The organism is Chryseobacterium sp. LAM-KRS1 (assembly GCF_013184525.1).
Classification (GTDB): Bacteria; Bacteroidota; Bacteroidia; order Flavobacteriales; family Weeksellaceae; genus Chryseobacterium; species Chryseobacterium proteolyticum.
Genome location: NZ_JAAOIZ010000003.1, coordinates 57,672 through 173,014 on the forward strand (window position 1 = coordinate 57,672; position 115,343 = coordinate 173,014).

The 115,343-nt window shown below is 35.1% G+C and carries 112 protein-coding genes and 2 pseudogenes (2 of these 114 cut by a window edge); 53 read left to right on the forward strand and 61 right to left on the reverse strand.

Annotation, left to right across the window (positions count from 1 at the left end; all coding sequences use genetic code 11):
• Nucleotides 1-967: the 3' portion of a hypothetical protein gene (locus G9C87_RS07725; protein WP_228456981.1), read on the forward strand. The gene continues 167 nt to the left of window position 1, outside the view; 967 of the gene's 1,134 nt are visible here — the last part of the coding sequence; its start codon lies off the left edge, out of view; its stop codon occupies nucleotides 965-967.
• A 74-nt stretch (nucleotides 968-1,041) separates the two neighbouring features.
• Here G9C87_RS07725 and pafA read toward each other — a convergent pair whose 3' ends face one another.
• A complete protein-coding gene (gene pafA / locus G9C87_RS07730; protein WP_172279840.1) occupies nucleotides 1,042-2,688 on the reverse strand; it encodes an alkaline phosphatase PafA in 1,647 nt (548 codons plus the stop codon).
• A 335-nt stretch (nucleotides 2,689-3,023) separates the two neighbouring features.
• Here pafA and G9C87_RS07735 point away from each other — a divergent pair, with 335 nt between their 5' ends.
• Entirely contained in the window at nucleotides 3,024-3,680 is a 657-nt protein-coding gene (locus G9C87_RS07735; protein WP_172279842.1) for a hypothetical protein, read from the forward strand.
• A 9-nt stretch (nucleotides 3,681-3,689) separates the two neighbouring features.
• Nucleotides 3,690-4,229 carry a GNAT family N-acetyltransferase gene (locus G9C87_RS07740; RefSeq protein WP_172279844.1) on the forward strand — a complete coding sequence of 180 codons (540 nt, stop codon included), beginning with the start codon at nucleotides 3,690-3,692 and terminating at the stop codon, nucleotides 4,227-4,229.
• Nucleotides 4,230-4,231: 2 nt separating this feature from the next.
• Here G9C87_RS07740 and G9C87_RS07745 read toward each other — a convergent pair whose 3' ends face one another.
• Nucleotides 4,232-4,573 carry a winged helix-turn-helix transcriptional regulator gene (locus tag G9C87_RS07745; protein WP_172279846.1) on the reverse strand — a complete coding sequence of 114 codons (342 nt, stop codon included), beginning with the start codon at nucleotides 4,571-4,573 and terminating at the stop codon, nucleotides 4,232-4,234.
• Between the two features lie 227 nt (nucleotides 4,574-4,800).
• On the opposite strand from G9C87_RS07745, the pseudogene G9C87_RS07750 reads away from it, so the two are divergent.
• From G9C87_RS07750 to G9C87_RS07770, 5 genes and pseudogenes are all read left to right on the forward strand, one after another.
• A pseudogene (locus G9C87_RS07750) lies at nucleotides 4,801-5,079 on the forward strand (DoxX family protein); the annotation flags it as partial.
• Between the two features lie 91 nt (nucleotides 5,080-5,170).
• Entirely contained in the window at nucleotides 5,171-5,755 is a 585-nt protein-coding gene (locus G9C87_RS07755; protein WP_172279848.1) for a TetR/AcrR family transcriptional regulator, read from the forward strand.
• Between the two features lie 63 nt (nucleotides 5,756-5,818).
• Nucleotides 5,819-6,556 (forward strand): SDR family oxidoreductase, encoded by a 738-nt coding sequence (locus tag G9C87_RS07760; protein WP_172279850.1) that lies wholly within the window; start codon nucleotides 5,819-5,821, stop codon nucleotides 6,554-6,556.
• Nucleotides 6,557-6,563: 7 nt separating this feature from the next.
• Complete coding sequence (locus tag G9C87_RS07765) at nucleotides 6,564-7,619, forward strand: aldo/keto reductase (RefSeq protein ID WP_172279852.1); 1,056 nt, start codon at nucleotides 6,564-6,566, stop codon at nucleotides 7,617-7,619.
• Between the two features lie 163 nt (nucleotides 7,620-7,782).
• Complete coding sequence (locus tag G9C87_RS07770) at nucleotides 7,783-8,019, forward strand: hypothetical protein (RefSeq protein ID WP_172279854.1); 237 nt, start codon at nucleotides 7,783-7,785, stop codon at nucleotides 8,017-8,019.
• 62 nt (nucleotides 8,020-8,081) lie between these two features.
• On the opposite strand, the gene G9C87_RS07775 is transcribed toward G9C87_RS07770, so the two are convergent.
• The gene (locus G9C87_RS07775; RefSeq protein WP_172279856.1) at nucleotides 8,082-9,095 is read right to left on the reverse strand and encodes a DUF2268 domain-containing putative Zn-dependent protease; all 1,014 of its coding nucleotides are present in this window, start codon (nucleotides 9,093-9,095) and stop codon (nucleotides 8,082-8,084) included.
• Between the two features lie 71 nt (nucleotides 9,096-9,166).
• Nucleotides 9,167-10,498, reverse strand: coding sequence for a DUF2268 domain-containing putative Zn-dependent protease (locus tag G9C87_RS07780; protein ID WP_172279858.1), 1,332 nt, complete (start codon nucleotides 10,496-10,498; stop codon nucleotides 9,167-9,169).
• A gap of 310 nt (nucleotides 10,499-10,808) precedes the next feature.
• On the opposite strand from G9C87_RS07780, the gene G9C87_RS07785 reads away from it, so the two are divergent.
• The 4 genes from G9C87_RS07785 (at nucleotide 10,809) to G9C87_RS07800 (ending at nucleotide 13,747) form a co-directional block, all read left to right on the forward strand.
• Nucleotides 10,809-11,357: a hypothetical protein gene (locus G9C87_RS07785; RefSeq protein WP_172279859.1), complete on the forward strand. Its 549-nt coding sequence runs from the start codon at nucleotides 10,809-10,811 to the stop codon at nucleotides 11,355-11,357.
• Nucleotides 11,358-11,476: 119 nt separating this feature from the next.
• A complete protein-coding gene (locus tag G9C87_RS07790; RefSeq protein ID WP_172279861.1) occupies nucleotides 11,477-12,385 on the forward strand; it encodes an alpha/beta fold hydrolase in 909 nt (302 codons plus the stop codon).
• A 92-nt stretch (nucleotides 12,386-12,477) separates the two neighbouring features.
• Entirely contained in the window at nucleotides 12,478-12,894 is a 417-nt protein-coding gene (locus G9C87_RS07795) for a VOC family protein (protein ID WP_172279863.1), read from the forward strand.
• 124 nt (nucleotides 12,895-13,018) lie between these two features.
• Nucleotides 13,019-13,747, forward strand: coding sequence for a hypothetical protein (locus tag G9C87_RS07800; RefSeq protein ID WP_172279864.1), 729 nt, complete (start codon nucleotides 13,019-13,021; stop codon nucleotides 13,745-13,747).
• Between the two features lie 60 nt (nucleotides 13,748-13,807).
• Here the strand turns inward: G9C87_RS07800 and G9C87_RS07805 are convergent, their stop codons facing one another.
• The 3 genes from G9C87_RS07805 to G9C87_RS07815 all read right to left on the reverse strand — a co-directional run bounded on the left by G9C87_RS07805 (nucleotide 13,808) and on the right by G9C87_RS07815 (nucleotide 17,641).
• On the reverse strand, nucleotides 13,808-14,734 hold the full coding sequence (locus tag G9C87_RS07805; protein WP_172279865.1) for a malate dehydrogenase: 927 nt from the start codon (nucleotides 14,732-14,734) through the stop codon (nucleotides 13,808-13,810).
• Nucleotides 14,735-14,873: 139 nt separating this feature from the next.
• Nucleotides 14,874-15,425 (reverse strand): biliverdin-producing heme oxygenase, encoded by a 552-nt coding sequence (locus G9C87_RS07810; protein ID WP_172279866.1) that lies wholly within the window; start codon nucleotides 15,423-15,425, stop codon nucleotides 14,874-14,876.
• 26 nt (nucleotides 15,426-15,451) lie between these two features.
• Nucleotides 15,452-17,641, reverse strand: a complete 2,190-nt coding sequence (locus G9C87_RS07815) for an ATP-binding protein (RefSeq protein ID WP_172279867.1) — start codon at nucleotides 17,639-17,641, stop codon at nucleotides 15,452-15,454.
• Nucleotides 17,642-17,977: 336 nt separating this feature from the next.
• Between G9C87_RS07815 and G9C87_RS07820 the strand changes: the two genes are divergently transcribed.
• The 6 genes from G9C87_RS07820 to G9C87_RS07845 all read left to right on the forward strand — a co-directional run bounded on the left by G9C87_RS07820 (nucleotide 17,978) and on the right by G9C87_RS07845 (nucleotide 25,032).
• Complete coding sequence (locus G9C87_RS07820) at nucleotides 17,978-19,024, forward strand: linear amide C-N hydrolase (protein ID WP_172279868.1); 1,047 nt, start codon at nucleotides 17,978-17,980, stop codon at nucleotides 19,022-19,024.
• A gap of 62 nt (nucleotides 19,025-19,086) precedes the next feature.
• Nucleotides 19,087-20,217: a porin gene (locus G9C87_RS07825; RefSeq protein WP_228456983.1), complete on the forward strand. Its 1,131-nt coding sequence runs from the start codon at nucleotides 19,087-19,089 to the stop codon at nucleotides 20,215-20,217.
• A gap of 19 nt (nucleotides 20,218-20,236) precedes the next feature.
• Nucleotides 20,237-21,667 carry an anion permease gene (locus G9C87_RS07830; RefSeq protein WP_172279870.1) on the forward strand — a complete coding sequence of 477 codons (1,431 nt, stop codon included), beginning with the start codon at nucleotides 20,237-20,239 and terminating at the stop codon, nucleotides 21,665-21,667.
• A 19-nt stretch (nucleotides 21,668-21,686) separates the two neighbouring features.
• Complete coding sequence (locus G9C87_RS07835) at nucleotides 21,687-22,343, forward strand: succinate dehydrogenase cytochrome b subunit (RefSeq protein WP_172279871.1); 657 nt, start codon at nucleotides 21,687-21,689, stop codon at nucleotides 22,341-22,343.
• Between the two features lie 11 nt (nucleotides 22,344-22,354).
• Nucleotides 22,355-24,271 (forward strand): fumarate reductase/succinate dehydrogenase flavoprotein subunit, encoded by a 1,917-nt coding sequence (locus G9C87_RS07840; protein WP_172279872.1) that lies wholly within the window; start codon nucleotides 22,355-22,357, stop codon nucleotides 24,269-24,271.
• An 11-nt stretch (nucleotides 24,272-24,282) separates the two neighbouring features.
• Nucleotides 24,283-25,032 carry a succinate dehydrogenase/fumarate reductase iron-sulfur subunit gene (locus tag G9C87_RS07845; protein WP_172279873.1) on the forward strand — a complete coding sequence of 250 codons (750 nt, stop codon included), beginning with the start codon at nucleotides 24,283-24,285 and terminating at the stop codon, nucleotides 25,030-25,032.
• Nucleotides 25,033-25,118: 86 nt separating this feature from the next.
• On the opposite strand, the gene G9C87_RS07850 is transcribed toward G9C87_RS07845, so the two are convergent.
• Nucleotides 25,119-26,132: a nucleoid-associated protein gene (locus tag G9C87_RS07850; RefSeq protein ID WP_172279874.1), complete on the reverse strand. Its 1,014-nt coding sequence runs from the start codon at nucleotides 26,130-26,132 to the stop codon at nucleotides 25,119-25,121.
• Between the two features lie 375 nt (nucleotides 26,133-26,507).
• Here G9C87_RS07850 and G9C87_RS07855 point away from each other — a divergent pair, with 375 nt between their 5' ends.
• From G9C87_RS07855 to G9C87_RS07860, 3 genes are all read left to right on the forward strand, one after another.
• Nucleotides 26,508-26,864, forward strand: a complete 357-nt coding sequence (locus G9C87_RS07855) for a hypothetical protein (protein ID WP_172279875.1) — start codon at nucleotides 26,508-26,510, stop codon at nucleotides 26,862-26,864.
• Nucleotides 26,865-27,000: 136 nt separating this feature from the next.
• Entirely contained in the window at nucleotides 27,001-27,132 is a 132-nt protein-coding gene (locus G9C87_RS20875; protein WP_262888816.1) for a hypothetical protein, read from the forward strand.
• A 53-nt stretch (nucleotides 27,133-27,185) separates the two neighbouring features.
• Nucleotides 27,186-27,584, forward strand: a complete 399-nt coding sequence (locus G9C87_RS07860; RefSeq protein ID WP_172279876.1) for a hypothetical protein — start codon at nucleotides 27,186-27,188, stop codon at nucleotides 27,582-27,584.
• A gap of 62 nt (nucleotides 27,585-27,646) precedes the next feature.
• Here G9C87_RS07860 and G9C87_RS07865 read toward each other — a convergent pair whose 3' ends face one another.
• Nucleotides 27,647-28,168, reverse strand: a complete 522-nt coding sequence (locus G9C87_RS07865) for a thioredoxin family protein (RefSeq protein WP_172279877.1) — start codon at nucleotides 28,166-28,168, stop codon at nucleotides 27,647-27,649.
• A 121-nt stretch (nucleotides 28,169-28,289) separates the two neighbouring features.
• Nucleotides 28,290-29,399: a heparan-alpha-glucosaminide N-acetyltransferase domain-containing protein gene (locus G9C87_RS07870; protein ID WP_172279878.1), complete on the reverse strand. Its 1,110-nt coding sequence runs from the start codon at nucleotides 29,397-29,399 to the stop codon at nucleotides 28,290-28,292.
• Between the two features lie 253 nt (nucleotides 29,400-29,652).
• Here G9C87_RS07870 and G9C87_RS07875 point away from each other — a divergent pair, with 253 nt between their 5' ends.
• The 3 genes from G9C87_RS07875 (at nucleotide 29,653) to G9C87_RS07885 (ending at nucleotide 31,325) form a co-directional block, all read left to right on the forward strand.
• Nucleotides 29,653-30,441, forward strand: a complete 789-nt coding sequence (locus tag G9C87_RS07875) for a helix-turn-helix domain-containing protein (RefSeq protein ID WP_172279879.1) — start codon at nucleotides 29,653-29,655, stop codon at nucleotides 30,439-30,441.
• A 91-nt stretch (nucleotides 30,442-30,532) separates the two neighbouring features.
• Nucleotides 30,533-30,952: a DoxX family membrane protein gene (locus G9C87_RS07880; RefSeq protein WP_172279880.1), complete on the forward strand. Its 420-nt coding sequence runs from the start codon at nucleotides 30,533-30,535 to the stop codon at nucleotides 30,950-30,952.
• A 19-nt stretch (nucleotides 30,953-30,971) separates the two neighbouring features.
• Nucleotides 30,972-31,325, forward strand: coding sequence for a cupin domain-containing protein (locus tag G9C87_RS07885; RefSeq protein WP_172279881.1), 354 nt, complete (start codon nucleotides 30,972-30,974; stop codon nucleotides 31,323-31,325).
• An 89-nt stretch (nucleotides 31,326-31,414) separates the two neighbouring features.
• Here G9C87_RS07885 and dnaK read toward each other — a convergent pair whose 3' ends face one another.
• Complete coding sequence (gene dnaK / locus G9C87_RS07890) at nucleotides 31,415-33,310, reverse strand: molecular chaperone DnaK (RefSeq protein ID WP_172279883.1); 1,896 nt, start codon at nucleotides 33,308-33,310, stop codon at nucleotides 31,415-31,417.
• A gap of 573 nt (nucleotides 33,311-33,883) precedes the next feature.
• Between dnaK and G9C87_RS07895 the strand changes: the two genes are divergently transcribed.
• The 6 genes from G9C87_RS07895 to G9C87_RS07920 all read left to right on the forward strand — a co-directional run bounded on the left by G9C87_RS07895 (nucleotide 33,884) and on the right by G9C87_RS07920 (nucleotide 42,685).
• Complete coding sequence (locus G9C87_RS07895) at nucleotides 33,884-35,197, forward strand: hypothetical protein (RefSeq protein WP_172279885.1); 1,314 nt, start codon at nucleotides 33,884-33,886, stop codon at nucleotides 35,195-35,197.
• 201 nt (nucleotides 35,198-35,398) lie between these two features.
• On the forward strand, nucleotides 35,399-37,471 hold the full coding sequence (ppk1, locus tag G9C87_RS07900; RefSeq protein ID WP_172279887.1) for a polyphosphate kinase 1: 2,073 nt from the start codon (nucleotides 35,399-35,401) through the stop codon (nucleotides 37,469-37,471).
• Entirely contained in the window at nucleotides 37,468-38,352 is an 885-nt protein-coding gene (locus G9C87_RS07905) for an exopolyphosphatase (RefSeq protein ID WP_172279889.1), read from the forward strand. Before ppk1 ends, G9C87_RS07905 begins: the two co-directional genes overlap by 4 nt.
• Before the next feature lie 369 nt (nucleotides 38,353-38,721).
• The gene (locus tag G9C87_RS07910; protein WP_172279891.1) at nucleotides 38,722-39,381 is read left to right on the forward strand and encodes an NAD-dependent epimerase/dehydratase family protein; all 660 of its coding nucleotides are present in this window, start codon (nucleotides 38,722-38,724) and stop codon (nucleotides 39,379-39,381) included.
• Complete coding sequence (locus G9C87_RS07915; protein WP_172279893.1) at nucleotides 39,378-39,539, forward strand: hypothetical protein; 162 nt, start codon at nucleotides 39,378-39,380, stop codon at nucleotides 39,537-39,539. The genes G9C87_RS07910 and G9C87_RS07915 overlap by 4 nt, the downstream gene beginning before the upstream one ends.
• A 104-nt stretch (nucleotides 39,540-39,643) precedes the next feature.
• The gene (locus tag G9C87_RS07920) at nucleotides 39,644-42,685 is read left to right on the forward strand and encodes a choice-of-anchor I family protein (protein WP_172279895.1); all 3,042 of its coding nucleotides are present in this window, start codon (nucleotides 39,644-39,646) and stop codon (nucleotides 42,683-42,685) included.
• Nucleotides 42,686-42,736: 51 nt separating this feature from the next.
• Here the strand turns inward: G9C87_RS07920 and G9C87_RS07925 are convergent, their stop codons facing one another.
• From G9C87_RS07925 to G9C87_RS07950, 6 genes are all read right to left on the reverse strand, one after another.
• On the reverse strand, nucleotides 42,737-43,351 hold the full coding sequence (locus G9C87_RS07925) for a response regulator transcription factor (protein WP_172279897.1): 615 nt from the start codon (nucleotides 43,349-43,351) through the stop codon (nucleotides 42,737-42,739).
• 5 nt (nucleotides 43,352-43,356) lie between these two features.
• Entirely contained in the window at nucleotides 43,357-43,599 is a 243-nt protein-coding gene (locus G9C87_RS07930; RefSeq protein ID WP_172279899.1) for a hypothetical protein, read from the reverse strand.
• A gap of 469 nt (nucleotides 43,600-44,068) precedes the next feature.
• Nucleotides 44,069-45,652 (reverse strand): flotillin family protein, encoded by a 1,584-nt coding sequence (locus G9C87_RS07935; RefSeq protein WP_172279900.1) that lies wholly within the window; start codon nucleotides 45,650-45,652, stop codon nucleotides 44,069-44,071.
• A gap of 20 nt (nucleotides 45,653-45,672) precedes the next feature.
• Complete coding sequence (locus tag G9C87_RS07940; RefSeq protein ID WP_172279903.1) at nucleotides 45,673-46,242, reverse strand: serine protease; 570 nt, start codon at nucleotides 46,240-46,242, stop codon at nucleotides 45,673-45,675.
• Between the two features lie 114 nt (nucleotides 46,243-46,356).
• Nucleotides 46,357-46,605 carry a NifU family protein gene (locus G9C87_RS07945; protein WP_172279905.1) on the reverse strand — a complete coding sequence of 83 codons (249 nt, stop codon included), beginning with the start codon at nucleotides 46,603-46,605 and terminating at the stop codon, nucleotides 46,357-46,359.
• A 45-nt stretch (nucleotides 46,606-46,650) separates the two neighbouring features.
• Entirely contained in the window at nucleotides 46,651-47,760 is a 1,110-nt protein-coding gene (locus tag G9C87_RS07950; RefSeq protein ID WP_172279907.1) for an Mrp/NBP35 family ATP-binding protein, read from the reverse strand.
• 156 nt (nucleotides 47,761-47,916) lie between these two features.
• Here G9C87_RS07950 and G9C87_RS07955 point away from each other — a divergent pair, with 156 nt between their 5' ends.
• Together G9C87_RS07955 and G9C87_RS07960 are read left to right on the forward strand one after the other, a co-directional pair.
• Nucleotides 47,917-48,378: a hypothetical protein gene (locus tag G9C87_RS07955; protein ID WP_172279909.1), complete on the forward strand. Its 462-nt coding sequence runs from the start codon at nucleotides 47,917-47,919 to the stop codon at nucleotides 48,376-48,378.
• A 67-nt stretch (nucleotides 48,379-48,445) separates the two neighbouring features.
• A complete protein-coding gene (locus G9C87_RS07960) occupies nucleotides 48,446-51,247 on the forward strand; it encodes a GH92 family glycosyl hydrolase (RefSeq protein ID WP_172279911.1) in 2,802 nt (933 codons plus the stop codon).
• 114 nt (nucleotides 51,248-51,361) lie between these two features.
• Here the strand turns inward: G9C87_RS07960 and G9C87_RS07965 are convergent, their stop codons facing one another.
• Nucleotides 51,362-52,612, reverse strand: coding sequence for a dicarboxylate/amino acid:cation symporter (locus G9C87_RS07965; RefSeq protein WP_172279913.1), 1,251 nt, complete (start codon nucleotides 52,610-52,612; stop codon nucleotides 51,362-51,364).
• 200 nt (nucleotides 52,613-52,812) lie between these two features.
• Here G9C87_RS07965 and G9C87_RS07970 point away from each other — a divergent pair, with 200 nt between their 5' ends.
• From G9C87_RS07970 to G9C87_RS07985, 4 genes are all read left to right on the forward strand, one after another.
• The gene (locus G9C87_RS07970) at nucleotides 52,813-53,295 is read left to right on the forward strand and encodes a BON domain-containing protein (protein WP_172279915.1); all 483 of its coding nucleotides are present in this window, start codon (nucleotides 52,813-52,815) and stop codon (nucleotides 53,293-53,295) included.
• A 6-nt stretch (nucleotides 53,296-53,301) separates the two neighbouring features.
• Nucleotides 53,302-53,721 (forward strand): SH3 domain-containing protein, encoded by a 420-nt coding sequence (locus tag G9C87_RS07975; protein ID WP_172279917.1) that lies wholly within the window; start codon nucleotides 53,302-53,304, stop codon nucleotides 53,719-53,721.
• 75 nt (nucleotides 53,722-53,796) lie between these two features.
• Entirely contained in the window at nucleotides 53,797-56,568 is a 2,772-nt protein-coding gene (locus G9C87_RS07980) for an outer membrane beta-barrel protein (RefSeq protein WP_172279919.1), read from the forward strand.
• Between the two features lie 125 nt (nucleotides 56,569-56,693).
• A complete protein-coding gene (locus G9C87_RS07985) occupies nucleotides 56,694-58,553 on the forward strand; it encodes a CocE/NonD family hydrolase (RefSeq protein ID WP_172279921.1) in 1,860 nt (619 codons plus the stop codon).
• A gap of 121 nt (nucleotides 58,554-58,674) precedes the next feature.
• Here G9C87_RS07985 and G9C87_RS07990 read toward each other — a convergent pair whose 3' ends face one another.
• The 4 genes from G9C87_RS07990 to speB all read right to left on the reverse strand — a co-directional run bounded on the left by G9C87_RS07990 (nucleotide 58,675) and on the right by speB (nucleotide 61,795).
• The gene (locus G9C87_RS07990; protein WP_172279923.1) at nucleotides 58,675-59,283 is read right to left on the reverse strand and encodes an alpha-ketoglutarate-dependent dioxygenase AlkB family protein; all 609 of its coding nucleotides are present in this window, start codon (nucleotides 59,281-59,283) and stop codon (nucleotides 58,675-58,677) included.
• Between the two features lie 2 nt (nucleotides 59,284-59,285).
• Entirely contained in the window at nucleotides 59,286-59,996 is a 711-nt protein-coding gene (locus G9C87_RS07995) for a class I SAM-dependent methyltransferase (protein ID WP_172279925.1), read from the reverse strand.
• An 18-nt stretch (nucleotides 59,997-60,014) separates the two neighbouring features.
• Nucleotides 60,015-60,872: a bifunctional helix-turn-helix domain-containing protein/methylated-DNA--[protein]-cysteine S-methyltransferase gene (locus G9C87_RS08000; RefSeq protein ID WP_172279927.1), complete on the reverse strand. Its 858-nt coding sequence runs from the start codon at nucleotides 60,870-60,872 to the stop codon at nucleotides 60,015-60,017.
• Nucleotides 60,873-60,940: 68 nt separating this feature from the next.
• The gene (gene speB, locus G9C87_RS08005) at nucleotides 60,941-61,795 is read right to left on the reverse strand and encodes an agmatinase (protein WP_172279929.1); all 855 of its coding nucleotides are present in this window, start codon (nucleotides 61,793-61,795) and stop codon (nucleotides 60,941-60,943) included.
• 184 nt (nucleotides 61,796-61,979) lie between these two features.
• Between speB and G9C87_RS08010 the strand changes: the two genes are divergently transcribed.
• Nucleotides 61,980-62,642, forward strand: a complete 663-nt coding sequence (locus tag G9C87_RS08010) for an HAD family hydrolase (RefSeq protein ID WP_172279931.1) — start codon at nucleotides 61,980-61,982, stop codon at nucleotides 62,640-62,642.
• 58 nt (nucleotides 62,643-62,700) lie between these two features.
• On the opposite strand, the gene G9C87_RS08015 is transcribed toward G9C87_RS08010, so the two are convergent.
• The 5 genes from G9C87_RS08015 to G9C87_RS08035 all read right to left on the reverse strand — a co-directional run bounded on the left by G9C87_RS08015 (nucleotide 62,701) and on the right by G9C87_RS08035 (nucleotide 67,104).
• Nucleotides 62,701-64,092, reverse strand: coding sequence for an arginine decarboxylase (locus tag G9C87_RS08015; RefSeq protein WP_172279933.1), 1,392 nt, complete (start codon nucleotides 64,090-64,092; stop codon nucleotides 62,701-62,703).
• 130 nt (nucleotides 64,093-64,222) lie between these two features.
• Nucleotides 64,223-65,095, reverse strand: a complete 873-nt coding sequence (locus G9C87_RS08020; RefSeq protein ID WP_172279935.1) for a tyrosine-protein phosphatase — start codon at nucleotides 65,093-65,095, stop codon at nucleotides 64,223-64,225.
• 103 nt (nucleotides 65,096-65,198) lie between these two features.
• Nucleotides 65,199-65,846 carry a thiamine diphosphokinase gene (locus G9C87_RS08025; RefSeq protein ID WP_172279937.1) on the reverse strand — a complete coding sequence of 216 codons (648 nt, stop codon included), beginning with the start codon at nucleotides 65,844-65,846 and terminating at the stop codon, nucleotides 65,199-65,201.
• Nucleotides 65,836-66,405 carry a cob(I)yrinic acid a,c-diamide adenosyltransferase gene (locus G9C87_RS08030; RefSeq protein ID WP_172279939.1) on the reverse strand — a complete coding sequence of 190 codons (570 nt, stop codon included), beginning with the start codon at nucleotides 66,403-66,405 and terminating at the stop codon, nucleotides 65,836-65,838. The genes G9C87_RS08025 and G9C87_RS08030 overlap by 11 nt, the downstream gene beginning before the upstream one ends.
• Before the next feature lie 114 nt (nucleotides 66,406-66,519).
• Nucleotides 66,520-67,104, reverse strand: a complete 585-nt coding sequence (locus G9C87_RS08035; protein ID WP_172279941.1) for a hypothetical protein — start codon at nucleotides 67,102-67,104, stop codon at nucleotides 66,520-66,522.
• A 169-nt stretch (nucleotides 67,105-67,273) separates the two neighbouring features.
• On the opposite strand from G9C87_RS08035, the gene G9C87_RS08040 reads away from it, so the two are divergent.
• Nucleotides 67,274-67,765 (forward strand): DinB family protein, encoded by a 492-nt coding sequence (locus G9C87_RS08040; protein ID WP_172279943.1) that lies wholly within the window; start codon nucleotides 67,274-67,276, stop codon nucleotides 67,763-67,765.
• A gap of 85 nt (nucleotides 67,766-67,850) precedes the next feature.
• On the opposite strand, the gene G9C87_RS08045 is transcribed toward G9C87_RS08040, so the two are convergent.
• Nucleotides 67,851-68,951 carry a linear amide C-N hydrolase gene (locus tag G9C87_RS08045; RefSeq protein ID WP_172279945.1) on the reverse strand — a complete coding sequence of 367 codons (1,101 nt, stop codon included), beginning with the start codon at nucleotides 68,949-68,951 and terminating at the stop codon, nucleotides 67,851-67,853.
• A gap of 14 nt (nucleotides 68,952-68,965) precedes the next feature.
• Nucleotides 68,966-69,919, reverse strand: a complete 954-nt coding sequence (locus G9C87_RS08050) for a helix-turn-helix transcriptional regulator (protein ID WP_172279947.1) — start codon at nucleotides 69,917-69,919, stop codon at nucleotides 68,966-68,968.
• A gap of 170 nt (nucleotides 69,920-70,089) precedes the next feature.
• Between G9C87_RS08050 and G9C87_RS08055 the strand changes: the two genes are divergently transcribed.
• On the forward strand, nucleotides 70,090-70,587 hold the full coding sequence (locus tag G9C87_RS08055) for a Crp/Fnr family transcriptional regulator (protein WP_317168552.1): 498 nt from the start codon (nucleotides 70,090-70,092) through the stop codon (nucleotides 70,585-70,587).
• A 77-nt stretch (nucleotides 70,588-70,664) separates the two neighbouring features.
• A complete protein-coding gene (locus tag G9C87_RS08060) occupies nucleotides 70,665-71,126 on the forward strand; it encodes a carboxymuconolactone decarboxylase family protein (protein ID WP_172279949.1) in 462 nt (153 codons plus the stop codon).
• A 68-nt stretch (nucleotides 71,127-71,194) separates the two neighbouring features.
• Here G9C87_RS08060 and G9C87_RS08065 read toward each other — a convergent pair whose 3' ends face one another.
• Together G9C87_RS08065 and G9C87_RS08070 are read right to left on the reverse strand one after the other, a co-directional pair.
• A complete protein-coding gene (locus G9C87_RS08065; RefSeq protein ID WP_172280993.1) occupies nucleotides 71,195-72,916 on the reverse strand; it encodes an ABC transporter ATP-binding protein in 1,722 nt (573 codons plus the stop codon).
• 180 nt (nucleotides 72,917-73,096) lie between these two features.
• Entirely contained in the window at nucleotides 73,097-74,176 is a 1,080-nt protein-coding gene (locus G9C87_RS08070; RefSeq protein WP_172279951.1) for a hypothetical protein, read from the reverse strand.
• 435 nt (nucleotides 74,177-74,611) lie between these two features.
• Here G9C87_RS08070 and G9C87_RS20775 point away from each other — a divergent pair, with 435 nt between their 5' ends.
• From G9C87_RS20775 to G9C87_RS08080, 3 genes are read left to right on the forward strand one after another with little or no spacing between them, the layout of a single operon-like run.
• Entirely contained in the window at nucleotides 74,612-74,968 is a 357-nt protein-coding gene (locus tag G9C87_RS20775; protein ID WP_317168545.1) for a globin domain-containing protein, read from the forward strand.
• Nucleotides 74,969-74,976: 8 nt separating this feature from the next.
• Nucleotides 74,977-75,681, forward strand: a complete 705-nt coding sequence (locus tag G9C87_RS20780) for a hypothetical protein (RefSeq protein ID WP_228456985.1) — start codon at nucleotides 74,977-74,979, stop codon at nucleotides 75,679-75,681.
• A gap of 6 nt (nucleotides 75,682-75,687) precedes the next feature.
• The gene (locus G9C87_RS08080; RefSeq protein ID WP_172279953.1) at nucleotides 75,688-76,128 is read left to right on the forward strand and encodes an Rrf2 family transcriptional regulator; all 441 of its coding nucleotides are present in this window, start codon (nucleotides 75,688-75,690) and stop codon (nucleotides 76,126-76,128) included.
• 339 nt (nucleotides 76,129-76,467) lie between these two features.
• Here G9C87_RS08080 and lptB read toward each other — a convergent pair.
• Nucleotides 76,468-77,193: pseudogene (gene lptB / locus G9C87_RS08085) on the reverse strand (LPS export ABC transporter ATP-binding protein); the annotation flags it as partial.
• 104 nt (nucleotides 77,194-77,297) lie between these two features.
• Here lptB and G9C87_RS08090 point away from each other — a divergent pair.
• The 3 genes from G9C87_RS08090 to G9C87_RS08100 all read left to right on the forward strand — a co-directional run bounded on the left by G9C87_RS08090 (nucleotide 77,298) and on the right by G9C87_RS08100 (nucleotide 78,613).
• Nucleotides 77,298-77,591 carry a TM2 domain-containing protein gene (locus G9C87_RS08090; protein WP_172279957.1) on the forward strand — a complete coding sequence of 98 codons (294 nt, stop codon included), beginning with the start codon at nucleotides 77,298-77,300 and terminating at the stop codon, nucleotides 77,589-77,591.
• A gap of 64 nt (nucleotides 77,592-77,655) precedes the next feature.
• On the forward strand, nucleotides 77,656-78,384 hold the full coding sequence (locus tag G9C87_RS08095; protein ID WP_172279959.1) for a hypothetical protein: 729 nt from the start codon (nucleotides 77,656-77,658) through the stop codon (nucleotides 78,382-78,384).
• Between the two features lie 46 nt (nucleotides 78,385-78,430).
• Complete coding sequence (locus tag G9C87_RS08100) at nucleotides 78,431-78,613, forward strand: bacteriocin (protein ID WP_172279961.1); 183 nt, start codon at nucleotides 78,431-78,433, stop codon at nucleotides 78,611-78,613.
• A gap of 49 nt (nucleotides 78,614-78,662) precedes the next feature.
• Here G9C87_RS08100 and hemB read toward each other — a convergent pair whose 3' ends face one another.
• Nucleotides 78,663-79,652 (reverse strand): porphobilinogen synthase, encoded by a 990-nt coding sequence (hemB, locus tag G9C87_RS08105; protein ID WP_172279963.1) that lies wholly within the window; start codon nucleotides 79,650-79,652, stop codon nucleotides 78,663-78,665.
• A gap of 120 nt (nucleotides 79,653-79,772) precedes the next feature.
• Here hemB and G9C87_RS08110 point away from each other — a divergent pair, with 120 nt between their 5' ends.
• The 3 genes from G9C87_RS08110 (at nucleotide 79,773) to G9C87_RS08120 (ending at nucleotide 82,456) form a co-directional block, all read left to right on the forward strand.
• Nucleotides 79,773-80,123 carry a T9SS type A sorting domain-containing protein gene (locus tag G9C87_RS08110; RefSeq protein WP_172279965.1) on the forward strand — a complete coding sequence of 117 codons (351 nt, stop codon included), beginning with the start codon at nucleotides 79,773-79,775 and terminating at the stop codon, nucleotides 80,121-80,123.
• Nucleotides 80,124-80,229: 106 nt separating this feature from the next.
• A complete protein-coding gene (locus G9C87_RS08115; protein WP_172279967.1) occupies nucleotides 80,230-81,141 on the forward strand; it encodes an ABC transporter ATP-binding protein in 912 nt (303 codons plus the stop codon).
• A 4-nt stretch (nucleotides 81,142-81,145) separates the two neighbouring features.
• Nucleotides 81,146-82,456, forward strand: coding sequence for an ABC transporter permease (locus tag G9C87_RS08120; RefSeq protein WP_172279969.1), 1,311 nt, complete (start codon nucleotides 81,146-81,148; stop codon nucleotides 82,454-82,456).
• 71 nt (nucleotides 82,457-82,527) lie between these two features.
• Here G9C87_RS08120 and G9C87_RS08125 read toward each other — a convergent pair whose 3' ends face one another.
• The 8 genes from G9C87_RS08125 to G9C87_RS08160 form a co-directional block, all read right to left on the reverse strand.
• The gene (locus tag G9C87_RS08125; protein WP_172279971.1) at nucleotides 82,528-83,196 is read right to left on the reverse strand and encodes a porin family protein; all 669 of its coding nucleotides are present in this window, start codon (nucleotides 83,194-83,196) and stop codon (nucleotides 82,528-82,530) included.
• Between the two features lie 18 nt (nucleotides 83,197-83,214).
• Nucleotides 83,215-84,087: a succinate--CoA ligase subunit alpha gene (sucD, locus tag G9C87_RS08130; RefSeq protein ID WP_172279973.1), complete on the reverse strand. Its 873-nt coding sequence runs from the start codon at nucleotides 84,085-84,087 to the stop codon at nucleotides 83,215-83,217.
• 91 nt (nucleotides 84,088-84,178) lie between these two features.
• Entirely contained in the window at nucleotides 84,179-85,081 is a 903-nt protein-coding gene (locus G9C87_RS08135) for an LpxD N-terminal domain-containing protein (protein WP_172279975.1), read from the reverse strand.
• A 67-nt stretch (nucleotides 85,082-85,148) separates the two neighbouring features.
• Nucleotides 85,149-85,712, reverse strand: a complete 564-nt coding sequence (gene efp / locus G9C87_RS08140; protein ID WP_172279977.1) for an elongation factor P — start codon at nucleotides 85,710-85,712, stop codon at nucleotides 85,149-85,151.
• Between the two features lie 35 nt (nucleotides 85,713-85,747).
• Nucleotides 85,748-86,536, reverse strand: coding sequence for an acyl-ACP--UDP-N-acetylglucosamine O-acyltransferase (gene lpxA / locus G9C87_RS08145; protein WP_172279979.1), 789 nt, complete (start codon nucleotides 86,534-86,536; stop codon nucleotides 85,748-85,750).
• Nucleotides 86,537-87,934, reverse strand: a complete 1,398-nt coding sequence (locus G9C87_RS08150; RefSeq protein ID WP_172279981.1) for a bifunctional UDP-3-O-[3-hydroxymyristoyl] N-acetylglucosamine deacetylase/3-hydroxyacyl-ACP dehydratase — start codon at nucleotides 87,932-87,934, stop codon at nucleotides 86,537-86,539.
• Nucleotides 87,927-88,958, reverse strand: a complete 1,032-nt coding sequence (gene lpxD / locus G9C87_RS08155) for a UDP-3-O-(3-hydroxymyristoyl)glucosamine N-acyltransferase (RefSeq protein WP_172279983.1) — start codon at nucleotides 88,956-88,958, stop codon at nucleotides 87,927-87,929. The genes G9C87_RS08150 and lpxD overlap by 8 nt, the downstream gene beginning before the upstream one ends.
• Before the next feature lie 72 nt (nucleotides 88,959-89,030).
• On the reverse strand, nucleotides 89,031-90,257 hold the full coding sequence (locus G9C87_RS08160; RefSeq protein WP_172279985.1) for an HD domain-containing protein: 1,227 nt from the start codon (nucleotides 90,255-90,257) through the stop codon (nucleotides 89,031-89,033).
• A gap of 122 nt (nucleotides 90,258-90,379) precedes the next feature.
• On the opposite strand from G9C87_RS08160, the gene G9C87_RS08165 reads away from it, so the two are divergent.
• From G9C87_RS08165 to G9C87_RS08180, 4 genes are all read left to right on the forward strand, one after another.
• Nucleotides 90,380-92,023 carry a S41 family peptidase gene (locus tag G9C87_RS08165; RefSeq protein WP_172279987.1) on the forward strand — a complete coding sequence of 548 codons (1,644 nt, stop codon included), beginning with the start codon at nucleotides 90,380-90,382 and terminating at the stop codon, nucleotides 92,021-92,023.
• 134 nt (nucleotides 92,024-92,157) lie between these two features.
• Entirely contained in the window at nucleotides 92,158-93,702 is a 1,545-nt protein-coding gene (locus G9C87_RS08170; protein ID WP_172279989.1) for a bifunctional response regulator/alkaline phosphatase family protein, read from the forward strand.
• Between the two features lie 120 nt (nucleotides 93,703-93,822).
• Nucleotides 93,823-94,203, forward strand: a complete 381-nt coding sequence (locus G9C87_RS08175; protein ID WP_172279991.1) for an MliC family protein — start codon at nucleotides 93,823-93,825, stop codon at nucleotides 94,201-94,203.
• 87 nt (nucleotides 94,204-94,290) lie between these two features.
• Entirely contained in the window at nucleotides 94,291-95,055 is a 765-nt protein-coding gene (locus G9C87_RS08180) for an exodeoxyribonuclease III (protein ID WP_172279993.1), read from the forward strand.
• A 66-nt stretch (nucleotides 95,056-95,121) separates the two neighbouring features.
• Here the strand turns inward: G9C87_RS08180 and G9C87_RS08185 are convergent, their stop codons facing one another.
• The 20 genes from G9C87_RS08185 to G9C87_RS08280 all read right to left on the reverse strand — a co-directional run.
• On the reverse strand, nucleotides 95,122-95,493 hold the full coding sequence (locus tag G9C87_RS08185) for a septal ring lytic transglycosylase RlpA family protein (protein WP_172279995.1): 372 nt from the start codon (nucleotides 95,491-95,493) through the stop codon (nucleotides 95,122-95,124).
• Between the two features lie 330 nt (nucleotides 95,494-95,823).
• Entirely contained in the window at nucleotides 95,824-96,516 is a 693-nt protein-coding gene (locus G9C87_RS08190) for a hypothetical protein (protein ID WP_172279997.1), read from the reverse strand.
• A gap of 28 nt (nucleotides 96,517-96,544) precedes the next feature.
• The gene (locus G9C87_RS08195) at nucleotides 96,545-97,228 is read right to left on the reverse strand and encodes a hypothetical protein (protein WP_172279999.1); all 684 of its coding nucleotides are present in this window, start codon (nucleotides 97,226-97,228) and stop codon (nucleotides 96,545-96,547) included.
• A gap of 410 nt (nucleotides 97,229-97,638) precedes the next feature.
• Nucleotides 97,639-98,940, reverse strand: a complete 1,302-nt coding sequence (gene rimO / locus G9C87_RS08200; RefSeq protein ID WP_172280000.1) for a 30S ribosomal protein S12 methylthiotransferase RimO — start codon at nucleotides 98,938-98,940, stop codon at nucleotides 97,639-97,641.
• Nucleotides 98,941-99,033: 93 nt separating this feature from the next.
• The gene (gene rfbC, locus G9C87_RS08205) at nucleotides 99,034-99,579 is read right to left on the reverse strand and encodes a dTDP-4-dehydrorhamnose 3,5-epimerase (protein ID WP_172280002.1); all 546 of its coding nucleotides are present in this window, start codon (nucleotides 99,577-99,579) and stop codon (nucleotides 99,034-99,036) included.
• 37 nt (nucleotides 99,580-99,616) lie between these two features.
• Nucleotides 99,617-100,741, reverse strand: coding sequence for a hypothetical protein (locus G9C87_RS08210; RefSeq protein ID WP_172280004.1), 1,125 nt, complete (start codon nucleotides 100,739-100,741; stop codon nucleotides 99,617-99,619).
• Between the two features lie 82 nt (nucleotides 100,742-100,823).
• Nucleotides 100,824-101,771: a sugar transferase gene (locus tag G9C87_RS08215; protein ID WP_172280006.1), complete on the reverse strand. Its 948-nt coding sequence runs from the start codon at nucleotides 101,769-101,771 to the stop codon at nucleotides 100,824-100,826.
• Between the two features lie 98 nt (nucleotides 101,772-101,869).
• Nucleotides 101,870-102,616, reverse strand: coding sequence for a glycosyltransferase family 2 protein (locus tag G9C87_RS08220; RefSeq protein WP_172280008.1), 747 nt, complete (start codon nucleotides 102,614-102,616; stop codon nucleotides 101,870-101,872).
• Between the two features lie 12 nt (nucleotides 102,617-102,628).
• On the reverse strand, nucleotides 102,629-103,648 hold the full coding sequence (locus G9C87_RS08225) for an NAD-dependent epimerase/dehydratase family protein (protein ID WP_172280009.1): 1,020 nt from the start codon (nucleotides 103,646-103,648) through the stop codon (nucleotides 102,629-102,631).
• Between the two features lie 276 nt (nucleotides 103,649-103,924).
• Nucleotides 103,925-104,938, reverse strand: coding sequence for a glycosyltransferase (locus G9C87_RS08230; RefSeq protein ID WP_172280010.1), 1,014 nt, complete (start codon nucleotides 104,936-104,938; stop codon nucleotides 103,925-103,927).
• Nucleotides 104,939-104,944: 6 nt separating this feature from the next.
• Nucleotides 104,945-105,808 (reverse strand): glycosyltransferase, encoded by an 864-nt coding sequence (locus tag G9C87_RS08235; RefSeq protein WP_172280011.1) that lies wholly within the window; start codon nucleotides 105,806-105,808, stop codon nucleotides 104,945-104,947.
• Between the two features lies 1 nt (nucleotide 105,809).
• Nucleotides 105,810-106,907: an EpsG family protein gene (locus G9C87_RS08240; protein ID WP_172280012.1), complete on the reverse strand. Its 1,098-nt coding sequence runs from the start codon at nucleotides 106,905-106,907 to the stop codon at nucleotides 105,810-105,812.
• Nucleotides 106,908-106,921: 14 nt separating this feature from the next.
• Entirely contained in the window at nucleotides 106,922-107,560 is a 639-nt protein-coding gene (locus G9C87_RS08245) for a CatB-related O-acetyltransferase (RefSeq protein WP_172280013.1), read from the reverse strand.
• Nucleotides 107,557-108,978: a lipopolysaccharide biosynthesis protein gene (locus G9C87_RS08250; protein ID WP_172280014.1), complete on the reverse strand. Its 1,422-nt coding sequence runs from the start codon at nucleotides 108,976-108,978 to the stop codon at nucleotides 107,557-107,559. Before G9C87_RS08250 ends, G9C87_RS08245 begins: the two co-directional genes overlap by 4 nt.
• Complete coding sequence (locus G9C87_RS08255; RefSeq protein WP_172280015.1) at nucleotides 108,975-111,326, reverse strand: GumC family protein; 2,352 nt, start codon at nucleotides 111,324-111,326, stop codon at nucleotides 108,975-108,977. The genes G9C87_RS08250 and G9C87_RS08255 overlap by 4 nt, the downstream gene beginning before the upstream one ends.
• A 195-nt stretch (nucleotides 111,327-111,521) precedes the next feature.
• Nucleotides 111,522-112,148, reverse strand: a complete 627-nt coding sequence (locus G9C87_RS08260) for a DUF3575 domain-containing protein (protein WP_172280016.1) — start codon at nucleotides 112,146-112,148, stop codon at nucleotides 111,522-111,524.
• 29 nt (nucleotides 112,149-112,177) lie between these two features.
• Nucleotides 112,178-112,762, reverse strand: coding sequence for a sugar transferase (locus G9C87_RS08265; protein WP_228456986.1), 585 nt, complete (start codon nucleotides 112,760-112,762; stop codon nucleotides 112,178-112,180).
• Between the two features lie 112 nt (nucleotides 112,763-112,874).
• Nucleotides 112,875-114,014, reverse strand: coding sequence for a DegT/DnrJ/EryC1/StrS family aminotransferase (locus tag G9C87_RS08270; protein ID WP_172280017.1), 1,140 nt, complete (start codon nucleotides 114,012-114,014; stop codon nucleotides 112,875-112,877).
• Between the two features lie 97 nt (nucleotides 114,015-114,111).
• A complete protein-coding gene (locus G9C87_RS08275; protein WP_172280018.1) occupies nucleotides 114,112-114,663 on the reverse strand; it encodes a sugar transferase in 552 nt (183 codons plus the stop codon).
• 30 nt (nucleotides 114,664-114,693) lie between these two features.
• Nucleotides 114,694-115,343, reverse strand: the 3' portion of a protein-coding gene (locus G9C87_RS08280; RefSeq protein ID WP_172280019.1) for an NAD-dependent epimerase/dehydratase family protein. It continues 253 nt past the right edge of the window; 650 of the gene's 903 nt are visible here — the last part of the coding sequence; its start codon lies off the right edge, out of view; the stop codon is at nucleotides 114,694-114,696.

The window sequence follows — 115,343 nt, forward strand, 5'->3', positions numbered from 1 at the left end:
AAAGGATATTAACAAGTCCATATCTGTTTATCTGTTATTGTCTACCGCAAATATTGCAAAAAGAAACTTTGATGAATCATTTCAATATATTCTGAAAGCAAAAGACCTGGCTCAAAAGACCAACGATCTGAAACTACAAACCAGTGTTTTGGTTTCCGTAGCTATACAATACCAGCAAATGGAACTATTCAGTAAGAGTCTGGAAACCCTTAATGAAGCTGACCGTTATTTAGAGCGTCTTCCAAAAGAATCTCCTGAAAAACTTATTGAAACAGCTAGAAGCTATGCTATCCGGGGCATGATTTATAAAAGCCAGTCCAACTCGGAAATTGCTCTGGAAAAATTCCTGATCTCTATCGGGAATTTTGAAAAAGTAAAAATGAAGAAAACCACCTTTGCCAATATGAGTGTGGTTTATTACAACATAGGTTATTGCTATCTTAATCTGAATGAACAGGAAAAAGCCAGGCAGGCATTTATCCGCTCTATACAATACGCAGAAAAACTCAATGCCAAAAGTCTCAAAGCATTTGCCCTTAAAGGCTTGGCAGAAATGTACAAGCAAAACCGGGAAAATGAAAAAGCCCTGGGACTTCTTATCCAGGCAGAAAGCCTTTCTCAAAATACAGGAGACCTCATCCTCAATGAGGGAATCTACAAAGAAATGTCAGAAAACTATCTGGCCATGGGAAAGCCTGACCTTTACCAGGTTTACAACAAAAAGTATTTTGAAATGCGATTTAAAAGGGAACAAAGTGAATTAAGCTCCATTAATCATTCCATCAATAACCACAACAGGGAAACACAGAAGAAAGCGAAAGAACTTAGAAATAAATACAACTATCTTAGTATTGGGATTATTTTATCCGGTTCAGCAATTATTGCTATTCTCATTTACTTCATCGTAAGTATTAGGAATCGAAATAATAAATACCATAAAGAAATTCAATTACTGATCAGATCATAATCTGAAAATTTCAGCATGACCAACAAAAAAGCATCCCGAAAGGAATGCTTAATAATGTATACTATGTGGTAAGTTTATTTTCCAATCACTTCCGTAATAGGATTTCCAACCGTACCACTTGGAAACTGAATTTTAAGTAAAGAAGACACTGTAGGAGCAATATCCGTCATAAAATAAGGTTTATTGCTTTCTCCGTGCTGAACTCCCCATCCCATAAATAATAACGGAATGTGAGAATCATATGAATTCCATACACTGTGCGTTGTCCCTGTTTTTGCATAAGACGGAAGCATGGAATCATGAGAGATCAGCTGAATATCTCCACTTCTCTGCCTGTTGATTCCGTTGATAATTCTCTGCTTAATCGGCTCCGGGATCGAAGATTCCTGTACTTTGGTTACAGAAACAGCATATAAAACGGTAGGATCATTTTCCAATTCTTTAACTGTAAAATTTACTACATCATCTAATTCGATCTTATTATCTTTTAATAATTTTCTATCAAAATAAATCTGATAGTTGTCTACAGCATTAATCAGTTTGTCTACTCCGAATTTCTCTTTTAATTTCTGGTTGATATCTTTCTGGCTATTTTCTCCAAAGAAACCTGTAGCTATTTTATGCTCTTGCAGGAAACCTACAGAATGTGCCCCTCCATGGTCTGCAGATAGAAAAACAGTATATTCACCCTTTCCTACCTTAGAATCAAGATAATTAAAGAATTCCGCAAGATCCTGGTCTAATCTTAAATAAACATCTTCTACCTCAATCGAGTTAGGTCCGAACTTATGTCCCGCATAATCCGTTGAAGCAAGATTGATCGCTAAGAAATCTGTAACATTATCATTTCCTAACTTCTCCCCTTCCACTGAAGCTTCAGCTAATTTCAGCGTCAAGGTATTACCAAAAGGAGTGTAGCGGATATTGTCTTTTTTATCTTTATAATCTTTTGCGAGATTACTATAAGGGAATGTTGGCGTTTTTGCACTTCCTAAAAGACCTTCCCAAGCAGAGTTATCCGGTGCACTTTCTGTATATTGATTAATAGGCAATAAAGTATTCCATCCGTTAGCAACCAGCTTTTCAGGTAAATTTTGTGAATTGAAAGATTTCACCCACTGTGGCAGATCATTCATATACCAAGTACTGGTAATAAAATTCCCTGTGGAATCATCAAACCAGAACGCTCCGTTTGGAGTATGTCCCGCCGGAAGAATGGAAGCTCTGTCTTTTAAAGATACCCCGATTACCTTTGCCTGGAAATTGGTTGCCAATTTTAGCTCATCCGTCACAGTTGTCGACCAAAGATTCTTCGGCGAGTGGCTTCCTATTTTAGTATTTGTGGTTCCAACAGGCTGTACACTTTCATCGGTAGTACAATAGACATTCTTTCCTGTCTCCTTATCGGTCCAGTCGTTTCCTGCAATTCCATGAATAGCCGGAACAGAGCCTGTATAAATACAAGTATGTCCTAGAGCTGTTATCGTGGGTACATAAGGAATATGAACATTATTTAAAGCATAACCTGTATTCAGCAATCTTTTAAAACCATCATTTCCATACTTATTGTAAAAGCGGTACAGATAATCCCAACGCATCTGATCTACAACTAAGCCTACAACTAATTTGGGTCTTTCTAATTGAGAATTTTTGTTCTTCTGAGCATCAATTGTAACTACGGACAACATGGTAAGTGCCGCAATTGAAATTTTCCTAAGCATCTGGTAAATTTTTATTGCTAGCAAATTTAAGGGTTTTGAAAGTTTTGTAGTATGAAATTTTGATTAAATTTGGATTTTATATCTTAATTAAAACTGATATACTTAATGAGTCTAAAGATATTCTCCATACCAGTCTTTTTCTATTGAACGGCTGCATATGCGATATGAAAATAAGATTTAGTATAAAAAAAGTGAAAACGGATTATTAGATTTTTTGATCCTGAGTTAAGAACAAAGTAAAAAATAAAAATTTCGGAAATGGAATTATCAAAAAATTACAATAATTTTCAAGTGCCGAAATAGATGAATATTAATCCTGACCTAATTTCACAAAAATGCATTCACAAGCAATTAATCAAGAAGAAGATAATGACCCTTCATTTGATCCTTCTCTCTGGAACTCTCATTATATCTATGGTTTTATCAATGGTAATCCAATGCAGAAAATTTCAGATAAAGAAGCAGTTTCGGAAATTATAAGAAATACCGTTGGTAATCAAGGTTTCATTGCAATAGATTCTATTTTTCACCCTTATTATCTTGTTAATCAAAATGGAGCAACGGCATGGGACCTTGCCTGGTTTTCGATTTTTCTTAAGGAAAAAAAAGTGATCACAGAAATTGCCAACAATGAAACTGCAATCGTAGTAGAATCTGATAACCTGGGATTAAAACAATTCATGGTTTGGCCAAATGATAGCCTGGATCCTAATAAATATCAACAATATCAGAAGTTCGTCCCTTTTATTTTACCTTATCTTACTTATTCAAAGAATGAAGAGACCCCTACACATTGGACAAAAATGATCGAAGCAGAGATACAGTTGCAAGGGCATGCCGAAACCTATATTGAGAATTTCAATTCAGTATTTTCACAATTTGTTTCAGGGCATATCATGACTTTGGGATTTGGTCAATTTGACAGGGAAAATCCCGATGATCTCCTTGAAAGATTTACTGATTTTTATGAAAATAATATTGCTAACCGATAGACCTTTCAAATGACAGAATTTAAGAAGTTAGAAAAACTGATATCTGACCCAACAGTCAATTGGGGACTTAATGGATATGAGACAGATACGATATTTGTTGTTTCCGCCATTGCGATGGGTAATACTTTTGAATTTTCATTAAGAGAGAAAAAACAGCATTATAAAAAAACCTGGGAAACAGGTCCTGATGAGATTAATGATCTCAATGGGGTTATAAAGCAGGGACACTCTTTCGGGGCCTTTATCGATGGTGAACTTGTAGGCTGGCTTATTGCTGAATTCCGGGAGTGGAATAATAGTTTTTATATTGAAAATATTTTAATCAGTGAAAAGTTTAGAGGACAGGATATTGGAAAACAACTGATTAAAAAGGCAAACAGAGAAGCCCGGGATTTAAATTGCAGAATCGTAGAACTGGAAACCCAAAACACCAACTACCCTGCCATAAAATTTTATCTGCGTGCAGGATTTAGTTTTACTGGGATCAATACAAAACTCTATAATGACTCTACGGAAACAGCAATATACATGAGCTTTGATGTCTTATAGCTCTACCATTCACTTAGAATTCTTGATCGGTGAGAAAGTCCCCAGAAGTGCAGCTCGTCCAAAACTTTTTCAAGGGACATGCCGTGCTCTGTAATGGAATATTCTACTTTAGGCGGAACAGTATCAAAAGCTTCCCTTTTTATCAGTTTATTTACCTCCAGAAGTTTCAACTCTTTGGACAGAATTTTATCTGTAATACCGGTTACTTCTTTAGAAAGTTCGCCAAATCTTTTGGGTTTTTCAGATAAAGAAAATAAAATTAATAATTTCCACTTTCCTTCTACTGCTTCAAGAGCATCCTTAATAGAAAGCATTGTCTTGGGGCATCCTCCTTTTGCCAGCATAACTTATTGATTTCATTATTACTTTCCGGCCGGAAAGTACTATCCAAAGGGAAAGTAACCATGGCCGCATAACAAATGTAAGTAATTTTGAATCATTAAAATCAATAGATCATTAGAAATGAAAACCTCAAAAATTTTAAACATTACAATTTGGGCTGCAAAAATCTTTTTATCCGTTTCACTACTTTGGGCAGCCTCTATGAAATTATTTCCAGCCTGCTGAAACATTAGCTCAAATGTGGCCATGGACTGAACAAAACCGTAGTTTGGTTTTGGTAACAGGAATTATTGATGCGGTGGCTGCGATCGGGATTCTTCTTCCTGATCTGATAACACTCAAATCAAGGCTTACCTTATACACAGCATATGGAATAATTATACTGATGATTTTCGCAAGTGTATTTCATATTTCACGGGGAGAAGCAGGACAAATTGGTATAAATATATTTTTTCTGCTGGTGGCTCTGTTTATTATCTGGACGAAAAAGAGATGCTCTCATTTTTAACTCAATCGACAAAATCAATTAAAGATATTACAAATTCCATTTTGTACCGAACGGTACAATTACATACCTTTGCTCTGTTAAATCATTCATCATGGCAGGAAGACCTAAAATATTCGACGAGCATCAGGCAATTGAAAAGGCCACTGAAGTTTTCAGAGCAAAGGGATACGATGCATCTTCTGCAGACGAATTGCTTAATGCGATGGGGATAGGAAAAGGAAGTTTTTATCATGCCTTTAAAGGAGGAAAACAGGAGCTTTATGTACGTTCCATTGAACAGTTTTCCGAAGGTTTTCTTAGTAGATTTGAGCAGCAGCTTTCAAATTCTGATAATGAAATTGAATTGATTAAAACATTTTTTTTACAGCTTTCCAAAAAACCTGATTGCGATAGAGAGACAGGTTGCTATCTTGGAAATGCTTTAGTACAGCTATCCGAAAAAGATATTGAAGCCAAACACATCTCAGGCGGGCTTCTGAAAAAGCTTCAGCAGACCTTTAAAAAATCGATCAAAAAAGCCCAGGACAACGGACAAATAAAAAATGCAGAAGATCCCGAAATTCTTGCGTGGCATCTCACCAATTTATGGAATGGACTTCATGTTACAAGACGTATGGAGAATTCATCTAAAACACTTCGATCAATCATTGAAATGAATTTGAAAGTGCTTGATTAAATTTTTTTGAACAATTTTGTACTAAATAGTACAATATAAAATAAATATTTTAAACCAACAGTTATGAACATTACAAACAACACCATCCTTATCACAGGAGGAGGATCAGGAATCGGCTTAGAAATCGCAAAATTGTTAAATCCGTCCAATAAAATTATTATTGTAGGTAGAAACAAAGAAAAACTTGACAATGCTGCTCAGGGATTGGAAAATGTATTCACTATTCAGGCAGACATCACTGATGAAAATGACATCAATCGTCTGATAGAAGAGATCAAAATCAATTTTGGGACATTGAACATCCTGATTAATAATGCCGGCCATGCATATGCTTATACTTTATCGGACTCTTCTGACACCTATACTAAAGCGATTGCAGAATTTACAACCAATTACTTTGCTCCTATACGACTTACTGAAAAATTACTCCCTTTACTGAAACAGCAAAACAACGCGGCAATAGTTAACGTATCCTCAATTGTTGCATTTATTCCGGGATCTCATGTGCCCACCTATTCGGATTCCAAGGCAGCTTTACATTCCTATACAAGATTATTGAGATATGAACTGGCAAAAGATACGGGCATTAAGGTTTTTGAGCTTATGCCTCCTTTGGTTGACACAGACTTCTCTGTAGAGATCGGTGGCCGTGAAAACGGCATTCCGGCATCTGTTGTTGCTGAAGATCTTGTAAAAGCCCTTGAGCAAGACACCTTTGAAGTTCGCGTCGGAAATACCGAAATGGTTTACAGCAATTTCTTTGCAGGCTCACAAGGCGCTTTCGAGGTATTCAATAAATAATCAGATAATGAAATATAAAATTTTTGGAAGTAAAACCGGACTTCGGGTTTCCGAATTAGCTTTGGGAACCGGAACATTCGGCACACGCCGTGGTTATGGTTCTTTACCTGAGGAAGCACAAAAAGTATTTGGCACTTACATTGAAGCAGGAGGAAATTTCATAGATACTGCGGATAGCTATCAATCCGGTGAATCGGAAGAACTACTTGGTACAATGATTGCGGGCAAACGTCAGAATCTGGTTTTATCTACAAAATATACCATGGGTGGAAAGGATTTACTCACTTCCGGAAACAGTCGCAAGAATCTCATTCACTCTGTAGAGGCAAGCCTCAAGCGGCTTAGAACAGATTATATTGATATTTACTGGGCACATCTTTCAGATGGGCAAACTCCCATCGAAGAAATCGTTCGCGGTTTCGATGATCTGGTGAGAGACGGAAAAATAGTATATGCAGGTTTCTCTAACTTCCCTGCATGGCGAATTGCCAATGCCTCTCTCATGGCCGATTTACGGGGATGGTCACCTATCGCAGGAATACAGATTGAATATAATTTAATTGAACGCACACCAGACCGAGATCTTCTGCCTATGGCCGAAGCATTAGGGCTTGGAGTTGCTTTCTGGTCTCCGCTTGCAGGAGGCTTGCTGACAGGAAAATACCGTCATCCCGAGTCTTTAGAAAATTCCCGTAAAAAAGAATGGAATGGTTATCTGGTAAAGGATGAAGCAGGACCTCGTGAAACGGCTATTTTAGATGCTCTTGAAAAAATTGCCTCTGAAAAAGGAGTAAAGGCTAGCCAGATTGCCCTGGCATGGCTTCGTCAAAAGCATCAATACAGCTTATTATCAACAATCACTATTTTGGGAGCCAAAAATACAAATCAGCTTAGCGATAATTTAGAATCTCTGTCTGTAACACTTGGTGATGATGAAATTCAGCTACTGAATAAAATAAGTGCCGTTAACTTGGGTTCGCCCCATGAGGTAATCGCCAACAGTCAGTCCGTATTATTTGGAACCAGCTCCGGTCATGTGATACAAAATCATCCTGTTGCATAAAGACTTTTTATTGCATCGTAAATATATTAATCATGCTGTTCCCAATTTAGGAGCAGCATTTTTTTATAAAAAAATCAGTTTTCCAACACAAATTAATAACTCACAAACAAGTGCCATAATAATTTTAGTATATTAGTAATCAATAAATTAAAATACTATTACTATGAAAAATTCAAAGAAATTATCAAGAAGAGATCTGGTATTGATCAGCGGCGGTGATACAGCTTATGCATTTTGCCTCGATGGCGTTTGTCCTCCGGCGGGTCCTGGTTATGATACTTACTGTAGTGGTGATGTATGTTATAAAACTCCCAAAACAGGTGGTGGCCCAATAGGTGGATGTCATGAACCCAAACGTTTCTGCCAGGAATGGGAAACAGGATGTGGATGCGTCTACTAATGATATGAAAAAAGAGTGGTTACCCACTCTTTTTTGTTGAAATGATTTCAATAAAAAAATGTTTACAACGTAGCTATATAATTTTCGTAGCCACTTTTGCCAAGCACCTCTTTAGGGGTCAGTTTGTATATATCCTTCCACGATTCAGGTCCATGCTTTTCTACATATTTTTCTACAATCCTGAAGCCAAGCCAGTAATTTAAAGTTTTGGGAGCTTGGGGGAAAAGCTTTTTCCGATCATTTCTTAACAATGGATTATCTCCTGAGGTATCCTCAAAATAAGGTTTTACATTGGTGAAGATTTCCTTTTCATGATTCAGATACCATGTCCAGCTTTCCTGGGACATATTTTCTACTGCATTGTGCTTCTCCATTTTCCCTTCGAAAAATACCCAGGTAAAATAACAGGCAAAACCCTCATCAATAGTCTGGCTTAATGCTGAATTTTTATCTTTATCCTTATTTCTTAACTTTTCATATACCAAATGATTGAGTTCATGAGGCAACCCTTTCTCGAGTATAAATTCAGGATCAATATTTTTATTATTGAGTTCAAGAGCAAATTGCCCGGCATTACAACCTCCAAAACCAATTCCTGTTAGTGGGCTGAAAAGTATACTAATAGTCGCTTTAGGCTGGTATGGAACTAGTCTGCCAAATTTCTTCAAATTAGTAGTCAGCACACGGTTGATATTCACCTTTAGCAATTCTTTTGTTTTATGATCAAACTCAGCTTTATGTTTGGGATAAAGTGTTTTATTCCATTCAACCATTCCTTCCGGAGTATTGTATAAAGAAGCATTTTTTTCACCAAAGATCATAGCATAGCAACTATCCCAAAGCCTTTTATGAGGATGATAAACCTTTTGAACAATCATTTTTTCATCAAAAGAATTATTGTGATGCGCCAGTATCTGATATTTGAAAAGGTTTTTAATGACAATATCGTTCACTTTAATACTGTCTGCCACTTTCTCAACATCTTTTTCGAAAGAATTCTCTGGGCTAAGCTTTTGGTTGGTAGAACAAAAATACACTGTAATAACACTGAATATCAATAATGTAGTTCTTTTCATCTCGTGGTTTTAGGTTTATCTTGGTATCTATTTTTTTCTTTAGCGCGGTAATCTTGATGCTTTTATTTCACTTATCTGAACTTTAGGTCATATTTACTCTGATCAAGAAACAGAAGTGGATTTTCCATTTCGATCATTTCTTTTAAAGCGGATTTTTTATCTGTGGCATTTTCATAATAGGCTTCGGCCAGATTATAGCCCATTCTGTAACCAAGATCTCCCGGCCGGTCCTTGCTGACAGAAGCATTAAAAAGCCATTTACTAAAATCTTTTGTGCATAACTCATTTTTGAGCTCATTCCAAAGTCTTTTCTCATTTTCTTTAGCATACATAAATGCTCTGCTTTTATAGTTCTTTTTTTCCAACAATACTTTCTCCGAAATATATGATGCCACGCCTTCTTTTATGATATGTTCCAGAAGAATGCATTCACATGCATTTTTATCAGTTTTTCTCTGTTGGGTATGGATGTATTCATGAACCGCTGTTTCTTTAATAAAATCAACCACATCCGATTCATTATTCCGGGATAAAATATCCGCTTTTAGGTTTTCATTTGTTATTTCAGATATATCACAATCCTTATTTCCAGCAAGCATTTCTACGCCTATCAATATATAATTACCCGAAATTGTTCCTCCTGTTGACATAGGGCCAATAACAAAACAGATTTTAGCAGGTTTTGCTTCCGGATACCATTTTTTGAATTCAGTGATCACTGATCCTATATTTTCCATCTGCATGGCTATCATGGTATTGTTTCTGACACTAGTATAGAATTTACTGTATTTTTTTATCCGTTCAACAAAAAACTCTGCAGAAAAGTACCTTACTTTCTCAAATTCCCTAAGCCCATCTGTTGCGCGGTCCAGATATATTTTTTGGATAACATCTATGCTATCCTGTTTACTTTTTGCCAGCTTCAACTGATCATATGCTTCCCAAAAATGCATGACATCTACAGTCATGATATCTTTAGCATTTTCTTTCTTCAGACCAAGAGCTACCTTCTCCCGGTTTTTCAATTCATTTTTGGTCAGTTTTTTTGAAGTAATTCCAATCACCCCATTTGGTTTTTTCTCTTTTTCAACAGAACGAATAACCAGCTTGTAATAATCATCTTTTTCGGGTGAAAACTCCATTTTATCATAACCATTGTTACCGTCTGCAAGATCTACAGAAGCAACTTTTTTCCCTGATGAATCCATAAGTATAACTTCAACATCTATATTATTTTGATAAACTGTAAAGAGATAAATATCTCCTTTTTTCAAATTCAAATGATAATGAGCATCAGAAGATCCATCAAATGACAGATTTGGATATGATTTCCCGAGTTCTATTTTTTGTCCGTGCGAAAATGCATATACGATGAATAAGAGAAAAAATAATTTTTGCTTCATATTGAATTAAGGTGTCTATCATAATAGACAGTTCAAAAATAAATTTTATTACAAGTGAAAGAAGTATTTACAATATTTTTTAATAATATTTTAATTATAAGTTCAGAAATATAGAATATAATTTTTCACTACTTTCAATTTTACATAAAGAAAATTCGATGCTTTTATTTTAATAAACACACCCTCTTTTTCGGCTACACAAAAGTAGATTCAGTCTTTTAGCTGAAATCTATTTATTATTCAGATTTGTTTATTTTAAGAGGGAGGTTTTATTAAATTTGCGTTCTTAAAAACTACGAGCTGATTTAAAATGAGTGTCAATAAAAATGTCTTAGAAAAAATGTCAAGCCAGGAGCTTGAAAAATATATAAAACCGGATACTAAGGTTGTGCCTCAAGCTATTCTGTATGCTTTTGATATATTGGAATCCAGAGGGAGAGAATTCAGTTCTGAAGAAATTGAACGAAAGAATTCTTTGATCACAACTGAAAAAGAAAAAGCAGAGGTCATTCCCCACTCTAACCATATGAAAGCAGCTAACTTAATTTATCTTTCAGCCGCGTTAGGTGTCGGTAATATGATTTGGACCTATGAATCTCTTAGTTCAGGTTCTGCAATATTTACAGCTGTAGTAACAATTGCAATCATTTTTGGAATTGGATATTTAGCAGGAAAAGGTACAGAATGGATAAAATATGTCCTTTTGGTTCTTTTAATTTTAGGAATTCTTGCAATCCCAATTGTAATAATGAATTTTCTAGCAGATCCTGTTCTTGGAATTATAAATGTTGCTCAAACTATCCTGCAAATATGGGCTGTTGTCTTGTTATTTAAGATACCGAAAACCGTAGAAATATAATCCTATAAGATTTGGCTGGATTATTTTAAAAATACAGAGACCTATCTTCTATCTCTTAAGATAAAAGAGGTGTAATAAATACCTGGTATAAAATGTTATATTCGTATAAAATTGAATACATGAAATTTATTTTCTTTACTCTGCTATTATTCATTAATACTATATCAGCTCAATCCAAATCTGAGGATTTTTTTCAGACAAGTGATCATGTACAGATCCATTACAAAGTTTCAGGAAAAGGAGAAGCCTGTATTTATATTCCAGGTGGTCCCGGGCAAGGATATCCTTCCTTTGAGTTAATGGGAGGGAACCATCTCGAGAAAAATCTTAAAATGGTCTACATGGATCAGAGAGGATCTGGAACATCCGGGAAGTCGGATGATTATCATTTGAATAAAATGGTACAGGATATTGAAGAATTAAGACAGCATCTAAAATTAAACAAGGTTTTCTTAATGGCTCATTCTTTTGGAGGAATTATTGCCGTAAGCTATGCTAAAAAATATCCTCAAAACGTAAAAGGCATTATTTTAGCCAATGTGACTTTACATTTCTTAAATAATGAATCTGTCAAAGAACAGATTGAATATGCCAATGAGCTTCTTCATTTGAAAAACCAAAAGATTGCAAAAGACAGTCTTTCTTCTGAACTTTCCAAATTAAGCAAGGCTTTAAGATCCAAAAGAATGGGATTCAGATTCCTTACGGATGATATTGAAACGATCAAAGAAATGGATAAGGTTGATTCATTACATCCAAGAATCATTGACTTTGGGATGGCAGTGATTACAAAGCCTAAAGAATTTCCCGAATACTATGCAGATTATGCCCCGATTACAAAAGACATCAAAGTTCCAACATTGATCATTACTGGGAAAAAGGATAAGGCTGTAGGTACAAAACACTATCAATCCTTTAAGTTCCCTGATAAAGAAATTGTTTCCATTGATGGCGGACACCTGCTGTATTATGAAAAAAATCCTGAATTCATTAAGGCCGTCTGGAATTTTGTAGGAAGGAAAAAATAATAAATCTGCAAATTGTCAATAAAAATAATTCAAACATAGCTGCTATTGGTATTGTATTAGCTGCCTTAATCATACACCATAAATATTAAGCTATGAAAGCATTAAAAAAAATTGACGAAAACACCAATGTTATTACATGGTTTGAAATTCCGGTCATCAATACGGAAAGGGCGAAAACATTTTATGAAACAATTTTAGATATTAAAATGATCACACGCTCTATTCCGGAAACTCAGGAAGAACTTACCTTCTTCCCTTATAACCCTGATGTTGTTCAGGCTACCTCGGGTAGAATTACAGGAGTTTTATCAAAATCAGAAAACAATCAGCCTTCGGACAAAGGAACATTAGTCTACATCAATGCTTATCCGGAAATCCAGGTGGTCTTGGACAAAGTAGAATCGGCTGGTGGCAGGATCGTAAGTCCGGCGATGAAAATGAATGCAGGCTATATTGCTGTAATTAGAGATACGGAAGGCAACCGAATTGGCCTTCACGCTGAAAAATAAGAGATTACCTAAAAACGCACAAATTGTGCGTTTTTTATTTCTCCCTGTCCCATAATACTCATAGCAATGTAACATTTGTTCATTTTCAGTGACTTACTGATTATAACCAACAAATAACTATACTATGAAAACAAGGTTTCTTTCCTGCACAGTTCTCATGATGATATTAGGCAATTCCCTATTTTGTGCACAAGATAAAGTTCAGACTCCTGAAAAGAATGAAGTGATCAATAACTTAATCAAAAATGAAAAAGAAGCAATGATCTGGTATGCCTTAAAGGATGGGGCTAAAATTGAAATTGCTAAGATAAACACAGAAATTACCCGTAGCAATACCACAGTGGATGTAAAAACTACCGTAAAAATGGCTGGTAAGCCAGATTGGGTTGATGAAACCATTGCAGAGCTTCCTCAATTAAAACCAATAAAACATACTTCTTTCAACACACAAAGGGACATGGCTTTACATTTTGGGAAAACAGTAACCGGATATTATACAGACAAAGCAAGCAATACCAAAACCGAAATTAACGAAAAGGGAGAGGGAGGATTTTTCGATAGTAACATCTATCCTCAGATCATCCGGTGGTTACCGCTTAAAGATCATTATAAGACTGATATTGCCATTTTTGACTACAATCCGAAATCAAGCAAGAGGTTAATGAAGGCCCATATTACAGATACACAAAAAGGGACTTTTCTCAATAAAGAGGTCTGGATGGTGAGTGTGACAGATGATATTTCTGACAATGCTGTAAAAATGACTTTTTATATTGACACAAAATCCAACCAGGTTTTGAAACAGGAAATTGATGCGGGTGGAAGAAAGATGCTGATCGAAAGAATAGATTAAAAAGACTACATAAAAAACGCGCCTTTTGGGCGCGTTTTTTATGTATAAAGTTTTACTTAATTAAAACTTCAGATCTCCGTTCACTTCTCTTACAGCTTTAGCAGCCTCAGCAAACTTCAATTGCTCTTCTACAGTAAGTGTTACGTTTACGATCTTTTCAACACCATTTTTACCGATAATAGCAGGAACACCTAAGCAGATATCAGTTTGGTTGTATTCCCCTTCAAGCATTAAAGAACAAGGGATCATTTTTTTCTGGTCACATGCAATTGCCTGAACCATTACAGAAACAGCCGCACCTGGAGCATACCAAGCTGAAGTTCCTAATAATTTAGTTAGTGTAGCTCCACCAACTTTCGTTTCTTCAATTACATATTTTTGTTGATCAGCATCAAGGAATTCAGTTACAGGAACTCCGTTTCTTGTCGCTTTGCTCAATAATGGAAGCATTCCTGTATCACTGTGAGCAGCGATTACCATTCCGTCTACATCAGAAATAGGGCTTTCCAATGCTTCAGCCAATCTGTATTTAAATCTGGCAGAATCCAATGCACCCCCCATTCCGATGATCTTATGTTTTGGAAGACCGGAAGTTTTGTGTACTAAATATGCCATTGTATCCATAGGGTTAGAAACTACAATGATGATTACATCAGGAGAATGCTTTACCAGGTTAGCAGTAACGTCTTTTACGATTCCTGCATTAATTCCGATCAATTCTTCTCTTGTCATTCCAGGTTTTCTTGGAATCCCTGAAGTGATTACTGCTACATGAGATCCTGCAGTTTTGCTGTAGTCTCCTGTTGTTCCCGTAATTTTGGTATCAAAACCGTTAAGCGACGCTGTCTGCATCAAATCCATTGCTTTACCTTCAGCAAAACCTTCTTTAATGTCTACTAAAACTACCTCTGAACAGAAGTTTTTCATAGCAATGTATTCTGCACAGCTTGCTCCTACAGCGCCTGCACCTACTACAGTTACTTTCATAATGTATACTTTTTAAAATTATTTATTTTTAGTTCAGTCTAAAAATTTGACTCCCAAATTTAACAATTCCTGAAAAATTGAGCAATCTTTCAGGAAGTTAATTATCTGCAAAGGATATATTTGGATTTCAGACCGGAAATTAATTTACGTTCAGTAAAAAAGTGTATAATTTTTTGGCTCCCGATAGTACCTCGTTGTAGTTCTCTTCAGAAACTTCAGTATCCAGAACCTCTTTAAAGTTTTTCCACATAGGTCCTGTGTTCTCCTGATAACAACCGAAGAAATTGAAAGTTACCTCATCAAAACCCTCCGTTTTAGAAAGTTGTTTCGCAATAACATTTCCTCCTAATGTAGAACCTTCAATTACATACATCATTCCTAATGCCTCATGCTCATTATTTACCTCAAGCCTCTGGGATGTCTTTTGGTTTTCCAAAGCAAGACTTTCCAGATCTTTTTCGATAAGGGGAAGTTTTACTCTCTGTTCCAATTGAAGTTTATCACCAAACTTGTCATGAAGGCTGTTGAAAATTTTATCTTCAGAATGCAAAAGCATCAGGTAATTCGTATGAATGATTTTTTTATAATCTTCTAGAGTAAAGGTCTTATTAAAAATCTTTTCAGAGTTAAAAAGTTTCTCAGCAGCATCGTGATATTCAGCTGTATTTTGTTTAAGATATTCAGATACCATAATATGGATTTAAAAGTTCCTCAAATTTAGGGCTTTTTAAACGTTAAAATGAAAGAAGTACCCTCTTTATCACTTTTATAATCCACATTCCCTCCTATTCTCTTCATAATTCTATGAACAATAGACAGCCCGATGCCATTCCCCTTAAACTTCTTGGCATTATCCATTCTGTTGAAAATCTTAAACATTTTATGCTTTTCCTCTTCAGGAATTCCGATTCCATTGTCTGAAATTTTATAAACAACCGTTTCTCCCACTTCCTGCCCTTCGATTTTTACTGTCGGTTGCTCCTGATGAGAGGAATATTTTACGGCATTATTAATGATATTTAAAAATACCTGGTGCAACATGGTTTTATCTGCCAGGACCTCGGGAGCTTCCTTGATGATAATCTCTGTTTTCGGGCTATCGAAAGTAATTCTTGCATTCTCAGAAATTTTTTCGATTGTCTGATGAGGCTGCAGGCTTTCCAGTTCAATTTCACTGTGCTTTGCACGGCTCAGTTGAAGGACATCATGCATCATCTCTGCCATATTATCAATTTCTTCGATAATAGACTTTAACTTATTTTTTTCCTTTTCGGATTTGTCAAAATTAGAAAGAAGCATCTGGGCATTAAGCTTCATTACAGTAAGCGGTGTTCCCAGGTCATGAGAGATCGTATAAGAAAAACTGTCCAGCTCCTCATTTACTTTTTTAAGCTGGTCATTCAGCTGTTTTATGGTGTTATATTGCTTGTGGGATGTTTCTAAAATTACATCACGAACCACTTGTACTCCGCTTATGTTTCTGGAACTCCATCGTTTGGAATTACCTTTAATGTTTTCCTTAAATACTTCAAAAGATTTTCTTGGAGAAACGATCTGTTTTTCTTCCCCGTTTTGAACGAAAACATCAACCTTCTTTTCAGGATTTCCGGCCCAATCTATATGTTCGTCAAATTCCCGGCGGAACCAGATCAACATTTCATTCTTAACCCGGTCTATGAAGTATATGATAATCCCTGCACTATCTTTGTCGAGTTCCAGATCATTACCATACTCTTTCAGGAAACTGCGGTTAATGTAAATACTTTCATCTGTGTTTTCGTAAGCCCAGTTTACTATTTTCTGAATAACTGCGTGGGCTGGAGTAATTCCTGTTTTTACAATATTGTCATCCGAAATAATTGCCAGACCATCTGCTTCTGCAATATTCATAATTTCTTTCCTGTTCTGAACCAGAGAGTCGAATAAAGAATTTTGTTTCAGAAACTCTGTTTTCAGAAATGCAGATTTTTCATTCAGATCCAGGCGATACTTCAGTTCTCTTTTGGTTTTAAAAGACGAATAGGCATTAGATGCCAATGCTGTAAAAATCCCTGCCTGAACGCGGTCTTCCAGATCTATATGTTTAGGTTCGGTATTCTGACAGGTTACCAATCCCCATAGCTTATCATCGATAATGATGGAAACACTAAAACTTGAAGAAGCTCCGGAGTTTTTGATATACTGTCCATGAATAGGCGACATTCCGCGTGACGCAGCGAATGTAAGATCTATATTTTGTTGTATTTTGCTTAAAATAGGAACAGTTTCAGAATATACATTACTGAAAATCCTCTTTCTTTTTTTAAGATACAATTCCCTGGCCTGTCTTGGGATATCCGTTTCAGGATAATGCAATCCGAGATAACTATGTATACCATTACTTCTTTTTTCAGCAATCACCTTTCCCGAACCATCGGTCATAAACTTATACACCATCATTCTGTCATAATTCACAATTTTAGAAAGTGTGTTTAAAAGCTGATCCCAGATTTCCTGAGCATTGTCTATAATATAAAAGTTATCGTACTTATTGGATATCCGCTTATTGGGATTTTCAATAACCTTCTCAAACTCTAAAAAGATGCGGCCGCTATTTCGGAAAACAGAAAAATGATATTCCGTTCCGTGGATGAATATTTTATCGAAATACGTCTCATTTTCTCGTCTTGTAAACGTATTCAGTGAATTATAAATCTCTGATTCTATAATACTTTGGAAGCTTTCCGGAAAATCACTGATCTTTTTATCGAAAAGGATGTTTACATCTTCGATAGCAAATATATCCCTTATATTTTCACTGAAAAAAGTAATGAAGTGAGATTCTGCATCAATGCCAATCAGGTATCCAAAACTTTGTACATACCCCGGAATATGGATGGGTTCTTCGTGACATTCTACAAAATTCATAGTATTCTAAAATCAATCAAATATAACGAATTTTTTGATGAAATATTACTTTGTGGTATCTAAACCTATTATAAATTCAACTATTTAAATAACAGCACATTAGATCACAATCTATTGTTATTAATATACTAAATTTTGTTAAGAAAATCACAATTTTTTTCATAAAATTAAAGGAAAATGATTATTAACATCAAACTAATATTAAATTAAAATAATTCTAATAATTAAGTAAAATTCACTAGTTTTATATCACCAAAACATGAAAACATAAATAAATAATCAAATATTTTTAAAAGAAATATATTTTTTATTTACCTAACACTCAAATACATCAGTATGAAAAAATTATTAATTATCCCTCTTATTTCCTTTTTTCTACCTGGACTCATTAATTATTCCGAAGCTTGTACAAGAGTCGTTTATAAAGGCCCTGATAACACAGTTATCACTGCCCGGTCTATGGACTGGCGTGATGAAATTGCAGTAAATTTATGGGTGCTCCCGCGAGGAATACAACGTGACGGCGAAGTTGGTGCAAAATCCGTTAAATGGACCTCTAAATATGGCAGCCTTATCAGCACAGCATGGGATATTGCAACCGCTGACGGAATGAACGAAAAAGGACTTGTTGCCAATGTACTATGGCTGGGTGAAAGCCAATATCCGAAATTTAATCCCAAGGGACGCGAGAAAGGCATTTCCATTTCGATGTGGGCTCAATATTTCCTCGATAATTTTGAAAATGTAAAAGAGGCTGTCGATTATATGAAAAAAGAACCGTTCGTTGTTGTAAGTGATTATATCCCGGGAACTGAACGATTTACCACCCTTCATTTATCTTTATCAGATGCTTCCGGGGATAATGCTGTTTTAGAATACATCGACGGAAAACTGATTATCCATCACGATCCGTCTTACACTGTAATGACAAACTCCCCTGTTTTTGATCAGCAACTCGCTTTAAATAATTACTGGAAAGGAATCCCGGGCACTATTATGCTTCCCGGAACCAATCGTGCAGCAGACCGTTTTGTAAGAGCTTCCTATTATATCGATGCGATTCCGAAAACTTCTGATACCCGTTCTGCCGTAGCAAGTGTTTTCAGTGTGATCAGAAATTGTTCGGTACCATACGGTATAAGTTCAGAAACAGAACCTAATATTTCTTCAACAAGATGGCGTTCTGTCTCCGACCATAAAAATCTGGTTTACTACTTTGAAACCGTATTCACTCCCAATACCTTTTGGGTAGATCTTAAAGAATTTGATTTCAGCCCTAAAGGAAAAATATTAAAGTTAAACCTTGATAATTTTAAAACCTACAACGGAAAAACCAATAAAGACTTTGTAGAAAGCAAGCCTTTTAAATTCCTGGGACTTTAGATCCTTTTCAATCTTTTAACTCAATATAAAGCACTATGACCTTTTTTTCACTAAAAAAAAGAATGCAATTACTTTGCCTGATTGTCTTCTCGATATCAGTAAGCGGGCAGGTGAAAGACTCTGCACAGACCCAACCGGGAGAAGATAATATAAAATATCCTCAGCTACAGATTAAAGGACTTTTTCAGGCGAGATATCTTGTTGGTATGACCAAAGATGTTGATGTAAACGGACTTCATCATGAAGACGGATCCGGAACTGATAATAATTTCATGCTCAAATACATGAGGGTACAGGTAAGAGCACAGATCAGCAAACGCACTGAAGTAGTCGTATTGGCTAATCTGGCAGATTTCAAAAATGATCCTAAAAGCAGGGTTCTTGAAAATGCTTATTTGAAATACACTTTCAATCCTAAACTTGCCATCACTGTCGGGCAATTCCGTCCGTGGTTCGGGATTGAAGAAACTTACCCTATAGACATCATCAAGTCTTTGGACTGGTCCAATCAGTACACTGAATTCGGAAAATTGGGATGGACAAGTTTCCAGATAGGGATGTCCGCTACCGGGCAGCTTGAGCTGGGAGAAATACCTTTCCAATATGCGGTTTCTGTAGTTAATGGTAATGGAAAGAATCAGGTTAATGATAACGACAACGGAAAACAATATTCAACCCGCCTGGTATTCGGGCTTTTAAAAAAATACAATTTTAACGTTGGTTTAAATGGCGGCATAGGTGAAGTCTTTGGTAAAAAGGTTTACGCCCTTGGAGTGGACCTCAGCTCATTGGTTACTTTTGATCCTAAATGGAGCCTCGATATGCAGTTGGAGGCGAAACAGGCAACAAATCATGTTTTGTATAATTCAATAGCACCCGAACAAAGGCCCGACAATCCGGACAATTATCTGATTCGTGGCATTTATTTTTTACCAAACTTAAGATATGAAATCAACCATAGAAACCTCAGCGCCTTCGAATTATCCTGCCGGTATGAATACCTGGACACCAATTTCAGGATGAACTCCAATCCCCGGCAAACGATCACTCCGATGTTCGGTTTAGAGTTTCTTAAAAACTATGGCGCAAGAATTCAATTGGGTGTACAGTTCGACAGATATAAAAAACAGATTGAAAATACCTCACAATACAATAATAATCTATTCATCGTTCAGGTGCAAAGTAGATTTTAATCATTAACACATTACTACTATGAAAGAAATAAATATCAAGAATGTCGCAATAACTTTTGCTGTTGCCCTTATCATCTGGTTTATTCCTGAGCCCGATGGTGTTACCGCAGATGCGTGGCACCTTTTTGCCATTTTCGCGGCAACAATTTTAGGAATCATTCTAAAAGCGGCTCCCATGGGAACCATGTGTATGATGGCTATCGGATTCACTGCGCTAACCCAGGTAATTGCACCGGGTGATGCGGGAAAATCAATCACTAAAGCACTCTCCGGCTTTGGAGATAAAGTGATATGGCTGATTGGGATCTCATTTTTTATTGCACGGGGATTTATAAAAACCGGCCTGGGAAATCGTATTGCTTTTTTATTCATAAGAATTTTCGGTAAAAGTTCCCTTGGGCTGGCTTATGGTCTGGGATTAGCGGATGTCTGCCTGGCTCCCGCTATCCCTAGTAATACCGCACGGGGAGGAGGTATCATCTACCCTATTATGAAATCCATGGCTATCAGTTTTGATTCTGTTCCGGAAAAACCGGAAACCCACAGAAAGCTAGGGGCATTCTTAACGCTGAACAGCTATTATATGAACCTGATCGCTTCCTCTATGTTCTTAACAGGAACCGCCAGTAATCCGATGTGTCAGAAATTTGCAGCCAACCTGGGCATCAACATCACCTGGATGTCATGGGCTGCTGCTGGTTTCCTGCCTGGTTTGGTTGCCTTTTTTGTAGTTCCGTTAGTACTCTATAAATTGTATCCACCGGAATTGAAAAAAACAGGTGACGCTCCTAAAATGGCTGCTCAAAAGCTTAAAGACATGGGGCCTATTTCAAGGAACGAATGGCTGATGCTATTGGCATTCTTCATTTTACTGGCACTCTGGATATTTGGCGGAGCACTTTCAATTGATGCTACTACAACCGCTTTTATAGGATTAACCTTACTGCTTCTGACTTCTGTCCTGACATGGGAAGATATAAAGTCAGAGAAAGGAGCCTGGGATACCATCGTATGGTTTGCCGTACTGGTTATGATGGCAAGCTCACTGAATGAACTCGGCTTTATCGGATGGTTCAGTGACCTGATCAAAGTGAAAATCGGTGGACTGAGCTGGCAGGTGGCCTTTCCAGTAATTATTGTTGTATACTTTTTCAGCCATTATATTTTCGCCAGTGCTACTGCCCATGTCGCTGCCATGTACGCCGCATTGTTAGGTGTAGGGGTTGCCGTGGGGATCCCACCAATGTTACTGGCCATGATGCTCGGTTTTCTGGGTTCTATTTACGGGGTACTTACGCATTATGGCCACGGTCCTGCTCCGGTATTTTTCGGAAGCGGCTATGTAGAGCTGAAAGCCTGGTGGCTTCGCGGTTTGGAAATAGGAATCGTACTTCTTATTATCTACATGGTAGTAGGTGGCTTATGGATGAAAGTATTGGGATATTATTAAAAATAAAAAAACAAAAATTATGCTGTCTACCTTGTCAAGAAAAATGCTGATGTGCCTCACAGGATTGTTTCTGAGTTTTTTCTTGCTGATCCATTTCCTGGGAAATCTTCAGCTGTTCCTGCCGCAGGAGCAGGCACATTTGCAATTCAATGCCTATTCTCACTTCCTTTCGGGTAATATTGTAATCAAAATCGTTTCTTATGTCCTGTATGCAAGTATTATTCTTCACGCAGTAGATGGTTTAATCATCACTTTAAAAAACAAAAAATCGGGTGGACGTTATTCTGCCGACAGACGCGGAAGAGCAAGCAAGTGGTATTCCCGGAATATGGGAATATTGGGAACTTTATTACTGATCTTTCTGGTGATCCATTTTCAGAACTTCTGGTATGTATATAAATTCGGTAGTCCGCCATTAGACAATAACGGGAATAAGGATCTTTATATACTGGTGGTGACGGTATTTAAAGAATGGTGGTATGTGATCATTTATGTGATTTCCATGGCTGCCCTGTGCTATCATCTTATCCATGGGATCTATAGCGCAGTAAGAACATTGGGACTTTATCATCCGAAGTTTGTCAAATGGTTTAAGACCATAGGAATTGCTTATTCAATCATTATCAGTATTGGATTTGCGCTCATGCCTGTTTATGTTTTCTTTACCGCTAATTAAAAATAAAACCGATGAAGTTAGATTCTAAAATACCCCAGGGACCATTAGAACAAAAATGGGCTCAATATAAAAAAACGGCAAAACTCGTTAATCCTGCAAACCGTAAAAAGCTGGATGTTATCGTAGTAGGAACAGGACTGGCAGGAAGTTCCATAGCTGCATCTCTTGGAGAAATGGGCTATAATGTAAAATCATTCTGTTTTCAGGACAGTCCGAGAAGAGCCCACTCCGTAGCAGCTCAGGGAGGAGTAAATGCTGCTAAAAATTATAAAAATGATGGAGACAGCGTGTACAGAATGTTTGTGGACACTCTGAAAGGAGGAGATTTCAGAGCTCGTGAGGCCAATGTATACCGCATGGCTGAATGTTCGTTAAACCTTATTGATCAGGCAGTAGCGCAGGGAGTTCCTTTTGGCAGGGAGTACGGAGGCTACCTCAACAACCGGTCTTTTGGCGGAGTACAGGTAAGCAGAACATTCTATGCCAGAGGTCAAACCGGTCAGCAATTGCTTCTGGGAGCATATCAGGCATTGATGAGGCAGGTGGGTAAAAATACGGTACAATTGTTTTCCAGACATGAAATGCTGGATCTTGTGCTCATTGATGGCAAGGCAAGAGGAGTTATTGTAAGAAATTTGGATACCGGTGAGATTGAACGGCATTCTGCTCATGCTGTTGTATTAGCCACCGGCGGATATGGTAAAATTTATTACCTCTCCACATTGGCCATGGGATGTAATGGCTCAGCAATCTGGAGAGCCCATAAAAAAGGAGCTTTAATGGCTTCACCAAGTTGGATACAGGTTCACCCGACTTCATTGCCCCAATCCGGAGATTATCAATCTAAGCTGACCCTGATGTCCGAATCTCTCCGGAATGATGGAAGGATATGGGTTCCTTTAAAAGATAATGAAACCAGATCTCCAAATGATATTCCTGAGAATGAACGGGATTATTATCTGGAAAGGCGGTACCCTGCTTTTGGCAATCTGGCACCAAGGGATATTTCCTCCCGGGCTGCTAAAGAAAGAATTGATGCCGGATTCGGTATCGGACCTCTTAAAAATGCAGTATATCTTGATTTTTCCAAAGCAATTAAGGAACAGGGCAAAGAAAAAATTAAGGAAAAATATGGAAACCTGTTCGATATGTATTTAAAAATAACAGGATATGATGCTTATAAAGAACCCATGATGATCTCTCCTTCTGCCCACTTTTCTATGGGCGGATTATGGGTAGATTATGAGCTCATGACAACCATTCCGGGGCTGTTTGCTCTGGGAGAAGCCAATTTTGCAGATCATGGAGCCAACAGACTGGGCGCCAATTCCCTTCTTCAGGCTTCCGTAGATGGCTATTTCATTGCTCCGTATACGATCGCAAATTATCTTTCCAATGAAATCCATACCGGAAAAATATCAACCGATAACCTGGCATTTGAGAATGCAGAAAATGCCGTTAAGCAACAGATTGAACACCTTATCAATATCAAAGGGAACAAAACCGTAGACTACTATCATAAAACCCTGGGCAAACTGCTTTATGATTATTGTGGATTAGCAAGAAATGAAGCAGGCCTGAAATATGCCATTGAAGAAATAAAAAAACTGAAAGCAGAATTTTATCAAAACGTAAGAGTTTCCGGTGATGAAAACCACATGAATACAGAATTGGAAAAAGCCGGACGTGTTGCAGATTATTTTGAAATCGGTGAACTGATGTGCTACGATGCCCTCACCCGAAACGAATCTTGTGGAGCCCATTTCCGCGAAGAATATCAGACTCCCGATGGAGAAGCCCTCAGAAATGATTCTGAATTTCAGTTTATTTCTGCCTGGGCATGGAAAGGTGAAAATCAGGAACCTGAATTAATTAAAGAACCGCTTGTATTTGAAGAAATACAGCCCACTGTAAGAAGTTATAAATAAAAAAAGAAATTATGGATTTACATCTTAAAATATGGAGACAGAAAGACAGAAGCACGGAAGGAAAGCTCGTAAATTATGATTTAAAAGATCTCAATTCCCACATGTCTTTTCTCGAAATGCTCGATACACTTAATGAAAAGCTGATCGTAGAAGGAGAAGAACCGGTAGAATTCGATCATGACTGTCGCGAAGGTATTTGCGGGCAATGTGGAATCATGATCAATGGCCTGGCACACGGTCCCTTAGAAAACACGACCACATGCCAGCTCCACCTGCGTTCTTTTAAAGACGGAGAAACTATTGTTATAGAACCTTTCCGGGCGGAAGCATTTCCGGTAAAAAGAGATTTAAAAGTTGACCGCTCGGCTTTTGACAGAATTATTTCTTCGGGAGGTTTTGTTTCCGTGAATACGGGACAGGCTCCGGATGCCACGGCCATTGCAGTTACTCACCAGATTGCCGAAGAAGCTTTTGATTCCGCGGCCTGTATCGGATGCGGAGCTTGTGTAGCCACTTGTAAAAATGCGAGTGCAGCATTGTTTACCTCTGCAAAAATAAGCCATATGGTACTTCTTCCCCAGGGAAAAGAAGAAAGGAGCGAACGGGTGATTAAAATGGTTCAGCAGATGGATAAAGAATTATTCGGTCATTGCTCCAATACAGAAGCTTGTGAAGTGGAATGCCCTCAGGGAATCTCAGTCCTCAATATTGCGCGTATGAACTATGAATACAGCAGGGCTTTATTTTTCAGAAAAAAGTAAATAAAAAAAGCAAAAGGACAAAAAGGTGAATTTTCTTTTTCGTTATTCTACCCTTTTGCCCTTTTACATCTTATGTTTTAACTTCCTTAGACTTCCTTATCAAAGTACAGCATATAGTACTTTCCTTTTTCATCCTGTCCCTGTTCCAGCATCTTCCGGTCACCATGAATGTAGATATGAAAATTTTTATCTAATTTGATAATGCTTTTAAAATGTCGTTGTGTCTTTTTTACAGCCGCCTCACTGATCGGAAATTCTTCAGCAATATTGATCTGCATATCCTGTTCGTAATCTGTTTTAAAGTTAACAAAACTCTCAATCACGTGTTCATCACCAAGTACCTCACTCGCAAAATCATCAAGCTTAAACTCTTCTTTTTCTTTAAAGAAATTGATGGATTTATTCAGAAAGTCAGCCTGATCCGCTTTAGAAACCTCAAATTCCTGCGGAAGCTGCTTGGTAATATAATCCTTGTACACCATTAAAGCTTCCTGAGTATGGAAATACTCATCATCACGCTGCTTTACTTTAAGAAAATCCTCAAACCAGTAATACATATCACCGTTCTTGTTATTATCCACTACAGATAAAACATATCCGCTTTCTTTGTTATTATTATAGATCAAAGCTGCCTTATCAATTTTTGACAAGCCAATACCCTGATCTTTTTCAAGTCCAAAAGTTTCTTCCTGAGGGAATATTTTTAAGAAAGATTCTCTTTTTTCAGTCTTAAAAATACCTATTTTATCCACTTTCTCATCGCCTTCCCTTTCATCTTCAAAGAAAACAATAAACAATTCTCCTCCCTGCACTCTCGGATTTTCAGCAGCTTCAAAAAGGTGTTTGGCAATATTCTCCGATTCCCATAGAAATTTGGCCTTATCCTCAAAAATTTCTGTTACAGAACTGTAAACAGGATTATTGACAAGATAAGTATCACTGTAAAACTGGTACGTTTCTTCTGTTTTAAAAGAACCTAAAAAGTAATCTTCCAGCATTTCTGCCATCCCTTCTTCCAACTGCAGCTCTTCCTGGGAAAGTGTTAAAGACTCACCGTTGATCTTATTTCCTACTCTGTGTACTATAATTTTTGAAAACATTTTTGATTTTTATGGATTGCAAAGATATTAATAATATCAAATACCGGACAGCATTTCATTCTGATAATAACCTTATCATTTTGAATGGTTTTCTGGCTGTATAAACATCAGCAATATTAGTTCAATAAATTGATATACAGCATATTAAAATAAAAACATTTTCAAAGGAACACATTTGGCATCACCATTCTCAAAACATAAAAAATGGACTTAAAAACCTTAAACAGAATAGACCGGCTGCGAAGATTAAAAAGCAGAGGACCGAAAACCCCGAAATGGATGAAGCCTTATCACTTGCTATTCATAGCATTTCTTGTACTCTTTATTTTCGGAGGATTTATTAGATTTTTAGAACAAAACCATTATTAAATAAATATGAATTACTTACAGGCCGTTCAGGAAATTACAGAAGTTATTCCTGATATACAGTACGAGTTGGATGAGCACAAAACACAAAGTTCTTATTATGCCATGAGCACTTTTACAGATCATATCAAGCGAATGATTCGTCAAAATGAAAGGACACTCCTTTTTAAAAGTTTAAAAAAGATGAGTAACATCTATAAAAACGGAGATGCTATGCTTAAGAATGCTATAGAATGTACTTTTATTTATTCCCTCGATAATGTCACTATCCTTTGTAATGAAGAATACCGGAAAGCAATATTTAGCCACATGTCCAGGGATTTGCAAAAAATATATGCCAAGCAGATTTACAATCATGGCATATAGTGACAGCATTTATCATCAGAAAAAGAATCCTTTTGTCACTTTAAGGAGATTTTCCGTGGAAAACGGTTGATAAAAACCGGCCATCTTATTTTTTTATTACATTTTTCAGGTATTTCATTACACAATTATCATCACTATGAAGACAAAAATCAGAAAACAATTCGACTGGAAACAGTGGAAAGAAGCGAATTCCAGACACAATATCGAAATATTGGCAACTCATATTGCTTTAATAATCGGAGTATTTATTGTTGCATCATACTTATAAGTTTGGTATAATTTTGGCGGCAATAAAAGTGTTTGAAAAATAAAATATTATTTATGATGAACGAGCCAATGCAAACTATTAATGAAGAGACAGCTGTAGAGTATTTAAAATTTTTCTATCCCACTCTTAGAAGTGAAATTACTCAATTATCAATGCAAAAAAATTTCGCCGGTATTATTCAATCCACGGTAAATTACTTGAAGAACCTCTTACGGGAATCCAAGATTAATATTATCGGCCATCATATCAAATTGATGGAAGGAATTTACCGTAATGCGGATACTTATGTTAAAGATATTATCGAAAATCTTTTCGTAAGATCATTTGAAAGCTTTAAAAAGCATACCAAAATACAACACTGGAATGCGATCTTTCAGTATATGCCGGTTAATTTCCAGGAAATTTACCTGGAACAGCAGAAAAAAGATCAGATATTTTTTGGTAAAAAATAAATAGCAAAATGCCCCGGAATCTTTCGATTCCGGGGCATTTTTATTGGATGATATCAATCTCTTTATTGATCTTTTTTCTTCACGAAAACTTTTTGAATGGTTTCAAGTTCTTGTCTGTTCAATTTTGTAGTTTTTTCAAGTTTCGCTAAAAAAACATCTACTTCCTCCGGAGTTGCTGGGGATCCCAGATTTTCGCCTTTGTCATTAAAAGAATCTGTAAGAACCTCACCTTTAGAATTCAATACCAACCAAAAAGGAAGGCCTGCATTCTCACCTTTATATTGATTCATCATTGCTTCGCCTCCGGGATTTTCAAGAACTTTCTTTTCTCCTCTTTCCTGAACATCCACATAGGCCGTAACATAGTTTTTATCAAACAAAGGCTTTGTTTCCGGAAGATTCATATTCTTTTCCATCAGTTTACACCATTGGCACCATGACGCATGGAATACAAGAAGTACATTTTTATTTTCCTTTTTAGCATCTGTAAGAGCTTTGTTAAGGACTACATCTGCTTTTTCCTGCGCAAATCCCAACTGAAATAAAAGTACAGTAAACACCAGGATTATTTTAGAATATTTCATTTCAATATTTTTTAAGTTAATACAACACGAATTTAGGTAATTTATCAGGAATTTATAATAATAAAATATAAAATTAAAAAACTGCTGGTTTTCCGTCTGGTATCTATATATATTTACACTATTATTTTAACACTGTTTCATCCACGGCAATACGTCGGAAGACAATCAAAGGTTCTTTTTTCCTTACAATGTCCAATGTGTTCTGAACTAAAAAAGTGAGCAGTATATAAAAGAGAATCAGGATTGAGACAAATGCAATTCCATGCTGTCTGTATCCAAAAATCCCTTTTCCCCATGAAATCAATATCCATTGTATCATATACATGGAGGTGAGGTTTTTACTGCAATATTTTAAAACTTTCATACATGTATTTTCCTTTGCTTTACTTGTCAGTCTGAAAATAGCCCAAAGGAATATCAGCGTCCATCCTGCAAAATAAATTACACCTCCAGGCCCCATATGATAAAAACCATTGTAGTGATAATTCCCATACATAAAAACCAAAGGAGCACCTAAGGCAATAAATATAAGCCCGACGTAGAGCATATTTTTAAACAATTGCGGCCCGTTATAATTCAGCTGCTGAAACCATTTCCCAAAAAACATCCCGATAATAATAAAAGACATCCATGGAAAAACAGGAAAGTACACATAAGCAGGAAAATTATTATTAAAAAGAAGATCCAGAATATAGTTAACGACAGGAAAATTAATATGAATACCGCTTACTTCTCTTGATACAAGAGCCGCCAAAAGACCTATCGCAAGGATACCATATTTATTCTTCACATATTTCCTGATAAATCCTACAAAAAGGAGAGACATTCCTGCCAGTTGCAAGATATCCCCCAGCAGTGCCAGATATAGATATTGCTGCTCTATCGGACCATGCCATCCATATTTTTCGATAAAATGTGCAGGAGCAAAACCTAAAATTACGGGAACAATGAACTTCATAAAATTCATAAAAAAAGCTGCTAATAAAAGTAAACCTCCCCGTTTGATGGCACTTGTTAAACTTTGATGGCTGGAAGTCATGAATGTGATTCCCATACAAATCAGAAAAATAGAAGTCCCTCTTCCTAAAAAGACAATAAAACTTCCAATTGCCGTATCTGATTGTGATTTCACATTGGCAAATATGAGTAAGGTATGAATGATAATCATCCCTATTACACTCATTCCTTTTATCAGGTCCAATGTTAAGATTCTTTTGTTGAGTTGTTCCATAGTTTTGTTTTAATTCAATATATATAGTTGATAATCAAACTGTTTTAGTTTTTTAAAATTTAATTTTTATTAATTCTAAATAAAAACAAATATACTTATTTAAAACAAATAATCAAGTTCCATGATCAATTTCATCGGTATTTTATCCAACGGTTTATTAATATTATTTCCCGCTTATTTTTTACTTTAACTTTTTTGTAATTTAGATGAATGCATTTCCGGGCTCATGCTCTTACATTAGAGAACAAACAAAATGATTGATATAAAAAAATACTCAGATCAAAAGGGACACCCTGAACCAAGGCGCGTCATTAGGTATACGCTGTTCTGGTGCAAGAGCGGGCATGCTGAAATTCTGATTGACGAGCATTTCTTTATTCTGGAAGCCAATCAAACCGTAACCATTACTTCAGGACAATTTCATCAGTTAAAATCTGTTGAAGGCGAATTAACGGCTCTTGAATTCACGCTTGATTTTTTCAGTAAAAGCGACAGCGATATAGAGCTCATTTTCCATAACGGGTTGTTCTGCCATTTCGGTATGAATGAAAAGATCACGATACACCGTCCGGACTTCTTTACAGAAACACTTAAACAGATTGAAGATGAAATTAATGAAAAGCCTTATCAATATCTCATTTCTACCCATTCATTGGTTGAATTATTGTTAATAGAAATCAATCGCAGTAAAATTGCAAATGGTGATGAGATCTGGAAACCTGATGCTTTATTTTTAAAGTTTCTGGAACATGTCCGCCATAATTTTTCGCAGAATTATCCGGTATCCTATTTTGCCGATACTCTGGGGACTACAGAAGCAAAGCTCAATGAGGTCTCTAAATTGCACACCAATAAAACAGCACTGAACGTCATCTACAGTCTCATTATTTCTGAATCTAAAAGATTATTGCTCTACGAAAAGCTTACAGTTAAGGAGATCGCTTATCAGTTGGGATTCAATGATCCTTTTTACTTTTCAAACTTCTTTAAAAAGCATACTTCCTTATCTCCCAAGGATTATCAAAAGGCAGTGAAAAACTAAATCTTATATGTTTTTCCCAGGATTGTCTATTCTTTAGCTACCCGTCATTCGCGAAATTTGTACTTATAATTCAACCAATAAAATAATGAGTATGAAAGCGAGACAGGACATAGCTGTTTTTCTGTTAAGAATAGCCCTTGCTACCGGATTTTTATCCGCTACTGCCAGCAGATTGGGACTTTGGGGAAACCGGTCTTCGGGATGGATAAATTTTGTAAACTATACCGCAGAAACCAATTCATTCTTACCCCGGTCATTAGCACCATTCATTGCAACGGCATCAACTATTATAGAGTTGTCGCTCGGTATTTTATTATTGGTGGGATACCAAATCCATAAAGCAGCTTTATTTGCATCATTCCTCACCTTATTATTTGCTTTAGCAATGTCTTTTTCTTTTGGACTTAAAGAGCCTTTGGATTATTCAGTATTTGCATTCAGTGCCGGAGCATTTTTACTCAGTACTTTTCCACATTATAAGTGGACCATTGAAGATCTTTTGAATCAATAACAATTAAAAATAAATTACAATGAACACTAACATTCACTATTACATCGTAAAAACAGAACAAAAAGAATGGCAACCTTTAATTGAAAAAGGCATTCACTATGAAGGCATCTTCGTTAAATCTCTGAAATTTGATCCTGAAAAGAACAGATCAACCACAATTCTTTTAAAATTTGAACCGGGAGCAAGCTACCCTTATCACAATCATCCGGCAGGAGAAGAATTGTTTATTATGGAAGGAGATGCCATTATTGCCGGAGCGCGTCTGGAAAAAGGAGATTATTTGTATACGCCTCCTAACTTTAAACACTCTGTAAAATCAGAAAACGGATGTCTGATCTTCTTTATGATCCCTGAAGAGGTTGAAATTCTTTAAAAGACAACTCCTTTATTTATAAAAAACCGCAGTAAAAAAATCTTTTACTGCGGTTGTATTATTAAAGGTAAGTATATACTTACAACTTATTATTTCACTTCTTCGAAGTCTGCATCCTGTACATCATCACCTCCTGCATTTCCGCCAGGATTCTGAGCTCCGGCATCAGCACCCTGAGCTTGTTGTCCTGCTGCATACATTTCTTCTGAAGCAGCCATCCAAGCTGCATCCAAAGCTTCAGTTTTAGCTTTTACATCATCAGAATTTTTAGCTTCAAATGCTGTTTTCAGTTCTGCTGCTGCAGCTTCTATGGCTGCTTTTTTATCTGCAGATAATTTATCACCAAACTCTTTCAATTGCTTTTCAGTCTGGAAGATCAATCCGTCTGCTTTATTGAAGATCTCAACTTCTTCTTTTCTTTTCGCATCCGCTGCAGAATTTTCCTGAGCTTCTTTTTTCATTCTTTCGATTTCTTCGTCAGAAAGACCTGAAGAAGCCTGGATTTTGATAGACTGCTCTTTACCTGTACCTTTATCTTTAGCAGATACACTTAAGATACCGTTGGCATCAATATCGAAAGTAACTTCGATTTGAGGAACTCCTCTTGGTGCAGGTGGAATATCTGTAAGATCAAATCTACCGATTTCTTTATTGTCATTGAACATTGGTCTTTCACCTTGTCCTACTCTGATGCTTACAGCTGGCTGGTTATCAGAAGCTGTAGAGAATACTTCAGATTTTTTCGTTGGGATCGTAGTGTTCGCTTCAATTAATTTAGTGAATACAGAACCCATTGTTTCGATACCTAAAGAAAGTGGAGTAACGTCAAGAAGTAATACATCTTTTACATCACCTGTTAATACACCACCTTGGATAGCTGCACCAATAGCTACAACCTCATCCGGGTTAACTCCTTTAGATGGTTTCTTACCAAAGAATTTTTCCACTTCTTCCTGAATGATCGGGATTCTTGTAGAACCACCTACCAGGATTACTTCGTCGATATCAGAAGTTGATAAACCTGCATCTTTTAATGCCTTAGCAACCGGCTCCATAGATCTTCTTACAAGATCAGCAGATAACTGCTCGAATTTAGCTTTAGTTAAAGTCTTCACTAAGTGTTTAGGACCTGTAGCTGTAGCTGTAATATATGGTAAGTTGATTTCAGTCTGTGGAGAAGAAGATAATTCGATTTTTGCTTTTTCTGCAGCTTCTTTCAATCTTTGAAGAGCAATAGCATCTGCTTTCAAGTCTACCCCTTCTTCAGCTTTGAATTCATCAGCCATCCAGTTGATGATCACATCATCGAAATCATCACCTCCTAAGTGTGTATCACCGTTTGTAGACAATACTTCGAATACACCATCTCCTAAATCAAGGATAGAAATATCGAAAGTACCACCTCCAAGGTCATATACCGCGATCTTCTGATCTTTGTGATTTTTATCAAGACCGTACGCTAAAGCTGCAGCAGTAGGCTCATTGATAATTCTTTCTACTTTCAGACCTGCGATTTCACCCGCTTCCTTAGTAGCTTGTCTTTGTGCATCATTGAAGTATGCAGGAACAGTAATTACCGCTCTTGTTACTTCTTGTCCAAGATAATCTTCAGCCGTTTTCTTCATTTTCTGAAGAATCATTGCAGAAATTTCCTGTGGTGTATATTCTCTGTCGTCGATTTTTACTTTTACAGTATCGTTTGGTCCGGATACAACTTCGTAAGGTACTCTTGAGATTTCTTTAGCATCTTCTTTAAAATGAGTCCCGATAAATCTTTTAATAGAGTATACAGTTTTCTTTGGATTCGTTACAGCCTGTCTTTTTGCAGGATCACCTACTTTTCTTTCACCATCTTCTGTAAACGCTACGATAGAAGGAGTTGTTCTTTTTCCTTCCGCATTAGGGATAACAACAGGGTCTTTACCCTCCATTACAGCAACACATGAGTTGGTTGTTCCTAAGTCAATTCCAATTATTTTACTCATAATATTTTTTATTTTTCTAATTTTTAATTTGATTTACACTGTACATTTCTCAATATTCATACCATTCAAACATATATGACAAATTGACACATATCATCGGAAAACATGGATGCAGTCGATCATCACACAAGTCAGCACTCAAAAATATCCCTTTATATATCAACAATTTATGAATAATCTGCTATAAGACTTTTTTGCCATATCGAAAAATCAGCATGCCCATTTTGGCATATTAATTGCTTATATATGTCCAATATTCTTTTACACAAACACACACGATGAAAAACAAAATTAATTATTTCCTGTTATGGTATGGGTCTACCCTAAATTATAATACCTCATACATCCCACTCCGACTGATTATCTAAAAATAATTCTGAACACGGACATTTCACATCTATTTTAAAATACCGTAGCACATTCTGATCCCCCAGTTGTGTTCTGTTGCTATATCTATTCTTAAATTCTTTTAACAGTAACAGTATAAAGTTAAGAGCTTCTGCTCTTGGCAGGTATTGACTATTTAAAAAACTATCAGTACGATATTGTACAATAACATATAAATACACACAAATGAAAACAAAAATGCTATTTTTATCTTCAATCTTATTATTTGAAATGGCAAATGCTCAAATAGGGATTGGAACACCTAATCCAAGAGGGGCTCTTGATATCAATAAACCTACAACCAATGATCATGGGTTGGTATTGCCTACAAATTCGAGCACTTCTAATATATCTAATCCTATGGGCGGAGAGGTAGCAATCGGAACGATTATGTATGATTCAACAGAGGATTGTGTAAAAGTTTATAAATCTAAGGGGTGGTCTCAATGTCTGGGTGAAGGCATTAATCAAGGCTTTGTTTTGGACTGTAGTAGTGGAACACTTACAGGAACTTATACGCAGTCTACACCTAGTAGTGGAACTAAAACCATTAATTATACTGGAGCAAGCGGACAAAGTTATAACGCAATATCTGTAGCTTCAACAGGAGTTACAGGCCTTACGGCTTCGGCGCCTGCAGGAACCTTAACCAATGGTAACGGAACCATCACTTTAACTATTTCCGGAACACCTTCGGGAAATGGCAATGCTAACTTCACCATAAATATAGCAGGGCAAACATGTACTTTTATCATAAACATCGGACAACCTCAAGCCAGAACAATAAGAGTATTATCCATTATTCCTGATGCCTGGAATTCCAATCTGTCCGACGGCAGATATTCAAACGTTGCAAGATCTAAATTAAGAAACACTTCTAACTTTGGACCTTCAGGAAAAGTAAAAATAACAGGATTTACCTTCGATACGTTTAATATATACTCCGGTAGCCCTCAAGAGCTAGAGTATGCCATCAACAACGCAGATATTATTTGGATAGGCTATGTCAACAATAGCTACTTTACTCCTGAAAAAAGACGGGTACTGGATAAAAAAATCAGAGAAAAAAAGAAATTCTTTTTTATTGGTAACGATAACTATAATGGAGGATATTTCCCGGCAAAAACCAGTTTTGCAGGACACAGATTTGATTATTTCAGATTCGGAACCTTATCTACTGACATCATATCAACAACAAATGGCCCTGACAAAGGGGTTTTCGGAAACCTGCCAGACGGATCTCCTATAAGTATGTATCGGGCTATTGGTAAAATAACAAATTATCCTTCTGACTCCACTCCATTCATAATGAATACAGATGGGACCATTAATGCCGTAAGCAGTGATAATTTGGTAGTTGTTTCCGATACCAATTGGTATACAAGTAATGAAAGCGCAGACGGTTTTTACAGAGGTTCAAGGAGTTGCTCAGACAACAACAACTCTGTATTATTCTGCAACATTTTTGAAAAAGCAGTACAATATGTACTAACCCATTAATTGAAAAGATAATAAGGATCTTTGTATCAAATTTTACTATAAAAAGGTTGTCGAAAGGCAGCCTTTTTTGTTATCAGCTCTTTGGATCAGCATTCAAGTTCTTCATTCATGAAGCATTTATATTCTTAATCAAAGTTTAATCTTGTTTATCCACTTTCAATATGTATTAATCCTTATTTTTGATAAATTTTACACACAAATATGTCAATACACTTTAATCCGAGGGATATTACCTGGCTGGCTTTTAATGAAAGGGTTTTACAGGAGGCAATGGACGAAAATGTCCCATTGCATTTAAGAATACGTTTTCTGGGAATTTTTTCCAATAATCTTGACGAATTTTTCAGAGTACGTGTTGCCGGATTAAAGCGAGCCATGGATTTTAAGGAGAAAGTAATTGCGGAATCCTTCTACCAGCCACCTTCGAAAATTTTACAAAGGATCAATGAAATTGTGATCAGACAACAGCAGAATTTTGATAAAACCTGGAAAAAAATCCAGAATGAAATGGCTGATCAGAATATTTTCATCAAGAATGCTAAAAACTTAACCGTACTCCAGAAAGAATTTGTCAGAAAATATTTTGATGAAGTGGTAGAATCCAATGTCATTCCTATTCTTCTTCATGAAAATACATCAATGCCATACTTAAGAGATAAAAGTCTTTATCTGGGAGTTGCCATGAGAAAAAAAGACTGGCAATACCAGAGTAATTATGCCATCATCGAAATACCGTCACGCTTTGTAGGAAGGTTTGTTTTACTCCCTACTGAAGATCCGAAGGAGAAAAATGTAATGTTACTGGAGGATGTGATCACTTTCAACCTGCCTCATATATTTTCTTATTTTGGATATGACGAATTTGCTGCAAATGCATTTAAAGTAACTAAGGATGCCGAAATGGATCTGGATAATGACATCAAGACCAATTTTGCAGAAAAAATAGAAAAAGGACTTAAGAACAGAAGAAAAGGAAAGCCTACAAGATTCGTTTTCGATAAAGATATGGATAAAGCTTTACTGGAATTATTAATCCGTAAGCTCAATCTCACTAAAAAAGACAGCATTATTCCCGGTGGAAAAATTCATAACTTTAAGCATTTCATGGATTTTCCGGATGTTTTTGAAGCTTATGCCAGACCTGTGGAAAGAACTTCTTTTAGCCATCAGGCTTTTGAACATGGCGAAAGGGTAACGGATGTGATCATGAAAAATGACGTGTTGCTCACTTTTCCATACCATAAATATAATCCGGTTATTGATCTTCTTCGTGAGGCGGCAATGGATCCTGATGTAAAATCAATACAGATTACAGCTTACAGACTGGCAAGCAGTTCGAAAATTATCAATGCATTGATCTATGCTGCACGAAATGGAAAAGAGGTTACGGTAATGCTCGAACTTCAGGCCCGGTTCGACGAGGAATCCAATCTTGAATGGAAAGAAATGCTGGAACCGGAAGGTATTACCGTTTTAGTTGGAATTCCGGATAAAAAAGTTCATGCTAAACTCTGTGTTATCAAGAAAAGAGCGCACAACAAGACCATTCAGTACGGATTTATCAGTACAGGGAACTTCAATGAAAAAACGGCCAGAATTTATGGAGATCATTTATTAATGACCGCAGACAGAGGAATTATGGCAGATATCAATAAAGTTTTCAACGTCCTTAAAAAACCTAAGGAAGATTACCTTGCTGTTCTTAAAACATGTAAAAGTTTAATGGTCTGCCCACAATTCATGCGTGAAAAGATCGTCCATCATATCGATAAAGAGATCGAAGAAGCAAAAGCAGGGAGAAGGGCAGAAATTATTGTTAAAGCTAATTCGGTAAGTGACCGTGCTTTAATTACAAAACTATATGATGCGGCTTTAGCAGGAGTGGTTATAAAAACAATTGTGAGAGGAATTTATTGCGCTGTCAATCAAAAAGAATTTAAAGAAAAGATAAAAGGAATAAGTATTGTAGATGAATATCTGGAACATGCCAGGGTCATGTATTTTTACAACAAAGGGGCTGAAGACATGTATATTTCATCAGCAGACTGGATGACCAGAAACCTTGATTACAGAATTGAAGCGGCAGTAAAAATAACAGATAAAGAACTGAAAAAAGAGCTGAAGGATATCCTCGATATACAATTGAGAGATAATGTAAAGGCCAGGATTCTGGATAAAAAACTGAGTAACGAATATGTAAGAAATGACAAGCAGGAATGTCGTTCTCAAATTGAAACTTATAAATATTTAAAAGCTAAAACGAGTACAAAATGAAGATCGCAGCAATAGATATAGGAAGTAATGCAGCAAGACTTTTAATCAATGAGGTAAAAGATAACGGCAAACACCCGGAATTTATAAAGCTTAATCTTTTGCGGATTCCTTTAAGACTGGGTATGGATGTCTTTACCCGTGGGGAAATAGGACCTGAAAGGGAAAAAATGGTGATCGATTCAATGAAAATTTTCAGTGACCTAATGAAAATTTATAAAGTGGAACACTACAGGGCATGTGCGACAAGTGCCATGCGCGATGCTGTAAATGGAAAAGATATCATTGAACAGGTGAGAAAAACTTCAGGCATCAACATTGAAATTATATCAGGAGATGAAGAAGCTACCCTGGTGTATGAAAATCATGTGGCCGAAGGTCTGGATAAAGACTTCGCCTATTTATATATCGATGTTGGCGGTGGTTCTACTGAACTTACATTCTATGAAAATGACAAAATGGTGTATGAAAAATCTTTCAATATTGGAACCATCCGGTTACTCAACAATCTTGTTACTCCGGACAACTGGTATGAGATGAAGCAGGAGGTCAAGAAAAATATTATGAGCAAGAAACCGATTGTTGCTATCGGATCTGGAGGAAACATCAATAAAGTGTTTTCAATGAGTAAAACCAAAGACGGAAAACCAATGTCTTTAGCTCATCTTAAAAAGGTATATAAAGAATTTGATGAACTCAGCGTCGATGAAAGAATGACAAAACATAATCTGAGAGAAGACAGAGCTGATGTGCTGGCCCACGCATTAAAGATTTTCAATAGTGTAATGGCATGGGCAGATATCAACAGGATCTTTGTTCCGAAGATTTCCGTAGCAGACGGGCTCATCCATAATATCTACAGTAAGCTACAAGAAAAGAAATAAATGGATAGCACATTATAAAAATAAAAAGTCATTTGCCACTACGCATCTGACTTTTTTATTTTTAAAACCAATTTTTATTAAATCTGCCTTCTTGGGCCGTCTTTTGGGGTAATTTAAAACAATTGGTCAAGGACACTGCACCCTTTTACAAGAATTTTCGCGATGTTCTTTTATTAAAATTTACTTAAAATATGGTTATGTTTGAAAATTTCATTATTCGGAAAACATGGGTAACCTCTGGGAAGAGAGCCCATTTATCTTTTATTTTAAAGTTAATCAAACGCAAATGTTTAATTTTTTTTATAAAAGTTAATTTTTTTTAAAGTAAATTTAAGTGCGAAATCGTTATAAAAGTATAATCTTAGTAACATGAGTTCAAACCCAATTAAAATAATAATAACAGGTGCCACAGGAATGGTAGGAGAAGGCGTGCTGATGGAGTGTCTTGAAAACCCCGGTATTTCAGAAATTTTAAGTATCAGCAGGAAACCGTCAGGAAAAAAGCATGCTAAATTAAAAGAGTATATCGTTCCAGATTTTCTAAGCATCACTGAAAATGATGAAAACCTAAAAGGTTATGATGCCTGCTTTTTCTGTGCAGGGATCAGCAGCGTGGGAATGAATGAAGAAGATTATACAAAAATAACATATGATACAACTCTCCATTTTGCAAATGCTGTTTTGAAGCAAAACCCCGGAATGGTTTTTAATTATGTTTCCGGAGCCCATACAGACAGCACAGAAAGTGGAAAGACAATGTGGGCAAGAGTAAAAGGAAGAACCGAAAATTCTTTAAAGAAGTTAGGATTCAGATCTGCCTATAACTTTCGTCCGGGATTTATGAAACCCGTAGAAGGTCAGGTTCATGTCAAATGGTTTTTCAAACCTATTATATGGCTTTTTCCTGTTTTGCTCCCGTCTCAATCATTAACATTGCATGAAGTAGGAAGAGCTATGGTCAATGTAGTAAAAAAGGGGTACCCAACATCAGTTTTAGAAATTCGAGACATTAAAAAACTTGCGATATGAGAGAAATGTTAAAAAGAATTATCCTAGTTATTTTTATCCTACTGGTTTTGACAGCAATTTCAGGTTTTCTGTATACCCAGAAACATCCACTTGAAAAAGCGTCCAATGAAAAACAATGGATACAAAAAGCCATTAATCAAAAGCAGGTTGGAAACTAATAAGCATAGACCCCTACATTATTATTAATCATTTGTTAAGATTGCATTAAAATATTTACAAGGTATAAAGTTCATTTTTGCATTAATCAAAATTTAAAGTAAAAATGACGAAAAACTATCTTTTTAGAGGCTTCCTGCCTATTGCTGTCCTGTTTCAAGGCGGTCTTTTCGGACAATCGTTGATCCATTACTGGAATTTCAATAACAATGCTTCTCAAACCTCTATTACCACTCCGACATCCTCGCTGGTAAACGGCTCTTCACTTGCTGTTATTGCAGGGGGAACAAGTGTTATTGATTTTGCAGGAGGATCAGGTCAAAATTTCGACACCAATAATTTAAATGCCAGGAATAATGATCTTGCCGGAACCCATTTAAGGTTTAACAACCCTATTGGTGGTGGACTTCAATTTTCCCTGCCTACTACCGGATATAATAATGTAGTGGTAAAATTTACAACCAGAAGATCTGGTTCAGGGGCAGGAACACAAATCTGGTCATATTCCCTTGACGGAAATACTTTTACTACCTACCAGAGCGTTACTCCGGTGGATGACGTCCCTCAGTTAGTTACTTTTGATTTTTCAAATATTGCAGGAGTTTCCAACAACCCCAATTTTAAATTAAAAGTTGAATTTGCTACAGGATCGGGAGGAAATGCAGGAAATAATCGTTTTGATAATTTTACGGTAGATGCTGTAGCAACCGGTTCCACAGATACTACTCCACCTACAGTAACGTATCTTCCGGCTAATAATACCAATAATGCATCCACAACAATAAATCCGAGTATTTCGTTTAATGAAAATGTCAGACAGATTGATAACGCTGCAATCACTGATACCAATGCACAAAATCTTGTTGAATTCAGGGTGGCAAATGCTTCGGGCGCACAGATATCGTTCACAACCACTTTTAGTAACAATGCAATCACGATTATTCCTGGCACTCCTCTCCTTCCTAATCAAACATATTATTTAGCACTAAAACCCAATACCGTTGAAGATTTTAGTGATAATGCTGTTACTTCAGCTACTTCTACTACTTTCACTACGGCAGGTACCACTATTTCACTCGATAAAAATTTCATCAAAGTAAACGAAAATGCAGGTAACCTAAGTTTCAAGATCAATATTAATAATCCTTCCGCCTCTACAGTAAATCTTGTTGTAAAGCCGGCTCCTTTCAGTACAGCCAACAGCAGTGATTTTACATTAAATAATCAAACAATCACTATTACGCCAACCACTACCAGCTATATTGTAAATATTCCGATTATTGATGATATACTCGAAGAACAGCAGGCAGAATATTTTGTAGTAAGCCTTGAAAACCCGGTAGGTGCTACTATTACAGGAGATAATTCAGTCACAATTTATATCGTAGATAATGATAAGGCCGCACCTGTTCCTTCAAATCAAATTCATTTGAACTATATCGGAAGCTTCGATCCTTCCGGAAACAACAACAGTTCGACAGAAATTGTTGTTCATGATCCTGCCACGCAAAGATTGTTTACGATCAGTTCACTTACCGATGTTTTTGATATTATTGATTTCAGTACTCCAACGGCTCCTGTGGTTATCAAAACGGTAAATATGGCTTCTTATGGGGGAATCACTAGTATCGCGGTTAAAAACGGAATCATCGCAGTTTCTTCTCCAAATGTAAACCCACAACAAAACGGATCTGTCATCTTTTTTGACATTAACGGAAATTTCCTGAAACAAATTACTGTAGGTGCATTACCTGATATGATTACTTTTACTCCGGATGGAACAAAGGTTATTACAGCCAATGAAGGAGAACCTAATGACGCCTACACAGTTGATCCTGAAGGCTCAATCAGTATCATTGACATTTCCGGAGGAATAAACAATCTTACCCAAAGTCAGGTTACAACACTCAATTTCACCAATTTCAACACCCAAGAATCTTCTCTATTTGCAACCGGATTAAGAAAAGTAAAGGCAACGAGTACGCTGGCCCAGGATCTGGAACCGGAATATATAACGGTAAGCTCAGACAGCCAAAAGGCATGGGTTACTCTTCAGGAAAACAATGGGATTGCTGAAGTAAATCTGGTAACGAAATCCATAACGAGTATTTGGGGATTAGGCAAAAAAGATATGAGTTTACCCGGAAATGGTTTTGATGCTTCGGATAATAACGGAGAGGTACTGATTGCCAATTGGCCGGTAAAAACATTTTATACTCCCGATGCTGTACAAAACTATAAAGCAGGTAATACCAATTATATCGTAACAGCTAATGAAGGTGATGAAAAAGACCTTTCCGGGTTCAGCGAAAGAACAACTGTAGGAGCCAATGGCTATCCTTTAGATGCTACAAATTTCCCTAATTCATCTATATTAAAATCTTCTCACAATCTGGGAAGATTCAGGGTAACCAATGTAAATGGCAATACAGACGGAGATGCCGAATACGAAGAAATTAATGCAATGGGAGCACGTTCTTTTTCCATTTTCAATGCCGATACAAAACAGATTGTATATGATAGTGGAGATCAGTTTGAACGTTATATTGCATACAGCCATCCATTAATCTTTAACGCAGATAACGAAAGTAATGCAGTTAAAAGCAGGAGCCGTGCCAAAGGTCCGGAACCAGAAGGTGTTGCTTTAGGAACCATAAACGGCCAGACTTTTGCCTTCATCACGTTGGAAAGAACCGGTGGTGTAATGGTTTATAATATTACAGATCCAAATAATGTAACTTTTACGGATTACAAAAATTCGAGATCAACTTCAGCATATGGTGGTGATAACGGCCCCGAAGGAATTATTTACATAGCTCCACAAAATACAACAACAGGCAAAGGCTATGTAGTTATTGCAAATGAAATCAGCGGAACTTTATCGATGTATGAAGTAGTAACACCTCCCACATTGGGAACGGGTGAGGTAAAAGCTGAGCAGGCCACATTTAATGTATTCCCTAATCCTTTGATAAAAGGAAATACTCTATATTTCAACCGGGCACAAGATTATGAATTGTACGATATGTCAGGAAAACTTTTGAAAAAAGAGAAAAATTCTTTACTTATTGAAACTTCATCACTTGCTACAGGTGTGTACCTCATTAAAACTTCAGAGGGTATACTGAAACGGTTTATCGTAAAATAGAATATACATTAGATTGATAAAAAAGCTCAGGAAAATCCTGAGCTTTTTATATTAATGCATATCATCATAGATCCGAACAAGATCTACGACATTTTTAATTTTTAGCTTATCAAAAATTTTCTTTTTATAGGTACTGATCGTAGACATTTTAAGGTCGAGAATGTTGGCAATTTCTATATTCCCATTTCCTTCAGCCAAAAGTTTAAATATCTGGAATTCCCTTTTAGAAAGCTTTTCTACAGTACGCCCATCTTTAGAGTGGGACAACAATTTATTGACCATCTTTGACGGGTAATAATACCCCTCTTCAAAGATCGCTGTAATGCCTCTCAATATTTCAGATTCTGAAGCACCCTTATTAAGAAACCCTTCCGCCCCTTCTTCAATATATTGAATGCCTACACTTTCATCATAAGTAGAAAAGATCATGATTTTAAGATCTTCCTGTTTTCCTTTTAATTCCTTTACCATTGTTTTCGAAGTGCTGTCAGGCATATCAATATCCAGAATCACCAGATCATATTGTTCTTTAGAAACTTTGTCCTTGGTCTCAATATAATTTTCAGCAAAATCTATTGTACAGGGATATTGAAGTTTCGATTCCAACAGCAGCGCAGTACCCGTTCTCACAATATAATGGTCATCCGCAATGAGTATTTTTTTCATAGTTCTTAGTTTTTGATCATAACTTCCAAAGAAAACCATGGATATGATTTTTTTGGAGTGCATTTCCTCGTCCGATTTTTAGCAAGATGCAATACAACATGTAGGCCGATACGATCTTTTTGAAAATAAATTTCTCCGTAATAAAGATCTTTCACCGCATTTATACAGCGATTTATTATTTCTTTAGAAAATCCATACCCAAAATTGGCAATTTTGACGATTCCCCATGTGTTTTTAGACTTTTTCATAGTAAACCTTATTGTGATCATTTTTTATTTGTATTGTCAATTAGTGTAGAATCATATATTTGGAAATAATATGGGTTTTATAAGGTATACAAAACCTGATTTATCTTCTGAAGTGCTTTGCCATCTTTTTTGTAAAACGATACTACTCGCTCCGAAACAAATTGAAGAGTTTTGTATATAAAACAGGGAAAGAAAAAACATAACAGAAGCAGCCCAAACCTCATATAGTGTTGTAAATAAATTTTTTACAAAAGTAACATTAATAAAACTCACAAAAACATAGAATTATTTCTATATGAATTTAATATTAATTCTAGTTTAATACACCTTATTTAATAAGTGTAACCAATAAAAAAAGACGGGCTATAAAAACCTGTCTTTAAACATATTACATTATTTTAAGTGAATAATTTATTAAAAATAATAATTCACTGGAAATTTTTAAATATATACAAATATGAATTCCTTTTTACGGCTTAGGAAAATCATCTTTTGAGCCATCATTTTCAAGAGTCATGTCATCAAAATTCTTTTTCTCTTTCTTCTCAATGATCTTAACAATTTCTTTTTGAACCTCCTCCGGCTTTCCTTTTAAATAGCCCGGTAAATTAAGTCCTGCCATATTGAACAAATCATTTAACGGCGGAACTGTTTTCATCATCCCTGAAACAAAATTAGCCGTAGAATTGTTTCCATCTTTCCCATTTCCACTATCCCATACAGTAACCTTATCAATCTTGATATTTTTAACTGCTTCCACCTGGGTTTTTACCAGCTCAGGAAGTTTTTCCAATAGCAATAGCTGGAATGCGCTGTTAGCATCCCCCCCAGCAGCTTTAACCACCTGATCATATCCTTCAGCCTGCTTGGTAAGGATCTCATAAAGACCCTTCGCTTCAGCTTCCATTTTAGCAAATATGGCGTCCGCTTCTCCTTTTGCCTGTAGTCTTATTTTTTCAGCTTCAGCCTGCGCATCGATAATCATTTTCTGTTTTGAAATCTCTGCGGGAACTACAATATTAGCCTGTTGTGTAGACCGTTCTCTTTCCGCTCTCGCAGCCTCTGCTTTCTGTTCAGCCACATAAGCCTCTTCCAGTGATTTCGCTGCTTGTACCTTTTCAGCAGCAGTAGCAATTCTTAATGCCTCCGCTTCTCTTTCCCTTCTTTCAGCATCGGAATTTGCGATGGTAATCTTTGCTTCATTTTCTCCTTTTACAGCAATAGAGTTAGCCAAAGATGTTGCAATACGTGCTTCTTTTGCAGCTTCTGCCTTACCGATAGCCTCATCTTTTCCTGCGGCCGCAATACTGATCTCCCTGTCTTTTTGAGTAATCGCTATCTTAACATCCCTGTCTCTCTGTGTCTCTGCAATCTGAGTATCTTTCTCACGATCAGCAAGAGCTTTTCCTGTTTCACCGATCTTAGTCTGTTCCGCCACACTGATAATTGCTTCATTGATCGCTTTTGCAGCAGCTTCTTTTCCCAGAGCTTCAATATATCCGGATTCATCCCTGATATCCGTAACGTTTACATTGATTAGCTTCAGGCCTATTTTCTTTAATTCCGTATCAACATTTTTAGAAATATTATCCAGAAATTTATCCCTGTCCGAGTTAATTTCCTCAATTGTCATTGTAGCAATAACCAAACGCAATTGCCCGAATAAAATATCTTTTGAAAGCTCCTGAATCTGCTCGGGAGATAATCCGAGTAAACGCTCTGCTGCATTTCCCATAGAATCAGGATCTGTAGAAATGGCAATCGTAAAACGACAAGGAACATCCACACGGATATTCTGGCGCGAAAGCGCATTGGTAAGATTGGCTTCAATGGAAATTGGTTTCAGATCCAGATAAGCAAAATCCTGGATAACCGGCCATACAAAAGCTCCCCCTCCATGGATACACTTTGCAGAGCTTCCGCCTGTTTTACCGTAGATCACTAAAATTTTATCTGAAGGACATCTTTTGTATCGCGAAATAAGGGCTAAAAATGTGACAAATAGTACGACGACTATTACAACTGTTAAAATAAGGGTTCCGGGAATTTCCATATATCGTTTTATAATTTTAATTAAACTTTCGAAACAACAAGGATCTTGTCATAAATGTATATCACTCTTACAGAATGACTCGACGGAATGCTTTCTTCAGCTTCCGTCATCGCCTGAAGCTCGTGGTTTGTTCCTTTTAAGGAGATCTGTATCTTTCCCATTCCACTCATCTTTGGAGGAATCGTGATATACACCTCACCCGTTCTTCCGATAAGATCTTCCATTTTAAAGGTATTGTCTTCTGTTAATTTTAAAATCTGTAGAATAAGAATAAAGAAAAGGAAAAGAAAACCTGTTCCGATAAGAATAGCTACAAGAAACAACAGTGCTTTGCTTCCTATGGAATCATAAAAGGCCACTCCACCCCATCCGAATCCTAAAAGGAAATTAACCAGATTCCTGAAGGAAAACAGTTGGAAAGGACTGTCACCATGCGGTGCATCACCACTGAAATCTGTATGAACAGCCCCGGTGTGATCACCCCCGATAAAAGTAAGGATTGTCTGAATTAAAAATATTAAACTGGCACCCAAAGCGATATACCAAAAGCCTTGATTCAGAGGTTCTAAATTTTCTATAAATCCAAACATATTGATGTGTTTTAACAAATATAACAAAAACCATCATATGATTCGGAAAAGGACCATAATAAAAAAGACAGGCTATAAAAACCTGTCTTCGTTATCTTTACATCTTAATTGATGTTACTCTACGCTTATTACCTTTTCGATCTCCGGAGCGTGCTGCTTTATTGTATTTTCTACACCCAGTTTAAGTGTTGAAAAGTTCAAAGAACATCCGGAACAGTTTCCTAAAAGTTTTACATAAACCGAGTTATCTTTCACATCAATAAGCTCAATATCACCTCCGTCTTTATTCAAAAATGGACGGATACTTTCTAAAGCCTCCATTACTCTTGTTACAGTATCTTCGTGTGCTACGTTTGTTTCCATATTTTTCAGTTCAATTCGGTTTTTTTTCAAAATTTAATTTGAATATTATTTTTTTGCCTTTGGAGAGCATCCTGCCATAGTTGTGATCTTTACAGCTTCAGTAGGTGGAAGATTTTTATTCCTTTCTACAAGACTTTCTACCATATTACGTGCTGTCTCCGTATAAATATCTGCGATTTTGGAATTTTCCTGCAATGCTGCCGGCCTTCCGACATCTCCTGCCTCTCTTATACTCTGGATCAGAGGAATTTCTCCCAGTACCGGAATTCCAAGATCATCAGCTAAATATTGTGCTCCCTGGTTTCCAAAAATATAATATTTATTATCAGGTAATTCTTCAGGTGTAAAGTACGCCATATTTTCGATTAATCCAAGAACCGGAATATTAATACTTTCCATCTGGAACATGGCAATACCTTTTCTTACGTCTGCCAATGCAACATGTTGAGGTGTACTTACAATCACAGCTCCTGTAACAGGCACTTCCTGAATAATTGATAAGTGAATATCTCCTGTACCCGGAGGTAAGTCGATCAATAAAAAGTCCAACTCTCCCCAATTCGCATCTCTAATCATTTGGTTCAGAGCTTTAGAAGCCATTGGACCTCTCCAAACTACTGCCTGATTAGCTCCCGAGAAATATCCGATTGAAAGCATTTTCACACCATAATTCTCTACAGGCTTCATTAGATTTTTTCCGTTAACCTCTACAGAAATCGGCTTTTGTCCTTCCGTATCAAACATGGTAGGGACAGATGGTCCGTAAATATCTGCATCCAATAGACCCACTTTAAAGCCCATTTTAGCTAAAGTAACTGCCATATTTGCAGCTACGGTAGATTTTCCAACGCCTCCTTTACCGGAAGCAATTGCGATAATATTCTGAATTCCCGGAATCTGCTTTCCTTTGATCTGGCTTTGCTGAATTTCACTTGGCTCAGGAGAAACTATTTTAAGCTTTAAATGGATATCTTCTCCAAACTCACTGGCAAAAGCCTGCTTCATTGCAGCCTCTAATTTTTTCTTTTCATGCATTGCCGGTGAATGCGCCGTCATATCTATATATACATCATTTCCTACAATCTGAAGATTATTAACTAAATCATCTACTTCTATTTCTTTAAGGAAATCTTGAACCTTTTCTTTCGTCAACATAAAATTGCTATAAATTGTTTACAAATTTACGGATTTTTTCTATAATTTAGAATGAATAAAATCTATAACTCAAGGTGATAAATCGCATCACTAAAATATATCAATCAACTTTTCCGGTTTCGCTTTTCGGGAAATAAACTTTTAAACTCTATAAAAATGAACACCAATCCTACATCTTATCCCTCTAAATTTGCTGCATTCAATGGTATTTTTAACGTGGGAAAAACAAGATTCAAATGGTACAACTTAGCTGAAAATACACATGACATTTCTTCTGAAGATATCAGCCATGCAAAAACATGCATCGAAAATGCAACTGAACATTTTCAGGACATTGAAGATCTTGGTTTTGTGATTCTCCACAGATGTGGCAGCAATTATTTGCTTCTGGTTTGTACCTGGAGAAGTGAAAACGAATTATGGGAAAGTGTATATTATGACGGAACCGGAAAATTCGAAACCTGGGAAAGAAATAACAATCACATTCCCACCTACTGTGTCTGGGAGATGGGAATTGTGTATCATGAATCCAGAGCCTGGAAAAAGTTTCTGGGAACTGACAAACAGGAAAACAACAGACAGCAGTATCTGGATGATTTTTTTGAAGGAGAAGTATAGGCCTGCAATCATTTCATACCCTTAGTTCTTCTATTTTTCAATATATTCACCGTCATAAAATTATGATATGAGAAAAGGTTTCATAGTAGTTTCTTTATTTATTGCTCAGGTTATTTATTCCCAGAATTATTCCCGGTATGTTAATCCTTTCATAGGAACCGGAGGTCATGGCCACACCTTTCCGGGAGCGATTGTTCCTTTCGGAATGGTCCAGCTTTCACCCGATACCAGGATAGATGGCAGCTGGGACGGATGCAGTGGTTATCATTATTCCGATTCTGTCATTTATGGGTTTTCCCATACCCACCTCAATGGTACGGGAGTTTCAGACTATGGTGATATTATGCTAATGCCTACCATGGGAAATCCAAGCCTGGACAACAAAGACTACTCTTCAAAATTTTCCCATAAAAATGAAACTGCTTCTGCCGGATTCTATTCTGTAAAATTGGATAAAAACAATATTGATGTCCGTTTAACAACAACCAAAAGAGTAGGATATCATGAATATACTTTCAACAACAGCGGAAATGCCAATATCATACTTGACCTTAATCACAGGGATAAACTTCTGGAAGGAGAGGTGAAAATTATTGATGATAGAACGATTGAGATCTTCAGAAGAAGTGAGGCCTGGGCTACAAACCAATATATTTATGCCCGGATTGAATTTTCCAAGCCATTAAAAGTGACGAAGAAAGAAGCTAACGGAAAGCAGGAAAATAATATGTATACCGGAACAAAGCTGGCTTTAGCATTTTCGGCTCCTGTTAAAAAAGGAGAGAAAATCAGCGTAAAAGTCGCTTTATCTCCAACAGGCTATGAAGGTGCAGGAAAAAACATGCTGGCAGAAGGTCAGTCGAATGATTTTGAAAACATAAGAAAACAAGCTGACAATGATTGGAACAAGGAACTTTCCAAGATTGAGGTAAAATCAGACGACACTAATAAGCTGAGTATTTTTTACACCGCTTTATATCATGTTTTTACGCAGCCTAATATTTATATGGATGTTGATGGAAAATACAGGGGTAGTGATAATAAGTTCTATACGGCAAACGGATTCGATTACTATTCTGTTTTTTCTCTATGGGATACTTTCAGGGCTGCACATCCGCTCATGACCTTAATTGACAGGAAACGAACTGCGGATTTTATTAATACTTTCATCAGACAGTACGAGCAAGGCGGAAAATTGCCGGTATGGGAGCTTGCCTCTAACGAAACAGAATGTATGATCGGTTATCATGCAGTTTCTGTAATCGCAGACGCCATGACCAAAGGAATCAAGGGTTTCGATTACGAAAAAGCGTATGAAGCTTCTAAAAATTCTGCAATGCTGGATATTTTCGGACTGAATGCTTACAAGCAAAACAATTATATCAGCGTAGATGATGAACATGAGAGCGTTTCCAAAACGCTGGAATATGCATATGACGATTGGTGTATTGCACAAATGGCTAAAATTTTAAACAAAAAAGAAGACTACCGGTATTTCATGAACCGTTCCCAGAACTGGAAAAACCTCTACAATCCTGAAAACGGCTTTATGCAGGCCAGAAAAAACGGGAACTGGTATCAACCTTTTGATCCAAGAGAGGTAAACAACAATTACACGGAAGGAAACTCATGGCATTATTCTTATTTTGTTCCCCAGGATATTCCGGGCTTAATTGATTCCCATGGAGGAAAAGAAAAATTCGAACAGTTCATCGATGCCATTTTCACCGCCCCTAGCACAACAACGGGCAGGGAACAAGCTGATATCACAGGTCTTATAGGACAGTATGCGCAAGGCAATGAACCAAGCCATCATATTGCTTATCTGTATAATTTTGTGGATAAACCACAAAAAGCAGACGAGAAGATCAGATACATACTCGATCATTTTTATCAAAACACTCCGGATGGATTGATCGGAAATGAAGATTGCGGACAGATGAGTGCATGGTATGTTTTAAGTTCCATGGGTATTTATTCTGTAACTCCGGGTAAGCCGGAATGGGAAACCGTTACCCCTTATTTTGATGAAATTAAGCTTCACCTTGAAGACGGCACTACCAGAACGATTACAAAAAACACAGGCAAAGAGGAGCTCAGGAAACTGGGATTTGAAAATGTAAAATCCATAAAAGATTTTAAATACAATGAACAAACCGCATCTCCTGTGATTGTAGCTGACAGGCTTTTTGATTTTTCTACTAAAGTACAGATCACTCCCCTCAACCCAAAAGACAAGGTTTATTACATGACCATAGACGAAAATGATAAAAATGTAAGAAAAACTTTCTCCACGTACAAAGGTCCGTTTACCATTAATAAAACCACCCAGGTTTCTGCATATGCTCAAAGAAACGGAGAAAAAAGCTCAGTTACCACTGCTAATTTTAACAGAAGGCCTAATCATTGGGATATTACTGTAAACTCAAAGGTGAATCCTCAATACACAGCAGGAGGCAAACTCGCTCTTATTGATGGCATCAATGGTACTGAAAACTGGAGAAAGGGAGAATGGCAAGGCTATCAGGGGCAAACTTTTGAAGCTATTCTTGATTTTATATCTCCGCAACAGCTTACCCGACTGTCTTCAACCTATCTTCAGGATAGCAGGGCATGGATTTTAATGCCTAAAAAGGTAGAATACTATGCTTCAATGAACGGAAAAGATTTTATACTATTGAAAACCGTTGATAATACTGTGGATTCTAAAGATGAGAAAGTTCAGATCAAAGATTTTACCGCAGATATTCTGCCTACAGAGGCCCGGTATATTAAAATAAAAGCTTATCATTTTGGTAAACTTCCGGAGTGGCACCAGGGAGCCGGCGGTGATTCTTACATCTTTATAGACGAAATTTCCGCTCAATAACCGTATTATACATTAAAAAACCTCTTTCAAATTGAAAGAGGTTTTTTTATTTAGATCATAGGAGAATCTTCAATTCGTCATATTGTAAACTCTAATACTTATATTCAGAATAAGTTACGCTTCTACAACAGGATTTTCAAGCTGTCCCTCCCATTTGGATACTGCGGACGTAGCTAAAGCATTTCCTAATACATTTGTCATACTTCTTCCCATGTCACAGAAATGGTCAATAGGTAAAATCAAAGCAATTCCCTCCGGTGGAATTCCGAACATGGAACAAGTCGCCACAATAATTACCAGTGAAGCTCTCGGTACACCTGCAATTCCTTTAGAGGTAAGCATTAAAACCAAAAGCATCGTGATCTGCTGTCCCAGGGTCATTTCAATTCCATAAATCTGAGCAATAAATATTGAAGCAAACGTCATATACATCATACTTCCATCCAAATTGAATGAATATCCCAAAGGTAAGATGAAAGACACTACCCTGTTGTTACAACCAAATTTTTCCAGTTCTTCAACCAACTTTGGAAAAACAGCCTCAGAACTTGTTGTAGAAAAAGCAATAAGCAAAGGAGCTTTAATTCTTTTTAATAACTCAAACAAACGATTTCCTAAAATCAGATATCCGACCAATAACAGCACCAGCCAAAGAACACCTAAAGCAAAGAAGAAATCTCTGAGATAAACTGCATATACTTTAAAAATTTCAAAGCCATTCACCGCTACCACAGCAGCAATAGCACCAAGTACACCCAATGGTGCAAACCACATAATATATCCTACCATTTTCAAAATGGCATGGGCCACAATATCAAATAGCTTGATAACAGGTTTTGCATATTCTTCACCCAGATTAGCCAGTGCAACACCAAACATAATCGAAAACACTACGATCTGCAATACCTCATTGGTTGCAAAAGCCTCAAATAAACTTTTCGGGATAACATGCTTTACGAAATCTTCCAGAGTAAATCCTTTACTGCTTTTTAAAAGCTCTTCCGCTGAAGCAGCATCCTGGATCGGAAGTTTGGTAACATGCCCGGGTTCAAGCCAGTTTACCAGCATCAACCCGATAAAAAGAGACATCAGCGATGCAGAGATAAACCATAACATTGCTTTTGTTCCTACTCTGCCTATCATTTTGATATCGCTCATCTTGGCAATTCCCACTACAAGAGTGGTAAATACCAATGGAGCAATGATCATCTGTACCAGCCGGATGAAAATAGTTCCGAGTAATTTAATATTTTTAGAAAAAGGTTCTGCACTTTCCGGATACTGTACGTGAACAATTCCTCCAATTCCTACACCCAAGATAAGTGCAATAATAATCGCTATAAACAGCTTATTTTGTCCTTTCATATAAATAATTCAACTTGCGCAAATATAATAGTTTTTAAATTGTGTGCTATTACTTATTAAATTGGACATAGTTAAAATTAAAATACTGGTTTTAAAAACTTTGTAAAAAAATTAAGAAACATTTAGTCAATTTTTAATCATTTGGTATAAATTTTATTGTTACATTTATAGTATCAATACATTAAATTAAATATACAACTATGAAAAAAACTATTGCAATGGCTGCCTTAGCTCTGGCAGTATCGTTCGGTGCTATTTCTTGTAAAAAGAAAGTTTCTGATGCTGATCTTCAGACTCAAGCTACCACGATTGTAACGTCCAACCCAAGTGCTTCCGTTGAAGTAAAAGATGGTGTAGCCCACCTAAGTGGAACATTTCCTGATCAGGCTTCTAAAGATGCAATGATCAAACAACTAAAAGCAGTAAATGGTGTAAAAGACGTTATGGATATGGCGACTATTGCTCCTGCAACTCCTCCGGTTGAAACGCAATCTGCAGTAGATCCGGCAGTTCAGAAAAAAGTTCAGGATGCTGTAAAAGATTTCCCTTCTGTAAAAGTAGAAGTTGTAAACGGTGAATTAACGCTTACTGGAAACGTTTCTAAAGAGCAGGCTAGAAAAATCAAGCAATCTGTGGATGCTTTGAAAGCAGGAAAAGTAAATTATAACTACACTGTAAAATAATTTAAAATGAGCACATTACAAGATAAATATTCAAGTGTAATTTCAGCAGCTCAGTCTGCAGGAATTTCAAACCTTCAGGTTCAGGAACAGGATGGAATTTTATACATCTCAGGAGCAGCTTCCAATACTGCAGCAAAAGATGCTGTATGGAATGCTTTAGGAACCATCGATTCTACTTACTCTGCTTCCGATATTAATGTAGATGTACAGGTTGCAGGTCTTGCATCAGGAGCAGCGCTTACAGTGGCTACTGAAGATTCAAACCTGAACATCAGACAAGAGCCTTCTACGGAAGCTGCTGTTGTAGGAAAAGCGTCTAAAGGTTCTTCTGTAACCTTAATTGAACAGACTTCAGACGATTGGTGGAAAGTAAAAACTGCCGACGGACAAGAAGGATATGCTTATTCAAGATATTTGAGAGCTTAATTCATGACAATAAATATTGAATCCCTGAAATTTCTTTCAGGGATTTTTTTTACTTTTGAGTCGAAAAAGTAATAAATGAAGAAAATTTTGCTGGTATTGATTATTCTGATCAATACTGCGATCTTAAACGGTCAAAAACTCGCCATCGATGGAAAAGTGATGGATTTTGAAAAAAAACCTGTAGAAAACGCCACCGTTTATCTTCTCAAACAAAAAGACTCTTCCATTATCAATTACACCCCCACTAATAAAGAAGGTAAATTTTCTTTAAAAACGGATCCGTCCAATGAACCTACCGTTCTGAAAATTGATGCTGAAAAATTAGTATCCTATTCTAAAAATATAGAGAAAATAAATCAATCGCTCTCATTAGGCTCTATTGAACTGGAAAAAAATTCTGTTTTTAATATTGAAGAGGTGAAGCTTACCGTTTCTCCGGTAAAAATTAAAAAAGACACTATCGAATTTAATGCATCCTCGATCAAAGTACGGCCTGATAGTAAAATCGAGGAACTGCTTAAACAGATTCCCGGAGTTGAAATCAGTAACGAAGGAAAAATTACAGTAAACGGTAAAGATGTGGATCAGATCATGATCAACGGAAAACCTTTTTTCGATAAAGACGGCAAAATTGCATTACAGAATCTTCCGGCAGATATTATAAAAAATATTCAGTTTACGACTACTAAAACCAAAGAGGAAGAGCTCAATGGAAAAACGGCGAAATCAAACAATACAACCATCAACTTCAATATTGACGAAAAGAAAAACAAAGGACTTATTTCCAGGTTAACTCTGGGCTATGGTTCTGATAAACGTTATGAAGGAAGCGGCCTTATAAGCTACTTTAAAAAGGACACGAAAATAAGCCTGCTGGCTTCATCCAATAATATTAATTCCCAGGGCTTTTCCAATGATGAGGTCTTTGACAGCATGGGACGTGGAAGAAATTCCTGGATGATGCAGGGAGGAAGCGTAATGACGGTAGGAGGCAATACGTATTATTACCAAGGAGGAGGCAACACCAAAGGAATCCAGAGGTCTACAACAATAGGATTTAATTATAGTGATAAATTGGGAAAAGATGCAGACCTTGAGACCATGAGCTTCATGCATTCGAATAATAATCTGAAAACACGATCTAAAGTTTCAAGAACAACCTTACTTCCGGATTATACATTAAAAACCAACTCCGAAAGCAGTGGAGAAAACGAAAACAGACAATATAATTTTGATACTGCTGCACGGATTAAATTAGATTCGTTAACCAGTATTTACATTTCACCTTCATTTTCCAGAAGCGAAGGATCTAATTTTAATAATTCAAAATCATCCACTTTCAGGGATAATACCCTTCTCAACGAAAGTGATGCTTACACAAGTACAGATTCTGAGAGCAATTCATTCAATCCGAATATCTATTTTTCGAGAAAGTTCAGAAAAAAAGGGCGCGTTGTATACGCCAATATCAACAGCAATATTTCGGAATCTAAAAGTAATAATTTAAACCAGTCCAGGACTGTATTTTATCAGAACAACGGGACTAATGATGACAGAAACCAACTCGCTAAAAATAAAACACAAAACAGCAATTACCGTTTTAGTACAGGATATACGGAACCTCTTTCAGATTCTGCTACCGTAAGCCTTAATTTAAATTATGAAGCAAAGATCTCCGGAGCTGAGAGAAACGTTAATGACTTTGATGCCAATACCGGGCAGTACTCAAAATACAACTCTGTTCTTTCAAACAGCATGGATCAAAAAATTAATCAGCTTTCCCCGGAGTTGAGTTTTGAGCTCAATAAAAACAAAATCAACATCTGGTCTTCCGTGAATCTTCAGATTTCCGATATGAAAGTGAACTCTGTTTTTAATGATCAACAATATGACCTTCAGAAGAGCTTTGTTCTTCCCAGCTATAATCTTAACCTGCAATATCAATTTTCCCAGAATAAAAGGCTAAGCCTCTACAATTATGCTGACTTTAATATTCCAAGCGCTGAGCAGCTAACTCCTTATGAAGACCTTTCCAATCCTTTAATTACCTACAAGGGAAATCCGGACCTTAAAAATACCTGGACCAACAGAACCTATCTTTACTTCAGTAATTATAATATGGTAAAAGATATCAATTATTATGTGAATATTGGATTTACCTACGGAAATAATGATGTTACCAATTATTCCTATTATGATAATTCGGGAAAACAGTTTGTTACGTATGCCAACATAAGTGGTAATAAAAATATCAACCTTGGTGGTGGATTCAGTAAAAGTTTTAAATGGAAGGAAAATAAGCTTGTGATTAATCCAAGAATTAATACGAGTTACGGCTATAACAGAGGTTTTATCAATAGCCAACAATTCAGCAGCGGGACATACAGTATTAATCCCGGATTAAATCTTACTTATGAAGTTAAAGACAAATTCACCATAAAACCTTCCTACTCAATCGGATACAACTTCTCTAACTATACCAATTATAGTATTGAAAAAGTTCAAACCACCAATCAGGTATTAAAACTCCAATTAACCAATTATCTTTTTAAAAGCAATCTTGTTTTTGGGAATGATTTTGAGTACAATACAAATTCTAATATTGCTCCGGGATTCAAACGCGATTTTTATTTCTGGAATACAAGCCTCGGATACTCTTTTTTCAAGAAACAGCTTACTGCAAAAATTAAAGTATATGATGTTTTGAATCAAAATCAGAGCGTAAGAAGAACCATTACCAATTCATATTTTGAGGATCGGGAGGACCTTATCCTGAAACGTTATGTTATGTTCTCCTTAAGCATGAAGCTGAATAAGTTTGCAGGAAAAAAGATGCGTAATCAGTAACCATAGGACGATAATATATAAAAAAAGGCCGAATTGATTCGGCCTTTTTTATTATTTGGCAGTAATGGGTAATATTTATCGTGGTAAACACGTTTTTATTTTTAAATTAGCTTCAAATTTTATTTATGAAAACCCATATTTCCATTTTATTTATTTTCATTTTCATTTTGGGTAATGCACAAAATGCATCACAAAAGGACAATTTTGTGAAAGATAATTTTACCAAACAAGAATTTTATATTCCCATGCGTGATGGTGTTAAACTTTTCACAGCAGTATATATTCCTAAAGATATAACCAATAAAAACAAATATCCGTTTCTGATGCAGAGAACCTGCTACAGCATTGCACCTTATGGTGAGAATGAATATAAAACTAAAGTAGGCCCTAATCAGTACCTGATGAAGGATAAATATATCTTTGTATACCAGGATGTCCGCGGAAGATATATGAGTGAGGGAACTTTCACGAACATGACGCCTCAGGTAGAACGTCAATCGAAAAAAGATGTCGATGAAAGTACGGATACCTATGATACGATAGAATGGCTATTGAAAAACGTCAAAAACAACAATGGAAAGGTAGGTCAATTTGGAACTTCTTATCCTGGTTTTTATACAGCTGTAGGGATTTTAGCGGATCATCCGGCACTGGTTGCATCATCACCTCAGGCACCTATTTCTGATTTCTGGAATGACGATTTTCTTCACAACGGAAAATTTATGCTGGGATACTTCAGAACCTTCCCTGTTTTTGGGGTTCAGAAGACCAAAGCTGAAAAACAGGCATGGTACATGGATACTTTTGTAAAGCAGACATCAGAAGACGGACTGAAATTCTACAGGGAAATGGGAACCTTAAAGGACGGCTATAACAAATACTATAAGAACAACTTCTTCATGACCGAAATAATGAACCATCCTAATTATGATGAGTACTGGCAGAAAAGAAGCCTTTTACCTCATCTTAAAAATGTAAAGCATGCAGTAATGACCGTTGGAGGATGGTTTGATGCTGAAGATTTATCCGGTCCGTTGAATATTTATAAAGCGATAGAAAAATCCAGCCCGAAAGCAAAAAACACCATTGTTATGGGACCTTTTTCTCATGGCGGATGGTCACAGGAAATGGGAAAACATTTTCATAATGAAATTTATTTCGGAGACAGCCTTGCTACCTATTACCAGAAGAACATCGAGACACGTTTTTTTAATCACTACCTGAAAGGAAATACCAAAGAAGATGCGGGACTTCCCGAAGCTATGATGTATGATACAGGAGCAAAACAGTGGAAAGAATTTGCATCTTATCCTCCAAAAGATGCTAAAAAAGTTAATTTCTACCTGGCTGACGGAACATTAAAAAGTACTTCTCAACAAGGTTTTTCAGAATATTATAGCGACCCGAATAATCCGGTATTAAGCTCAACAAGCTTAAAGGATTTTAATGGATTTACTCCCAGAAATTATATGTCGGAGGATCAAAGGTTTGCAGAAGGAAGACCCGATGTTGTTACTTTTACAACAGATGCTTTATCAGAAGATATGACCTTCGCGGGAGAGATTATGGCAAAATTAAACATCGCCTCTACTTCCACAGATGCTGATTTCGCTGTAAAACTCATTGATGTATATCCAGAGGATTTCAAACCTGTTGAGAAAAAAGACGGTGTTGTGTATGGTAATTATCACCAGATGGTAAGAAGTGAAATTATGCCTGCGAGATTCAGAAACTCAAGGGAAAAAGCCGAAGCTTTAGTTCCTGGTCAGAAAACAGCGGTTCAATTCAGACTTCAGGATGTAGTTCATACGTTTAAAAAGGGACATAAAATCCAGATCCAGATCAGCAGTACATGGTTCCCGCTCTTTTCTGTAAATCCACAGAAATTCATGGATAATCCGAACATGGCTTCTAAAGAAGATTATACCAAAGCATTCATAAGAATTTATAATGACAGCTCAATTGAAGCTGAGGTGATAAAATAAAAAAATCGGGTGACTTCAAGAACTTTAGTCACTTCCCTTCTAATACTTGTAGTATGGTTTTATAATAAAGACCATTGTTTATAAACAAAAAGGTGGCTTCGAAAATCTCAGCCACCTTTTTTTATCCTTCAATCGTTCTGAACGTTAGGTTTATTCTTGGAGTTTTTACCTTTGTAGTTGGGGGAAGCCTGTGGAGCCAGTTATCCTGTGTTATTCCTTTCATTACCAATAGGCTTCCGTTTTGTAAGAAAATCTCCACTTTCTCTTTGGTTTGTTTGTGTTTAAACAAAAATTTCCGTTCCGCTCCAAAGGTTACCGATGCAATGGCACCATGCTTTTTCAGGTCTTTTTCACTATCACTATGATAAGCCATCCCTTCACTGCCGTCATGATATAAATTGAGAAGACATGAGTTATAGGTTTCTCCTGATATTTCCTCACACTTTTTCTTTAATTCCAATAGCTCAGGCGTCCATAGCGTCGCATACTTGGTTCTGTTGGAATAGGTATATTCAAATGCTTTTTCCCCGAACCACGCCACTTTTCTTTTGGTTAGAATAAGTTTACCGAAAATAATGGCTTCGTCATTTTCCCAGGGAATCTGATTCAAAAGATAGTTATAATAGAAATCGGATTTTTCTTTAGAGAAAATGGTTCCGTAATAATTAACCGTTCCGTCTTTGGGAAGGATATTGACCGGAAAATCATATATTTCTTCAAATAAACTCATTCCTATTTTTTTATGGCACGAATACACATGAAAGCCGGAAACTCATTTAGTTCTTTAAAATGTTTCGGATCCAGTTTTTCAAATTCTTTTGTAGGTTTTGGTTCAACCAGTTTATCAATATAAAAACCATTGTCTGTAAGCGGAGTGATGCATTCACTAAGAGGTCTTCTGAAGCTGTTAATTTCAACAGATTTCCCGAATCCGTTCCATATACAATTTACATGTTCAATTTCGAAATATTTTTCTGAATGAAAGTAATTGTATTCAAAAAAAGGATGCTCAATCGATATAACAAGACTACCATCAGGTTTCAAAACCCTGCAAAATTCTTGAATGGTAAAATTCCAATCCTCTATATAATGAAGCGCTAATGCACAAATAACAGTATCAAAGCTTCGATCCTCAAACATTTCAAAGGGTAAAGATAAATCGTGGACGAAAAAATCTTTTTCATTATTATTTCTTTCACGTGCCAGCATGATCATTTTTTCACTGATATCAAAACCTTTTACTGTCGCTCCCTCAGATATTAGGATTTCAGCATATTTCCCCGGACCACAAGCCGCATCAAGGATAAATTTACCCTTTACCTCCGGAATAAGCTCCAATGTATTCGGTCTGTCATAATAGGCATTATATGGTTTGTGATCGATCAGCTCATTATATTTCTCAGCGATCTCCTCATAAGCAGATAAGATTTTATGTTTGATCATGATTGTATCCTTTGATTTCTAGATTGAATCTATTGCATTGGAAGTGCGTGAACTTTCCCAACCGATAATAAGTTGTTTTCTGTCCTTTCCCCAACGGTAACCGCCCATGTTTCCTGATGATTGAATGACCCTGTGACAAGGAATAAGAAAGGCTACAGGATTGCTTCCAATAGCTGTTCCTACTGCTCTGGAAGCTTTAGGATTGCCTATTTTCCCGGCCAGATTACCATAAGTAGACAGTTTTCCCATAGGAATTGTCAGAAGGCTTTCCCAGACTTTTAACTGAAAATCAGTGCCCTTAAGGTGAAGTTTTACGGTATTTAACTTGTTCCAGTCTTTACCGAAAATAGACAAGGCATCTTTTTGAAACTGATCCTGCTTCTCATAAAAAGAAGCATTAGGAAACTGGGCTTTCAGATTTCCTAATGCCATTTCTTGATTATTTTCAAAGGCCAGATGGCAAATTCCTTTTTCGGTAGAAGCTACCAGAATGTTTCCAAATGGACTTTCTGAAAAACTATGGTTAATTCTCAGGCTTTTTCCGCCATTTTTAAACTCAGCCGGAGACATTCCTTCTATTTTTACAAATAAATCATGAAGCCTGCTTGTACTGGAAAGCCCGGTCTCATAAGCAGCATCAAATACGCTCAATTTCTCTTCCTTCAAAAGACTTTTGGCATGTTCTATACTGATGAACTGTAAAAATTTTTTCGGACTTGTTCCTGCCCAATCTGTAAAGATTTTTTGAAAATGGGTAGGACTAAGATGCACTTTTTCTGCTACTTCTTCCAGACTCGGCTGAAGTTTAAAATTACTTTGGATATACTCTATCGCTTTAGCGATTCTGTTGTAATCTATTTGACTTTGTGTAGACATATCTTTGTATTTTATCTCACAAATTTCCAAAGAAAATCCCGCAGAAAAAATCCGATTCTTGTGGAATTTTAATCCTGGCTGATGTGATAATAAGCTAACATTTTGTAATATAGTTTAGCGGCAAGGAATGCGCTTGGCTTAGCCATCGGAGAATCCATCAATTCCACAATATCAAAAGCTACAACATTACATTTTTCAAATACTTTTCTTAATAATTCCAACGTTGGATACCATTGCAGACCTCCGGGTTCTGGTGTTCCGGTAGATGGACAGATAGATGGGTCAAAAGCATCCAAATCGATTGTAATATATACATTTCCGGAAACTTTTTCTAAAACATCATTGATCCAGTTATCATTGACAGCAATTTCATGTGCAAAAAATACTCTTCCTTCAGGTAAATACTGGTATTCTTCAACATCCATTGAACGGATACCCACCTGAACCAGGTTGTGCTTCTGATTAGCTTCAAAAACAGCACATGCATGATTGGAGGTAGAACCATGGAATTCAGGACGTAAATCCGTGTGAGCATCCAGTTGTAATACTGTTAAATTATCATATTTCTCACCTACAGCACGGATCGAACCAATAGAAACAGAGTGTTCACCACCAAAAAGGGTAAACAACTTTCCTTCATTCTGTAACAGCTCTTTTGTCTTTTGATAAACCGCTTCCGTCATCGCTTCAGGTGTAGCATTTTCAGATACTTCCCCGGCAAGATAAACACCATCAAGGTAAGGCTCGGTTCCTGTTTCTATGTCATAAAGCTCCATGTTTTCAGAAGCATTAAGGAATAATTCAGGACCTTTATCCGCTCCTTTACCCCATGTTGAGGTTCCGTCGTAAGGAACGGTAACCAACATTACTTTTGAGTTTTCTAATGACGCATTTTCTTCAGGAATTCCCGCGTATGTTTTCATGTTTTTATTTAAAAATTAAATGATTTAAAATTTGAAATACTTCCCGCAAAGATACAAAGAAGTTGGAAGCCGGAAGCAAGAGAAGGGAAGTTTTTGAAGGTATCAAACAAACCCACAGCCTCTATAAAATTCTAACTTCTTCCATCTCCTCTAAAATTCACTACCTTTGCAAAAAAAATCAAATATGTCCTTAAAAGCGGTGCTTTTTGATATGGATGGGGTAATTGTAGATACAGAACCATTGCATAGAAAAGCTTACTTCAAGATGTTCGAAGATCTTAAAATTCAGGTATCTGAAGAACTTTACACTTCATTTACCGGAGCTTCCACCAAAAAAGTCTGCGAAACATTAATTCAGATATTCGGGCTTAACCATACTTATCAGGAGTTGACCAATATAAAAAGGGATTATTTTAAAGATTACTTCTATAATGATGCCGATTTTGACCTTATTCCCGGGGTGAGAAAACTGATAGAACATTACTATGAAAATAATATTCAGCTCATTGTAGCCTCTTCCGCAAGTATGGTAACCATCAATATGGTTTTTGAAAAATTCGGACTTGAAAAATATTTCAACGGGAAAATCAGTGGTGCTGAGTTAAAAGAATCAAAACCTCATCCTGAAGTTTTTCTTTTGGCAGCCCAGCTGGCTGAACAGCCGATAGAAAACTGCCTGGTAATTGAAGATTCTACCAATGGAATTCTGGCCGCTCATAATGCTAAAATTTTCTGTGCCGCCTATAAAAGTGAACATTCCCATAATCAGGATTATTCCCTGGCTAACATTACCATCTCAGATTATACTGAACTGGAATTAGATAAAATCTCAGATTATTTTAAATAAAAAAAGGTTCTCGATCGAGAACCTTTTTTTTTATATTGATCCGTCTCCGAGAGGAGCGTTAGTATCCCAAAAGTTTTAAAACATCTTCCGGCTCCTGTCTTTCACGGAATATTTCATATTGAAACTCTCCGTTTTCATCTTTCTGAATCAGAATATGTCTTGGCTGAGGCATTAAGCAATGATGCACTCCTCCGTATCCTCCAATCGTTTCCTGATAAGCTCCTGTATGGAAGAAGCCAATATATAGAGGTTTTGTATCACTGAAAACAGGCAGGTAGATTGCATTGGTATGCTGTTCGGAATTATAATAATCATCCGAATCACACGTTAAGCCTCCCAGAAATACTCTTTCATAAGTATCTTCCCAACGATTCAGAGGAAGCATGATAAAGTGTCTTGAAATCGCCCATGTATCAGGAAGTGTCGTCATGAATGAAGAATCGATCATGTTCCACTTCTCTCTGTCGTTCTGACGTTTTTGCGAAATAATTTTATAGAGGTTAGCTCCACTTTCTCCTACCGTGAAACTTCCAAATTCAGTATAAATATTCGGTTCCTCTACTCCTTCTTCTTCACAGAATTTTTTAATCTGGGAAACGATCTCTTCAACCATATACTGGTAATCGTAATCAAAGTTCAAAGAAGTCTTAATCGGGAAACCTCCTCCGATGTTCAAAGAATCCACCTCCGGAGCAATTTTCTTCAAACGTGCATATACACGAAGACATTTATATAATTCATTCCAGTAATACGCAGTATCTTTGATCCCTGTATTGATGAAAAAGTGAAGCATTTTCAATCGCGCATTCGGGTGCTCAGCAATTTTCTGACTGTAATAAGGAATAATGTCTTTATATCCTATTCCTAATCTGGATGTATAAAATTCGAATTTCGGTTCTTCCTCGGAAGCAATTCTGATCCCTATATCAAAAGTAGTATCTATACTCTCTGTAAGTTTGTCTAGTTCCCTGTAATTATCAAGGATCGGAGTAATATTTTCAAAACCATTATTGATCATCTCCGAAATTTTTGCCAGATAATCATCTGTTTTGAATCCATTACAGATTACTTCAATATTTTTATCTACTTTACCTTTTTTGTAAAGAGACCTTACAATATCCATATCATAAGCGGAAGATGTTTCAATAGAAATATCATTCTTCAGAGCTTCTTCAATAACAAAATTAAAATGACTGGATTTCGTACAGTAACAATATCTGTAATTTTTCTTATATTCGATTTTCTCAAAAGCCTCCTTGAACCAGCCTTTTGCTTTCTGAATATTCTGAGAAATCTTCGGGAGGTAACTAACCTTTAAAGGAGTTCCAAACTTTTCAACAACATCCATCAAAGGAATATCGTGAAACAACAAATTGTTTTCAGAAACGTTAAATTCTTCTGTTGGAAAATATAACGTCTGATCAATAAGTTCCGAGTATTTTATTTTCATTTTTTAGCAAGTGAATTAAGAATGCAAAATTGCTAAAAAAGTTTGATTTTTTGATGTTAAAATTATTATAATTTTATTTGATCTTCATGAAAGGCTCTATCGAAATCAGCACCCGCTAATTCACCGTTTATTAATATGTAAACTTACGAATATAGAATTGTCTTTTATCATCAGAAATCTCCAGCACTTGTTGAATATATACATCTACAGAGCCGTATTTCTTATCAATTTCATTAAATGCAGAATCCAGATAATTCCTCTCTACCCAGCTGAGCTTTTCCAATACTTTGATATCCATTTTAGGATATAGAAAATGCAGGTTTCCAGCCAGCTTTAATCGCTTCATAACCATATCTTCCCTGTAGTTGTTAGACATCAGATAATCATTATAAATTGTTGCTTTATCAAACTTTAAAATGGTCAGAATAAGAGCAGTAATAATACCTGTCCTGTCTTTCCCTGCCGTGCAGTGATATAAAACAGGTTGATCTGAATCCAAAATTTCACTAATAATCTTTTTGATTGTTGCCGGATTTTCGGTTACATATTCACGATAAAAGTCAACCATTCTTTTATCAGCATCGGCAGAATTTACCTTTCCCTTTAAAACCAGTTTTCTGGCTTGTGATAGCTGGTCTCCCTGATCTTCAAATGCTGAGTATTTTTTATAGCTAAGCTGAGCAGGTAGATGATCAGGCTTCAGACCGATTTCTTTTTCATTTCTGAGATCGATCACTTCCGCTATTCCCAGTTTGTTAATCGTGTCAAATGATTTTTTCTTAAGCTTATTAAGATGCCCGCTCCTGTAAAAAACACCTTTTCGTAATGTTCTCCCGTCAACATTTTTCATTTCTTCCAATGTCCGGAAATTATGTACTTTTTTCACTCCCGCATTTTCAGCCTGGCTTTTTCCATACTCGGGTGCAGTGAAGTTCTGTGTTTTACAGGAAAAAGCACAGAATAGTACAATAAAAAGGAATAGTATTTTAAGTAATTTCTTCAATATTCTAGAAAAATTAAGTCGATGTCGATACAAGATACAAAAGTTTCTCCGAATACTCAATTTCAAAGGTATTCAGCTTATCATTCTAAAAACAAACATCAGCTTAATATATTGGTGGATATTCTATATCATCGCGTCCTACAAAAAACAACAAATCGCCGGATTCATAGTGAACGGATACTTCATCTTCAACAGCAAAATTTCGGGTTCCGATCCTTGAAGTAATGCTTAAGCTACCATTTGTAAGAGGCCAGTTCAATCCTTTTGTTGTTATATTTTCCACAATAGGGAAAGGATATAAAGAAATCATTCTATTCTTCACCTTTTGCACTGTAAAATCTTTAGGAATAAAATAATATTCAGAAAATTCATCATAAAATCTTATCTCCAATCTGTCTTTAAAGGTATAAGCAACCGTAAGGTTTCCTAAGAAATGGTCCTGCTCACCACCACTGGCCCCAAAAACATCTATAGCGCGAAATCCTTTATCCAAAATAATTTCCAGAGCTTTATGAAAGTCTGTTTTATCCTGATCCAGGGTGAGAATAAATTTTTCCTGATATACCTCTTCATCAGATCCTGTGTGTGAATCAAAATCACCGGAAATGAAGTCCAATTTATCTAAAGGAAATCTTTTCTCTTTTAAGTAATGAAAAGCACCATCCGTACATGCAATTAAATCATATCCGGATAAATCAGGAAAGGATTTGGGAGGTTCTCCGTTAATAAAAAGTAATACTTTATCTTTCATTCGGATTCCAGTATTCTTCCGGTTCGTTATTTAGTTTTGAAATATACCGGGCAAGAACAAAAAGATAATCTGAAAGCCTGTTGAGATATTTAATTAATTCAGGACGAACCTCTTCAGCTTCATTCAGGAAAACCAGAGAACGTTCTGCCCTTCTGCAGATTGTTCTTGCTGCATGAAGAAATGTCGCAGATTTTCCGCCACCGGGAAGTATAAAATATTGAAGAGGCTCCAGCTGGGTATCAAAATCATCCATCCAATGCTCTAATTCTTCAATCTCATTTTCTGAAATAATCAACGGAAGCCTGGATTTTCCATTGGCAAGCATTAATTTATCAACCGGAGTTGCTGCTTCAGAGCCCACAGTAAATAAATCAAACTGAATTTTCTTCAATTGCTTTAAAACCTCAACATCTTCAATATGACTTTTTGCAATGCCAATAAAAGAATTCAACTCATCGATATTACCATAACTTTCTACTCTGGCGCTGGCCTTGGAAACTCTTGTTCCTCCATAAAGAGCGGTTTGTCCTTTATCTCCTGTTTTTGTATAAATTTTCATACGACTAAATTACTTTTTTAAAATTAGCTTTACAATACTTACGGGTTTGTTTCTTATCTTGTTTTGTAATCCTGCTAATATAAAAATGACCGGTAAAAACCAGCCATCTTCAAATTATTTATCTACCTCAACATATTGCAACACTGTCTTGTTTTTAGAATTATAAATAATGGTACTTTTATTGGGAAACCGCTTTAATTTATAATACTCGATACCATTGACATTCTTTATATCTTCTAAAATGCTTTTATCAATTGTATTTTCAGGCAGGAACTTTTCAATAAAACTTATTTTATCTACGATGTTTTGTCCGTCTACCTTTCGGGCTGCCTTATCGGACCGGGTTTCATCCGTTGTAGGTTGAGACTCCAGAAATGGAATGATATCTTTTTTGTCTGCTTTATACTTAAAAATATATCCTGTAGTGCCATTTGGAAATACAAACTTTTTCCCGTTTTCATCAGATACAACAGCTTTCCCTGAACCAGGAAAAACCTGATTAAATTGAACATCTTCAGAATTTGTCAGGGACTTGATGGACTCATTCACGGTCTTTTTCACCCTCTCTTCCACTGCCTGTTGGGTCCTTTGCTTTACTGTTTCGGTTGTTTCCTGTACAGTCTGATCTATTTTATCACTGATTTTATTACACGATAGTAGTGACAAAGCACTTGTAATTCCTAAAATTAGCTTCTTCATTTCTCTGAAATTATAAATAATACCCGGTACATCTCTCTTTTAAACGTAAAAAACGCAATGATATTTTAGGAGAAAAAAATATTTTTAATGCCCCAAATCCTACTGACAAACTGTTGTCATAACGTGCTCTTATCTTTGTATCAACAATAACAAATTAAACAAAAATATTATGGCAACTACAGCAACAGCAACAAAACAGTTTATGACATCAGACCAATTATTAGAGCACTGGCAAGGACACAGAAATCTGACCAGAAGAGTAATTGAAGCGTTTCCTGAAAAAGAATTATTCGAATTTTCTGTAGCAGGTATGAGACCATTTGCTAAACTGGCAGTTGAGCTTATCAGCATTGCAGGGCCGGCATTAAAGGGAATCAATGAAAAAAACATGGAGGCTTATAACGAAGAGGGATTTAACCCTAAAACAAAAGAAGAAATACTGAAAAAATGGGACGAAGAAACAGAAGTAATCAACCATTATTTTAATCAGATTTCTGAAGAGCGTATGCAGGAAACGTTCAATCTGTTTGGCCAATATGAATTTCCGGTATATCAGAATATCCTATATTTTATCGACAATGAAATCCATCACCGTGGACAAGGTTATGTTTATCTAAGATCATTAGGAATTGAACCTCCGTTTTTCTGGGAGAGATTTTAATTCTGTTTAAAAATATTTTTCTTCTATCAAATTATTAATTTTAGTGAATGCAAAAGCTTTCAGATTCTCTGAAAGCTTTTGTTTTTTAACCCGGCAAAATATTTTTAAAGAAAGTAATAATGTTCTCTTTTAACTGGGCGAAGGCACTTGAGGCTCCAAATTCTTTATTATCATATCCTATAGGAAATCCCTTGGCAACATACTCATTATTTTTATTTAAAGTAAGCACCTCAAAATCATCATTTACTTTACCCAGCTTATCTGTATGAATATCCAAATATTTTATGGAGGCCTGTTTTGAAAAATCGAGTTGAGTAATATCAATTGTTTTAACTACTTTCTTAAGGTCGGACCGGAAATAAAGATTCATCTTCTTGACATCAATAACGGTCTGCCATTCTCCCGCATATACAGAATTAAGAACATTCCAGGCATATTCTACAGGCTTTTTATCATACTTATAACTATAAAGCATATAGTAAGCTTTACTATATCTGTCTTCCCATTTATTTTGCTGACCAAGATCAAATTTTTCATTGCCTCCTAAAAAATCAAACCTCTGAACCCGTTCAACATCTTCCTTATACTGATTGTTGCATAGAAGCGGCATAGGCATATCCTTTCCTGTAAGCACCTTATACTTTCCATTTAGCAAAGCTATAGTTGCTGTATTTCCTTTAGCATCAGTAACGAAGAAGTGGCTTCCTCCGGCACTAGGCCACCAATCAATATTAGGGCCGCCATTTAAATGATCTATCACTTCCTGAACAGATTTATAATTATCCAACTGGTATTGAATCCATTGTGCCCAAAACATATTAGGCTGTGTGGGATTAAAAACTTTTGTGGTTTCCTCCAGAGAAAGTTCAACCAGAAAAAGACCTTTTTCATTTACACCGTAACAAGGGAAATCATAGCCTAGAAGATTAAAGGTTACAGAACCATATAATGATTGCCATTCCTTTTCAGCATTCAGATGTCGGGAGGTAAGATTTTCCCAGCTTATATTTCTTTTGGTAATCCCACGTTTATTGACGACGATCATCCCCGGCATTGTTTTCCAATTCTCATTGAATCCGATTACACAATAATCATTACCCTTTAATAAAAATGCTGAGCAGGCGGAAGAAATCCCGTAATGAAGAAGAGCCAGGAGCAGCATAGAACGCATCAATATAAATTTCATAATTAATCAGTTGGTTATTGTAATTTCGTCGAAATATTCGTGATCAGCTCACCAATTTTTGTTTTGAGTGTTTCTGGTTCCAAAACTACAGCGTAATCCGCAAATGTAATCAGCCATCTTGGAAATCCCTCTTTGATCCACTCCGTTTCAAAGGTCATCACAACTCCTTCATCGGTTTCAGTTTCGTCTATTAAACCATAGTATCTTTTAGAATTAACGAGATGTCCCATTATTTTCTTATCTACCAGCAATTTTACTTTGGTAACATCATTACCGGAATTTTTCCTATAATCATTAATTCCACCATACTCTTTTGAAAAAGGAATACTGGTTTTGGAAACCTGAAGAATCCGGTCTACCCTGAATTGTCTGAAATCCTGTCTTAACGTACAAAAAGCCATAATGTACCAATAATTAAATTCAAAAAATAAACCTACCGCTTCTATAATCCGGTTAGATACTTTTGAATCCATACTTCTGTATTCTATGGACAGTTGCATTTTTTCTGCAATACTTTCAAGGATCAGGGGGATCACATTTTTAACAGAATCCTTTGATTGAGCATGGTAATTAAAAACATCAACCTGCTTTTCTACTGTCTGTATTAAATTTTTATCGGAATGCCTCAGCACTGAACGCACTTTTTCCATAGCCGTCCGGTAATGAGAGCCCAAACTCTCGTGAGAAAACTTTTGCATCAGCTTTTCGGCTGTAATAAAGCTCAAAACTTCTTCTTTTGTAAACATGACAGGAGGAAGTTTATATCCGTCCATTAAGGAATATCCGCTACCCGCTTCTCCGACAATCGGAATCCCCGCATTTTCAAGTGTTTTTACATCCCGATAGATCGTTCTGATGCTTACTTCGAACTTTTCTGCCAGATCCTGAGCCCTTACCAAAGGTTTGGATTGCAGTTGAGTAAGAATTGCTGTTACCCTGTCAAGCTTTTTAAGATAATGGTCATTCATTTTATCCGGTCACTCTAAACTTTTATACAATAATTTCAGATATAGTAAACCAACAATTTTAGCTATATTTAGATATCCAAGAATCACATATTACTACTAATGAGCTACACCAATTTCATCCAGACTATTGAAAGGATTTCGATCCTGAACAGGCTGTCATTGATGAACTGATTTCAAAGTTAGAATTAAAAAATTACAGAAAAGGAGATTTTTTATTAAAATCTGATGAAACCTGTAAACATTTTTATTTCCTGCAAAAAGGACTGGTAAAATTGTTCTTTGATAATGGGGATAAAGATTTTATCATGACTTTTTTTGCTGAAAATTCTTTTTTTACGGAATTGAGCGGATTTCTTACCGGTAAACCATCCAAATATATGTTTGTAGCACTAGAGCCTGTGGAAGTATACTCCATTCGCAAATCTGTTGTCGACGACTTATGTAAAAAATACCATTCTGCAGAAACCCTTTTCAGTAAGCTATATTCAAAAGCACCTGTTAACATGATGGGTAGAATAAGTGAAATGCTGGAAGATGATGGCAAGAGGAGATATCATAATTTTCTGAAACAAAAGCCGGAACTTATCCAGCGTATCAGCCTGGGAGACCTTGCGGACTATATTGGCATTACCCAGGTTTCACTAAGCAGGATCCGTGCGCAAAAATGATTTTTTATCATTTGTAAAAAAATCTGAATTAATTGCAATCTACATTTGTCACATAATTAATCAAAAAAAACAAAATTATGTCACAAAGAATCAACGCATTTGCTATGGGAAATAAATCTGTAAATGCACTTCACACCATGGGATATCATGTAGAAAACTCATCTCTTGACAATGCCTTTCTGGAACTTCTTTATTTTCGTGTTTCACAGATGAATGGCTGTGCTTTTTGCCTGGATATGCATTCGAAACAATTAAGGGCAAAGGGTGAAACCGAGCAGCGAATATTTTTGGTAAGTGCCTGGAGAGAATGCCCATTCTACACAGAAAAGGAAAAGGCAGGTTTCTTATGGGCGGAAAAACTTACCGGACTGAACGGAAAAGAAATTGCGGATGACCTATACCAGGAAGTAAGCAACCATTTTTCTGAAACAGAAATGGTGGATCTTACCATGGCTATTATCGCGATCAACAGCTACAATAGGATAAATATTGCCTTCGGAGCTGAAGTAGGCACTTATCAGGTTCCTCAAAAGAACTAAAAAACTTTTACATTAATTGAATGAAGCCTGTATTTCTTTTACAGGTTTCATTTTTTATCATATTCATCCTATTTAAAGGAATTCATCAATTTATCAAGATTCAGACTTCTGGCAGATGCTTCAAAAATTTCACGGTAAGTCCCGTTTTCCTGAACCAGTTCATTGTGCGTTCCACTTTCAACCACTCTTCCCTTTTTCATAACATAGATTTTATCAGAATCCAGAATCTGAGACAAAGAATGTGAAATAATGATTACTGTTCTTCCTTCTTTAATGGCATCTAAAGAGTTTTTGATCTGTTCGGTTGCAATAGCATCCAGGCTTGCAGTAGGCTCATCGAGAAAAATAATTGGCGGATTCTTCAGGAATAATCTCGCAATGGCAATTCTTTGTTGTTGTCCCCCTGAAAGCTGGGTAGCATCGTGGTTATACTGATCCGGTAGATCCTGGATCTGTTCATGGAGGTATGCTTTTTTTGCAGCTTCCCGGATTTCATCAAAACTGGCATTCATATTTCCATACCGGATATTATCTTCTATACTTCCCTGAAAAATATGATTTCTTTGAAGTACAAGACCTATATCATTTCTTAAAAATGTGTTATCAAAATCATTTAAATTGACATTATCAAGTAGAATATCTCCTGAATCCGGAAGGTAAAATTTACACAAAAGATTGATAATTGTGGATTTACCGGCACCACTTAATCCCACCAAAGCCGTTGTTTTTCCATTTTCAATTTTCATAGAAACATCATGCAAAGCTTTCGTTCCGTTTGGATAGGTAAAGTCTATATTTTTAAGTTCAAATGTTCCCTTAATTTCCCTTTCTACAAATGTCCCGTTTGGTTCTTTTTCATCGTCAGCATTTAAAATATCAAAGTAACCTTCAGCATAAATCATTGCATCATTCATATCATCATAAATACGGTGAAGCTGGCGTATCGGGGATGAAACATTATTGAAGAGCATAATATGAAGCATAATTGCACCAATTGTCATCTGCTGGTCCAGAACAAGATAAACGGTGAGCAAAATGATGAGTACAACCCCAAACTGTTCTATAAAAGTCTTAAGCCCGTCATAAATAAAATTTGTTTTTCTGGTGAACATCTGGCTCTCCATTAATTGCATCTGAAGATCATACTGCTTTTTACCCTCGAATTTTTCACGGACAAAACTTTTAATCACCATAATCGAATTGATCAGGTTCAGAAGGCCCGAAGTCTTTTGCTCACGCTGGTTTCTCAGCTGCCTGCGAACCCCACCCAGCTTTTTAGCCTGTAATGAACTTATATAAAAATAAATAGGAACAATTATGGTGGATACCATGCCAACATATACATTTTGCATATACATGATGATCAAAGCAATGATCGCATTGGAAAAGAGAGGCAAAATATCTATGAAAAAATTCTGAACAAGCTTGGTGAGACTTTCAATCCCACGATCGATCCTGATCTGCAGTTTTCCTGATTCGTGGTTTTCATCATTAAAATATGCAACCCGGTACGTCAGTATTTTATCAATAGCTGACTGAGCCAGAACAGAACTTACATTGATCCGGATCTTTTCCCCATAGAATTTCTGTCCGAAATTGATAAAAATATTCAACAGTTCTTTTCCCAGTAATATTATGGAAATCACTACCAACACATGAATTCCTTCCGACATAGGATGTGGAAGATGTGTTAGTAGGGTTACCTCGTCAACAGTATACTTCAAAACCAAAGGATTGACCTGGGCTGCAAGAGCTCCTAAAAACGTCAGGAATAAAGTTCCGTAAATCATCAAACGATAAGGCCTGATAAATGGAATAAGCTGTTTATATATTCCAAATAAAGTAACTGTTCTATTAAAAGGTTTCGCCATTATTATAAGATCTTTAGTAAAATTAAAGCTTTTTTAAAACAATCTATAAAAAAAGCCAGCATAAAAGCCGGCTCATTCTTTTGCTATAAAAATTTCTCTTTAATATCGGGTTTTCAAAACGATCTTTCCTAGTTCTAAAAGCTCATCCTGCTGGGTAAAGTGAACACGCCCTTTCTTCGAAAATACTTCCCATGCGATCATGGAAACAATATCATCAACAACTCCCTGTTCTTTAGAATCGTCAACGTACTCAAATGTACGTTCATTAATCATTTTTACCGGCTGTTCATAATCCTGATGTACGATCAGCAGATCACCCCTTCCGTCCAAAGCGGCCTGGTAAATTTCCTGAAGATCCGTAAGAACCGTTCCATGAGACACCGCCTCTTTAACTTCCTCAATAGCCAATGCACGACTTTCTTTTTGTTTAGCCTTAATAATTTCATAAGCCTGCTCTACAATGTGATGCTCATCAGCAGATACATAATTTTTATTATCATGCCCAATATAGATCTTAGGAATATCAGCAACTTCAAGAAGTTTACTATAATTATCTGCAGTACTAATAACAACTACGTTTAAATTTGATTTTTTGTAAATTTCAACAATGGATTTATCAACCCTGTTAAAATATTCTTTGATCTGATTATCTACCTGTTTGGAATCGCTTCTCACATCTGAATGGGTAATATAAAAGGGATTTTGGGGAAATGGAAACCCTTCCTCTCGGACTTCCCCGACAATAGAATCATTTAATGCTTCGTACAGCTTGGTACCGCTTTGCGTTAAAACTAAGATGAGATATTCCTGAGCTCTTACTGCAGCCTTGATCAGAGGCCTTACAGCAAACTTCTCCTCCACTTCTGTTACATTTCCTCTTGAAGCCCATGTAGATTTTATAATTTCTTCTGTGTCGTTCGACAAAAAAATATGCAAACTATCCAGATTGTACTGATGGTCAATTTTCCCTGCAATATGATCCAGCTTTTCCAAAACTCCTGCGGCAGGTCTTTTTCCGTACTCATCAATAACACGGTTTTCTGCTTCTTTGATGAGGTTTTTTAAAATGATTTCGTCTTGTTGGTTTTCAGGAAATGTTCTGTGGGTATTTAATGAAATACTTACACAAGGTTCATTTCTTTCATTGGCTAGTTTTTGTAATTTTTCTTGTAATGACATATTTGTATTTTTTATTAATAATGAAATTTAATGATTTATTTTATCATTTTAACACAATTAAATACAAAAACCAGGCCTTTAAAACAATTTAAAAGCGCTTTTTATATAAAATACGAAAAATATAAATTTAAAATTTATTCTATATTAAAAATTAGCTATCATTCTTTCTTGGAGAGTAATAATGTACTTTAAAAAATTTACACCCTTTCTCCTAGGTATGTAAAATATCATATTTTAATTGTTATATTTAAAATATAACAATTAAATATTTATAGTACATTTGTTTTATCATTAAAAAACGACAAGATGAATAATAAACAAAAAGCCTTAGTAAAGTCAACCGTTGCGGTTTTAAAATCAAACGGTGCAGATCTCACTCAATATTTTTACAACAGAATGTTCAACCATAATCCTGAGCTCAAAAATCTTTTTAACATGAGTCATCAGACAAGTGGCAAGCAACAACACGCACTAGCCGGAGCAGTGCTTGCCTATGCTGAACATATTGAAAATCCAACTTTACTAATTAATATTTTAAGATCTATAGGCAATAAGCACGTCAGCCTTAATATAAAACCGGAACAATATAATATTGTAGGACTTCATCTGATCTCATCGATAAAAGAAGTTTTAGGAAAAGCGGCTACTGACGAATTATTGGAAGCTTGGACGCAAGCCTATCATGAACTTGCCCAAATAATGATTTCTATCGAAGACGAAATATATTGTTCTAACCTAACAAAAATGGGGGATGGACAGGTTGGAGAACATTCATCATCAGTAAAATCGTAGAGGAAAGCATGGAGGTTAAATCCTTTTATCTTAAGCCTAAAGATGGGCAGCCAATTGCAGAATACCTTCCCGGTCAATTCATATCTGTAAAAACATATATTCCATCACTGGGATATGAACAACCAAGACAATATAGTCTATCATCGGCCTTCACTCCTAAATATTACAGGATATCTGTAAAAAAAGAGAAAAATCAATTTAATCCGGATGGTATTGTATCCCATATCATGCATGCTAAGTTAGCTGGAGACGAAATAGAAGTGAGTGCACCTGCGGGAATCTTTCACATTAACCCTTTATCGGAATATCCTTTAGTGCTTATAAGTGGAGGGATTGGAATTACTCCGCTTTTAAGTATGCTGGAAACAAATGAAAATAACAATCGCAACCCTGTTGTATGGTTGCATAGTTGCAGGGATCAAGCCGTTCATGCCTTCAAAGATCATACTGACTATTTAGAACAAAATAATGAATGGCTCACCACCCACATCTTTTATGAAAATAAAAATAAAGAAGATGACCAGGCAATACATGAAGGAAGAATTAACCTCCATGAAGTGAAAGAAGAAATTCTTATTGACAATGCAAAGTATTATATTTGTGGTCCCGAAGCATTTATTAAAGTGCAGTACAATTCTTTGATGCAATTAGGAATTGCCGGAGAAAATATTTTTTACGAAGAATTCGGACCTCAGCTCCTTCATTTAAATTAGCAATTAATGAAATTGAACCACTTTACTGATTATAGTTTGCGCGTTTTAATCTATTTAAATAAAAAAGATAAGGCTCAGTCCTGCTCATTGGACGAATTATCAGAAAAGTTGCATATTCTTCGCAATCACCTTATTAAAGTGGTTCAGTTTTTATCTCAGAAAGGATTTGTTATTACCAAAAGAGGAAAAAATGGTGGAATCATTATTTCTGATAAGGCTCGTACGACAGGGCTTGGTGATCTTATTCACCTACTTGAACAGGATGATAGTCCGATTATCAACTGCCAAAGTAAATCGTGCGTATTTATGTCTTATAACTGTCAGCTAAAATCATTTTTAGACATCGCCTATCAGGCATTTATCGATAGTATGAACAAGCATTATTTATCTGATCTTGTTTTTAATAATTGGGATATCATTTTTGCGAGCCAGCATACCAGTAATTAAAACTTAACCTTCGTAAAGATATGTTGTAAGGTAATGAAGCTCAGGCTTACTTGCTTCTTTTGATTCCGCTTCCGCCTGTTCCAGAGAATATTGGGAGGTAATTTCTTTGCGCTGGAATACAAATGAATTATTTGCATTTTTATCAACCACATCATTGAAGATGTGTTCTATCTCTGAATTTGCCAACGATGCAAAACTAATATCCTCAAATCCATACATCAACCTTAAATCATCAAATTCTGAAAACTGATTATCAACAAAACTTTGAAGCTGTGATTTCGAATCAAAATTCCCTGCCCAGATATTGTATGCGTATTTCTTCTTTTTAGGCTTATCCAGGATACTCTGATACACAAAATTTTCACCCAGATAAGCTTCCCTTACTTGTGGATCATTTGCCAGGTCCTCCGGAAGACCTTCTTTCAGGATCCTGCCTTCAAACATGATGTATGTTTTATTAGTAATAGCGAGAGTCTGCTGAACATTATGGTCGGTGATTAAGATTCCGATATTTTTATCGACAAGACTTCTTACAATTTTCTGTATATCTTCTACTGCAATGGGGTCTACCCCTGCAAAAGGTTCATCCAGAAGGATAAAGTTCGGGCTGGTAGCAAGACAGCGCGCAATTTCAGTCCTACGTCTTTCTCCTCCGGAAAGAAGATCTCCTCTGTTTTTACGAACATGCTGCAATGAAAATTCTTCGATCAGCTCATCACATTTGATTTGCTGTTCACGCTTGGAGAGATTGGTAAGCTGTAAAACTCCCATAATATTTTCCTCAACAGAAAGTTTTCTGAAGACAGAGGCCTCCTGAGCAAGATAACCAATTCCTTTTTGTGCTCTGCGATACATCGCATCAGTTGTTATTTCCTGTTTATCCAGGAAAATTTTACCGGATGTCGGCTTAACCAATCCCACGATCATATAAAATGAAGTGGTTTTACCTGCTCCATTAGGACCTAGCAAACCAACAATTTCTCCCTGCTGGACTTGTACAGAAACGCCTTTTACAACTTTTTTTGGACCGTATTCTTTGATTAAGTTTTCTCCTCGTAAAATCATAGTCGCAAAGATATAAATTTGTTTTAAGTTATGATTTTGTAACTACTCATATTTTTCTTCGACTTATGTTAAAAACAATTCACTTTATCATAAAAAATACTAAAATGGAAAATTACGGTTATACAAAAACAGAAAATACCCGGGATCAGCAGGCCCATGTACCTTATCGCTCTGAAAAAAAGATCCCTGCTGCAATACTAGGTATACTTGTAGGATGGCTTGCCCTGAATAAATTTTATCTTGGCTATACTAAAGAAGGTATTATTCAGATTATTTTAAACCTTGTTACTTTTGGGGCAGCTTCTATCATTCCTTTCATTGAAGGTATATTGTACCTGTTTATGAGTGACAAACAGTTTGATGACACTTATGTATATGGTAAAAAAGGCTGGCTGTAAATCCAGGCATCAGATATTCTAACGAATTTGATACATTTACTGCACCAACAGCAAATTAATTTTTATGGAAAATAACAAAGAATTAACAGAACTCCTTGCATTAGATTTAGGAATCAACCTGGTTGACCGTAGACCTTATGCTAAGGAAGTTTTTAAATGGCAGGATATGGATCTCCTTCCCCATTCATCCACAGACACCTTACTTTGTGAAATTTTTGAATGGAATGGCAGAAACTGGAGAACAACCAGCAATAATCTTATTGGGTATCTGTTTTCAGGAGAGAATCTGACTACTATAAAAAATCAGTTGATTAATGCTCCGAAACATCCCGCTCTGATTCCTGATTTTGAATTTACAAAAGACAGCATGATCGAATACGGCCTTTCGCTGCCTTCTCTTTTTAATATCGGAGTTAACGGAAATATAAAAAATGCTAAAAACTTTTCTGTCCGTGTCAATGGAGTAACAAAATCAAGAATCACCAACATTGATTCTCCGGGAATTGAAATCTTAAAAAACTATTCAGCATTTACCCAGGATAAAACAAAGACGTACAGAAAAAATATCAAGTTTAATTATTTGAGTACTTCTTTATTTTATGCCGAAAGCGTTGAGATTTATTTAGAAAAAGAATCTTCAACTGTTCTTGATGTAAGCTTTCAAACGCAGGACGTTGAAGTGGAATCAAAGTTAGATACGGATACTAAGAAACATTTTGTTCTAAAATATATAGGTAACCAGGCTCCCTTTGCTGCTAAATTTACAAAAGGTAAAGATTTCAATATAATGTGATAAATTTTAACTATATTTAGTTTATCTAAAAAAAATAAATATTATCATGAAAAAATTAACGAAAAAAAATCTAAAAACCATCAACGGTGGAAATATAAGACCACCCGATGCAAATGGCAACTGCCCATCAGGTTGGTTTTTATGCCCAAGTAATATCTGCGTTTATGACAATGGAGGTAAAGACCCTATAGTTCCGGGAAAACCTCATTACAATGCCTGTTTCGGATAAATAAAAAACACCTCTATATAGAGGTGTTTTTTATTTATCTGTTTTAAAACTATTTATTTAAAAGCATTGCTGCTTCCTTTGCAAAATAAGTGAAGATCATATCTGCACCAGCTCTTTTAAAACATGTTAAGCTCTCAATGATCGTTTTATCATTATCTAGCCAGCCGTTTTGGGCAGCCGCTTTTACCATTGCATATTCTCCACTTACATTGTACACAGCAATCGGAAGATCAATTGCTTCACGAACTTTAGAAACAATATCAAGATAAGGAAGCCCCGGTTTAATCATAATGATATCCGCTCCTTCATCAATATCTTTAAATACTTCATTTAAAGCTTCCCTGGAATTATGAAAATCCATCTGATAAGTCTTTTTATCTTTTGGAATTTCCATATTATCTTTTGGAGCACTATCCAGAGCACTTCTAAAAGGTCCATAAAAAGAACTTGCGTATTTTGCGGAATAACTTAAAATTCCTACATCTGTAAATCCACTTTCTTCTAAGGCTTCACGAATCCCTAATACTCTGCCATCCATCATATCACTTGGTGCGACAATGTCTGCCCCGGCTTCTGCATGAGATACAGACATTCTTGCCAGTGCATCTACAGTTGCATCATTTACAATTTTTCCGTTTTCGATTATTCCGTCATGTCCATAAATAGAATAAGGATCCAACGCTACATCAGGCATAACGATCATTTCGGGAAGAGCATCTTTTATGGCTTTAATGGTGTTCTGCATTAATCCGTTTTTGTTCCAAGCTTCTTTTCCCGTATTATCTTTTAAATGATCTGACACCTTCATATACAGGTTGACAGATTTTACCCCCAAAGAAAACAGTTCTTTACACTCTTTAACTGTAAGATCGATACTCCGCCTGAATATTCCCGGCATTGATGCAATTGGTTCCTGCTTGTTTTCACCCTCCATTACGAAGATAGGCATTACGAAATCATGAGTTGTAAGTACATTTTCCCTTACCAAACTTCTCATTGATTCATTTACTCGTAGCCTTCTGTTTCTTGAATGTATCATTTTGGAATACTTTTTGAATAAGTTTATGCAAATTTACTACAAGTTAAATGAAAAAATATGTTGGAGAGTGGTAGATTTTTTATATTTTTGTTTTATAAATACTTGAGAAATTATATTTTGATGAAAAAACTTTTACTTTTATTTCTTTTCGCAGGCACTTTTGTTGGATTTTCCAGCAATCTAAATGCACAACTCAGGGAGCCTGGTTCCATCTCACAAAAATCTGATGATGGAGTTTTTATTGCTTACCCTAATCCTGCAAAAGATTTCCTCATTATTCGAGCAAAAGACCCTTCTTTGAAGGTTAAAAATGTTACATTCTATTCTATTCTTGGTACACAGGTTGCTACTTATGCGGTTAATATGAATTCGGGAGAAATTAATATTGAAAAATTAAAACCCGGTAAATATTTGATCCGTTACATTTTAAGTGACAACACTCAAAAAGTTACCCAGATCGTAAAACAATAAATTAAATCCTGATAATCATCAGGATTTTTTCTTTTACGTTAGTAGTCCTTTTAATTATTCCGTAACTTTCGGGACATTTTTATACTAATAGTAAAAAAACAATTTAATGCTAAAAGCTGAACATATTACTAAAACCTACAATGCCGGAAAAAAAACCGCATTGGATGATTTTAGCATACATGTCCCAAAAGGGAGCATCTATGGTCTTTTAGGCCCAAATGGAGCGGGAAAAACATCATTTATCCGCATCATCAATCAAATTACCCAGGCAGACTCCGGAACTATATTCATCAATGGAGAGAAGTTAAATCCCGATCACATCAAAAATATAGGTTACATGCCTGAAGAAAGAGGTTTGTATAAAAATATGAGTGTGGGCGATCAGATTCTTTACTTCGCAGAACTAAAAGGAATGAGCAAAAATGATGCTCTCAGTGAAGCAAAGAAATGGTTTGAAAAACTTAATATTGATCAGTGGTGGAAGAAAAAGCTTTCCGAGCTTTCGAAAGGGATGGCACAAAAAATCCAGTTTGTGGTTACGGTATTACACAGACCACATTTACTTATTCTCGATGAGCCCTTTTCAGGTTTCGACCCCGTAAATGCAAATTTAATAAAGGATCAGATTATTGATCTTAAAAATAACGGAACCACCATCATTCTTTCAACCCACAGAATGGAAAGTGTAGAAGAGATGTGCGACTATGTAGCACTGATCGACAATTCGAAAAAAGTTTTGGATGGCAGAGTTTTCGACGTTAGGGAAAAATTCAAAAAGAACATCTTCGGTATTACCCTTTCTGCTGTAAATGATTCAAATTTTGAGACATTCAAACAGAAATATGAGGTGTTTAATTTCTCAAATGAAAATGATCTTGTTTCTTTTGATCTGAAAAACGAAAGTGATCAGAACAACATCCTTTTAGATTTGGTACATGTAGGAAAAGTCAGATCATTTGACGAAAGAATTCCGAGCATGAATGAAGTATTTATTAACGCTGTAGGCCATCATTCTTAATTTTATGAATAATATTTTTTTAATAACCAAAAGGGAATTCCTTACACAGGTCAAGAAGAAATCCTTCATTATATTAACTTTACTTGCTCCTCTTATGATCATTGCTTTTGGAGCAATTATAGGCCTGATGTTTAAAGCCAATGAATCGCATAACGTCATTGAAGTAGTAGACCGAAGTGGCTTATTCAAGGATCAGCTACCATCAGATTCCAAACTCAATTATATTTTTATTCCTGCTGCAGAAGAAAAATCAAAGATAAGTACACTAAAAGGAAATGAATCTTTGGATGGAATTCTTATTCTACCTGAACTGAATAATCATAATTTTGATGATCTTGAAAAAAACACAAGGCTTGTCATCAACAGCAAAATAGGTTTTGATACTAAGCAACGTATCGTTTCAGATATTTCAAATGTCATTAAAAAGGAAAAAATCAAAGAATTGGGTATTGCGGAAACCCAGCTCAATAATCTTGATAAAAGCTTCTCTTTAAAAACAATTAATGTTTCTGAAGATAATAAAGAGGATTCTGACCTTACTTTCGGGGTAAAATCAGGACTAAGTATGGTTTTGATGTACGTAACTTTCATGTTCATTATTATCTATGGAGTACGGGTCATGAGAAGTGTACTTGAAGAAAAGAATAACAGAGTGGTGGAAATCATTATTTCTTCCGTAAAGCCGTTTGAACTTATGATGGGGAAAATTTTGGGAGTAACGATGGTAGCTTTAACTCAGTTTATTATCTGGATTACCATGTCCGTTATCGGAGCCCTGGTATTGAATACCGGCTTTTCATCTATTCAGAAAAACATTCCCGGAGGAAGCGAAGGAATGGCAAGTAAACTGGATGTAACACAAATCGCTACACAGGTTTCCCATAGTCTGCTTGAACTTAATTTCCCTTTGATTATTTTTGTATTTATTGTTTTCTTCCTTCTTGGATATATCTTTTACAGCTCTGTATACGCTGCCATTGGTTCTGCCGTGGACAATGAGACAGAAACACAACAGTTTACCTTATTTGCTATATTGCCATTAACTTTGGGGATGTATGGCAGCTTTTCATTAATGAATAACCCTGACGGTCCGCTGGGATTCTGGCTATCCATGATTCCTTTCACGTCTCCTGTCGCTATGATTGCCAGAATTCCTTTTGGAGTTCCTGCATGGCAAATCGCACTGTCAATAACACTGTTAGTAGTGACAACATTTTTTATGATCTTTTTAGCCGGTAAAATCTATAGAGTCGGTATTTTAATGTATGGAAATAAAGCAACGCTTAAGGAGCTTTGGAAATGGATTAGAAATTAATCCTATATAGTCAATAAAAAAATAACCCCGGAACATGGTTCCGGGGTTATTTTTTTATGTCAAGTGTTGTCTTAGTTGAATATGTAACTTAAGCTTACACTAAGAACTTGTTCAGACTTACTTTTGCTAGTTCCACCAGGTTCTTTTCCCAAATCAGGATAGGTATTTGAAAATCCAAAATCGTATTTTAAAGCTAGTTCGAGTTGTCTCTTATAGCTATATCCTACTCCTACACCCAGTCCAAAATTAAAACTGTTTGCTTTGCCACTTACTCCCGGATTTTTTGGATCTGTTACATCCGGATCATAGTATGGTCTGCTTACAGGAACATTTTTAACATTTTGATTTAGCAAAAAATTAAATCGAGGGCCTATCATTCCAAAAAATTCAGATTCTGCCTCTGAAAAATATCCTTTGAAATAGATAGGTACACTTAGATAATTATTGGCATATACCGCATCATATCCGTCTCTTCCTTTAACATCTTTATCTTTTCCTGTTTCCCCTGCACCGTAGTACAAAACTTCAGGTTGGATATAGAATTGGTTTCCCTTTCCAACAGGAATCAAAGCTAAGGCTCCTGCCTGTACTGCGTATCGGGGACCGGAAGGGTTGTGCGCATTTTGCACCCGGGAATAGTTTCCTCCTGCCGTGATACCGAATCTTGTCCCGCTGAAATTAATCTGAGCAAAAGACAAGGTAGTGAAAGCCAGGGCAGAGGCTAATAAAAGTTTTTTCATATTGTTTTGTTTTATGGTTTATCCTAGCACTTTAGCTACAGTAACGCCAATGTCAGCAGGAGAATCTACAACGTTAATTCCATTTTCTCTCATGATTTCCATTTTAGCCTGAGCAGTATCTTCAGCTCCACCTACAATAGCACCAGCATGTCCCATTGTTCTTCCTTTAGGTGCCGTTTGTCCCGCAATAAAACCTACTACAGGTTTAGTAGAACCACTTGCTTTGTACCATCTTGCAGCTTCAGCTTCAAGTCCACCACCAATTTCACCAATCATCACTACTGCTTCTGTTTCAGGGTCATTGATAAACAACTCCAAAGCTTCTCTTGTCGTAGTTCCAATAATTGGATCTCCACCAATACCGATAGCTGTTGAAATACCAAAACCAGCTCTTACAACCTGGTCAGCAGCTTCGTAAGTAAGAGTACCAGATTTAGAAACGATACCTACTTTACCTTTCTTGAAAACGAAACCTGGCATAATACCAATTTTAGCTTCTTCTGAAGTAATAATCCCAGGGCAGTTCGGACCGATCAATCTACAGTCTCTGTCTGCGATGTAAGATTTTACTTTTACCATATCCGCTACAGGAATTCCTTCAGTAATACATACGATAACTTTAATTCCAGCTTCAGCAGCTTCCATAATAGCATCAGCAGCAAATGCAGGTGGTACGAAAATAATACTTACGTTAGCTCCAGCTTTTTGAACAGCATCAGCAACCGTATTAAATACAGGCTTTCCTAAGTGCTCGCTTCCTCCCTTTCCCGGAGTAACACCACCTACTAAGTTGGTTCCGTATTCAATCATCTGACCAGCATGGAAAGTACCTTCGTTTCCTGTAAATCCTTGTACAATTACTTTAGAATCTTTGTTTACTAAAATTGACATTTTATTGTTGTTTTTAATTTATTTACTATTTTATTAATGCTCACAAATTTACTTAAATTTCTTTGATTTTAGACTAATCCAAAAGAATTGTTTATTTGAGATTTCTCAGCTTTACCTCTTTCTTCAAATACTCACGAAATTCTTCTGCAATCATTCCAAAATAGGTTCCTTTAGTCAGGTCTCTGTTCACTCCCACCTTGGCCAGAAGGATGGTTCCTTTCTCCAGTCTGATCCCTGATGCAACTCCAACCTGCCCCCACATGGTGACCTCATCTTCAACAATACAACATCCTGCTATTCCTACCTGAGAAGCAATCAAACATCTTTTACCAATTATGGTATCATGACCTATCTGAATCAGATTGTCTAATACAGAGCCTTCTCCTATTATGGTAGAATCCGTAACACCTCTGTCTATAGTACAATTATTACCAATTTCAACGTTGTTTTCAATAATAACATTTCCTACTGAAATAAGACGATCAAAATTACCATTCAGCTTTCTGTAATAAAATGCATCACCTCCCAATACCGTTCCGGATTGAATAATAACATTATCACCGATCACGGTCCTGTCACCAATCACAACATTGGGGAATATATGGGTATTCTTCCCTATCTTCACATTATTGCCAATCACTGCAGAAGGATGAATTCTGGTTCCTTCTCCAATTTCAACATCATGTAATTCTTCTGTAAAATTGTATATTCTTGTAAAATGAGTATTGATAAAATTAAAATCCCTGAACGGATCTTCAGAAACAAGAAGAGCTTTTCCTTCCGGGCACTCAACCTCTTTATCGATAAGAATGACCGTTGCTGCCGAATTCAGTGCTTTGTCATAATATTTCGGGTGGTTAACAAATACAATATCCCCAGGGGTTACCCTATGAATCTCATTGGTTCCCAACACTTCAAAATCTTCGGAGCCAATAAATCTTGCCTCAATTAAATCAGCTATTGTTTTAAGCTTTTGTGGAGAATGGAATCTCATACATTAATCTTATTATAAAATAAAATTCGGACTGCAGGTGCAGACCGAATTTATGTAGATTATATTGTTATTTTACTCTTTCTAAATAAGTACCGTCTTCAGTATTTACTTTGATTTTGTCTCCCGGCTCAATAAACAGTGGAACCATTACTCTTGCTCCTGTTTCAACGATTGCATTCTTAAGAGCATTCGTAGCAGTATTCCCTTTCACTCCCGGATCTGCTTCAATTACGTCTAAAAATACAGATTGTGGAAGTTCAGCAGAAAGAGGAGTTTCATCAGCTTCTTTCAGGATAATTGTAACTTCTTCACCAGCTTTCATAAACTGAGCGTTTTCAATCATTTCCTTATTGATATACAACTGGGAAAAGTCATCATTGTTCATGAAGTGGAATCCATTCTCATCATCATAAAGATACTGGAATTTTCTGGTAATTACTTTTACTTCATCTATTTTATGTCCCGCTGAAAAAGTATTATCAATTACTTTTCCATTAGTTACAGATTTTAATTTGGTTCTAACAAAAGCAGGTCCTTTTCCTGGTTTTACGTGAAGAAATTCAATTACCTTGAAAATATCATTGCTATATTCAATGCAAAGTCCCTTTCTGATATCGTTACTTGTTGCCATTAATTTTTTATATTATCTTTTTATTTTTAAATGAGTTACTCTTTTCCAGTACCATAACCTTTTACGATACCTCTTGGAGAGTTTTGTATAAACTGAAGGATTTCATCTCTTTCAGCCGTTGGTAGCATTTCTTTTTCAATATGACTAATTGCCTGAGACACATTCATCTTCATCTGGAAAATAGCTCTGTAGATCTTTTGGATCTCAAAAATTTTCTCATTTGTGAATCCTCTTCTTCTTAAACCTACTGAATTGATCCCTGCATAAGACATCGGTTCTCTCGCAACTTTTACGTAAGGAGGAATATCTTTTCTTACCAATGTACCCCCAGAGATCATTACATGTTTTCCTATTTTCCCAAACTGATGAACAGCACTTAGTCCTCCCATTACCGTATAGTCACCTATTTCTACGTGACCGGCAATACCGCAACCGTTTACTATGATAACATGATCTCCAATTACACAATCGTGTGCAATATGAGAAGTAGCCATAATCAGACAGTTTTTACCTATTTTGGTATAGCCTAGAGCTTTAGTACCCCTGTTTACGGTAACACACTCTCTGATTGTAGTCTCGTCACCGATAATTACCTGAGTATCTTCACCATCAAACTTTAAATCCTGCGGAATCGCAGAAATTACAGTTCCCGGAAAAATCCTGCAATTCTTCCCTATTCTAGCTCCATCCATAATGGTAACATTGGGACCTATCCAGCTTCCTTCTCCAATTTCCACGTCCCCTGCAATAGTAGTAAAAGGTTCTACGATTACGTTCTTGCTGATTTTTGCACGTTTATCTACGGCAGCTAATTGATGAACCATTTAATCAACTTTATTTTTTGCAACTTGAGCCATTAATTCGGCTTCTACAGCCACTGTATCTCCTACATATCCGTATCCCTGCATATGAACGATACCTCTTCTGATCGGCTCTATCAATTCAATTTTGAAAATCATCGTATCTCCAGGAACTACTTTTCTTTTGAATTTTACTTTATCCATTTTAATGAAATAAGTAGAATAGTTTTCAGGATCCGGAACACTTGCAAGAACCAAAATTCCTCCGGTCTGAGCTAAAGCTTCTACTTGCAAAACCCCCGGCATCACAGGTTCTTTTGGAAAATGCCCAACAAAGAATGGTTCATTCATTGTAACGTTTTTCAAACCTACTACGTGAGAATCTGAAAGCTCCAGAACCTTATCGATCAATAAGAACGGAGGTCTGTGAGGCATCAGTTTCATGATTCCGTTGATATCAAAAACCGGTTCTTTTGTAAGATCAAAATCAGGCACATTTTTCTTTTTTTGCAGTTTCCACTGACGATTCAGTTTTTTTGCAAATTGAGTATTCACGAAATGTCCTGGTTTATTTGCGATAACTTTACCTTTTATTTTAACACCAGCTAAAGCCAGATCACCAATTACATCAAGTAACTTATGTCTTGCTGCCTCATTAGGATAATTTAAAGTAAGGTTATCAAGAATACCATTTGGTCTGATAGAAACATTGTCTTTACCAAATGCTTTTTTTAGTTTTTCTGTGGTATCCGGAGTTAAATCCTTATCAACGTAAACAATTGCATTAGAAATATCACCTCCTTTAATAAGACCATGATCTAAAAGCATTTCCAATTCATGTAAGAAACTGAATGTTCTTGCTGATGAAATTTCCTCTTTAAACTCAGAGATATTTTTAAGTGTAGCATTTTGGGTACCTAATACTTTAGTTCCAAAATCTACCATCGTTGTAATTTCGTAGTTATCTGATGGAATAATGGTAATCTCAGAACCCGTTGCAGGGTCTGTATAGCTAAGAACTTCTTTTACCACAAGGTATTCTCGGGCAATGGCCTGCTCAACTACCCCTACACTTTCGATAGCTTCAACAAAAAACTTTGAAGATCCATCCATAATAGGAGGTTCTGAAGCATCCATCTCCAATATAGCGTTATCGACATCGCAGCCTACTAAAGCTGCAAGAAGATGCTCGCATGTGTTAATTTTAACGCCTAGCTTTTCTAAGGTTGTCCCTCTTTCTGTTGCTACAACATAGTTAACATCTGCTTCAACCTGAGGGTGCCCCTCTAAATCGGTTCTTACAAAAACAAAACCTGTATTTTCTTTAGCAGGTTTAATGGTAAGTTTTACTTCTTTACCAGTATGAAGGCCAATTCCAGAAAGAGTTACCTCTTGCTGAAGTGTTTTTTGCATATCACTCATTAGTATTATCTTTTGAGGTATTCTCAAGATTATTTATTCTTCCTACGATTTCAGTAAAATTCCTGAAATGAACATAATTTCTCAAATAGTCATTATAACTGATTGCAGGTGAACCGTATAAAGTTTCTTTATCACCTACACTGGAGTTCACTCCACTCTGAGCCTGGATTTTCACCTGATTGCCGATCTTAATATGACCAACTACACCTACCTGTCCTCCAATCTGGTTCCAGTCTCCGATCGTTGTAGAGCCTGCAATTCCGGCCTGGGCTGCAATTACATTATTCTGACCAATCTTAACGTTATGCGCAATCTGAATCAGGTTATCTATTTTTGTTCCTTTTCCAATAATGGTAGATCCAATGGTAGCCCTGTCTATACTACAGTTTGACCCAATTTCCACATCATCTTCAATAATAACGTTTCCAAGTTGTGGAATTTTTTTAAATCCTTCTGCTGTTGGCTGAAAACCAAATCCATCTCCCCCGACTACCGTATTGGAATGGATAACACAATTATCCCCAATAACACAATAATCATAGATCCTTGCTCCGCTATCTATTTTGCAGTTCTTTCCAATTTTAACACCTTTTCCGATGTATACTTGTGGATAGATTTGTGTTCCCTCTCCGATTTTGGCTTTTTCTGAAACATAGGTAAATGCTCCAATATATACTTTATCTGCTATTACAGCAGTATCGTGAATAGATGCTCCGTCTTCGATTCCTTCTTTTTTTCCCTGCATTTCCTGATACAGATTCATAAGAACCTGAAAGGAAAGATATGCATCTTTTACGGCAATAATAGTAGGAGTATAACTATCTTTTACAAGAAGTTTTTCTGAAGCAATAATTACTGAACACTTGGAAGTATCCAAATAATGAGAAAACCGGTCCTGAGCTATAAAAGAAAGATGTCCCGATTCTCCATTTTCAATTGGTGAAACGCCATTAATAAGTGCATTTTCGTCACCTATTATTTTCCCGTCAATAAAACTTGCAATTTGCGAAGCTGTAAATTCCATATTCTGCAAAGATAAGAAATTCTATAATTCGTAAACATTTTTTAGTTTTCGGATCGATAATTTTAATATTCTTTAAGAATTTATTTTGGAAAAATCTCTTGGAAATGTTAAAATATATCGTGTCGTCTTATTAACGATCAATCCCGATAAAAGCTGGTCTTCAGACTCATCGAGTCTTATTTTCTCACCATTTTTCTGTAACAAATAGATGGGTTGCATTTTGGTATTGTATGGCAAAAGTTTTCTCTTAATTTCGTGAACTAATTCTTCCCCATTATCAATTCCAAAAAACTCGTTCGTATTTTTTATTTTTTCCTCAACAAATTCTTTATCAAATGGATGTGATGAAATAATGGTTTTAGGAAGATCTCTTTTAATCACACTCTTGCACCAGTAAGACAATATAAAGTCATCGGAATTCTGCCATAGCTTCATCGCCTGGATTACGTCATTATCATCAAGCTGGGTAAACCTTTCAATATCTTCATTGGTTGCGGCACTTTTTCCTCTATATAAAAAGTATTTCAGGTTTTCAGTGGCCGGCAAATCGATTCCCTGGGAAACCAGATATTTGGCCCTTTCCAGAATTTTCACCAAAATAAATTCTGCTAATGCTGATGTTTTGTGATAATAAACCTGCCAATACATAAACATTCTGGCAGTCAAAAAGTTTTCAATAGAATAAATTCCTTTTGCATCAATCACCAATTCTCCCTCTTCACAAACATTCATCATAGAAATGATCCTTTGTGTATTGATGTTTCCTTCAGATACTCCCGTGAAAAAGCTATCTCTTTTTAAATAATCCAGACGGTCAACATCCAACTGAGATGAGATCAGCTGATTAAAAAACTTCCTGTGATATTTACCCTGAAACATTTCAATTGCTACCGTAAGCTGACCTTCAAACTTTTCATTAAGCCTGTTCATTAATAATAATGAAAGGTTTTCATGATGCCAGTCATCCATCAGCATGCTTTCCAATGCGTGAGAAAATGGCCCATGTCCTATATCATGCATTAAAATTGCTAACATAGCTCCTTTTTCTTCTTCATCAGATATTTTTACGCCCTTTTGCTTTAAAGTTTCAAGAGCAGTAAACATAAGATGCATCGCTCCAATAGCATGATGAAATCTGGTGTGGGTTGCTCCCGGAAAAATAAGATTAAGAAGTCCTGTCTGTGAAATTCTCCTCAACCTCTGAAAATAAGGATGCTCAATAACATCAAATAAGATTTCATGTGGGATTTTAATAAATCCATGAACAGGATCGTTGATAATTTTTAGCTTATTCTGCATTTGAAAAACTGAAGTATTAAGCTAACAAAGTTAGGGAAATTTAATCTTAGGTTTTGATTTCAAGAATAACCCACCATAATGTAGAGATCTTTATCTTTGAAATTATAATTGACGAATAATTTATGAGGGCGTTTTCAATTGTTGTACTACTGTTTATCAGTATAAATATCTTTTCCGCTCAAACCATCTCTCAAGTTCAAAAACTGGAATCTCTATGTAAAATATGGGGTTTCTTAAAATACTATCATCCTCATGTTGCTAACGGTACATTCAATTGGGATCAGCAATTGCTCCAAAAGATAGATGAGCTAGACGGCATTCAAGATAAAAGCCAGCTGAATATCTTGTATACTCAATGGCTTGATAGCCTTGGTGCTGTTGAAAAGTGTAATTCCTGTAAACTGACCAACACCAAGGTCTATTTTCGTAAAAATTTTAATCTGGACTGGATAAAAGACAACAATATATTTATTGAAAGTATCACCAACAGGCTACAATTTATTGAAGAAAACAGATATGTAGGTACCCCTTATTATTTTGGGAAAGGGGGCAGAAAAATATTTTTCCGTAATGATGATTCAACGGGTTCCAAATTCATTTCTAAAAAGATTGCACTCCTGGAGCTTTTCAGATATTGGAATTTTGTGGAATATTTCTTTCCTTATAAATATGAAACAAATCAGAAGTGGGATGATGTATTAACAGAAATGATTCCTAAATTTCTGATGATAGACAACGATGTCAATTATCATTTAACATTGGCAGAGTTGGTAACAAAGACTGATGATTCTCATGCTTTTTTATTTTCACCACTCATTAGTATCAACCAATATGGGCGAAGGAGAATTCCTGTTGAATACTCTTACGCAGAAGGGAAACTTATTGTCACTAAAATCAATTCCAATCAATATAATGAAGAATCTGTCTTAAAGCCGGGAGATATTATTTATGATATCAACGGTAAAACGATCTCTCAAATGGTTAACAGCTTTTCAAAATATATTCCGGCCTCAAATACCTGGGGAAAAATTAAAAAAGTAAAAAATCTTTTTCTATTTTCGAATTCAGACAGTATCGAAGTCAAAGTAGAAAGAGAAGGACAAAATATTGCACTTAAAGCAAAAACATATCTATTAAAGGATATCGTATATGAAAAGAAAATTGCTTCCCGGAAATGGCAATTTTATGATGAGGAAAAAAAGATTGGAATTGTCAACATGGGAATTATTGAAAGAGAAGATCTGGATGAAATGTACCAAAATTTAAAAACTACCGAATCTATTATTTTTGATCTTAGAAATTATCCCAAACAAACAATAAGACCTTTAAGTCTATTAATTCTGCCTAAAACAAGTATATACTATGAATTTACATTTCCGGAAACGACCTATCCGGGATTATTTTATATCAGAAAAAACAGCATCGGAAGAAATAATGATCAATACTATAAAGGAAATGTAGTAGTTTTGGTAGATGAAAACACCCAAAGCCAGGCCGAAACAACAACCATGATGTTCAAACAGCATCCTAAAGCAAAAATCATCGGAAGTCATACTTCCGGAGCCAACGGAGATGTTATCCGGTTTAAAATTGCAGGTCTGGAAACCAGCTTTAGCGGCCTTGGTGCCTATTATCCTGATCAAAGGGAAACACAGAGAATCGGAATTATTCCTGACATCATTGTCAGACCAACTTTAAAAGGAATAAAAACAGGAAAAGATGAGGCTTTGGAAAGAGCCCTGGAGTATTTAAAAACCGGCCGCTAGATGTAATCCTTAAAATAAGTAGTAGAGGGAGTTTCCATTTAACTATAATTTAACTTTTTATCTGTTCATTTTGACAGATTTTATAATGATTTGGTCGCACTTTTGATACTATAACCATGTAAAAAATATATATTATGTCCGAAAAAATATTATGGATAGATGATGAAATAGATTTACTCAAACCTCATATCGTATTTTTAGAAAAAAAAGGCTACCAGGTAACTCCTGTTAATAATGTGAATGAAGCACTGGAGCTTATCGATTCTGAGAAATTTGCATTGACACTGATCGATGAAAATATGCCCGGGATCTCAGGTTTGGAAGCAATTCCTATGATCAAAGAAAAAGACAATTCCTTAAAGATAGTAATGGTTACTAAAAGTGAGGAAGAGCATATTATGGAGGAAGCAATAGGTTCACAGATTGCCGACTACATACTAAAGCCCGTTAATCCGAATCAGATTCTTTTATCATTGAAAAAAAATCTTCAGGAAGATAATCTGGTTGAACAAAAAACCATTTTGCAATACCAACAGGAATTCAGAAATCTTTCGATGGAACTTTCTTATTTAAAATCTTATCAGGAATGGGCGGAATATTATAAGAAAATTCTAAACTGGGAAATTAAATTTGATAAGGTAACTGATAATGAATTTGCAGATCTTCTACAATCTCAGAAAGAAGAAGCCAACATTCAGTTTGCAAAGTTTATTGAAAATAATTACGAAGAGTGGTTAAGCGGAAGCGATAAACCATCGATGAGCCATACCCTTTTCAAAGATAAAGTAAAACCTGAGGTAGAAAAAAGTAAGGTTCTTCTTCTTATGATAGATAATCTAAGATATGATCAATGGAAAGTAGTTGAGCCTCTATTTACAAAGTATTATAATAAAGTGTCTGAAGATTATTATTACAGTATTCTTCCTACAGCTACTCAGTATGCAAGAAATTCATTCTTTGCAGGCCTATTACCATCTGAAATAGAAAAACGTTTCCCAGATAAATGGTTTAACGATAATGAAGACGGAAATAAAAACGAATTTGAACGTGACTTTCTTGAGGATCAGATGAAAAGAATTGGCCTTGGTTCAAAATCAATGAAATACTTAAAAGTATTGAATGCAGATTTCGAGAGAAAGATCTATGATGATTTTAATCAACACAAAAATAATGATTTATTGGTGATTGTTTATAATTTCATTGATATACTATCTCACGCCAAAACAGATAATCATATTGTAGACCAATTGATTCGGGATGATAAAACTTTTAGATCTTTAACTTATAACTGGTTTGAAAATTCATCCATCTTAAAGATCATTAAACTCGCTGCTGAAAATGGTTATAAATTGGTGATTACTACTGATCATGGAACGGTATATGTGAAAAAACCAAGCAAAGTAGTAGGTGACAGAGAAACTTCCACTAATATCCGTTATAAAACAGGTAAAAGTTTAACTTATGATGACCGGGATGTATGGGCTATTACCAATCCTGAGAAATTATTTTTACCCAAAGGAAACCTGAGCTCTAAGTATATCTTTGCAAAAAACAATATCTTCCTGGCTTATCCAAAGAATTACAACCACTTTGTCAACTATTATAAAGAAACATATCAACACGGAGGAATATCATTAGAAGAATGTATTATTCCCATTAGTATATTAGAACCCAAGTAGTTTTTTCATAGTTTATTAATTTTGGGTTCAGGGCGGAAAAAATCAATTGATTTTTTCCGCCCTTTTTTTAAGGCATCTATTTTGTATACTAATACATACACAATAATTAAATACACTATTATGAAAAGAAGCATTTTTGCTACAGCTGCTATAGCAGCTTTGTTTTTAACCTCATGTAATAAGGAAAAAACTCCTGCAGATACTGCAACAACTGCAACCGTAGATACAATATCTTCAAAACCATCTGATTCAGCTGCTGTTTCAGCCGGTAAGGATGAAATTGTAAAAAGTACCTCAACAGACAGTAGTGGAAAAACACTGGAAATGACGTTCAATAACACCAAAAACACAGCAACAGTAGTATTCAACAAAGAAACGATTGAATTACAGGGCCAAAAGCCCGCATCTGGAATCTGGTATAAGAATGATCACTATGAATTGAGAGGAAAAGGAGAAGAAATTGAACTTACAAAAGATGGAAAAGTAGTTTTTAAAAAATAAAATCTATTATAATAAGATAAAAAGTCGGTTTTGAAATTCAGGGCCGACTTTTTAATTTCCCTACATTTGAAAAAATTTATTTTTTGTATGAAATTAATCACTTATAATGTTAACGGAATCAGGGCAGCTTTTACAAAAGATTTTTTGGGTTGGCTAAAGACTGCTGATCCGGATATCATTTGTATTCAAGAAAGTAAGGCTGGAAACGATCAGATAGACATCGACAGTCTTCAAAAACTTGGTTATCATAGTTACTGGCATTCTGCTATAAGAAAAGGATATAGTGGCGTAGGAATAGCTTCTAAAACTCAGCCCAATCATGTAGAATATGGTTGCGGAATTGAAAGCTATGATAATGAAGGAAGGATTATCAGAGCAGATTTTGATGATTATTCCGTAATTTCGGTATATGTCCCTTCTGCATCTAATATTGAAAGATTAGACTTTAAAATGCAGTTTTGCCATGATTTTCTGAATTATATTAAAATCCTTAAAAAAGAAATTCCTAACCTTATTATTTCAGGTGATTTTAATATTTGCCATCAGGCTATTGATATTCATGATCCTGTGCGCTTAAAAAATGTTTCCGGCTTTTTACCTATGGAACGTGAATGGATGACCAATTTCATCGAAGAATGTGAACTGATAGACAGTTTCAGGTTTTTTAATAATGAGCCTGATAATTACACATGGTGGAGCTACAGGCAAAATTCAAGAGCAAATAATAAAGGCTGGAGATTAGATTATAACTTTACCTCTTATGCTTTAAAGGACAAGCTGTCAAGAGCTGTTATTTTAAAAGAAGCCGTTCATTCGGATCATTGCCCCGCATTGCTGGAATTAGACGTATAAAAACGTTCAAATAAAAAAGCCAACTGAATCAATCAGTTGGCTTTTAAAATTTAATAAATCATAAATTTAATCGACAATTTCATATTCCACCGGAATAGTACCAAGATTGGTATTTCCGATTTCATCGAACGCGGCTCTGGAAATATCCAAAGCTCTTGATGAATGGAAAGGTCCTCTATCATTTATCCTCACTGTAACCTCTTTTCCATTGCTTAAATTGGTAACTCTAATTTTAGTCCCAAAAGGAAGCGTTCTGTTTGCAGCGGTGAATTTTGAATTATCAAAAATTTCTCCGTTTGCTGTTTTTCTACCATTAAACTTATCGTGATAGAACGATGCATAACTTGTTTTTTTCGCATCTGTGGCATTGTTCTTGAAAGAATAAATACCAAAGGCTGAAATCATCATTATGATTACGAGAATGAATCTTTTCATCATTTTGAATTTTATTGGTTTTGACTTGGCAAATGTATCATGAATCTGCTTAAGACCATAGCCGATATGTTAAAAACTGTTAATAAAAACCCAATTCAAAGTTAACAACGTCTGTAACCCTTTACAAATAGGGGTTTTAGAACTACCTGTTAAAAAGTGTTAAAAATAAGCCTTAAAAGTTAACATAATTAACTAATCATAACATCCATCATTCACAAATAATACATAATCAACTGATATACAATACAATAAAAAAATTGAATCATCCTATAAATTAATACAAAAAAGACCAATGAAATATTTCATTGGTCTTTTTAAAGAGGGTAAATACTATTATTTTAAATATTCTAATACATAATCATAGGTCCCTGCAGGATAAACTACAGACATACTTTGAGATCCGGTAACCGCATTTCCCTCTGCTTTTCCCAATGTATAGGAATACAAGTCTCTCGAATAAACTACCCCTGAACCCGACTTATAGATTGTAATACCATATATAGATTTCATTCCATCTGGTGAAGGGATATTTACCGCAGTAGATGTCCCTGTAGCTGCAAACGTCCCTTTTACAGCATAAACCTGTGAATTATTTATTGAAGTCCTGGTAGGAGTTTCTGAAGTTGTTATATTGGTTTTTTCAGACATCGGCAACCACTTTCCTGCTGAAATATCTGTGGATTGTCCTGGGTTAAAAAAGTAATAAAAACCAGGAGTTACTGCAGTTACAACTCCATTTCCGGCCACAGTGTTTCCTGTAGCAGTATTATAAACCACCATACCATCATATGCCGAAGGAAAATTAATACCATCAAGACTTTCAGTCTTAAAAGTAAATATCGTTAAATCTGTTGAGGGAAATAATAATCCTTTTCCGTCATTTAGCGTTGAATTGTTATTTGTAGATGCATCCAAAAATATGTTTTCATTAGGATACTGGTTAGTGATTGCTCCGTTTGATAAAACCTGGGCATTAAAAGAGACTCCAATAAATGTGGTTATCAATGTATAAATTATTTTCTTCATTTGTTTCAATTTTAGTGTTGTAAATTATTTATCTACCTGATAGGATCCCCCAAACTTTTGTACCATTTTGATCAACGGTTATAAAACAAAACGAACCTCCTGCTGTGATATTTGATGGAAGATTGTTAATTGGTCTGGTTGAACCAACAACCGCAGCCGGATCCCATCCTATATTTCCAGGACCATTAGCCGAAACGCATCTCACTGAATTTAAAGGTAATGATGCTGCGGCCGGTAACAATAATTGGCTGCTATTTCCCATAGCAGTTGTAACAATTGAGTAATCATCATCTGCCCATGCAATAGGAGCATTTGTAGAATGAAGTCTTCCTTTCTGAATTTGAAAGTTCATCGTTGACGCTCCATTTCCTCCTAAAGTTTTCCATTCAGGAACGGAATTGTCAAAATAATAAAAACCGGCACCTGTTATCTTATTTGTTCTGGATGTATTGCCTGAGCCTGAAGTAATATAAATAATAGCACCGTTTTGCGGAGCACCATAGGTTCCCGAATTATTATCCTTGGCCAATAATTCACTTGCAGTCATTCTTGGGACTAGAACAGCGTCTGCCATAGCATTATCTGTAGTATTAGCAACCACATCCAATGTTGCTGCGGGCCTTGTCGTGTTAATACCAACTCCTCTTTGTTGAGCTTTTGAAAGCACGACAAATGTGATCAGCATTGCTGCTGTCAATAAATTTTTTTTCATACGTGTTTTTTGAATTTTTAATTATTTTTCAGTAATAATCTTATACAAGATGTTTATTTGCACACATCCCAACCTGTACTTCATTATTCACAAAATAACAACTAAAATTGTTCTTAATCCAATATTTTTGTGATTTAATGGTGTAGATTTAGTATAACCTATTACTCCGGCAAAGTTAAGTTTAAATAATTAAAAATTCAAATTAACGCAATTTCGCTCCCATTTAAAGCAACAAAACAACAATATAAAACATTGATAATTAACAACATGTAAAAAATAAAGCATATCAGATGAAAAACAGAATCAACAACAAATAAGTCAATAATATTTTTAACTATAAAAAAAATAATGTAAAGTTTAAAGACTTTACATTATTTTTTATGAAAATATTATTTTTATCTATTTTTTTTCTAAATCAACTCTCCATACAGGTCAAATTCTTCCGCAGAAGTTATTTTCACCATAGCAAATTCTCCAATTGAAATATAGGTATTATCAGCAGGAACTAAAACAGTGTTATCTACATCAGGAGAATCATATTCAGTTCTTCCTATAAAATAATTTCCTTCTTTTCTATCAAAAATACACTTATAAACTTCCCCGATTCTTTCCTGGTTTTTTTCCCACGAAATCTGAGATTGGAGCTCCATGATTTCTTCAACTCTTCCTTCTTTAACTTCCTGAGGAATATTATCCTCCAGAACATGAGCGGTCGTATTTTCTTCATGAGAATAGGTAAAGCAACCTAATCTATCAAATCTTTGCTCTCTTACCCAATCTTTTAATTCCTGGAATCTTTCCTCCGTTTCTCCGGGATATCCAACGATTAATGTAGTTCTGATTGCCATATCGGGTACTTTTTCTCTGAACTTTGCCAGTAAGGCATCTGTCTTTTCATGAGTCGTTCCTCTTTTCATTGATTTTAGAAGATCAGAATTTATATGCTGAAGAGGAATATCAATATAATTACAGACTTTAGGCTCTTCTCTGATGATATCTAAGACATCTTCCGGAAAACCACTAGGAAAAGCATAATGAAGTCTTATCCACTCGATTCCGTCCACTTTCACAAGCTCTTTTAAAAGATCTCCAAGTGCCCGTCTTTTATAAATATCTAATCCATAGTATGTAAGGTCTTGAGCAATAAGGATCAATTCTTTGGTTCCAACTTTAGCTAGTTTTTCAGCTTCACGCACTAGTTTTTCAATTGGTGTAGAAACATGTCCGCCTCTCATTAGGGGAATCGCACAAAAAGAGCACGGCCTATCACAGCCCTCAGATATTTTAAGATATGCATAATGTTTTGGCGTTGTAGTTAATCTTTCACCTACCAGCTCGTGCTTATAATCCGCACCTAAATGTTTTAACAAGATCGGAAGATCTCTGGTTCCAAAATACTGATCTACATCAGGAATTTCCTTAACTAAATCCGGTTTGTATCTTTCGGAAAGACATCCAGTAACGAAAACTTTCTCCACCTCTCCCCTGTTTTTCGCATCAACATAATCAAGAATAGTATTGATAGATTCTTCTTTTGCATTGTCTATGAAACCACAGGTATTGATGACCACAATATCTCCCTTGTCTTCATGTACAACTTCTTTACCATTCGCTTTAAGCTGACTCATCAAAACTTCAGAATCATATACATTTTTAGAGCAACCAAGGGTTACGATATTAATTTTCTTTTTACCTACAGATTTTGTGCGCATCTTTTTGATTTGAGTGTGCAAAGATACGAAATATTAAAAAGTTTGAATCAAAAAATAAAAACCACTTTAATAAAGTGGTTTTCAGTAAACTGTTTAGAAGTTTTTTTCTTTAAAGCTGGGAGCATTTTTATCTTTTTCGGATAAAAGCATATCTTTTTCATCAACCATCCAATCAATATTAAGATCTGTATCATTAAATCTCACTGCACCTTCCGATTCTTTATTATAGAAATTATCACATTTGTAAGCAAATACAGCAGTGTCACTTAATACAGAAAAGCCATGTCCAAATCCTCTTGGTATATACAACTGAAGCTTATTTTCTCCTGTAAGCTCAATTCCAAACCATTTTCCAAAAGTGGGAGAATCCTCTCTTAGATCCACTGCAACGTCCCAAACATTCCCTTCAAGACAAGACACTAATTTTGATTGTGCGTGTTCACCTTTTTGCAAATGTATCCCTCTTAAAACTCCATAAGATGATTTAGAAATATTATCCTGAACAAAATGTCCATTCATTCCCGTCAATTCTTCAAATCTTTTTTCATTATATTTTTCAAAGAAATAACCTCTATCATCTTCGAAAACTGTAGGTTCTATAATGTAGCAGTCTTTAAGTGGGGTTTCTTTTATTTTCATAAAGTTTATATATCTTATTTAGGTATCTAATATTTTATTAGTTGTAAGCAAAAACAATGATATCACCTGGTAAAATACTATCATTATATTTTTTTAATAAGGACAGTTCCATGCTTTTACCTGTATTGTTATCTACTTTTCTAATTCTCATTTTGGGCTGGTATTCCAATCGCATATTTTCACTCAAAGATTTGTTTTGTACAATAATGAATTTATTCTTTCCATTAGACATGATAGAAACTATAGCCTCTTTTCCGTATGTTGTAAAAAATTTAAATTGTTCGGGTACAGAGTATAATTTTTTTGTTCCTTCTGGTATATTAATACCGGTATGAAAAACAGCGACAGATTTAGCTCCTGAAAATACCCATGCGAGTCTTTGTATTTGCTCATTAACACTTTTTACTACATTGTAAGTAGGTGTAGGATTACCACGATCATCAACTATTGAATATCCATAATTTTCCTTTCTCCAATTGGCTTCATAATTCAGCGTCCAATAGGCAAAATACTGTAATCCTTGAGCCCCATATAATAAATTCCCAAATTGTTGAAGCTTAATTCCTGAAACTGTAGGTTGCCGATAGTCATAATGAATTGTTGAACATGCAAAAGCCCAAAAATCAATATCCTTATTCAAGCTAACACTTCGTAAATCCTCCAAATTTTTATACCAATCAATTCTCACCTGATCTTTTACAATTGGATAATTATCAAAAGAAAGAAAACTTACGGGTACTTTCTGTACAAAAGTATTTAAATAATCTCTATATGTAATATTATTTAGTAATTTCGGTTCTACATAATTAGGGAATAAATTAATGTAAATTATGTGATAAGGATCTATCTTTTTAATTTTTTTTGCAAGGATAGCTAAATTATCAAAATCACTTGGATTAGGTTCATCCCCGATGCAGTAGCCATACAATGCAGGATGATTTTTAAAAAGATTTAAAGTACCTTCTGTATCGGTAAATAGTGAAGAAACTCTAATGATCAATTTAACGTTCGCTTTTTTAGCAGCATTTAAAGCAGTTTTAACTTCTTGATTGGAATTATAAAGTGTATAACAGATATCTATACCTGCACGTTTCATAGTTGAAAATTGACTTACAGTTGAATACTCTCCAGGAGGAACCCCATGAAATGCAAAAATAGGCATCCTTTTCTCTTGAGATATTACAATGTTATACACCAACAAAAATACTATGACCACTAAATTCCTAATCATTTGTCTAAGATTATTAGTTACTATTTAAGGTCAAAACGACCTTAACCGTCCTCAACAAAATCTTAATGTCAAGTAAAGGAGAATAATTCTTGATATAGTACAAGTCATACTCCAATTTTTCTAAATTATCCTTAGGAGTAGCTTTGGGCAAATTCACCTGAGCCCAACCTGTAATACCAGGTTTTACTAAATGACGTAAATCAAAATAAGAGTTTTCAGCTACTGATTCTTCAACATATTTTTGCTGCTCAGGTCTTGGTCCAATTAAACTCATATTACCATTGAGAACATTAAAAAGCTGAGGTAATTCATCCATCTTTGTAGATCTAAGAAATTTTCCTACAGCAAGAAGTCGATCATCATTATTCTTAGTATAATCACCGTTATGTCCATTCTTCATTGTTCTTAGTTTATATATTTTGAACTTTTTAGAATTCTTTCCTACTCTCTCCTGAGAAAAAAAAACATTTCCGGGAGAATTGATAAATACTAATAAAGAACCAAAAATTATTATAGGTAATGCAAATGGTAATAAAAGTACAGAAACAGATAAATCTATAAAACGTTTTAAAACAAAGTCGTTTTTCTCTAATCCAATAGAAAATACATCGTCTGCTAAATACTCATTGGCATTTAGTTTTACTAAAGGTATTCTTCCATTAATTCGCTCATAAAACTCGTGAACTTCAAAAACTTTTATACCTTGAAGTTTAGCTTCAATAATTTCATTTGTAATTTTTTCAGGAAGGTGGTTTAAATCTGAGGTTTCGATAATTATAGTTTTTACGTGTAATTTTTTAATATAATCAAAAATACTTCTGTGATTAATATCTGAATTAAAAAATACTGATTTATGAGATTTTTTAAAATTTTCTGCCTCTAAAATTTTTAATGTTATATTACTAACATTTATAAAAAGATATCTTTCGTTAAAACTGGAAAGATTTAAATATTTTTTCATGCTACGTGTTTCTCACAAATCTACTTTTAAATTTCTATATCATGTATTAACATCAACATAATTTGAATTTACAAAAAAAGTTTAAATCTCAGACTTTACTATAAATGTTGAAAAGTCTTCGAAATCCACCTTTTATATGGATAATAAAAGGGAACTTTAATATCATGTTTCCTAAAGGCATTTAAGATTTCTTGTTTCCCTTTTTTAATGTTTGATAAACTTTTATTTGATTCCCCTCCTAATCTCATCTTCAAAATAAAATTCTCAAGGTAGAATGATGAGATCTGATGCTTTTCTAAAAACCTCAGCATAATTTCAAAATCGGCAGCAATTCTATATCTCAAATCAAATGCTCCAAAACTTTTGTAAATCTCCTTTTTAACAAAAAAACACGGATGGGCGGGATGCCAACCCTTACTGAAAGCTTTTCGTGTTCCTGTTTTCCATTTTCGGACAATTTTATCTGTGTTATTTTCTTTTACATAGTATAAATCAGCAAACACAGAATCTACTTTCTCTTTATCAAAACAGTCTAAAATTTCTTTAAATGAACTTTCTGAAATATAAAAATCATCAGAATTAAGTAATCCTATTACATCTCCTGTCGACATCTCAATTCCTTTGTTCATTGCATCATAAATACCATTATCTTTCTCACTTATCCACCTCATCTTTCCCTCAAAAAGGGGTTCATATGACTTTATAATCTCCAAAGTGTTATCGGTAGACCCTCCGTCTACAATTATATATTCGATATTTTTATAAGTTTGTTGTAGAACAGATTCAATTGCTGTTCTCAAATATTTTTCACTATTCCAGCAAACCGTAATGATACTTATTTTCATAACATGTTTAATTTATAAGGAATACTCTGAAATCTTTTTCTGAACCTGTTCTGAAATCCACGTGTAGGTCTTTTCCATTCCAACTTTTAGTGGTTGAGAGACCATCCAACCAATTTTTTCATTGTATAGCTTATTATGAGAATTTCTACCTTTTACTCCTAAGGGACATTTAAATCCATATTTATCAAAAAACTCTTGCCCGTCAAGGTTTCTTATTTTTATATTTTTTTGGGATATATCAATGGCAATCTGAGCCAGATCATTAATTGAAACCATTTCTTCGCTTCCGATATTTACAGGTCCTAAGAAATCCGATTCCATCAGTCTTAAGACAGCTTCAATACATTCATCGATGTAAAGAAAAGATCTTGTTTGCTTTCCATCGCCCCATACCTCAATTTGCCCATTTTCATTTTCTTCTGCTACTTTTCTACACATAGCCGCTGGCGATTTTTCCTTTCCACCCGTCCAAGTTCCTTGTGGTCCGAAAATATTATGAAACCGTGCAACTCTTACATTTAGGTTATAATTTCTATTATAAGCTAGGTAAAGTCTTTCTGAGAATAATTTCTCCCAACCGTATTCAGAATCGGGATTAGCAGGATATGCAGAATCCTCCTGACAATTAGGATTGTTTGGATCCAATTGATTATGTTCCGGATACATACATGCGGAAGAAGAATAAAAAACCTTCTTAACTTTCTTTAGAACGCACTCTCTTGCAACATTCAAATTTATCATTGCAGAATTGTGCATTACATCAGCATCATGTTCACCTGTAAAAATATACAATGCTCCTCCCATATCTGCGGCTAATTGGTAAACCTCATCCACATTTTCCTCAATAACCAATCGTACAACACTAGGATCAGTAAGATCTCCAATAATGAATTCATCACAAATCTCAGAATGATCAAAATATTCATGCCTCTTTATATCACAAATTCTTATATGATTTCCTTCACTTTTAAGTCTTTTTGCCAAATGCCCACCAATAAAGCCACCACCTCCCAGTATAACAATTTTTTTCATATCTGTACTTACATTAAATTTTAATTTTTCTAAACGTTTAGAATCTTTTACAAAATTAATATCTTGCTTTTAATTTCCAATCTACATTTCCCCTTTTTAATAGAAATAGACCTAATAACTAAAACAACCAAAACTCACAGAATAATTTCATAAACATGAGCATATTCTTACAATATTTTTATGTAGCCTTCATTTAATATTCAAGAACTATTATCTTGTAAAAATTCAGGTGAATAACAAATGATATCTAACATTTTTTAAATCATAAAAATAAAGTTATTTTGTTAATAATTCTATTACTGTTTTAATTTTATCATTAACCTTAGGAATAGACTTTTTAACAGATTGAAAATCAATAGATTTAACAAAAGCTTCTTTTATAGCCTGAGTACTATTGGGATCAAAAATTACTGATGGTTCACATACTTCATATAAATACGGCAAATCTGCTCCTATAATATCACACCCACAATCCAAAGCTTCAATAATACCAAGTCCGAAACTTTCACTTAAAGATGGAAAAATCAAGTATCTATTTGCTGTGTAGTATTTGTATAATTCCGATCTTTTTATAAATCCAATGTTTCTTATAGGATAATTAGAAGCTATTTTATCCTCTATATATTTATACAGCTCTTGAAAAGATTGATCCACAGTTAATATAAGCTCTCCTTTTTTCTCAGCATCATAAAATTCACAAAATGCGTCAATTAATCTTAAGTGATTTTTGTGTAAGAAAGGATGGCTAACATAAATGTAACCAAAATTATTACGCTCACTGCTTTTATTTCCGGATATAGGCGGATAAAAAGGGAGATTCATAATCTGACTATCTTTTATATTATATTTCTCATGTAATTTTACCTTTATATTACTATTCTGTACAATCCAATAATCTGTATTCCGTTTCAAAAATTTAATAATCATTGTTTTAGCAATATATCCACAAGTAGTTTTAAATGGAAGCTCTTTTGGTATTTCTAAATAAATTCTATGATGAAAAAATGTGTAAACTGTTGCTTCCAGTTTTATTGGTGGCGGTACATTTCCAAAACAAAAGATTTTGGTGAAGGTGCTTCTATTTTTTCTGTAAAAATTAAATCTTTTAAAAAAAGATGATTTTTCAAATAAAATTTTATTCGTTTTTTTTATTTGATATGCATTTTTAGATATTCTATCATCAAACAAATAAAAAACATTGACATCAGTTTTCTCAAGTTCAGAAACCAGATAATCTAAAAGAACTTTCCCCCCGGTCTGATGAGTATATATTGCATCAATCAGTATCATTACTTTTTATTTTATTTTTTTTAATCTCTCAATTGTTTGAATCGTTTGTTGATAGGAATTTTTCTTTCCGGATATGAGAAAAAGATATTTTAATATATAATAGGAAAGCAGTCTTTGGAATATAAATTTTTCGAAAATAAAATTAAATTTCTTATAATATAATTTTGTAGATTTCATTTCTTCTTCAAATGACTTTACACTAACTTTCTGTCTATCATCTATTAGATGCTTATATATGAGTTTATTCTCAAAATGTGTTTTGAAGTTATGATCTATAAAACGTTTTATAATATCAGATTCCTCTCGATATAAAAATATATTTTCATCAAACAATCCAATTTCTTCAAATTTAGATTTATCTATAAATAACAATGCTCCAGAAAGAAAACAAAATTTTTCCAGATATATATTCAATTTATTTAGTAATATCATTATTGGGGTAGTAAATAAAAAAAATTCATATTCAGGACGAACCCAAAAAGATAAATTGATGCCACCAAATTGTTTTCCACCAACAACAGCAAGTTTTTTATTTATTTTAAATAATTCAATTATTCTACTAAACATAGGCTTTTCCATAATAATATCTGGATTTGCAATACATACAATTTCAGATTTGGAAACTCTTATACCCACATTATTTCCTTGTCCGTATCCTCCATTTGAAGGATTATGTATCAATAAAACATTTGAGAAGTTATCAGATATAAGCTTTTTCATTTCTATGAAGATTTCTATCTTACTATTATCAACAATAATAATTTCTATATCATCATCTAAAAGATCATTTTGTCTATAAACAGAATGGATGCAATTAACAATATCATTCAAGGAATTGTAGGTGACAATAATTACAGATATTTTTTTCATACTAATCAATCATGCCTTTAAGGTTATCTGAAGATTTTATCATTTCTAAAAACTCCTCCATAAAGTGGTTTCCGGGAAACAAATAACCAGGAATAATATAAATAAACATTGCGCTAATAAACACAATTCCACACAAAATTATAAATCGCCCCAATTTCACCTTTGGATTCTGATTTTTGATAAAGAAAATATAATAATATAACATCCATATAAAAGAAAAGGGCATTACGTATCGATGTCCTATAACCTGAATAAGAAAAGAGGCTGGTATAAAAATTATTGGAAAAAATGCAATTTTATTGAGAAACCTAAATTGTGGATCTTCTACAATTTCAGGGTTTTTCTTTAATAAAAAAAATGTTTCTAAGTATAAAAATCCTGTAAATAAAATATAAGGAATCGCATTAAAAAGGCCTCCAAGAAAACTACTTCCCGCATTAAAATAGCCTCCGTAATGACTTAAAATTTCACCTAAGGTCGAGTTATAAATATAAAATGTAACTAGAAAGACAAGTAATGAAAAACTAAGAATATAAGTATAAAACTTCTTTGCTGGCACAAAATAATATACAGGAATACAAACAAGTAAAAATGAAAGCCCGGAATGGCATAGTATTGATAGAATGATGCATATTATTGATAGGATATATTTTTTCTTGTAAAAAAGAAAATAAAAACCACTCATTAGAATTGGAAACCCCATATAGTATCTGATCTGGTTAGCCAAATGTACATTGTCAAGTATCAGATATGCTAAAAAAATAAAGAAAATATTCTTTGTAAATCTGGAAATAAAAAAATAATACAAACTAATTATAAGAAAAATATGAAACTGGTAAAGCTCAGTATACTGTAAATTCAGACCTTTCTTAAAAATCAATGTGAGCCAATAAAAAACAGGATCTGTAGAAGTTTCCTCTCGTTTAAAAAACAAATAATACATACCCCAGTCTGCAGTATAGGTAAGATCCAGAAAACAGTATAACAAGCCTACAAATAATAGACTATTAAATACATAGGCAATAAATCTTGAAGGTAGTCGCTCAATAAATTGTCCTACATAAAATAAAATAATGGTGAAAATAATTAGAATAGCCAAATCAAATTCTTGTTTTATACATTTTTTAGTAATGATAGGTTTTTATTTATGTCTTCACTATAAAAAATATCAATATTTTTCTTAATAAAATCGTCAGTAAGACTATTAAAGTCTAATTTCAATAGCTTTTCAATAATCTCATCATTAAATCTTTTTTTAATTATTTTTGCGGGATTTCCGCCAATCACTGAATATGGAGGAAAAGATTTTGTGACAATAGATCCGGCAGCCACCACGCACCCCTGACCTAGTTTTACTCCAGATAAAATTAAACAATCTGTTCCTATCCAAACATCATCTTCCAGAATAATGTCACCTTTAGAAAAAGCTTCTTCTTCATTTAGAAAAAAAGATTTAAATGGATATGTCGATATAAAGTTAGAAAAATGATTTCCGCCTAGAATAAATTTAACACCTTTGGCTATGGAGCAAAAAGAGCCTATACATAAAAATTCATCTTTTTTCCGAGTATAACTATATACTTCTAATGGTCCATATGTATTATTACCTACCAGAACCTTTTCTAAGGGAAAAATAACAACAGGATAAGTAAAATTATGCTTGTTAATTTTCTTCCATCGATAAGTATAGATTCCTAATAATACAGGATCATAAAAAATTTTTAAAAAAAACTTTACAATATAAAAAATCATCTCTTTAAAAATTTGCTATAAACAATAACTAATTCCCTCCTAAATATGATATAGTAAAAAAGACCATAAAATATTAAAAAAACTGATATCGGTAGTATATTATTAAACAATAAGGAGCTACTGATTTCCATGATTTGCAAAACACCAAAAAGAATTATAAGTCCTAAGATAAGATATAAAATAATGTTTAGACTTTTAAAAAAACTTTGTCTGGTAATATTAGAGACAAAATATGACGTAATGATATATTGAATGAAAAATTGAATAAAAATACCCAGACAAATACCATTTATGCCATATGAATATAGTAATAAAAGGATTACAATACCTATTACTTTGGTTCCAACCTCTATCCAAAAAAAATTATTTGTCTTACCTAATACTTGAAAAACATTCATATTTAGAACAATAAGCGGATAAAAGATGATTGAACCAAGTAAAATCTGAAAAGGCAATACCATGTTTTCCCAATCCTTGGATAAAGAAAAAATAATAATTTGATGTGCATAAATTATGACTATACTTAGCAAAGGCATCATCACTGTAAATATTATTTTATTAAACAGTAAAGTGTTCTGGAAAAGTTTTGATTTATCTGTTTGAAGTCCCACATAGTAGGGAAACAAAACTCTCTGAATAACATTTGTAAAAATAGAAGCAGGAAATATTGTAAATTGATAACTTTTTGTGTAATATCCCAATTCTTTTGCAGGAAAGAATTTCCCTAAAAAAAGTGAATTCAAATTAATATAAATAGAATTAAAAATACCTGCATATAGTAATTTTGAACTGTATTGAAAAAGATTTTTAAATGTTTGAAATGAAAATTTCTCCTTTGGATACCATTTTAAGTTAATAATTAGAAAAACGAGTGTTAACAGATTAAACAGTATATTCTGTGCGATCAAAGACCACAATCCAAAATTACTTACTGCCATTCCAATTCCAATAATACCAGAAATAAAAATAGCAAAAAAGGAAAATTTAGCCTGTGATTTAAAATCAAGATTTATATTAAGCCTAGTTTTATAAATAACAGAAATACTACTAATAATAATAGTAAAAGAAATTATTCTTATGTACAGTGTAATGTTAGTTTTAAAAAAAGTAGCTATATATGGAGCCAATATAAAAATAAATAAATATGTAATCACTCCTATCATTATTGATGCATAAAAGGCTGTGGAAAAGTCTTTTTCATTTCTATTTTTATTAAAAATCAATGCGCTTCCCAACCCACTATCAACAAATACCTGGGATAATGATATAATTATCAATAACATCCCCATAATACCATATTCTCTTGGACTTACAAATCTAGCTAGTACAATTTCAATTAGAATCTGTACCCCTACAATAAGAAATTTATCTACTGTACTCCAAACTAACCCTTTGTAAAGTTTATTGTTAGAGATCATTTTTTAAAGTGCCACCATTTCTTCTTATCACTATGGTAGCCATAGCCATATTGGTTGGAATATCCAAGGTTATTTTTATTAATATCATTTAGAACAAAGGCAACGTTCTTAATACTTTCACTCTCAATCTGCTTATTTGCGAAATCTATAAAATCTTTTTTACTAACTTCTGATCTAACGACATAAAGAGTTGCATCTGCATGTTCTGCAATTAAAAAAGAATCTGTTACTAATAGTAGAGGTGCAGTATCTATTACAATATAATCATATTTTTCCTTAAGTTGTTCTAATAGTTCAGCATATCTGGAATTTTGTAAAAGATCCACAGGATTCGGCGGAATACTTCCTGAATAGATAAAGTCACAGTTTTCATTAAATCCACTTTTAAAAATAATATCTTCTACCCTACCAATATCTCCGTACAAATATTCTGTTAACCCTTTTAGATTTTTAGATTCTTGGTGATATCTTTGTAATTGAGGATTTCTGATATCACTTCCTATTACAATTACTTTTTTAAGTGATGAAGCCAGTGCCAATGCAAAGTTTACACTAATAAATGTTTTACCCTCACCCTTCACAGATGAAGTAACCATAATTACCGGAGCTTTATCATACTTTGGAAGCATAAATTTCAAATTAGTAACTAAAATTCTAAATGCTTCAGCAATAGGGGTTACATCATTAAGTTTAATAATTTCAGATTTTTTATTCGCAACATGCGGTATCTCAGATACAATTGGCCTTGAAGATATTTTTTCAATATCTTTTCTATTAGATACTTTATTATTAAAAAGAATCTTTAAATAAATAATTGAAAATGCTAATAAAAATCCGCCTAATAAAGCAATAGCAAGAGTAATCGTTTTTCTAGGGGCCACCAACTTTTTATCTACATATGCTCTATCAATAACCCTTGCCTTTTCGGCAGTTATCGCCATAGTAATTGCGGCTTCTTCTCTTTTTTGTAAAAGCAATAAATATAAGTTTTCTTTAATTTGTTGTTGTCTTTCAATATTTCTAAAAAGCTTTTCCTGAAACGGTATCTGACTTATTTTATGTTCAGAGTTACCCATTTCAGATAAAGTATTATTTTTTGCGATTTGCAATGTTGTCTGATTTTTCCGCAATCCTTCACTCAACGCGCCCTTTAAATCATTCAACTGCTTATCAAGCTCTTTTACTACTGAGTTATTTTCAGTAGCGTTTTCCAGAAGCTTATTTCTTTTCATAACAAGCAAATTATACTCCTGTATATTTTTTGCTGCCGCTTCGTTATCTAACCCTATGTTTAAAGGTAATACTTCACTTACATTTTTGCGATCAAGAAAGTTTTGTAAAATTTTGTTTAATTCAAGCTGAGTATCAAATTCTAAAGCTTTAGCTCTGGTCTGTTCCTTAAGCTGAAGATTGATTTTTGCCTCACTGCCTAAATCTACTATATTATTATTTGATTTAAATTTTTGCTTTTCAGTTTCTACATCTCCCAACTCTTTTGAAATCAATAATATTCTTTCGTCTATAAAGTCCTTAGTCTTTTTTGATTCAGAATTTTTATCATTTATAGCATAACTATTATATTGACGAATCAAAGCATTAAGAAAATCCTGTCCTTTTTCCTTATTAGGAAATTCTACTGAAAGACCTATAACAGTTGCATCTTTGTCTAATAGACTAACTTTTAAGGCACTTCGGTAATCAATAACCATTTTATCAAAATCATTATATGAAAAATATATTCTTTCCATATCTATTTCTGACTTTGCCTTATAAAAAGGATTTTTATTAATGATCACATTTGCAAATGGAAGACTTATAGTTCTTCCGAAAGTTCCTTTTATGTCATTGTCCCAGCTCTTTGAGGACAACACTATCTGATTGCCTTTAACAATAATATCAATTGGCTTCTGAGGCTTCTCAGGATCTTGCCCATCCCCCTTTTCATTAATTACATTAAAAATATATGGATTAGTCTGACCATATAGCTCCAGATCATAATATTTTTGTTTTGCAAAGACTGTTATTTGAAAATTATGCTGCTTAAGTACATCTTCAATAATAGTTCTAGATTTAAAAATTTCCAGTTCATTTTCGATACTATTAGTTCCCATGTTGGTCAATGCTCCCAAACTTTGTAAAACCCCGAAATCACCGGAGGCCGATGACATTTTCTTAGCATCTTTTATTAATACCGAATTTTGAATTTTATAAACTGGAGCTGTAGTTTTTATATAATAAACAGCAAAAAGAAGCATTAGCGCAATAATTACTGCAAAATACTTCCATTTATAAATATATGGAAGTATAAAATCTTTTAAATCAGTTTCCTTACTGTAATTTTTATCCATTTTTAAGGATTATATTATCAAATTGAAGATTAAGTTTTCTTATTTTAAAACGTCTGCAAATATATCTAATATTTTATAATTTATTTTTAATACTTATTAAATATATTGTAGTAGAAGTATTTTTCGGTTATATCAAATTAAAAAATGTTATTATACCATAAATAAATCAGCAATTATAATTACATATGTATCTTGCTATTTTATTTTATAAGTCAACATCAAACCACCCCGGGTAGGAATCAGTTCTCCACTTTTATTAAATTTGGTTGCTCCTTCGTACCTCTGATTATTATCTTTAAAATATCCCTTATAGAAGGATTGTGTAGTCCCTATTCCGGCATACAGATCCAAACCCCAACGATCATTAATTGTAAAATGATATCCTCCACTTATCCCAAAAATAAAAGCAATACCCTTCTGATAACGTCCCGTAACACGAAAGCTTCCATCAGGCAATACTTCAGGGTGTCCATTTTCGTCCAATACACGCTTATCATGCCAGTAATTCCATTTTTGAAGGTTAAATGCGGCCATCGAAACGTAAGTCCCGACATACCATTTTTTCATATTCTCTTTAAAATAATATCTTCCTTCAACGGTCCCCACATACATTTGTAAATGTCTTCCAGAAAAAGATTTCCATGGGGAAACAAACGCTTCGGCTTGTAATGAAATCTTATTTGTAATTGGCTTTTCAACGGCAATATTGTAGATACCTATCGGAGCAAAAAGAGTGTTTACTTTTACTTCTATTTGTGCATTCAGGACAGATGCCAGAAATAAGCTGCTTATAAAGCATAGTTTTTTAATCAGAGATTTCATTAGAATATAACATTTTTCTTATTAATATATTATGATTTGAGTACTGAAAAAGTCTTGAGGAGTATATAAAGGTCATTTTTAAAGGAAAGATGATGATAGTAATCAAGGTTCATTTTTACTTTATCCGGAAATAAAATCTCATCATTATATTGTAAGGGATTTTTCTGCTGAGCAAGTATTTGTTCTTCATTCCGATATTTAATTCCTGCTTCACTGGTAAGCCCAGGTTTAAGAAGCAGAACAAAACGATTTTCTCCTTCAAGTTTATCATAATACCCGGGAATATCCGGGCGAGGTCCAACTAAAGACATATCCCCTTTTAAAATATTAATTAACTGAGGAAGCTCATCCAGTTTATATTTTCTCAGCCATAGGCCGATCCTTGATTTTCGAGATGTTTTAGGATCCAATGTTCTGAATTTGTAGACATTAAAAATTTCACCATTCAAACCTATTCGCTTCTGAACAAAGATCCCAGGGAAACCGGTATCTATAGAAGCTATAATTACTAATAAAAAAAACAGAGGTAATAAAAGAATGACAGCAAAAAAAGCTATGCTGTAGTCCATCAACATCTTCCAAATAGGGTATTTTTTCACAATCTCTGGATTCATTACAAATATATGAAATATGTCTCTAATATGAGAAAAATAAGCAAAGTGTACCGCTTTATTAAAAAAATATTCACCTGGAGTTTACATACAATGACTGTGACATATTTTAGAATCAACTGTGCTTGAAAAAATCTTTTAAAACTCTAGCAATCCTTTCTTTATGCTCAATGGAAAGGTTAGATCCGGAAGGTAAACAAAGCCCCGAATTAAAGAGGTTCTCAGCTGTTTGTCTTCCATAATATGGAAAGTTTGAAAAGACAGGCTGTAAATGCAAAGGCTTCCAGAGTGGTCTTGATTCTATATTATCATTAAGAAGAGCGAGACGTAAATCCTCTCTTGTTTTTCCCGTTTTTTCAGAATTTATTGTGATTGCAGATAGCCAATGATTCGAGTAGAAATCTTCATTAGGTTCTGTAAAAACATCAACTCCGTCTATATTTTCAAATAGAGCAGTATAAAAATTATGAATACCTCTTCTTGCCTGAATCCTATCATTTAGAACTTTCATTTGTCCACGTCCTATTCCTGCAATAATATTACTCATTCTATAATTATATCCTGTACTTGAATGCTGATAATGAGGAGCATCATCTCTGGCCTGTGTGGACAAAAATATCGCCTTATTCTTATCTTCTTTAGAATGGCATATCAATGTCCCTCCACCAGATGTTGTAATAATTTTATTCCCATTAAAGGATATGATACCAAATTGACCAAAGCCACCACAAGGTTTACCTTTATATCTGGATCCAAGTGATTCCGCAGCATCTTCTATCACCGGGATCTTATATTTTTCTGCAATAGATAAAATTTCATCCATTTTGGCAGGCATTCCATAAAGGTGTACAACAATAATAGCTTTGATTTTTTTTTCTTGTAAAAGTCTGTCTTTAATAGCCTCTTCCAAGGTATCAGGGCACATATTCCATGTTTCCGGTTCGCTATCAATAAAAACAGGATTGGCATTACAATAGATAATCGGATTGGCTGAAGCAACAAAAGAGAAAGTTGAGGTCAAAACATCATCCTCATTACCTACCCCTAAAAGCATAAGAGCCAAATGTATTGCTGAAGTAGCAGAATTCAGGGCACAAACTTCAATATTGCCTCCAAGAAAGCTCCTTAGATCATTTTCAAATTCATCAATATTATTGCCTATTGAGGTAACCCAGTTTTTCTGAAAAGCATCATCAATGAATTCCAATTCATTTCCTGAAAGATGAGGAGGGGAAAGCCAAATTTTATCGTGCATCGTGTGTTATTGAGAAGCAAATATAACTTTTCCTACTGAATTTTGACATTCATTTTTTCACTTATGGAAATACTAGTATTTTTTTAGTAAAATAGATTTATTTTTTGATCCTGTCTCCCTGACCTTTTCCACCAACTGTGGCAAAAATATATTTTAAGTAATCCGATACCGTTAGATTTTTAAGCATTTCAGCGTCTTTTTCTGCCAATTCAACCGGTGTTGACATATCAATTTCGTTGATTTGAGCCAGACCTGTGATCCCAGGAAGGAAATTATAAACCCCTCTTTTATCTCTCTCTTCAATCAAATCTGTTTGATTAAAAAGGTTAGGTCGAGGACCTACAAGACTCATATCCCCTTTTAAAACATTAATAAGCTGAGGAAGTTCATCCAGCTTAGACTTACGTAAAAATCCTCCGAATTTAGTTACAGAAGATGTACTTGAAAGATGCGTTGCTACAGATTTTGTATTCACATGCATCGTTCTGAACTTCATTAATTTAAATGGCCTTTTTTGCTTCCCCACTCTTTCCTGGAAGAATATAGGAGAGCCGGTGTCAAATAAACCGATAATATACAATATTACCCCTATTGGCCATAAGAATAGAATTCCAAAAAAAGAGAACAAGAAATCAAGTACGCGTATCATTATAATAAAATGTTTAAAAGTTGATTTTAATTAAATATTAAAACTTTGAATGGTCTTTGTTAATCCCTCCTGAACTGTTACAGGCAAAGATTTAATTTTTAGCTCTGTTTTTATCTTCTGATTGGAAACGACATAAGATTCCGTAAGCTTTTTTAAGCGTTCTGAATTTAGGGGTAAATGTAATTTATCCCCCAATTTAGCCATTCCTTCAATCATTGTTTTAGATATACTCCACAACTTTGCTTTTTTATTTACTGCAGAATTAATTGTCCTGATGAGATCATTTGTCGATATAGCATCATCATCTGCGAAATTATAAATCCCTGAGGATACATTTTTATTCATGAGGATTTCATTGACAAGGAAGTTGAGGTTATCAATACTTAAAAAGGACCTCTTATTCCCAAATGCAGCTAAAGGCCATGGTAATCCTTTTTTTACCACTTTATACAATAAATTCAGATTCCCCTTATTTCCGGGACCATGGATCATACATGGACGAATAATATATATTTTTTTCCCTTCTGGTAAAGATTGATTAAAAATATATTCTTCAGCTTCTTTCTTGGATTTCCCATATGGAGTATAAGGGTTTGCTTCAGCTTCTTCAGTTAAAACATGATCTACTCTATCTGCTACAGCTTTTACTGAGCTAAAGTAAAAAAACTCTTTAATTTCTG

Coding starts and splice junctions, on each gene's coding strand:
- pafA (WP_172279840.1), bottom strand. CDS start 2,688: ATGCTTAGGAAAATTTCAATTGCGGCACTTACCATGTTGTCCGTAGTT.
- G9C87_RS07735 (WP_172279842.1), top strand. CDS start 3,024: ATGCATTCACAAGCAATTAATCAAGAAGAAGATAATGACCCTTCATTT.
- G9C87_RS07740 (WP_172279844.1), top strand. CDS start 3,690: ATGACAGAATTTAAGAAGTTAGAAAAACTGATATCTGACCCAACAGTC.
- G9C87_RS07745 (WP_172279846.1), bottom strand. CDS start 4,573: ATGCTGGCAAAAGGAGGATGCCCCAAGACAATGCTTTCTATTAAGGAT.
- G9C87_RS07755 (WP_172279848.1), top strand. CDS start 5,171: ATGGCAGGAAGACCTAAAATATTCGACGAGCATCAGGCAATTGAAAAG.
- G9C87_RS07760 (WP_172279850.1), top strand. CDS start 5,819: ATGAACATTACAAACAACACCATCCTTATCACAGGAGGAGGATCAGGA.
- G9C87_RS07765 (WP_172279852.1), top strand. CDS start 6,564: ATGAAATATAAAATTTTTGGAAGTAAAACCGGACTTCGGGTTTCCGAA.
- G9C87_RS07770 (WP_172279854.1), top strand. CDS start 7,783: ATGAAAAATTCAAAGAAATTATCAAGAAGAGATCTGGTATTGATCAGC.
- G9C87_RS07775 (WP_172279856.1), bottom strand. CDS start 9,095: ATGAAAAGAACTACATTATTGATATTCAGTGTTATTACAGTGTATTTT.
- G9C87_RS07780 (WP_172279858.1), bottom strand. CDS start 10,498: ATGAAGCAAAAATTATTTTTTCTCTTATTCATCGTATATGCATTTTCG.
- G9C87_RS07785 (WP_172279859.1), top strand. CDS start 10,809: ATGAGTGTCAATAAAAATGTCTTAGAAAAAATGTCAAGCCAGGAGCTT.
- G9C87_RS07790 (WP_172279861.1), top strand. CDS start 11,477: ATGAAATTTATTTTCTTTACTCTGCTATTATTCATTAATACTATATCA.
- G9C87_RS07795 (WP_172279863.1), top strand. CDS start 12,478: ATGAAAGCATTAAAAAAAATTGACGAAAACACCAATGTTATTACATGG.
- G9C87_RS07800 (WP_172279864.1), top strand. CDS start 13,019: ATGAAAACAAGGTTTCTTTCCTGCACAGTTCTCATGATGATATTAGGC.
- G9C87_RS07805 (WP_172279865.1), bottom strand. CDS start 14,734: ATGAAAGTAACTGTAGTAGGTGCAGGCGCTGTAGGAGCAAGCTGTGCA.
- G9C87_RS07810 (WP_172279866.1), bottom strand. CDS start 15,425: ATGGTATCTGAATATCTTAAACAAAATACAGCTGAATATCACGATGCT.
- G9C87_RS07815 (WP_172279867.1), bottom strand. CDS start 17,641: ATGAATTTTGTAGAATGTCACGAAGAACCCATCCATATTCCGGGGTAT.
- G9C87_RS07820 (WP_172279868.1), top strand. CDS start 17,978: ATGAAAAAATTATTAATTATCCCTCTTATTTCCTTTTTTCTACCTGGA.
- G9C87_RS07825 (WP_228456983.1), top strand. CDS start 19,087: ATGCAATTACTTTGCCTGATTGTCTTCTCGATATCAGTAAGCGGGCAG.
- G9C87_RS07830 (WP_172279870.1), top strand. CDS start 20,237: ATGAAAGAAATAAATATCAAGAATGTCGCAATAACTTTTGCTGTTGCC.
- G9C87_RS07835 (WP_172279871.1), top strand. CDS start 21,687: ATGCTGTCTACCTTGTCAAGAAAAATGCTGATGTGCCTCACAGGATTG.
- G9C87_RS07840 (WP_172279872.1), top strand. CDS start 22,355: ATGAAGTTAGATTCTAAAATACCCCAGGGACCATTAGAACAAAAATGG.
- G9C87_RS07845 (WP_172279873.1), top strand. CDS start 24,283: ATGGATTTACATCTTAAAATATGGAGACAGAAAGACAGAAGCACGGAA.
- G9C87_RS07850 (WP_172279874.1), bottom strand. CDS start 26,132: ATGTTTTCAAAAATTATAGTACACAGAGTAGGAAATAAGATCAACGGT.
- G9C87_RS07855 (WP_172279875.1), top strand. CDS start 26,508: ATGAATTACTTACAGGCCGTTCAGGAAATTACAGAAGTTATTCCTGAT.
- G9C87_RS20875 (WP_262888816.1), top strand. CDS start 27,001: ATGAAGACAAAAATCAGAAAACAATTCGACTGGAAACAGTGGAAAGAA.
- G9C87_RS07860 (WP_172279876.1), top strand. CDS start 27,186: ATGATGAACGAGCCAATGCAAACTATTAATGAAGAGACAGCTGTAGAG.
- G9C87_RS07865 (WP_172279877.1), bottom strand. CDS start 28,168: ATGAAATATTCTAAAATAATCCTGGTGTTTACTGTACTTTTATTTCAG.
- G9C87_RS07870 (WP_172279878.1), bottom strand. CDS start 29,399: ATGGAACAACTCAACAAAAGAATCTTAACATTGGACCTGATAAAAGGA.
- G9C87_RS07875 (WP_172279879.1), top strand. CDS start 29,653: ATGATTGATATAAAAAAATACTCAGATCAAAAGGGACACCCTGAACCA.
- G9C87_RS07880 (WP_172279880.1), top strand. CDS start 30,533: ATGAAAGCGAGACAGGACATAGCTGTTTTTCTGTTAAGAATAGCCCTT.
- G9C87_RS07885 (WP_172279881.1), top strand. CDS start 30,972: ATGAACACTAACATTCACTATTACATCGTAAAAACAGAACAAAAAGAA.
- dnaK (WP_172279883.1), bottom strand. CDS start 33,310: ATGAGTAAAATAATTGGAATTGACTTAGGAACAACCAACTCATGTGTT.
- G9C87_RS07895 (WP_172279885.1), top strand. CDS start 33,884: ATGAAAACAAAAATGCTATTTTTATCTTCAATCTTATTATTTGAAATG.
- ppk1 (WP_172279887.1), top strand. CDS start 35,399: ATGTCAATACACTTTAATCCGAGGGATATTACCTGGCTGGCTTTTAAT.
- G9C87_RS07905 (WP_172279889.1), top strand. CDS start 37,468: ATGAAGATCGCAGCAATAGATATAGGAAGTAATGCAGCAAGACTTTTA.
- G9C87_RS07910 (WP_172279891.1), top strand. CDS start 38,722: ATGAGTTCAAACCCAATTAAAATAATAATAACAGGTGCCACAGGAATG.
- G9C87_RS07915 (WP_172279893.1), top strand. CDS start 39,378: ATGAGAGAAATGTTAAAAAGAATTATCCTAGTTATTTTTATCCTACTG.
- G9C87_RS07920 (WP_172279895.1), top strand. CDS start 39,644: ATGACGAAAAACTATCTTTTTAGAGGCTTCCTGCCTATTGCTGTCCTG.
- G9C87_RS07925 (WP_172279897.1), bottom strand. CDS start 43,351: ATGAAAAAAATACTCATTGCGGATGACCATTATATTGTGAGAACGGGT.
- G9C87_RS07930 (WP_172279899.1), bottom strand. CDS start 43,599: ATGAAAAAGTCTAAAAACACATGGGGAATCGTCAAAATTGCCAATTTT.
- G9C87_RS07935 (WP_172279900.1), bottom strand. CDS start 45,652: ATGGAAATTCCCGGAACCCTTATTTTAACAGTTGTAATAGTCGTCGTA.
- G9C87_RS07940 (WP_172279903.1), bottom strand. CDS start 46,242: ATGTTTGGATTTATAGAAAATTTAGAACCTCTGAATCAAGGCTTTTGG.
- G9C87_RS07945 (WP_172279905.1), bottom strand. CDS start 46,605: ATGGAAACAAACGTAGCACACGAAGATACTGTAACAAGAGTAATGGAG.
- G9C87_RS07950 (WP_172279907.1), bottom strand. CDS start 47,760: ATGTTGACGAAAGAAAAGGTTCAAGATTTCCTTAAAGAAATAGAAGTA.
- G9C87_RS07955 (WP_172279909.1), top strand. CDS start 47,917: ATGAACACCAATCCTACATCTTATCCCTCTAAATTTGCTGCATTCAAT.
- G9C87_RS07960 (WP_172279911.1), top strand. CDS start 48,446: ATGAGAAAAGGTTTCATAGTAGTTTCTTTATTTATTGCTCAGGTTATT.
- G9C87_RS07965 (WP_172279913.1), bottom strand. CDS start 52,612: ATGAAAGGACAAAATAAGCTGTTTATAGCGATTATTATTGCACTTATC.
- G9C87_RS07970 (WP_172279915.1), top strand. CDS start 52,813: ATGAAAAAAACTATTGCAATGGCTGCCTTAGCTCTGGCAGTATCGTTC.
- G9C87_RS07975 (WP_172279917.1), top strand. CDS start 53,302: ATGAGCACATTACAAGATAAATATTCAAGTGTAATTTCAGCAGCTCAG.
- G9C87_RS07980 (WP_172279919.1), top strand. CDS start 53,797: ATGAAGAAAATTTTGCTGGTATTGATTATTCTGATCAATACTGCGATC.
- G9C87_RS07985 (WP_172279921.1), top strand. CDS start 56,694: ATGAAAACCCATATTTCCATTTTATTTATTTTCATTTTCATTTTGGGT.
- G9C87_RS07990 (WP_172279923.1), bottom strand. CDS start 59,283: ATGAGTTTATTTGAAGAAATATATGATTTTCCGGTCAATATCCTTCCC.
- G9C87_RS07995 (WP_172279925.1), bottom strand. CDS start 59,996: ATGATCAAACATAAAATCTTATCTGCTTATGAGGAGATCGCTGAGAAA.
- G9C87_RS08000 (WP_172279927.1), bottom strand. CDS start 60,872: ATGTCTACACAAAGTCAAATAGATTACAACAGAATCGCTAAAGCGATA.
- speB (WP_172279929.1), bottom strand. CDS start 61,795: ATGAAAACATACGCGGGAATTCCTGAAGAAAATGCGTCATTAGAAAAC.
- G9C87_RS08010 (WP_172279931.1), top strand. CDS start 61,980: ATGTCCTTAAAAGCGGTGCTTTTTGATATGGATGGGGTAATTGTAGAT.
- G9C87_RS08015 (WP_172279933.1), bottom strand. CDS start 64,092: ATGAAAATAAAATACTCGGAACTTATTGATCAGACGTTATATTTTCCA.
- G9C87_RS08025 (WP_172279937.1), bottom strand. CDS start 65,846: ATGAAAGATAAAGTATTACTTTTTATTAACGGAGAACCTCCCAAATCC.
- G9C87_RS08030 (WP_172279939.1), bottom strand. CDS start 66,405: ATGAAAATTTATACAAAAACAGGAGATAAAGGACAAACCGCTCTTTAT.
- G9C87_RS08035 (WP_172279941.1), bottom strand. CDS start 67,104: ATGAAGAAGCTAATTTTAGGAATTACAAGTGCTTTGTCACTACTATCG.
- G9C87_RS08040 (WP_172279943.1), top strand. CDS start 67,274: ATGGCAACTACAGCAACAGCAACAAAACAGTTTATGACATCAGACCAA.
- G9C87_RS08045 (WP_172279945.1), bottom strand. CDS start 68,951: ATGAAATTTATATTGATGCGTTCTATGCTGCTCCTGGCTCTTCTTCAT.
- G9C87_RS08050 (WP_172279947.1), bottom strand. CDS start 69,919: ATGAATGACCATTATCTTAAAAAGCTTGACAGGGTAACAGCAATTCTT.
- G9C87_RS08060 (WP_172279949.1), top strand. CDS start 70,665: ATGTCACAAAGAATCAACGCATTTGCTATGGGAAATAAATCTGTAAAT.
- G9C87_RS08065 (WP_172280993.1), bottom strand. CDS start 72,916: ATGATTTACGGAACTTTATTCCTGACGTTTTTAGGAGCTCTTGCAGCC.
- G9C87_RS08070 (WP_172279951.1), bottom strand. CDS start 74,176: ATGTCATTACAAGAAAAATTACAAAAACTAGCCAATGAAAGAAATGAA.
- G9C87_RS20775 (WP_317168545.1), top strand. CDS start 74,612: ATGAGTCATCAGACAAGTGGCAAGCAACAACACGCACTAGCCGGAGCA.
- G9C87_RS20780 (WP_228456985.1), top strand. CDS start 74,977: ATGGAGGTTAAATCCTTTTATCTTAAGCCTAAAGATGGGCAGCCAATT.
- G9C87_RS08080 (WP_172279953.1), top strand. CDS start 75,688: ATGAAATTGAACCACTTTACTGATTATAGTTTGCGCGTTTTAATCTAT.
- G9C87_RS08090 (WP_172279957.1), top strand. CDS start 77,298: ATGGAAAATTACGGTTATACAAAAACAGAAAATACCCGGGATCAGCAG.
- G9C87_RS08095 (WP_172279959.1), top strand. CDS start 77,656: ATGGAAAATAACAAAGAATTAACAGAACTCCTTGCATTAGATTTAGGA.
- G9C87_RS08100 (WP_172279961.1), top strand. CDS start 78,431: ATGAAAAAATTAACGAAAAAAAATCTAAAAACCATCAACGGTGGAAAT.
- hemB (WP_172279963.1), bottom strand. CDS start 79,652: ATGATACATTCAAGAAACAGAAGGCTACGAGTAAATGAATCAATGAGA.
- G9C87_RS08110 (WP_172279965.1), top strand. CDS start 79,773: ATGAAAAAACTTTTACTTTTATTTCTTTTCGCAGGCACTTTTGTTGGA.
- G9C87_RS08115 (WP_172279967.1), top strand. CDS start 80,230: ATGCTAAAAGCTGAACATATTACTAAAACCTACAATGCCGGAAAAAAA.
- G9C87_RS08120 (WP_172279969.1), top strand. CDS start 81,146: ATGAATAATATTTTTTTAATAACCAAAAGGGAATTCCTTACACAGGTC.
- G9C87_RS08125 (WP_172279971.1), bottom strand. CDS start 83,196: ATGAAAAAACTTTTATTAGCCTCTGCCCTGGCTTTCACTACCTTGTCT.
- sucD (WP_172279973.1), bottom strand. CDS start 84,087: ATGTCAATTTTAGTAAACAAAGATTCTAAAGTAATTGTACAAGGATTT.
- G9C87_RS08135 (WP_172279975.1), bottom strand. CDS start 85,081: ATGAGATTCCATTCTCCACAAAAGCTTAAAACAATAGCTGATTTAATT.
- efp (WP_172279977.1), bottom strand. CDS start 85,712: ATGGCAACAAGTAACGATATCAGAAAGGGACTTTGCATTGAATATAGC.
- lpxA (WP_172279979.1), bottom strand. CDS start 86,536: ATGGTTCATCAATTAGCTGCCGTAGATAAACGTGCAAAAATCAGCAAG.
- G9C87_RS08150 (WP_172279981.1), bottom strand. CDS start 87,934: ATGAGTGATATGCAAAAAACACTTCAGCAAGAGGTAACTCTTTCTGGA.
- lpxD (WP_172279983.1), bottom strand. CDS start 88,958: ATGGAATTTACAGCTTCGCAAATTGCAAGTTTTATTGACGGGAAAATA.
- G9C87_RS08160 (WP_172279985.1), bottom strand. CDS start 90,257: ATGCAGAATAAGCTAAAAATTATCAACGATCCTGTTCATGGATTTATT.
- G9C87_RS08165 (WP_172279987.1), top strand. CDS start 90,380: ATGAGGGCGTTTTCAATTGTTGTACTACTGTTTATCAGTATAAATATC.
- G9C87_RS08170 (WP_172279989.1), top strand. CDS start 92,158: ATGTCCGAAAAAATATTATGGATAGATGATGAAATAGATTTACTCAAA.
- G9C87_RS08175 (WP_172279991.1), top strand. CDS start 93,823: ATGAAAAGAAGCATTTTTGCTACAGCTGCTATAGCAGCTTTGTTTTTA.
- G9C87_RS08180 (WP_172279993.1), top strand. CDS start 94,291: ATGAAATTAATCACTTATAATGTTAACGGAATCAGGGCAGCTTTTACA.
- G9C87_RS08185 (WP_172279995.1), bottom strand. CDS start 95,493: ATGATGAAAAGATTCATTCTCGTAATCATAATGATGATTTCAGCCTTT.
- G9C87_RS08190 (WP_172279997.1), bottom strand. CDS start 96,516: ATGAAGAAAATAATTTATACATTGATAACCACATTTATTGGAGTCTCT.
- G9C87_RS08195 (WP_172279999.1), bottom strand. CDS start 97,228: ATGAAAAAAAATTTATTGACAGCAGCAATGCTGATCACATTTGTCGTG.
- rimO (WP_172280000.1), bottom strand. CDS start 98,940: ATGCGCACAAAATCTGTAGGTAAAAAGAAAATTAATATCGTAACCCTT.
- rfbC (WP_172280002.1), bottom strand. CDS start 99,579: ATGAAAATAAAAGAAACCCCACTTAAAGACTGCTACATTATAGAACCT.
- G9C87_RS08210 (WP_172280004.1), bottom strand. CDS start 100,741: ATGCCTATTTTTGCATTTCATGGGGTTCCTCCTGGAGAGTATTCAACT.
- G9C87_RS08215 (WP_172280006.1), bottom strand. CDS start 101,771: ATGAAAAAATATTTAAATCTTTCCAGTTTTAACGAAAGATATCTTTTT.
- G9C87_RS08220 (WP_172280008.1), bottom strand. CDS start 102,616: ATGAAAATAAGTATCATTACGGTTTGCTGGAATAGTGAAAAATATTTG.
- G9C87_RS08225 (WP_172280009.1), bottom strand. CDS start 103,648: ATGAAAAAAATTGTTATACTGGGAGGTGGTGGCTTTATTGGTGGGCAT.
- G9C87_RS08230 (WP_172280010.1), bottom strand. CDS start 104,938: ATGATACTGATTGATGCAATATATACTCATCAGACCGGGGGGAAAGTT.
- G9C87_RS08235 (WP_172280011.1), bottom strand. CDS start 105,808: ATGAAAAAAATATCTGTAATTATTGTCACCTACAATTCCTTGAATGAT.
- G9C87_RS08245 (WP_172280013.1), bottom strand. CDS start 107,560: ATGATTTTTTATATTGTAAAGTTTTTTTTAAAAATTTTTTATGATCCT.
- G9C87_RS08250 (WP_172280014.1), bottom strand. CDS start 108,978: ATGATCTCTAACAATAAACTTTACAAAGGGTTAGTTTGGAGTACAGTA.
- G9C87_RS08255 (WP_172280015.1), bottom strand. CDS start 111,326: ATGGATAAAAATTACAGTAAGGAAACTGATTTAAAAGATTTTATACTT.
- G9C87_RS08260 (WP_172280016.1), bottom strand. CDS start 112,148: ATGAAATCTCTGATTAAAAAACTATGCTTTATAAGCAGCTTATTTCTG.
- G9C87_RS08265 (WP_228456986.1), bottom strand. CDS start 112,762: ATGAATCCAGAGATTGTGAAAAAATACCCTATTTGGAAGATGTTGATG.
- G9C87_RS08270 (WP_172280017.1), bottom strand. CDS start 114,014: ATGCACGATAAAATTTGGCTTTCCCCTCCTCATCTTTCAGGAAATGAA.
- G9C87_RS08275 (WP_172280018.1), bottom strand. CDS start 114,663: ATGATACGCGTACTTGATTTCTTGTTCTCTTTTTTTGGAATTCTATTC.